Origin of the sequence: Flavobacterium cheongpyeongense (assembly GCF_003202435.1) — a bacterium.
Lineage (GTDB): Bacteria > Bacteroidota > Bacteroidia > Flavobacteriales > Flavobacteriaceae > Flavobacterium > Flavobacterium cheongpyeongense.
In genome coordinates, this window is record NZ_QJHK01000014.1 from 57,258 (window position 1) to 147,232 (window position 89,975).

The 89,975-nt window shown below is 34.0% G+C and carries 81 protein-coding genes, 1 tRNA gene and 1 riboswitch (1 of these 83 only partly in view); of the genes, 37 read left to right on the forward strand and 45 right to left on the reverse strand.

All coding sequences use genetic code 11. The annotated features are described in order from the left end of the window. The 5 genes from DMB65_RS15310 to DMB65_RS15330 form a co-directional block, all read right to left on the reverse strand. A protein-coding gene (locus tag DMB65_RS15310) for a multicopper oxidase family protein (protein ID WP_110307511.1) crosses the window boundary here: on the reverse strand, positions 1-1,175 show its 5' portion. 1,066 nt of this gene lie to the left of the window's left edge; only the first 1,175 of its 2,241 coding nucleotides appear in the window; its start codon is at positions 1,173-1,175; its stop codon lies beyond the left edge, outside the window. A gap of 6 nt (positions 1,176-1,181) precedes the next feature. Continuing rightward, entirely contained in the window at positions 1,182-3,704 is a 2,523-nt protein-coding gene (locus tag DMB65_RS15315) for a heavy metal translocating P-type ATPase (RefSeq protein ID WP_110307512.1), read from the reverse strand. 230 nt (positions 3,705-3,934) lie between these two features. Continuing rightward, entirely contained in the window at positions 3,935-4,495 is a 561-nt protein-coding gene (locus DMB65_RS15320; RefSeq protein WP_110307513.1) for a helix-turn-helix domain-containing protein, read from the reverse strand. A gap of 3 nt (positions 4,496-4,498) precedes the next feature. Beyond that, complete coding sequence (locus DMB65_RS15325; protein WP_110307514.1) at positions 4,499-5,029, reverse strand: DUF3347 domain-containing protein; 531 nt, start codon at positions 5,027-5,029, stop codon at positions 4,499-4,501. A 128-nt stretch (positions 5,030-5,157) separates the two neighbouring features. Next, positions 5,158-5,514 carry a hypothetical protein gene (locus DMB65_RS15330; protein ID WP_110307515.1) on the reverse strand — a complete coding sequence of 119 codons (357 nt, stop codon included), beginning with the start codon at positions 5,512-5,514 and terminating at the stop codon, positions 5,158-5,160. Positions 5,515-6,112: 598 nt separating this feature from the next. On the opposite strand from DMB65_RS15330, the gene DMB65_RS15335 reads away from it, so the two are divergent. From DMB65_RS15335 to DMB65_RS15370, 8 genes are all read left to right on the forward strand, one after another. Further along, entirely contained in the window at positions 6,113-9,352 is a 3,240-nt protein-coding gene (locus DMB65_RS15335; protein WP_110307516.1) for a SusC/RagA family TonB-linked outer membrane protein, read from the forward strand. A gap of 17 nt (positions 9,353-9,369) precedes the next feature. Then, the gene (locus DMB65_RS15340) at positions 9,370-11,169 is read left to right on the forward strand and encodes a RagB/SusD family nutrient uptake outer membrane protein (protein ID WP_110307517.1); all 1,800 of its coding nucleotides are present in this window, start codon (positions 9,370-9,372) and stop codon (positions 11,167-11,169) included. A 40-nt stretch (positions 11,170-11,209) separates the two neighbouring features. After that, entirely contained in the window at positions 11,210-12,760 is a 1,551-nt protein-coding gene (locus tag DMB65_RS15345) for a DUF5123 domain-containing protein (RefSeq protein ID WP_110307518.1), read from the forward strand. Positions 12,761-12,898: 138 nt separating this feature from the next. Continuing rightward, positions 12,899-13,135, forward strand: coding sequence for an Ig-like domain-containing protein (locus DMB65_RS15350; RefSeq protein ID WP_165834958.1), 237 nt, complete (start codon positions 12,899-12,901; stop codon positions 13,133-13,135). Between the two features lie 74 nt (positions 13,136-13,209). Then, positions 13,210-14,319 carry a right-handed parallel beta-helix repeat-containing protein gene (locus DMB65_RS15355; protein WP_110307520.1) on the forward strand — a complete coding sequence of 370 codons (1,110 nt, stop codon included), beginning with the start codon at positions 13,210-13,212 and terminating at the stop codon, positions 14,317-14,319. Between the two features lie 168 nt (positions 14,320-14,487). After that, positions 14,488-17,739: a pectinesterase family protein gene (locus DMB65_RS15360; protein ID WP_110307521.1), complete on the forward strand. Its 3,252-nt coding sequence runs from the start codon at positions 14,488-14,490 to the stop codon at positions 17,737-17,739. Between the two features lie 228 nt (positions 17,740-17,967). Continuing rightward, the gene (locus tag DMB65_RS15365; RefSeq protein ID WP_110307522.1) at positions 17,968-18,759 is read left to right on the forward strand and encodes a T9SS type A sorting domain-containing protein; all 792 of its coding nucleotides are present in this window, start codon (positions 17,968-17,970) and stop codon (positions 18,757-18,759) included. A gap of 386 nt (positions 18,760-19,145) precedes the next feature. Next, positions 19,146-20,144, forward strand: a complete 999-nt coding sequence (locus DMB65_RS15370; protein ID WP_110307523.1) for a substrate-binding domain-containing protein — start codon at positions 19,146-19,148, stop codon at positions 20,142-20,144. 58 nt (positions 20,145-20,202) lie between these two features. Here the strand turns inward: DMB65_RS15370 and DMB65_RS15375 are convergent, their stop codons facing one another. Further along, positions 20,203-20,460: a hypothetical protein gene (locus DMB65_RS15375; RefSeq protein WP_110307524.1), complete on the reverse strand. Its 258-nt coding sequence runs from the start codon at positions 20,458-20,460 to the stop codon at positions 20,203-20,205. A gap of 659 nt (positions 20,461-21,119) precedes the next feature. Here DMB65_RS15375 and DMB65_RS15380 point away from each other — a divergent pair. After that, positions 21,120-21,665, forward strand: coding sequence for a restriction endonuclease (locus DMB65_RS15380; RefSeq protein WP_110307525.1), 546 nt, complete (start codon positions 21,120-21,122; stop codon positions 21,663-21,665). 128 nt (positions 21,666-21,793) lie between these two features. On the opposite strand, the gene DMB65_RS15385 is transcribed toward DMB65_RS15380, so the two are convergent. Beyond that, positions 21,794-21,867, reverse strand: a tRNA-Met gene (locus tag DMB65_RS15385). A gap of 153 nt (positions 21,868-22,020) precedes the next feature. Between DMB65_RS15385 and DMB65_RS15390 the strand changes: the two genes are divergently transcribed. Both DMB65_RS15390 and DMB65_RS15395 read left to right on the forward strand, forming a co-directional pair. Next, a complete protein-coding gene (locus DMB65_RS15390) occupies positions 22,021-22,413 on the forward strand; it encodes an START-like domain-containing protein (RefSeq protein ID WP_110307581.1) in 393 nt (130 codons plus the stop codon). A 54-nt stretch (positions 22,414-22,467) separates the two neighbouring features. Further along, entirely contained in the window at positions 22,468-23,307 is an 840-nt protein-coding gene (locus DMB65_RS15395) for an aminotransferase class IV (protein ID WP_110307526.1), read from the forward strand. Here DMB65_RS15395 and DMB65_RS15400 read toward each other — a convergent pair. The 5 genes from DMB65_RS15400 to DMB65_RS15420 all read right to left on the reverse strand — a co-directional run bounded on the left by DMB65_RS15400 (position 23,304) and on the right by DMB65_RS15420 (position 27,885). Next, the gene (locus tag DMB65_RS15400; protein ID WP_110307527.1) at positions 23,304-23,864 is read right to left on the reverse strand and encodes a YqgE/AlgH family protein; all 561 of its coding nucleotides are present in this window, start codon (positions 23,862-23,864) and stop codon (positions 23,304-23,306) included. The two genes, DMB65_RS15395 and DMB65_RS15400, sit on opposite strands and share 4 nt — an antisense overlap. 127 nt (positions 23,865-23,991) lie before the next feature. After that, positions 23,992-24,264 carry an HU family DNA-binding protein gene (locus DMB65_RS15405; RefSeq protein WP_012022249.1) on the reverse strand — a complete coding sequence of 91 codons (273 nt, stop codon included), beginning with the start codon at positions 24,262-24,264 and terminating at the stop codon, positions 23,992-23,994. Between the two features lie 180 nt (positions 24,265-24,444). Beyond that, positions 24,445-25,392, reverse strand: coding sequence for a methionyl-tRNA formyltransferase (gene fmt / locus DMB65_RS15410; RefSeq protein ID WP_110307528.1), 948 nt, complete (start codon positions 25,390-25,392; stop codon positions 24,445-24,447). After that, positions 25,392-27,287, reverse strand: a complete 1,896-nt coding sequence (locus DMB65_RS15415) for a RecQ family ATP-dependent DNA helicase (RefSeq protein WP_110307529.1) — start codon at positions 27,285-27,287, stop codon at positions 25,392-25,394. The genes fmt and DMB65_RS15415 overlap by 1 nt, the downstream gene beginning before the upstream one ends. Before the next feature lie 64 nt (positions 27,288-27,351). Then, positions 27,352-27,885: an AAA family ATPase gene (locus DMB65_RS15420; protein WP_110307530.1), complete on the reverse strand. Its 534-nt coding sequence runs from the start codon at positions 27,883-27,885 to the stop codon at positions 27,352-27,354. Between the two features lie 319 nt (positions 27,886-28,204). Here DMB65_RS15420 and DMB65_RS15425 point away from each other — a divergent pair, with 319 nt between their 5' ends. The 4 genes from DMB65_RS15425 (at position 28,205) to DMB65_RS15440 (ending at position 31,648) form a co-directional block, all read left to right on the forward strand. Beyond that, positions 28,205-28,501, forward strand: coding sequence for a DUF493 family protein (locus DMB65_RS15425; protein ID WP_110307531.1), 297 nt, complete (start codon positions 28,205-28,207; stop codon positions 28,499-28,501). A 1-nt stretch (position 28,502) separates the two neighbouring features. Continuing rightward, positions 28,503-29,225, forward strand: a complete 723-nt coding sequence (locus tag DMB65_RS15430) for a DUF4290 domain-containing protein (protein WP_110307532.1) — start codon at positions 28,503-28,505, stop codon at positions 29,223-29,225. A 93-nt stretch (positions 29,226-29,318) separates the two neighbouring features. Next, positions 29,319-30,641, forward strand: coding sequence for a UDP-N-acetylglucosamine 1-carboxyvinyltransferase (gene murA, locus DMB65_RS15435; RefSeq protein ID WP_110307533.1), 1,323 nt, complete (start codon positions 29,319-29,321; stop codon positions 30,639-30,641). Positions 30,642-30,772: 131 nt separating this feature from the next. Beyond that, on the forward strand, positions 30,773-31,648 hold the full coding sequence (locus tag DMB65_RS15440; RefSeq protein ID WP_110307534.1) for a cation diffusion facilitator family transporter: 876 nt from the start codon (positions 30,773-30,775) through the stop codon (positions 31,646-31,648). 392 nt (positions 31,649-32,040) lie between these two features. On the opposite strand, the gene DMB65_RS22710 is transcribed toward DMB65_RS15440, so the two are convergent. The 5 genes from DMB65_RS22710 to DMB65_RS15465 all read right to left on the reverse strand — a co-directional run bounded on the left by DMB65_RS22710 (position 32,041) and on the right by DMB65_RS15465 (position 34,856). After that, on the reverse strand, positions 32,041-32,217 hold the full coding sequence (locus DMB65_RS22710) for a GIY-YIG nuclease family protein (protein WP_394336117.1): 177 nt from the start codon (positions 32,215-32,217) through the stop codon (positions 32,041-32,043). A 368-nt stretch (positions 32,218-32,585) separates the two neighbouring features. Then, the gene (locus DMB65_RS15450; protein WP_110307535.1) at positions 32,586-32,981 is read right to left on the reverse strand and encodes a hypothetical protein; all 396 of its coding nucleotides are present in this window, start codon (positions 32,979-32,981) and stop codon (positions 32,586-32,588) included. Continuing rightward, positions 32,978-33,895, reverse strand: a complete 918-nt coding sequence (locus tag DMB65_RS15455) for a hypothetical protein (RefSeq protein WP_110307536.1) — start codon at positions 33,893-33,895, stop codon at positions 32,978-32,980. The genes DMB65_RS15450 and DMB65_RS15455 overlap by 4 nt, the downstream gene beginning before the upstream one ends. Positions 33,896-33,906: 11 nt before the next feature. After that, on the reverse strand, positions 33,907-34,566 hold the full coding sequence (locus DMB65_RS15460; protein WP_110307537.1) for a hypothetical protein: 660 nt from the start codon (positions 34,564-34,566) through the stop codon (positions 33,907-33,909). A gap of 38 nt (positions 34,567-34,604) precedes the next feature. Then, positions 34,605-34,856: a hypothetical protein gene (locus DMB65_RS15465; RefSeq protein WP_110307538.1), complete on the reverse strand. Its 252-nt coding sequence runs from the start codon at positions 34,854-34,856 to the stop codon at positions 34,605-34,607. A 134-nt stretch (positions 34,857-34,990) separates the two neighbouring features. On the opposite strand from DMB65_RS15465, the gene DMB65_RS15470 reads away from it, so the two are divergent. Then, positions 34,991-35,656, forward strand: a complete 666-nt coding sequence (locus DMB65_RS15470; protein ID WP_230470690.1) for a transposase — start codon at positions 34,991-34,993, stop codon at positions 35,654-35,656. Between the two features lie 4 nt (positions 35,657-35,660). Beyond that, positions 35,661-35,846 (forward strand): hypothetical protein, encoded by a 186-nt coding sequence (locus tag DMB65_RS22475; protein WP_230470691.1) that lies wholly within the window; start codon positions 35,661-35,663, stop codon positions 35,844-35,846. A 160-nt stretch (positions 35,847-36,006) separates the two neighbouring features. Here the strand turns inward: DMB65_RS22475 and DMB65_RS15475 are convergent, their stop codons facing one another. From DMB65_RS15475 to DMB65_RS15485, 3 genes are all read right to left on the reverse strand, one after another. Further along, the gene (locus DMB65_RS15475; protein WP_110307539.1) at positions 36,007-38,496 is read right to left on the reverse strand and encodes a DUF5686 and carboxypeptidase regulatory-like domain-containing protein; all 2,490 of its coding nucleotides are present in this window, start codon (positions 38,494-38,496) and stop codon (positions 36,007-36,009) included. A gap of 70 nt (positions 38,497-38,566) precedes the next feature. After that, on the reverse strand, positions 38,567-38,980 hold the full coding sequence (gene aroQ / locus DMB65_RS15480) for a type II 3-dehydroquinate dehydratase (RefSeq protein ID WP_110307540.1): 414 nt from the start codon (positions 38,978-38,980) through the stop codon (positions 38,567-38,569). A gap of 132 nt (positions 38,981-39,112) precedes the next feature. Further along, positions 39,113-39,673: a porin family protein gene (locus DMB65_RS15485; RefSeq protein ID WP_110307541.1), complete on the reverse strand. Its 561-nt coding sequence runs from the start codon at positions 39,671-39,673 to the stop codon at positions 39,113-39,115. A gap of 350 nt (positions 39,674-40,023) precedes the next feature. Between DMB65_RS15485 and DMB65_RS15490 the strand changes: the two genes are divergently transcribed. The 3 genes from DMB65_RS15490 (at position 40,024) to DMB65_RS15500 (ending at position 43,169) form a co-directional block, all read left to right on the forward strand. Then, positions 40,024-40,530 carry an outer membrane beta-barrel protein gene (locus DMB65_RS15490; RefSeq protein ID WP_110307542.1) on the forward strand — a complete coding sequence of 169 codons (507 nt, stop codon included), beginning with the start codon at positions 40,024-40,026 and terminating at the stop codon, positions 40,528-40,530. Between the two features lie 81 nt (positions 40,531-40,611). Then, on the forward strand, positions 40,612-41,508 hold the full coding sequence (xerD, locus tag DMB65_RS15495; protein ID WP_110307543.1) for a site-specific tyrosine recombinase XerD: 897 nt from the start codon (positions 40,612-40,614) through the stop codon (positions 41,506-41,508). A 110-nt stretch (positions 41,509-41,618) separates the two neighbouring features. Next, positions 41,619-43,169, forward strand: a complete 1,551-nt coding sequence (locus DMB65_RS15500) for a sensor histidine kinase (RefSeq protein ID WP_230470692.1) — start codon at positions 41,619-41,621, stop codon at positions 43,167-43,169. A gap of 73 nt (positions 43,170-43,242) precedes the next feature. Here the strand turns inward: DMB65_RS15500 and rny are convergent, their stop codons facing one another. From rny to DMB65_RS15515, 3 genes are all read right to left on the reverse strand, one after another. Then, positions 43,243-44,805, reverse strand: a complete 1,563-nt coding sequence (rny, locus tag DMB65_RS15505; protein WP_110307545.1) for a ribonuclease Y — start codon at positions 44,803-44,805, stop codon at positions 43,243-43,245. Positions 44,806-45,011: 206 nt separating this feature from the next. Further along, entirely contained in the window at positions 45,012-45,305 is a 294-nt protein-coding gene (locus DMB65_RS15510) for a cell division protein ZapA (protein ID WP_110307546.1), read from the reverse strand. A gap of 5 nt (positions 45,306-45,310) precedes the next feature. Next, complete coding sequence (locus DMB65_RS15515; RefSeq protein WP_110307547.1) at positions 45,311-45,601, reverse strand: hypothetical protein; 291 nt, start codon at positions 45,599-45,601, stop codon at positions 45,311-45,313. A gap of 181 nt (positions 45,602-45,782) precedes the next feature. Between DMB65_RS15515 and DMB65_RS15520 the strand changes: the two genes are divergently transcribed. The 3 genes from DMB65_RS15520 to DMB65_RS15535 all read left to right on the forward strand — a co-directional run bounded on the left by DMB65_RS15520 (position 45,783) and on the right by DMB65_RS15535 (position 51,149). Next, on the forward strand, positions 45,783-47,477 hold the full coding sequence (locus DMB65_RS15520) for a M23 family metallopeptidase (protein WP_110307582.1): 1,695 nt from the start codon (positions 45,783-45,785) through the stop codon (positions 47,475-47,477). A gap of 11 nt (positions 47,478-47,488) precedes the next feature. Beyond that, a complete protein-coding gene (locus DMB65_RS15525; RefSeq protein ID WP_110307548.1) occupies positions 47,489-49,954 on the forward strand; it encodes a TonB-dependent receptor in 2,466 nt (821 codons plus the stop codon). A gap of 472 nt (positions 49,955-50,426) precedes the next feature. Further along, positions 50,427-51,149 (forward strand): CREC-EF hand family protein, encoded by a 723-nt coding sequence (locus DMB65_RS15535; RefSeq protein WP_110307583.1) that lies wholly within the window; start codon positions 50,427-50,429, stop codon positions 51,147-51,149. Positions 51,150-51,313: 164 nt separating this feature from the next. On the opposite strand, the gene DMB65_RS15540 is transcribed toward DMB65_RS15535, so the two are convergent. From DMB65_RS15540 to DMB65_RS15560, 5 genes are all read right to left on the reverse strand, one after another. After that, on the reverse strand, positions 51,314-52,015 hold the full coding sequence (locus DMB65_RS15540) for a hypothetical protein (RefSeq protein WP_110307550.1): 702 nt from the start codon (positions 52,013-52,015) through the stop codon (positions 51,314-51,316). 131 nt (positions 52,016-52,146) lie between these two features. Further along, a complete protein-coding gene (locus DMB65_RS15545; protein ID WP_110307551.1) occupies positions 52,147-53,976 on the reverse strand; it encodes an ABC transporter ATP-binding protein in 1,830 nt (609 codons plus the stop codon). Positions 53,977-54,051: 75 nt separating this feature from the next. Continuing rightward, positions 54,052-55,779, reverse strand: coding sequence for a phospho-sugar mutase (locus DMB65_RS15550; protein ID WP_110307552.1), 1,728 nt, complete (start codon positions 55,777-55,779; stop codon positions 54,052-54,054). 137 nt (positions 55,780-55,916) lie between these two features. Beyond that, on the reverse strand, positions 55,917-56,873 hold the full coding sequence (locus DMB65_RS15555) for a glycosyltransferase family 2 protein (protein ID WP_110307553.1): 957 nt from the start codon (positions 56,871-56,873) through the stop codon (positions 55,917-55,919). A gap of 8 nt (positions 56,874-56,881) precedes the next feature. After that, positions 56,882-57,412, reverse strand: a complete 531-nt coding sequence (locus tag DMB65_RS15560; RefSeq protein ID WP_110307584.1) for a DUF4199 domain-containing protein — start codon at positions 57,410-57,412, stop codon at positions 56,882-56,884. A 248-nt stretch (positions 57,413-57,660) separates the two neighbouring features. Between DMB65_RS15560 and DMB65_RS15565 the strand changes: the two genes are divergently transcribed. From DMB65_RS15565 to DMB65_RS15575, 3 genes are all read left to right on the forward strand, one after another. Then, entirely contained in the window at positions 57,661-57,915 is a 255-nt protein-coding gene (locus tag DMB65_RS15565) for a type B 50S ribosomal protein L31 (protein ID WP_011921626.1), read from the forward strand. Positions 57,916-58,174: 259 nt separating this feature from the next. Beyond that, positions 58,175-59,350 (forward strand): GlmU family protein, encoded by a 1,176-nt coding sequence (locus tag DMB65_RS15570; RefSeq protein WP_110307554.1) that lies wholly within the window; start codon positions 58,175-58,177, stop codon positions 59,348-59,350. Between the two features lie 233 nt (positions 59,351-59,583). Beyond that, the gene (locus tag DMB65_RS15575) at positions 59,584-61,218 is read left to right on the forward strand and encodes an ABC-F family ATP-binding cassette domain-containing protein (protein WP_110307555.1); all 1,635 of its coding nucleotides are present in this window, start codon (positions 59,584-59,586) and stop codon (positions 61,216-61,218) included. Between the two features lie 80 nt (positions 61,219-61,298). Here DMB65_RS15575 and DMB65_RS15580 read toward each other — a convergent pair whose 3' ends face one another. After that, entirely contained in the window at positions 61,299-62,777 is a 1,479-nt protein-coding gene (locus tag DMB65_RS15580; RefSeq protein WP_110307556.1) for a S41 family peptidase, read from the reverse strand. Between the two features lie 229 nt (positions 62,778-63,006). Between DMB65_RS15580 and DMB65_RS15585 the strand changes: the two genes are divergently transcribed. The 4 genes from DMB65_RS15585 to DMB65_RS15600 are packed head-to-tail and all read left to right on the forward strand — an operon-like array spanning position 63,007 to position 65,044. Then, on the forward strand, positions 63,007-63,516 hold the full coding sequence (locus tag DMB65_RS15585; RefSeq protein ID WP_110307557.1) for an RNA polymerase sigma factor: 510 nt from the start codon (positions 63,007-63,009) through the stop codon (positions 63,514-63,516). After that, on the forward strand, positions 63,503-63,961 hold the full coding sequence (locus tag DMB65_RS15590) for a hypothetical protein (RefSeq protein WP_110307558.1): 459 nt from the start codon (positions 63,503-63,505) through the stop codon (positions 63,959-63,961). The genes DMB65_RS15585 and DMB65_RS15590 overlap by 14 nt, the downstream gene beginning before the upstream one ends. 17 nt (positions 63,962-63,978) lie before the next feature. Then, positions 63,979-64,506: a DUF4252 domain-containing protein gene (locus DMB65_RS15595; protein ID WP_110307559.1), complete on the forward strand. Its 528-nt coding sequence runs from the start codon at positions 63,979-63,981 to the stop codon at positions 64,504-64,506. 1 nt (position 64,507) lies between these two features. Beyond that, complete coding sequence (locus DMB65_RS15600; protein ID WP_110307560.1) at positions 64,508-65,044, forward strand: DUF4252 domain-containing protein; 537 nt, start codon at positions 64,508-64,510, stop codon at positions 65,042-65,044. A gap of 201 nt (positions 65,045-65,245) precedes the next feature. Here DMB65_RS15600 and carB read toward each other — a convergent pair whose 3' ends face one another. Together carB and rpmH are read right to left on the reverse strand one after the other, a co-directional pair. After that, entirely contained in the window at positions 65,246-68,101 is a 2,856-nt protein-coding gene (gene carB, locus DMB65_RS15605) for a carbamoyl-phosphate synthase large subunit (protein WP_110307561.1), read from the reverse strand. 143 nt (positions 68,102-68,244) lie between these two features. Continuing rightward, positions 68,245-68,406, reverse strand: coding sequence for a 50S ribosomal protein L34 (rpmH, locus tag DMB65_RS15610; protein ID WP_008464848.1), 162 nt, complete (start codon positions 68,404-68,406; stop codon positions 68,245-68,247). A 167-nt stretch (positions 68,407-68,573) separates the two neighbouring features. On the opposite strand from rpmH, the gene DMB65_RS15615 reads away from it, so the two are divergent. Continuing rightward, positions 68,574-69,089: a DUF2892 domain-containing protein gene (locus DMB65_RS15615; protein ID WP_110307562.1), complete on the forward strand. Its 516-nt coding sequence runs from the start codon at positions 68,574-68,576 to the stop codon at positions 69,087-69,089. 287 nt (positions 69,090-69,376) lie between these two features. Here the strand turns inward: DMB65_RS15615 and DMB65_RS15620 are convergent, their stop codons facing one another. Continuing rightward, a complete protein-coding gene (locus tag DMB65_RS15620; protein WP_110307563.1) occupies positions 69,377-70,036 on the reverse strand; it encodes an alpha/beta hydrolase family protein in 660 nt (219 codons plus the stop codon). A 288-nt stretch (positions 70,037-70,324) separates the two neighbouring features. On the opposite strand from DMB65_RS15620, the gene DMB65_RS15625 reads away from it, so the two are divergent. Continuing rightward, entirely contained in the window at positions 70,325-70,621 is a 297-nt protein-coding gene (locus DMB65_RS15625; protein WP_230470693.1) for a GNAT family N-acetyltransferase, read from the forward strand. A gap of 100 nt (positions 70,622-70,721) precedes the next feature. On the opposite strand, the gene DMB65_RS15630 is transcribed toward DMB65_RS15625, so the two are convergent. From DMB65_RS15630 to DMB65_RS15665, 8 genes are all read right to left on the reverse strand, one after another. Then, positions 70,722-71,696 (reverse strand): T9SS type A sorting domain-containing protein, encoded by a 975-nt coding sequence (locus DMB65_RS15630; protein WP_110307564.1) that lies wholly within the window; start codon positions 71,694-71,696, stop codon positions 70,722-70,724. Positions 71,697-71,753: 57 nt separating this feature from the next. Further along, positions 71,754-72,803, reverse strand: coding sequence for a YncE family protein (locus DMB65_RS15635; protein ID WP_110307565.1), 1,050 nt, complete (start codon positions 72,801-72,803; stop codon positions 71,754-71,756). A gap of 4 nt (positions 72,804-72,807) precedes the next feature. Continuing rightward, complete coding sequence (locus tag DMB65_RS15640) at positions 72,808-74,661, reverse strand: TonB-dependent receptor plug domain-containing protein (protein ID WP_110307586.1); 1,854 nt, start codon at positions 74,659-74,661, stop codon at positions 72,808-72,810. Between the two features lie 27 nt (positions 74,662-74,688). After that, a riboswitch (cobalamin riboswitch) is annotated at positions 74,689-74,922 on the reverse strand. A gap of 67 nt (positions 74,923-74,989) precedes the next feature. Next, positions 74,990-75,526 (reverse strand): alpha-ribazole phosphatase, encoded by a 537-nt coding sequence (cobC, locus tag DMB65_RS15645; RefSeq protein WP_110307566.1) that lies wholly within the window; start codon positions 75,524-75,526, stop codon positions 74,990-74,992. Continuing rightward, positions 75,511-76,296 carry an adenosylcobinamide-GDP ribazoletransferase gene (locus DMB65_RS15650; protein WP_110307567.1) on the reverse strand — a complete coding sequence of 262 codons (786 nt, stop codon included), beginning with the start codon at positions 76,294-76,296 and terminating at the stop codon, positions 75,511-75,513. The genes cobC and DMB65_RS15650 overlap by 16 nt, the downstream gene beginning before the upstream one ends. A 51-nt stretch (positions 76,297-76,347) precedes the next feature. Next, positions 76,348-78,027 (reverse strand): nicotinate-nucleotide--dimethylbenzimidazole phosphoribosyltransferase, encoded by a 1,680-nt coding sequence (cobT, locus tag DMB65_RS15655; protein ID WP_110307568.1) that lies wholly within the window; start codon positions 78,025-78,027, stop codon positions 76,348-76,350. A 135-nt stretch (positions 78,028-78,162) separates the two neighbouring features. Beyond that, the gene (gene cobU, locus DMB65_RS15660) at positions 78,163-78,672 is read right to left on the reverse strand and encodes a bifunctional adenosylcobinamide kinase/adenosylcobinamide-phosphate guanylyltransferase (RefSeq protein ID WP_110307569.1); all 510 of its coding nucleotides are present in this window, start codon (positions 78,670-78,672) and stop codon (positions 78,163-78,165) included. A 145-nt stretch (positions 78,673-78,817) separates the two neighbouring features. Then, a complete protein-coding gene (locus DMB65_RS15665; RefSeq protein WP_110307570.1) occupies positions 78,818-79,180 on the reverse strand; it encodes a DUF5522 domain-containing protein in 363 nt (120 codons plus the stop codon). A 147-nt stretch (positions 79,181-79,327) separates the two neighbouring features. Here DMB65_RS15665 and DMB65_RS15670 point away from each other — a divergent pair, with 147 nt between their 5' ends. The 3 genes from DMB65_RS15670 to DMB65_RS15680 are packed head-to-tail and all read left to right on the forward strand — an operon-like array spanning position 79,328 to position 82,312. Next, the gene (locus DMB65_RS15670; protein WP_110307571.1) at positions 79,328-80,470 is read left to right on the forward strand and encodes an ABC transporter substrate-binding protein; all 1,143 of its coding nucleotides are present in this window, start codon (positions 79,328-79,330) and stop codon (positions 80,468-80,470) included. 1 nt (position 80,471) lies between these two features. Continuing rightward, on the forward strand, positions 80,472-81,500 hold the full coding sequence (locus tag DMB65_RS15675; protein ID WP_110307572.1) for a FecCD family ABC transporter permease: 1,029 nt from the start codon (positions 80,472-80,474) through the stop codon (positions 81,498-81,500). Positions 81,501-81,535: 35 nt separating this feature from the next. Beyond that, positions 81,536-82,312 carry an ABC transporter ATP-binding protein gene (locus tag DMB65_RS15680; protein ID WP_110307573.1) on the forward strand — a complete coding sequence of 259 codons (777 nt, stop codon included), beginning with the start codon at positions 81,536-81,538 and terminating at the stop codon, positions 82,310-82,312. Here DMB65_RS15680 and DMB65_RS15685 read toward each other — a convergent pair. From DMB65_RS15685 to DMB65_RS15695, 3 genes are read right to left on the reverse strand one after another with little or no spacing between them, the layout of a single operon-like run. After that, entirely contained in the window at positions 82,309-82,791 is a 483-nt protein-coding gene (locus DMB65_RS15685) for a hypothetical protein (protein ID WP_110307574.1), read from the reverse strand. The two genes, DMB65_RS15680 and DMB65_RS15685, sit on opposite strands and share 4 nt — an antisense overlap. Positions 82,792-82,793: 2 nt before the next feature. Next, on the reverse strand, positions 82,794-83,249 hold the full coding sequence (locus tag DMB65_RS15690) for a tRNA (cytidine(34)-2'-O)-methyltransferase (protein WP_110307575.1): 456 nt from the start codon (positions 83,247-83,249) through the stop codon (positions 82,794-82,796). Positions 83,250-83,293: 44 nt separating this feature from the next. Beyond that, complete coding sequence (locus DMB65_RS15695; RefSeq protein ID WP_110307576.1) at positions 83,294-83,875, reverse strand: pseudouridine synthase; 582 nt, start codon at positions 83,873-83,875, stop codon at positions 83,294-83,296. A 138-nt stretch (positions 83,876-84,013) separates the two neighbouring features. Between DMB65_RS15695 and DMB65_RS15700 the strand changes: the two genes are divergently transcribed. Together DMB65_RS15700 and DMB65_RS15705 are read left to right on the forward strand one after the other, a co-directional pair. Beyond that, positions 84,014-84,388 (forward strand): hypothetical protein, encoded by a 375-nt coding sequence (locus DMB65_RS15700; RefSeq protein ID WP_110307587.1) that lies wholly within the window; start codon positions 84,014-84,016, stop codon positions 84,386-84,388. Between the two features lie 258 nt (positions 84,389-84,646). Beyond that, on the forward strand, positions 84,647-88,063 hold the full coding sequence (locus DMB65_RS15705; protein WP_110307577.1) for a T9SS type A sorting domain-containing protein: 3,417 nt from the start codon (positions 84,647-84,649) through the stop codon (positions 88,061-88,063). Positions 88,064-88,128: 65 nt separating this feature from the next. Here DMB65_RS15705 and DMB65_RS15710 read toward each other — a convergent pair whose 3' ends face one another. Next, positions 88,129-88,680 (reverse strand): MepB family protein, encoded by a 552-nt coding sequence (locus DMB65_RS15710; protein ID WP_230470694.1) that lies wholly within the window; start codon positions 88,678-88,680, stop codon positions 88,129-88,131. After that, on the reverse strand, positions 88,667-89,975 hold a 1,309-nt coding region (locus DMB65_RS22175; protein WP_110307578.1), incomplete at its 5' end, for a hypothetical protein. The genes DMB65_RS15710 and DMB65_RS22175, both read right to left, overlap by 14 nt.

Genomic DNA, 89,975 nt, shown 5'->3' on the forward strand with positions numbered 1-89,975 from the left:
TTCGAATGATTTGGTGCTGGTTTTGTGTTTTCATCTTCGCCTGAAATTTCAGGATACATTACCGTATTCATATCCATTTTATTCAAAGACATATTCATGCCCATATCGTTCATTTTGCCATTCATTTTCATCATATTGTTCATCATTTTCATTCCTTCAAAATATTTTAATTTCGAAAGATGTGCAACTGGCTGCTTAACGCCATCACCTAAAAATAAAGAAGCTGAACCAGTTCTGTCTTCTGCAGTAGCCAGAAAAGCAAAAGATTTATTGTCTTCGGGAATCGTAATTACAGCATCATACGTTTCAGAAACTGCAATAATCAAACGGTCAACTTCTACAGGTTCTACATCGTTCCCGTCACTGGCTACAACAGTAATTTTTCCTCCGCCATAAGTCAGCCAGAAATAACTTGAAGCACCTCCATTGGCAATTCGTAATCGAACTTTCGAACCCGGTTTAAAATCAGAAAGTTGCTGCTCATTTTTACCATTAATTAGAAACTTTTCATAATAAACATCGCTGACATCCATCGCATTCATTCGTTTCCATTCATTGGTCACTTTAGTCGAAAAATGTTTTTGTTTTATGGCTTCGGCATAACTTTGAGTGGTTCCTTTTTTGATAGCAAACCAATCATTAGCATTATGAAGCATTCGCTGAATATTCTCTGGTTTTATATCAGTCCATTCGCTCAGAATAATCGGAATAGCAGGCAAATCGTCAATTCCTTTTCGAATAGTCGGATCACCACTTTTTTTATTGATGATAAAAAGTCCGTATAAACCAATTTGTTCCTGCAAACCCGAATGGCTGTGATACCAATAGGTTCCGTTCTGAATAATCGGAAATGAATATTTATGAGTTGTTCCGGGTTCAATTGGCATTTGCGTCAGATAAGGAACACCATCTTCTTTATTTGGAAGAAATAATCCGTGCCAATGCATCGAAGTTGTCTCTTTTTTTAATTCGTTGTGTACATAAATTTCTGCAACATCGCCTTCAGTAAAAGTTAAAGTTGGCATCGGAATTTGTCCGTTAACCGAAATCGCACGTTTTTCTTTCCCCGAAAAATAGACAATCGTATCCCGAACGTGCAAATCGTAACGCACTATTTTTTGCGCTTTTAGCTGAAAAGCAATAAAAGAGAAAAGAAGAAGATGTTTGACTTTCATGATAACTTATAATTTTAGATTTCGAAGTCTCAACGCATTTAAAATAACCGAAACAGAACTCAAACTCATCGCCACAGCTGCTAACATCGGCGAAAGCAGAATTCCGAAAAACGGATATAAAATTCCTGCTGCAATTGGAACTCCTAAAGTATTATAAATAAAGGCAAAGAATAAATTTTGTTTGATGTTAGACATTACAGCATGGCTAAGGCTTTTCGCTTTTACAATTCCGTTTAAATCGCCTTTTACTAAAGTAATTTTAGCACTTTCAATCGCAACATCAGTTCCGGTTCCCATCGCAATTCCGATATTGGATTGCGCTAAAGCAGGTGCATCGTTGATTCCGTCACCTGCCATGGCAACAATTTTACCTTCGGCTTGCAATCGCTGAATTTCTTTTAGTTTATCTTCGGGAAGACAATCTGCTTTAAACGAACTTAAATGCAAATGATCGGCAACGGCTTTGGCAGTATTGCTGTTATCGCCCGTCATCATAATTACCTCAACACCCTGATCGATTAAATCTTTGATTGCTTTTACGCTGTTTTCTTTTATGGCATCTGTAATAGTTACATACCCCAAAACAATTTTATCTACAGAAATATAAGAAACCGTTTTACCCAGATTTTGCTCGGCAATAATCTTGTTTTCAATATCCTCAGTGATCGAAGCGCCAACCTGATTCATTAGTTTTTTATTTCCTAAAGCCACTTTTGAGTTGTTGACAGTTCCTATAACTCCTTTTCCTGCAATAGCTTCAAAGTCCGCAACTTCGAGTGTCGTTTGATTTTTAGCTTTAGCAAAATTAACTACTGCTTGTGCCAAAGGATGTTCGCTGTGTTGGTTTAGTGAAGCAATATTTTGCAATAAAACATTTTCATCATTATTAACAGCATAGATTTTTTCTACAGATGGTTTTCCTTCGGTAAGTGTTCCTGTTTTATCAGTAATAAAAACATCAATTTTATTCATGTTCTCGAGTGCTTCGGCATTTTTTATCAGGATACCGAATTGTGCTCCTTTGCCCACACCAACCATTACTGACATTGGAGTTGCTAATCCTAAAGCACACGGACAGGCAATAATTAAAACGGCAATAGCATTAATTAATCCGTAAACATAGGCGGGTTCCGGACCAAATTTTGCCCAGGCAAAAAAGGTAATAATTGATATGATAACAACCGTTGGGACAAAATATTTTGCCACTCGATCTGCTAATTTCTGAATTGGAGCTCTGGAACGGCTTGCATCATTGACCATTTGTATAATTTGCGAAAGCAAGGTTTCTGAGCCTACTTTTTCAGCAATCATTACAAATGATTTTGTTCCGTTTATCGTTCCCGCAATAACATTATCTCCCGTTTTTTTATCAACCGGAATGGGTTCTCCGGTAATCATTGCTTCATCAATACTACTTTCTCCAGTAGTAATTTTTCCGTCAACAGGGATTTTTTCTCCTGGTTTTACACGTAATAAATCACCTTTTTTAATATTATGGATTGAAATTACTTTATCATTTCCGTTTTCGACCAAAGTGGCTTCGGTTGGAGCTAATTTTAATAATTCTTTTATGGCTCCATTAGTTTGCCCGTGTGCTTTAGCTTCCAATAGTTGTCCTAATAAAACTAAGGTTATAATGACTGTTGCAGCTTCAAAATACAGCTGAATGGTTCCGTGATGTGATTTAAATTCGGCTGGGAAAATACCTGGAAAGAACATTCCGGCAATACTAAAGAGAAAAGCAACGCTGGTTCCAAGTCCGATTAATGTAAACATATTCAAATTCCAGGTTGCAATCGATTTGAAAGCGCGTACAAAAAATATCCATCCGGCATAAAATAAAACTGGAATTGAAAACAGAAACTGAACCCAATTCCATTTTTGAACAGATATTATAGTGTAAAGAGGATTATTCGGAATCATTTCTGACATCGAAATAATAAAGATTGGAAGGGTAAATAATGTGGCAATCTTCATTTTCTTTAGTAAATCAATGTAGGTTTTGTTTTCTTCAGATTCAGAAGCTTTCATCGGAACCAAATCCATTCCACAAATTGGACAATCTCCGGGTTCGTTCGAAACGATTTCAGGATGCATTGGACAAGTAAATTGTGTATTGCTTATGGCAACCTGGGGGACTAAATCCATTCCGCAAACTGGGCAATCTCCAGGTTTATCATAAGTTTTATCGCCTTCGCAATGCATTGGGCAATAAAAAACACCTGTTGTATTATGTGGTAAAGCAGTTGTTTTTTTAGGACTGTGTTCCGAATGTTCTTTTTTGGATGAACAGCAAGAGTTGACTGCTCCTGAGTTTTCAGCAGTTTTCATCTCAATCGAATAGTTTCCCGCAGCAGATAAAATTTCCTGAAATTTCCCGGTTGCAATATGTTTCTCCATTGTGATTGTTGCAGTCGGTGGATCTAAAGTTACTTCTGCCCGAATGCCTTCGATTGTATTTAAAGTTTTTTCGACTTTGATTCGACATCCGTTGCAGGACATTCCTGAAATTATATATTGATGAGTCATTGTATTGGTTTTTAAGTAGTACAATGCAAATTTCCGAAGTAATCTTCACTTCTGGTTGTATAATTTTGAGAATGATTTGTAAGATTTACTAAGATTGGGTTTTTTAACCACAAATTACACAAAGTTTTTTTTGATATGCTAGATTGGTAAAAGCGTAAGGTTCGCAAAGTTTTTTTACAAAACTTTGCGAACCTATTGTAATTCTTAGTATGCTTTACAGTTAAAAAAAACTACAAATCCTCGATCTGAATGCGTTTTTTATCTTTAGATTGTTTGAAAGAAGTAGGAGTACATCCGGTAATTTTTTTAAACTGATTACTCAAATGTGCTACATTGCTGTAATTTAGAATATCGGCAATTTCACTTAATGAAAGCTCGTTATAAATCAATAACTCTTTTACTTTTTCAATTTTCTGACTGATGAAATATTTTTCAATCGTCGTGTTTTCAATTTCAGAAAATAAATTACTCAATAAATTATAATCCTGATTAAGATTTTCCGCCAGATAATCAGATAAATTGGTTTTTAGTTCATTGTTTCTATGATGAACCAATTCTATGATGAGGTTTTTGATTCTCTCGACAGTTTTTGTTTTTTTATCGTCAATTAAATCAAAACCTAAAACCTGCAAATTTTGCAAGAGCATCTCTTTTTGGTTATCGCTGATTTCTTCCTTTAATTCCACTTCACCTAATTCAACAGCAATAGTATGAAGTCCGAGTTTTTCCAACTCAGACTTCACCATCATTATACATCTGCTGCACACCATATTTTTGATGTAAAGCTTCATCTTTTATTTGATCGTTTCTACCACATTACCACAAGACAGCATCGAAGAACCGTAGTACGGATTTTGAACTGCTTTTTCTTTACTTAACCAGTCAGCATCTGCCATTGGACAATATTGTTTGTAAACAGGCTGTTCCGGTTTTGAAATTTTTATTAAATCGTAAGTACTTTTAGATAAAGATTTGAAAGTTTCGCGTTGCTTCTTAAGATCTGTAGTTCCTGAAATACTTTTGGCATCGGCAGTTAATTTTTTGACTACTTTCATCCAGGCTACATGTTCGGTACTATTTAGTTTATCCATTTTTACTGCTTCAATTGCAGTCAGTAAGTCTTTAGTTTTTGCCGAAGTCAATTTGCTGTCACTTTTAATAAGCGCGTCTTTTATAGCAAAATAATTATCAAAAACAGGTTGCAGCTGACTTGAGCTTATGATGTCTTCTGAAATGAGCAGAGATTTTATTTCGTTTGCCGAAATGGTGTTTAGAGATAATAGTATTGTGAATGCTGTCAAGACAGCTGTGATTGCATTTTTCATTTTCGTATGTTTTTTAATTCTTTAATTTTATTGTTTTAGTTTCGCAAAGAGGCGAAAGTGCAAAGTTGTTTTCTTTTGTGTGAGAATATTTTTTGCAAAAAGCACATTTATGGCTGTCACAAATACCATTATTTTATTTTTGGGCGAAGCCAGATAAAAGCAAAACCATCAGAGACGTTAGTTTCATTATAATAGGAAACATTGTTTTTTAAGGAGAAATTAAATGCATCATTCTTTAAATCAAAAGTATTTGAATTTAAAATACTGAATTGCAAAGTTGAGTTATGGCAGCCTGAATTACAGCATTTTCCGCTGGAGTTGTGTTTTCCTTTTTTTGAATCCTTTACGCAGCATTTTTTGGAGCAGCTACTTTTTTCATTAGAAAGAATATTCTTTGAATAGCTATTGCTGCAAGCATGATTAACACTTGGAATCAAAAAGAAACCAAGAATCAGAATCAATACTATGCAAGCTTTTTTTGTCAAGGATACTGTTTTTAGAAATACAAATCTAACTAAAAATATCGGGGTAAATTAGTTTTTAAGATTTCGATAACTACAGTTCTTTAAATGGGTTGGTTTTATGTTTATATGCTTTTTAAAGTAATTTGATGAATGAATTTCGTCAGCAAAGCAAATTTGTGTGTAATTTTAATTAGGTTACAGGTCATTTATGAAATCGTTTTTTCGTTTAGTGTCGTTGATGTAATCGATTGAATTTTTTGCAATAATTTTATTCTATTAAAAACATAAAAGAGTATTTCTTAGTTTTTGAAGAAATAAATTGAATATATGGTATTTTAAAAGAGATTATTTTTTTATATGTAATTTTTTTTAAGATTATTTTGTGAAATTTAATTTTTTATATAGATTTTTTTTTTATGTTTGTGTAATCGATTACACGTTGCTTTTTTAATTTTTAAAAATATCCATTTTCCTTTTGTTTTCAGGGGTTACGGAAATAAAATCAAAATTGGAGTTTAACTAAAAATTATATTTTTAGAATATTTTAAGTAGTAAAGTGTGATTTTAAAAACCATAAATAAACTTTATAAACAATTAATCACAAACTAAACAGTAAACTATGAATTTTAAAGAGTTATTTAATAAAAGGACAAATTGTTATCTGGCAATTGTTTTCTTATTGTGTTTGCTAACCAGTAATAAGGTTAGTGCACAGGATTTAACAATTGAAGGTGTTGTAAAAGATGCTTCAGGTCTGACCTTGCCAGGTGTAAACGTTTTAGAAAAAGGCACAAAAAATGGGGTTTCTACAGATTTTGATGGAAAATACAAATTGAAACTTTCAAGTTCAAAGGCAAGTGTTGAGTTTTCGTTTATAGGTTTTACGACTCAGACTGTTGCTGTAGCGGGAAAAAAAACGATTAATATTGTTTTGGCAGAAGAAGCAAATGCTTTAAATGAGGTTGTTGTTGTTGGATATGGAACTGTAAAGAAATCAGATTTAACCGGAGCCGTGTCAACAATTTCAGGTAATGATTTGAAAAAAGTTCCTGTAGCCAATGTTGCTGAAGCTTTAACAGGTAGAATTGCCGGTGTACAAGTAATGTCAGCAGAAGGATCTCCTGATGCCGATATACAAATTAGAGTTCGTGGAGGAGGTTCTCTTACTCAGAGTAATCAACCATTAATTATAGTAGATGGATTTCCTGTGAATAGTATGAATGATATTTCTTCATCTGATATTGAGTCGATGACGGTTTTAAAAGATGCCTCTTCTACTGCAATTTACGGATCTCGTGGGGCAAATGGGGTAATATTAATTACAACCAAAAGTGGTAGAGATGGAAAAATAGCAGTGAGTTTTAATGCATTTTATGGTATGAAAACTATGGCGAATGAAATCGATGTTTTATCTCCGGATGATTACACTAAATGGCAATATGAGTATGCTTTACTTTCACAAACAGGTACAAAAGTGGATTCTAATCCGGAATCATATACTAAGTATTTTGGAAACTGGCAAGATCAGGATATGTACAAAGGTCTGAAAGGAGACAATTGGCAAAAACAAATTTTTGGTCGTACAGGTGAGGTACAAAGTCGTGATTTAGGAATTAGAGGAGGAAATGACAAATTGAATTATAACTTTAATTATGCTCGTTTTGATGAAAAAGCGATTATGTTAGGTTCAAATTACAAAAGAAATAACTTGTCTTTGGCATTAAAAAGTAAAATAACAGATAAAGTTGATATAGGATTTACTGTACGTTATTCTGATACCGAGATTAACGGTGGTGGAGTAAATGAGCAAAATGAAAAATCTTCATCAGATTCACGTATGCGTACCATTGTTGGTTATGCACCACTTCCGGTGGCAGGTTTAACTTCGTCAGAAGATTCAACGGGTGACGGTACAGATGTATTGATTAATCCTTTAACATCTATTTATGATAATGATCGTGAGCAATTCCGTAAAAACTTTAACATGTTAGGGAGTTTTGGATGGGAGATTGTCGATAATTTAAAATTGAAAGTTGATTTAGGTTTGGATAATTTTAATAATCAAGATTATCGTTTTTACGGAAACTCTACATATTATGTAAACAATTCACCAACCGCAATCTTACAAGGAATGCCAGCTTTGATTATGAGTGATTCTAAAGAAACACGTTTTAGAAACGCCAATACTTTAAATTATGATTTCAAAAAAATAATGGGTGAAGACCATCATTTGTCTGCTCTTGTGGGGGAAGAAAGTATTACGAATACTAAAAACACAGTTACAACTACTATTCACGGATTTCCAATATTTTTTGATTTAGAACAGGCAAAAAATTTAACAACACAAGGAACACCACAGTCTGTAGATAATTATTACGATCCTGAAGATAAATTGTTCTCATTCTTTGGGCGTGTGAATTATGATTATAAAAATCGCTATTTATTAACAGGTACGTTTCGTGCTGATGGATCAAGTAAATTTTTGAAACAGAATCGTTGGGGGTATTTTCCTGCAACAGCAGCAGCATGGAAAATTTCAGAAGAAAATTTCTTGAAAGACATTTCCTGGTTAGATCTTCTTAAATTGAGAGCAAGTTATGGTGAAGCAGGTAATAATCAGATCCCTGTTGGTCAACAAATTCAGATTTTTCAATCTACATCAACAACATGGATTAATGGAGTGACTAGTATATGGGCTCCTTCAAAAACAATGCCTAATCCTGATTTGAAATGGGAAACAACAGTGACTAGAAACTTTGGTTTGGATTTTGGATTTTTCAAAAATCGATTAAATGGTACTTTAGACTATTATAATAATACAACAAGTGATTTGTTAATAAATTTCCCGCTTTTTGGAGCAGGGTATGATACTCAGTTCCGTAATATGGGGGAAACTCAAAATAGAGGGTTTGAAGCAACTTTAAATGTTATAGCTATCGAAAGAGCTAAATACGGATTGAGTTTTTCATTCAATATGGGGATAAACAAAAACCGTATTAACTCATTAGGTGTTATGGATGACTTTGGACAGGCTACAGGTTGGGCTTCTTCGCAAATCGGAAATGATTATTTAGTGGCGGTTGGCTCTTCGTTGGGAACTATGTATGGATATAAAAATGATGGACGTTATGAGGTTTCTGATTTTGATTGGGATGGAACAAAATATACTTTAAAAAGTACTGTAGCGAATGCGAGTACTATTGTAGGAACTGTTCAGCCAGGTTATATGAAATTGAAAGACATTACCGGAGATGGTAAAGTGGATGCAAGTGATCAGACGGTTATTGGAAATGTAAACCCTAAAAGTACAGGTGGTTTTGTTGTCAACGGGAATGCTTATGGATTTGATTTAATGGCTGCTTTCAACTGGAGTATTGGTAATGAAGTATATAACGCTGATAAAATTGAATTTACGACAGCTCCTACGGGTTCAGGTGGGCAATACAAAAATTTAAATGCTATAATGGCAGACGGAAAAAGATGGACCAATTTAGATCCGGTTTCAGGTCAATTAGTGACAGATCCAACTGCATTAACGGCTTTGAATGCTAACACTACAATGTGGTCTCCATATATGGCTCGTCAGGTATTCAGTGATTGGGCAGTTGAAGACGCATCGTTTTTAAGATTAAATACATTGACATTAGGGTACACAACTCCTGAATCGTTAGTCTCTAAAATAGGAATTTCTAAATTGAGATTCTATTTGACAGGAAGTAATGTTTTTGTATGGACTAAATATTCAGGTTCTGATCCTGAGGTTTCAACAAAAAGAAAAAACCCACTTACACCTGGAGTTGATTCAAGTCCTTATCCAAGAAGCAGGCAAGTCATTTTTGGGATGAATCTTAATTTCTAATTTTAAATTACTACAAAATGAAACATAAAATAATAGTAGCAGGATTAATTATCTCTGGTTTATTTAGTTCTTGCGAACAATTTGAAGAGGGTTATTTAGAGACGCCTGCCTCATCATCATTAGAAGCATCTGTAATTTTTTCTACAGCAGGACTTGCTAAAGGAGCTGTTGATGGTATAAAAGTACCATTTGCTGAAACTAACTCTTATAGAGGACGTTTTTTACCATATTATGGATTAAATACTGATGTTGAATGGTATAATACTTCACAAAGTGCTGGAGATAAGGCTGATTTGGTCGTGTATGATGCTAAGCCTAATAACACAGAGATGAATACGTCTAATAATGCATATTCAATGATGTTCCAGGGAATTGAACGTGCTAATATTTGTATAAGTGGAATACGTCAGTATGGAAATCCTTTAGCGGGTTCAGAAATGGGGCAGTTATTAGGAGAGGCTTTGACTTTAAGAGCTATTTATTATGCTGATTTAATTAAAGCATGGGGAGATGTTCCTTATCGTTTTGCACCAATGACTAATGCAACTATATATTTGGCTAAGACAAACCGTGATGATATTTATAAACAACTGATAGCAGATTTAGGAGAAGCATCTACGCTGGTTGCCTGGCCAAATCAAACGGCTTATACCAGTACTGTAGAACACGTAAATAAAGCTTTTGTAAAAGCTTTTAGAGCTCGTTTGGCAATGGCGGCAAGTGGATACCAATTATATCCTGGTTCATTTGGTGGTGTTAGAAGAAGCACAGATCCGGAACTTTCGGTTGATAAAATGTATGCATTGGCATTAAAAGAATGCCGTGAAGTTATTCAGAGTGGTTCAGCAAAATTAGAACCAACTTTTGAAGGGTTATGGAAAAAATACAATCAGGAAATTACTACAGCTGGTGGAGAATCTCTTTGGGAACTTCCTTTTGCTGATGGACGTGGTCGTATGCTATTTACGTTTGCAGTAAAACATACTACAAATGATCAATTCCATGCAAATGGGGCAAACCGTGGAGGAGTTGCTGGACCATTACCATTTGTTTTTTACGATTATGATCAGACAGATTTACGTAGAGATGTTACTTGTGTGCCTTATAAATGGGGAACAGCAGTTAATAACATCGCTAAACAAGAGTTAAGTACTTTGGATACTTGGAGTTTTGGTAAATATCGTTATGAGTGGATGAGCCGTTTTGTGACTTCTACCAATGATGATGGTGTAAATAAAATGTACATGCGTTATGCAGAAGTGCTTTTGATTGCTGCTGAAGCTGCTAATGAATTAGAAGGGCCTGCAGCTGCTGCTCCCTATTTAAAAGAAATTAGAAAAAGAGCATTTCCTGCTGCCGCACAAGCTATAAAAGTAGATGCTTATGTAAACGCTTTGACAGATAAACAAGCTATGTTTAATGCTATTGTTGAAGAAAATAAATATGAGTTTACAGGAGAAATGGAGCGTAAACAAGCATTGGTTCGATGGAATTTACTTAAAGTTAAATTGGACGAAGCAAAAGCTAAAATGACCGATTTAAAAGCACGTACAGGATCATATGCTGATGTGCCATCTACTTTGTATTATAAATATGCAGCAGATAATGTTTCATTAGTTGTATATGGTTTGAATCGTGGTGAAAATGTAAATCCAGGGGCCGATTATACTTCTGCAACATGGACTAAATTAGAAGATACTAAAATTGCCTCTCTTTATAAAGCAGGAGTTGATCCTGATATGAGACAGTTCTGGCCAATTTGGCAAGTGTTTATTGATGGTAGTAATAATATGTTGTGGAACGATTACGGATATTAATAGCTAATTAGAAAAAATATAAATCATAAGCATTATAATTATGAAAGTAAAATATATAATAAAAGGTCTGGTTGTTGCTTTTTTAGTAGTGGCTCTTGCGACAAGTTGTGATAGTTACAACGACGCATTATTAGACGGAATAGGAAACACAAGGGAATTTTCGCCTGTTGGTGTTACGGCAAAAGTCAGAAATCAAACATCAGTTGAATTGACTTGGACTGCAAATGCATCAGTTGATCATTATGTGGTTGAGTTTAGTGCAGATGACCCAAACTTTACTACTATTTTTAAAACTGTAGAAGTTACCGGAGCTCAATTACCTGTTACTGTAGCTTTAGAAGGTGAAACCCTTTATTCAATTAGAGTTAAGGCTGTTAGTGCAGATGGATTAGAAGAGTCTAAATGGACTGTTACTACTGCGAATACATTATCAGAGCAACTGTTCTTAGCAATACAGGATGGAGATGTAACTTCTAAAGAAGCTACTTTAAGATGGGTGGCCGGAAGTAATGTAACACAAATCACATTGAGTCCTGGTGCTATTACTCATACTGTCACTGCTGAAGAAAAAGCTGCTGGTATCGCGACCATTAGTGGTTTGAGTTCTGAGACTTCGTATCAGGCAGATTTGTTTAATGGAACTAAACGTAGAGGAGCGATTAACTTTACTACTGGAATTGACATAGGAGATGGTATTTTGGTAAAAACTACCGATGATTTAGCGACAGTTGTTGCAAATGCTCCTTCTGGTTCGATTTTGGTTTTCGAACCGGGTGATTACACTTTGCAGCCTTTGGCTTTAAATCTTGATAAATCTTTAACTTTTAGAGGGTTAAGGAGTTATGATAAACCAAAATTAAAAGTTGGTTTCATAGTGAAAACAGGTTTGGCAAATTTAAGTTTGATTGATTTAGATTTAACAGGTGATGCAGCGTATTCTGATGTTATTAAGTTTGATAATGCACTAACTTGTAATGATATCTTAATTAGTGGCTGTTCAATCAATAATTACACTCGTTCTTTGATTACTGTAAATAGTTTAGCAGTTAAAATGAACTCATTTACTGTAGAAAACTCTGTAATTTCTAAAGGAACAACTACTAGTGGGGATTTCATAGATATTAGATCTGGTTTTGTAGCTTCATTGGTTTTAAAAAACAGTACATTTAATGATTGTGTTAATGCACGTGATTTTATCAGAGAGGATAATGGTACTTCAAATACTTTTACAGGGACAGGTTTGACTTCAAATATTTCTGTTGAAAACTGCACACTTTATTTACCAAGAATGACCGCTTCTAATAGAATTTTATACGTTCGTCTTGCAAGTAATGCAACAGTTATGACTAAGAATTTGTTTATTGATACCCCTGCAATTTATTCAAATCAGACAACTACATCAATTCCAACTTTTGTTAATAATAATTATTACAATTCAGCAGCTTTATTTAGTTCAGGAACAAGATTGGATAATTCAGGAACACATACGACTTTAGACCCACAAGTTACAAGTGCTACCGGCGGTGATTTCACAGTTAAGAATCAAACATTGATTGATAATAAAATAGGAGATCCACGTTGGATTAAATAATTTTATTAAAAACTGTTAATACTAAAAGGCATGCTGAATTTAAAAGTTTACGCATGCCTTTTTTAGTAAAATTCAATCTTGTTAATTTAATTTTAAATGAAAATGAAAATAATATTCAGGCTTATATTGTTATTTGCTATGATTTCATGTCAGAAAGACGATGATACCAATACTGAAGTTTCTGATGTGCTTGTTCAAAAAATTGAGATTACCGGTAATGATATTACATATGGAATTAATGGGCAAATGACGGCTAAAGTTACACCTGACAATGCGACTGATAGATCGGTTTCATGGAAAGTATCAGATATTGCTATTGCTGAAATATCTTCAACGGGTTTGATTACAGCTAAAAAAACGGAACTATTACTGTAACTGCTACATCTTTAGATAAAAGTGCTGTAACATCTAGTAGAATAATTAATATTACGGGTTTTTCAACTGTTCCTGTGGCTGATTACGAAGTTTCGACAGTTATCGAATTAAATACGGCTCTTGGAAAAGTTAAAGCGGGTGAAACTATTGTTTTGAACGGGGGGACTTATACGATGACTTCAAAGATTACCATAGCAACATCAGGAACTTCAGATAAGATTATAACGCTTAAAGCTAAAGATGGATCTGCAAGACCAAAATTAGATTTTTCTGTTATGACTGAAAATTCGGCGAATCAGGGCATTGTTCTAAGTGCGGATTATTGGCATATTAAAGGGATTGATATTTATAAAGCCGGAGATAACGGAATGCAGGTTAAAGGAAGTAACAATACAATTGAGTTTATGACTTTTTCAGAATGTGCTGATTCAGGTTTGCAACTGGACAACGGTGCAGCCAATAATACAATTCTTAATTGTGACTCCTATTTCAATGCCGATTCATCTCTTGAAAATGCTGATGGTTTTGCCTGTAAATTAAATGTCGGAACAGGTAATAAATTTATTGGTTGCAGAGCCTGGCAAAATCTGGATGATGGATGGGATGGCTATTTAAGGGGAACTGATAATATTTCGACAACGTATCAAAATTGTTGGGCAGTGAAGAATGGTTATCTCAAAGATGGAAATAAAGGAGCCGGAGACGGTAACGGTTTTAAAACCGGAGGCAGTGATGACAAATTATTAAAACACAATGCAAAATATACCAACTGCATAGCAGCAGGAAATGTAGCTGATGGTTTTGATCATAACAGTAACAGAGGAGAAGTGACCATTTATAACTGTTCTGCTTATGATAACGGCAGAAATTATTCTTTTAGTGGCTCCAATCCTTTAGCGAAACTGATTATTAAAAACAGTAATGTGATAGGTGCTTACGGAACTACCCTTGCTGATATTGCTGATATTACCAATAACAGCTGGCAAAACGGAATAACAGTGACGGCAGATGATTTTACCAGTATTGATTATGCTCAGTTATTAGCAGCTAGAAAAGCAGATGGCAGTTTGCCGGATGTTACTTTCTTTCATCTAAAAGCAGATAGTGATATGATTAATAAAGGAGTAGATGTCGGCTTGCCTTTTAAAGGAACTTTGCCTGACTTAGGAGTTTTTGAATTTTAGAATCTGAAAGATCTTTTTAATAGAAGTTGAGACCACAAAAAAATAATCCGTTTGTTAAATTAGTTTACCATAATGCACCTGCGGATTCAATATTAACAATATAAACAAGTAACCGGTTAGACAAAGAACCATTCAAACAATTTTACTAAATAACCAATTTTTTAACTTATGAAAACAAAATTACAATTGCTTTTTTTAGCGATACTATTTTCTGTATCGTTTACTCATGCCCAGAAAACAGATGTTTGGGATTTTGGAGGCGCAGTATTAGACGCTAATTTGTACAACAATATGCTAACACCAACTATTATCAATAGCAATTTTTATGTCTATGGTGGTTTGGTTGTACAGGGAACCGCAAGTACTAACAATGTATTGACCAATGCTAATACAAACCCTATTAATCTTACCGGAGGTCTTACTTTTAAACCCAATACAAACGATAGGTTGTATACCAATGATTTAACAGTAACTCGCTATGCAACCGGAAATTTGGGTGTAAGTGGTTTGCCAGAATACACAGCTCGTATTTTTTGTAATGGAAATGCTAGTTCAACAGTTCGTTTTTTTACGATGGCTTTAAACGAGGATGACGAAGTAACTTTTGTAGCAAGAGTTGACAATGCAGCGGCTAATTTGAATGTTGTTAATACCACAACTAATGCCCAAACCGTAAATATTCCGCTTACTACCAGTACTACTGCAGTTACCGAAGCTAAGTTTATGGCAAATGCAGCTGGATCATTTAAAATCTCTAGTTTTGATAATTCAACAGCCAGGGCGAGTTATTACAGAGTTTTAAGAAAACCAGCGAGCTATTCAGCCGTAACAGGAACCATGGACGAAACAGCAGCAGCAGGTATTCCGGCTGGATATTCGGTTCGTTTTACTTATCCAAACGGTAAAACCAAAGATGCTCTTGTAACATCAGGTACTTATTCAATTTCGTTACCAATAGGTTATACCTATAAAATGAGTTTAGTAGGTGCTAATGGTTATATTATTTCAAGCGGGGAAAATATGACTGTTACTGCTGCAGCAACTACTCAAAACATTTCTATTGTTAAAGTAGATTTATACACTGTTTCAGGAAACATAACCGGATTAAGTGCCTCTGATTTAACAAAAGTAGTTTTGAACTATACTACAACAGGTAAAATTTACATTCCTGTTCCTGTAATAAATACTACGACTGGAGCATATAGTGTAGATTTAGAAGCTAACACAACATACACAATTAGTGCAACAGGTGTAAATGATTCCGAGATTTTGGCCAATACCATTACAGTTGCCGCAACAACAACATCAGATGTTGCTTTTACAGCCAAGCCTTTGTACAGCGTTACAATAAACACTACAGGACTAAATGCTACCCAAATTGGTTTGCTAGGTCTGAAATTTACAAACCTAAATGAGGCTGGATATGTGTATAATTTTGCTCCCAACGCTCCGGTTTCATTACGTTCAGGTACGTATAGTATTGATTATTCTGGTTTAGATAATCACCAAGTTGAATTGGGTTTAACTTCAAATTTAAAAATTGCTGGAGCAGCAACTTCAAAAACATTAGCGTTTAAACCTGCTACGGTTTGGTCTTTTGACGATAGAGTTGTAACCAATGCCTCTACAGGTTACAAAGGGATTTTATTTGGTGGAACAGCCAATTCTTTTGCCAGTCGTTCGCCTCAGGCAGATTTAACAGCTAAAACAGGAGGAACCATACAAATACCTGTAAAAGTGGGAGATAAAATAACCGTTTCTCATTATTTTGCAGCCAACTTTTCTATAGACGGAGGCACAGCAATTGTAAATACATCAGGAAGTACTGCTAGTGTTGTAAACACAGAATATACTTATCCGGGAGCTGCGGATGGTTATGTTACCATAACACTTTTAGGTACTGCATTGACTTCTTACTTTACAGAAATAAAAATAGGCGGAAGCATTCCTTATACATCACCTATTACAGTTGGTGCCGGAAAAAATTATGCAACAATTAATGACGCATTAACGGCTGCCGGTAAAATGGTTCGCCCTAGTAACGAACGAGTAGTTATTGCGGTAGATCCAGGAAATTATGAAGAGATGTTGGATATCACTATACCAAACATTACAATCAAAAATGCTTCGGTTACACCTAGTATAGCTTTAGCTAACAAAGGGGTAGATATCGATCCACAAGCGGTTCGTATTACTTCTTACTATGGTTTAGGATATGATTATTATAGTATGAAAAACAATCAAAAATGGGACGCTGACATTTTGAGAGTAAACAAAGAAAATGGTTCGCAACCTTATGCAAATGCAAGTGGAACCACTAATAACTCTTATTGGAATGCTACCCTTATTGTGAGCGCCAATGGTTTTGAAGCTGAAAATGTTATTATAGAAAACTCATTCAACCAATATATTTCGGCAAAAGAAGCCAATGATGTTTTGGTAGAAGTTGTAGGTTTAACCAAAGGTACAAGACCAACAAATTACGGTAACACAGCTGTTCAAAACCGATCTTTTGTAGAAAGAGCGGCTGCAATTGCCATCAAAAACGGAATTGATAAAACAGTTTTAAACAATTGTAGAGTAGTGGGGCGTCAGGATAGTTTCTTTGGTGGTACTACCGCCAGAGTTGCCGTTTACAAAGGTGTAATGATGGGGGCTGTAGATTATATGTTTGGTGGTATGAATGCCACTTTCTATAAAACTCAATTGGCTATGAATGTGAGTGATACGTCCGGAGATGCTTCTTATTTGACAGCACCACAACAAGCCACCGGAAGAGGGTATTTGTTTTATGAATGTACAGTTACCTCTGCTATTCCTAATGTAGAAACAGCCTCTGTTTACCGAGCTAAACCAGGTTTCTTTGGTCGTCCATGGGCGGCAACTACATCAGAAGCTGTTTTTTACAACACAACTATTGAAACTTCAGATTATCCAGGAAATGTTGGTGAATCTTTAATAACCCCTATTGCTTGGAATAGTTCTTTGTCTGGTACTTCGCCTAAAATGTATGAGTACGGAACAATAGAGAATTCAGGAGTAAATAATCAGACAGCACGTGCCTCATGGGCTACTACATTGACAGTGCCAACCTTAACAGACGGTACGGCTATTACTACCTTTAATTTCACTAAAGGTACTGATGGTTGGGATCCTTTTCCACAATTAATTTCTAATGAAAGTTTAGGTGTAAAAAACAATACACCAACTTCTGCTGTTAATGCATTTGGATATAAAAACAGAATTGCTATCTCAAATGTTAAATCAGAAACTACTGTGGTTATTTACAGTATTTCAGGAGCTAAAGTAAAAACATTTAAAACGAATCAGGATACTGATTTTGAATTCCAAAATGGTGTTTGGATTGTAGTCATTAAAGCAGCAGATGGTCAAAAATCTGTGAAAGTTATTACACATTAATTTTTAGATTTACATATTAATATAAAACATTTAGAAAAGCAGGTTCCTTAAATTTTTTAGAACCTGCTTTTTTGCTATAGTGTTTTTATATTTTATGTTCTAATGGTGCTTATAATCAGTTGTATATGTGAAAAATAAATGCTTGTAAATTTCATAAATAACAAAAAAAAACATAATTTTAAGCAATCGATTACAATTATGATTACTAAACTATTAAAACCATAAATTATGAAAAGAAAATTACTTTATTACACTTCAATTTTATTTTTTTCAGCATTTTCTGTTAATGCACAAACTAAATCTTGGACTTTTGACGACACCTCTGTTTGGCCTGTAACAGGTGTAGCCAGTGGAGGGCCAGCAGTAGTTAGAGATTTGTTAGGTTGTGTTCCAATTACAGGTACTTCTACAAATTATTTTGCAGCTCAAGCTTCTACTAGTATTGCGTACTCCGATGCTACATCATACACAAGTATTGTGAAAACAGGAGGTGGTGGTGCAGCCACTAATAATATGCCAACGGTAAGATATTTTTATTTTGATGTTGATGGTGCAGCTACTGTAAAAGTTTGGTTTCAACATGGAAGTAACGCCGCTTCTGCAAATCGTACATTGTTTTTAACAAATGGAACAGTAGAAATAACAAAAACCAATGTTGCAGGAGCTGCTAAAGGGATTCTTGAAGGTACTTCAACAGGAGCAGGTAGGTTGTATCTATATGCAGACAACGGTATGTATATTAGCAAAATTGAAGTTACAGGTGCAAATGTAACAACTCCATCTCTTAGTGTTAATGATTTCAAAGCTGACGCAGCATCAAACGTTTATACAAACGGTAAACTAGTTTTTGTATCCAATGTAAAATCAGATACTCAGATTGATGTTTACGGAATCAGCGGAGTTTTAGTTAAATCATTTAAAACAGGTTCAGATACAAGTTTTAACTTAAATACAGGTATTTATATCGTGAAATCTAAATCTGCAGAAGGAACTAAATCAGTAAAAGTATTGGTTAACTAATACCCATTTCAAAAAATACTAAAAGAGAATATTCAGAAATGGATATTCTTTTTTTTTTGTCAAACGTTAGAATTTTGATTCCTCTACCGCAATATCAACACTTAGGCTTTGAATTATTAAGTATAGGTCAGTTTGTTCGAAGGGATTTCCCTGTATGGTTCTTTATTTCTGACATACTATTCTAATTGGTTGATATGGATAAGGTCATTTCAAAATGGATTCCATGTATCTTTTAAAGGCCTCTGTTTATAAATAAGTTTAAGAACACGAACATCTGGTGTATAAAAACTTAAATAAAAAAGCGACCTATAAAATAAAAAAAAATAATTTTATTACTTTTATTTCTATTTAACTTAAAACTAAGGAATATCATAACAATAAAAAAAATTGCAGAATTAGCCAATGTTTCTCCAGGAACAGTTGACAGGATTATTCATAAGCGCGGTCAGGTATCGCAAGAGAATATAGATAAAGTAAATGCCATTATCAAAAAACATGGATTTAAACGAAATATTTTTGCTAGCAATTTAGCTTCAAATAAAAAATGTAAAATTGCTGTTTTTTTACCAAAGTATGAGAAACTGGAATACTGGGAGAGTCAGCTAAACGGAGTAAAAAAGGCTGCCGAAGATTTTGGGAAATTTGGTGTCGAATTGCATTATTTTCTTTATGCTTTCGATAGCATATCATTTCAGGAAATGACTGCTAAGGTGCTTGAATTTGAATGTGACGGGATGCTTTTTTCACCTATTTTTCATGAAGAATCTATTGTTTTTCTGGATGGATACAAAAAGAAAAACAAACCCGTTGTAATGATCGACTCTGATATTAAAGATAAAATAGATCATTATTATATTGGTCAGGATGCTTTTAAAAGTGGCTATTTGGCAGGACGTCTTATTAGTTTTGCAGTAAAAAATGACCGAAATGTACTTATTGTCAAAATTGCCAAAGAAATAGACAGTACTTCTGTTTATTTGCAGCGAATCAAAGGATTTTATACTTTTTTTGAAGAACATTCTGAACTGACTAATTTTAGTTTTTCCGAAATTACAATCAAAGATCCTGATGTTAATCTGCTTAATCTGGAGATGTTTAAAAATATCAGCAGTGTATTTGTCCCAAATTCCCGCGCTTATATTGTAGCTCAATTTTTAGAGAAACAAAACATAAAAGGCATAAGAATAATAGGTTACGATCTCCTGAAGGAAAATATAAAATACCTAAACTCTGGAATACTTGATTTTTTAATAAATCAAAAACCGGAAGAACAAGGGTATATGGGGGTAAACTACCTCTATAAAAAAATCATCTTGCAGGAAAGTTCGGAAGATACGGCTCATTTTATACCACTAGATATAATTTTAAAGGAAAATTATATGTGACTTAAAATAATAGTTAATTAGTTCTTGACTTCGGTTTGTTATTTCAACCAGATCAATGCTATTTCTTCAGATCAAAATCATCAGCAGCAGAAATCTGGTCTAATATATTTGTTTGATTTGGCGAGATATAGTTTTTTATTTCGGGGGCGTTTTCTTTCTTAAAAAGAAGATCTAATGCGTTATATAGTTTTAATAAAACATCTCTGTCTTTTTTTTCAATTTCTAAAGCAGTATTAAAATTAAAAACATAATTATTCGAATTGCGTACCTCTACTTTTATCGTTTTTGATGTGATTTTAAATTTAACTATATCCATATTTTTGTAATTTGCCTTGTGAAATTGCAAAGTTATTGTAATTTATAATAGATCTTCAAAAAAATAGAATTAACTAATTAAAAACTAAGATTGATTTAGAATCTAGTTTTATTAATTTATTTTCCTGATAATAGAATTAAAAAAATAAAGAATCAGTTTAGAGGAGTGAAAAATATAGGTTTTTTTATTCAGATTATCCAATCTTTTTGCTTAATCCCCCAAGATATTTTTAAATAAAAATAAAAAATTAAGTATTTGATTTTTAATGTTTTGATAATATCTAGGACGAAAGTTGAACCCGTGACCTCAGGATTATGAAAATTGAAATTTCATTATTTTTTATTTTTAAATTAGTAAACGTTATGCATCTTGATTCTATAAATCCAAAAAATTACATACGACAGCGAACATAATACTAAATGCATTTATTGTAAAACTGAACTTTCAATTCAAAAAAATGATCAGATTTTAGATGTTTGTTTAAATGATATTAGACGTCGCTTTAATAGACGTAGAATAAGCATGGAGAATATTCATGGAAGTTTTGAAAAAAAATATTTCAGAATTATTTCGGACTTGAACTATGAGGGCACAATTTTAGGAAGTTGTTTAGTTTGTGGATGGTGGAAAATTTTAGAAAGCTATTGGATAGGCGCTAAGTGGCAAATGTGGGATGTTTTTTTGGTTTAAATGGATGTTTAAAAGACTTAGATTACAATAAATCAGATTTGCCCTTGTCTGAAGTGAGAAATTATTTAGTGAGAAATTATGAAAATAGGTTTAATGTAAATCCAAGATTTTTTGAAGAATTAGTTGCAGATGTTTATAGGGACTTTGGTTATCAGGCAATTTGTACTGGATATTCAAATGATGGCGGAATAGATGTTATTTTGGTAAAAGATGATTTAACTGTAGGTATACAAGTTAAAAGATCAAAGAATAAAATTAAGTTAGAACAGATAGGATCTTTGTTGGATTCGTTAATGATAAACGAATATAAAGCCGGAATGTTTGTATGTGCTTCTGATTTTCAGATAGGCGTATATACTATAGCGGAACGATTTTCTATAGAATTTATAAATGGGAATAGATTTTATGATCAGTTAAGGGAAGCTCAAATAATAAGAAATCAATTATCTAATATTGATGTGAGCAACATTAAAAATCGGTACTATGACGATTGTTATCTAATGAATAGTTTGTAGATTATATATTAAAATGGTGTTCTTTAACCTGAGGTCTGATTTTGTAATAATCACATTATTAGTAATATGGTGTTGTGTCTTTGAAATAAAAAACCCTTAAACAATTGATGCTTAAGGGTTTGTTCTTGTAGCGAGGACGGGAGTTGAACCCGTGACCTCAGGGTTATGAATCCTGCGCTCTAACCAACTGAGCTACCTCGCCTGGACTGCAATAAAAAAGAGTTCCTCATTGCGGGTGCAAATATAAAAATTATATTAGAGCTGACAAGCATAAAATGAAGAAAAAAAAATATTTTTAAAAAACCTTTTTTTTTGAACAGATATTCTTATATTTCCAAAAAATTAAATGTTGCACATGGATTCAAAAATACGTTACGAAATCGAGTTTCCGATCAATTCTTCGCCGCAATTATTGTATCAATATATATCAACGCCTTCAGGTTTGTCTGAATGGTTTGCTGACAATGTAAATTCAAGAGGTGAATTTTTTACTTTTATCTGGAATGATTCGCAGGAAAAAGCACGTCTGGCATCTAAAAAGACAGGCGAAAAAGTAAAATTTAAGTGGGTTGATGATGCAAGCAAGGACACGGATTATTTCTTTGAGCTACATATATTGGTTGATGAATTAACTAAAGATGTATCACTAATGGTTATTGACTTTGCCGAAAAAGAAGAAATAGGAGAGGCTAAACAATTGTGGGAGAATCAAATCTCAGATCTGAAACATCTTATAGGGTCTGTTTAGTAAAAGTCTATTTTATGCCTTATATTTGCCCTGAACAAAATTCAGGGTTTTTTTATGATTAATTTTAACGGGGATATAATAGGGCAAGACGAAAATATATTAACTCAAAACCGTGCTTTTTTGTATGGAGATGGTGTTTTTGAAACACTAAAAGTAATAAACGGTAAAATTTTGTTTTTAGAAGATCATTATTTCAGGTTAATGGCTTCGATGCGTGTTGTAAGGATGGAAATTCCAATGAACTTTACAATGGAATATTTTGAAGAACAAATTTTAGATTTAATAAAGAAAAAAGGAATCTCAGCTTCTGCCAGAGCAAGAATAACTGTTTTTAGGAACGATGGAGGATTATATTTGCCAAAAACAAATCTGGTTTCCTATTTAATTCATGCAACCTCTCTTGAAAATACTTCTTATGTTGTAAATATTGCCCCATACGAAGTAGATTTATACAAAGACTTCTATGTAACAAAACAATTATTGTCGTCGATTAAAACGACTAATAAATTGATTAATGTTACAGGAAGTATTTTTGCAAACGAAAATAGTTTGGACAATTGTATTTTAATTAATGATAGTAAGAATGTAGTAGAGATGTTGCAAGGGAATTTATTTCTGGTCACAGGAAAAAAGCTAATAACCCCACCAATTTCTGAAGGCTGCCTGAATGGAGTTATGCGTAAGCAAATTTTAGCTTTAGCAAAGAAAACAGAAGGTATAGAAGTGCTGGAAGAAATAATATCGCCATTTGATCTTCAAAAAGCAGATGAATTATTTCTGACAAATGTGATCACAGGGATACAATCTGTAACAAAGTACAGAAAAAAAGAATTTACAAATGCTATGGCTCATTTATTAGTGCAAAAGCTAAATGAATCCATATCTGAAAATTAATTCAGATATGGATTCTCAGGTGCATTTGACCAAATAAGGTAATCCCCTCCAAGTTCTATAATTTGCTCTTTCCAGAAATGAGTGGTAGATTTTCCGATAATTTTATTTTTATAGCTATTATCTGTGATAATCCATGAATTTCCCTGCATTTCATTCTCAAGTTGATTTTCATCCCAACCTGTGTAACCTAAGAAAAAGCGAATATTGTTCTTATGAATAGATCCGTCATTTATTAAGTCTTTAGTAGATTCGAAATCACCACCCCAATAAATACCATTAGAAATCTCAACACTGTTTGGGATTAAATCAGGAATATTGTGAATGAAATAAAGATTGTCCTGTTCTACAGGGCCTCCATTGTATATTTTGAAATTTGCATCAATTTCAGGAATTAAGTCATTAATAGTGTATTTTAACGGCTTATTAATGATAAAACCTATTGATCCTTCTTTGTTGTGGTCTGCTAATAAAATTACCGATCTATTAAATGATAAATCTCCAATTATAGAAGGCTCGGCAATAAGCAGGTGTCCTTTTTTTAATTTTTCTGAAATCATACGGTTACAATTTTTATTAAATTTAATAATAAAATATTTAAAAACCCAATAAAATCGTTAAACTGTACAAAAAAACCCTCAAATTTGAGGGTTTTAATTATATAATAAGTTTAGAGAACTTTCTTACTTAGTTCACTGCACCCTCTAATTCAGCTCCAGCTTTGAATTTTACAACATTCTTAGCAGCGATTTTTATAGTTTTTCCAGTTTGTGGATTTCTACCGTCTCTTGCAGCTCTTGCAGATACTGACCAAGATCCAAATCCTACTAATGAAATTCTACCTCCTTTTTTTAAAGTAGTACCTACATTACCTAAAAAAGACTCTAAGGCTAATTTCGCCGCAGCTTTTGTAATTCCTGCATCAGCAGCGATAGCATCGATTAATTCTGATTTGTTCATAATAATTAGTTATTAATTGTTGGTTAAAAAAATTGTTAATACACAAATTTAGCAGGAAATCCTTTCCTTGCAAGTGTTTTCTCTAAATTTAGTAAAAATTGTTAATAACTTCGTTTTTTTGTTCATAAAACAAGTTGTTTTACGACCAATCATAGTTATAACCCCCTGTTTTTATTGGTGTTAATAGACTTTTGCATCATCAGAAAAAGTGAAGCCATTTAATAATTCAGCCATCTGCATTCTCTTTTTTCCGGGTAATTGTAAACTCAATAATTGTAAAAAACCATCCTGTATTGCAACTTTTAGTTCTTTTTTACTCGAAATCAGCTTGCCAATTTCGTAAGAGTGTTCTTCTGAAATCAGTTTTGCTTCATATATTTTGATGCTTAATGCTTCATTCTTATCTTTTAAAAAACACCAGGAAGAAGGGTATGGACTTAAACCGCGAATCAGATTATTGATTTCTCTTCCGGATTTCGTCCAGTCAATTTTGCAGTTTTCTTTGTTTAGTTTGTATGCGGTTTTGATCTCTTCATTATCTTCCTGAATGGTAGTGCTTACATTACCGCTTTCAATTACTTTTAAAGTTTCAATCACTGTACCGCTTCCAGACAGCATTAACCGGTCATGTAATTGTCCCGCATTTTCTTCCGGATCAATAGCAATTTCCGAATTTAAAATCATAGCTCCGGTGTCAATTTTATCATCAATAAAAAAGGTAGTAACCCCAGTTTTAGTTTCTCCATTGATAATCGCCCAGTTTATCGGTGCAGCACCACGATAATTTGGCAGTAATGAAGCGTGAAGATTAAAGGTTCCTAAATCGGGCATCTCCCAAACTACTTTTGGCAGCATTCTAAAGGCAACTACAATTTGCAAATTAGCATTCAGTGCTTTTAATTCGGCTAAAAAAGCTTCATCTTTTAAGTTTGTCGGTTGCAATAAAGTAAGTTTTCTTGCGAGAGCATATTCTTTAACTGCCGAATATTTTATTTTTTGTCCGCGTCCCGCAGGTTTGTCTGCTGTCGTGATCACGCCCACAACATCGTAATTATTTTTAATAATGGTATCCAGGATGCCAACAGCAAATTCCGGAGTTCCCATGAATATAATTCTCAATTTTTCCATTATGATTTTAAAGTATATTTGTTATTCGCTAATATGGTAATATGATTGTTCTCTAACAGTTCCTGAAGCACCAAAATTATATCATGGGCATCGAGTTGTATCTGAATCTGTATTTCTCTCGAAGTCAAAGCGGCCGATTTTAATAAATGCAGAATTTTATCAGCAATCGAATCGGCTTCAGTAATTTTTCCTTTTTGTGAAATACAGTAGGAGCAGATGCCACAATTTTGCATGGTTTCTTCTCCAAAATAATCTAAAACCAATCTGTTTTTACAGGTTTTATTTTCCTTTATATAATATAGGACAGACATCAGCTGTTCTTTTTTTAGAAGGTTCTGTTTTTCAAGATATTTCGAAACTCTGTTTATGGTGAGTTCATCTTCGCGCACTTCGTTGAATAAGATAGTGGCATCATTATTTTTTGACTTGTATTCTATAATTTCTTTTTCTTTCAGTTTTTCCAAAACCGCCAAAACCTGTTCTTCTGTATGATGTGATTTTTTTGCTATAAGCGAAAGATTAAAAGGTGTTTTCATTTCATAAACCCCCGGATAGGTTCTTAGAATTGCCAGAATGATTTCTTCGTCGTTTGGATTCAGACTCATATAACGAATGATCTCTTTCGACTCGATTAAAAACTGCATGGTAATCTTCTCTGAAAATTCCTGAGACAGGGTAATAATTCCCTGCTGATTTAAAAACTGCAGAGAATTATAGGTTTTTAAAGTAGGGAAGTCGTATTTGTTGCAAAAGTGATTGAGTTTAAAGGAAAAAGAATCATCTAAACCTTCGCCATAAGCAATCTGAAAATAATTGCAAAGTTTCACGTACATTGTTTTTAGAAACTTTTTGTCTGGCAGGACGCTCAAAAACTGCTGCTCTGTCTGATTGGCATCTGAATTATTGAATAGCAAAACAGAAAAAGCTTTTTCACCATTTCGTCCGGCCCTTCCGGATTCCTGATAGTAATTTTCCAGATTTTCAGGTAACTGTGTATGAATGACTGTTTTTACGTTGTCTTTGTCAATCCCCATTCCAAAAGCATTTGTAGCAACAATAACCTGCGCTTGTTCAGACATCCACAATTGCATATTTTTGTCTTTTTCTTTAGCCGAAAGTCCGCCATGGTAATAAGTTGCCCGAAATCCTAAAGATTGTAACTGCGTCGCTATATTTAAACACGATTTTCTATTTCGTACATATATAATAGAAGGCTGTGGATTTTTCTTTAAAATTTGCTCGACACGATACAGTTTGTCTTCGACTTCAAAAACCATATAGGCAATATTTTTTCTTTCAAATGATTGTTGAAAAAGTATTGGTTCTTTCAAACCTAATTCGGTTTTAATATCTTCAATAACTCTGGGAGTTGCCGTAGCGGTCAAAGCTAAAAAAGGAATTTTAGGGAAGTATTTTTTAAGTTCTGAAATCTTTAGATAAGCCGGACGAAAATCATGTCCCCACTGCGAAACACAATGAGCCTCATCAATTGCAATTAAATTGATGGGAAGATTTTTAATGCGCTCCAAAATCCAGTCAGACTGTAAACGTTCAGGTGAGAGGTATAGAAATTTATAATTTCCGTATTGGCAATTGTCGAGGAGGTCGATGATTTCTTCTGTGTGAATTCCACCTGTCAGCGCAATCGCTTTAATATCGCGCTTTTGCAAATTTACCACCTGGTCTTTCATCAGGGCGATCAAAGGCGAAACGACAAGGCAAATTCCTTCCTGCATCATGGCCGGAACCTGAAAGCAAATTGATTTCCCTCCCCCGGTAGGCAGCAATGCAAAAGTGTCCTGACCTTTTAAAACCGAATCAATAATTTCTTTTTGCAGCGGTCGGAAACCGGTATGTTTCCAGTATTTTAAAAGAATATCATGTGCTTCCTGCATGGCCAAAGTATTAAAGTTAAAAATTTAGAAATCAGTTTCTAGTTTTGCAACTTTAAACCCGCCGCTAAATTTTGTCTAATATATAAAGAATTCTGTTTTCAACCGTGTCTTTCGGGACTTCAATTAAATCGTAACCGTATTTTTGATACGTTTCAACCAGGTGCTTTTGGATCGTTAATGCCTGTTCGAAATTTTCGTAGCGCTCAGTGTCACTTTCGTAAATTTCTTCCCAAGGCGGTAAAATAAAAGTTTTGGAATATTTGTAGTCCTCGCAAGCCTTAGTGAAAAAATCCGGATATTCGTCTCCAATATAATCCATGTAAGCCACTACATCAGGAATTCCCCGGTCAATAAAAACGACAGAATCAGACTCCTGTGACGCTTTTTTAAATTGCTGTATACGTCCTTCAAGCAACATTTCGCTAAACAATAAAGGCTGTTCCAAAAACAATTGTTCGACACCTCTTTTTTGGGCTTCGAGCGTAACCTCTCTTGAGATTTCAGGGTAACAGCAATAGCCACGAGCTACTAATTCGTTTATGAGTGTAGATTTTCCTGTGCCAGGACCGCCAAGGAGAACTATGATTTCTTTTTGCACTTTCGTAAAAATAAAGCGCAAATTTACCTAAAGTTATTCGTAATTAAAAAGAATATTTATCAGAAACGGATGATTCCGCATTTTTGGAAGCATCGTTCCTGCTTTCGGCTATATCTTTTATAGCGAACCCCGCTATAAAAGGATATCGCCTCCATCAGGGTTATAGCGGGAAGATGGTTTTGTTTTTGGAATTATTTCAATTATTCACTATTAAGTTAAATTGTAATTAGATCCCAAAAAAATACACCGATTAATATCTTTTTTCAATATAAAAAATCTAAAATCAAAAACGTATATTTGCGTTTATTTTTAATTACGAATGGAGAACGACAAAGAAAAAAACATCGCCGAATTTTACGAAAGATTAAAAGTCGAGCTTGATAACTCAAATACCTGGCCGGCAGAATATTTGTATAAATTCATTGTGCCTTCTATAGCAGATAATGTGGAGCAGGTCGAAAAAGCTTTTGACAGGATGGGGGCGGTTATCAAAACAACAAAATCTAAAACAGGTAAATTTACCAGTGTTTCTATAGATGTAACGATGAATAGCGCTGATGAAGTAATTAGCAAATACAAAGAAGTTTCTACAATAGAAGGTATAGTTTCATTATAACATGGTCGAAAAATATAAAAAAGAAGTCGCGAATGACGTTGTTTTTAACTTAGAATATAATTCTGAAAGACAGCGTTTACTTATTCCGGAATATGGTCGTCATTTGCAAAAACTGATTGATCAGGCCACTATCATCGAAGATGTCGAAACACGCAATAAAGCAGCAAAATACATCATTCAGGTAATGGGAAGTCTTAATCCGCACTTGCGTGATGTCCCGGATTTTCAGCATAAATTATGGGATCAGCTTTTTATTATGTCTGATTTTAAATTAGATGTAGAGTCGCCATATCCGATTCCGTCACGAGATGTTTTGCAGTTAAAACCGGATATTTTACAGTATCCGCAAAATTTCCCGAAATACAGGTTTTACGGTAATAATATCAAATATATGATAGATGTTGCCAATAAATGGGAGGATGGCGAAATGAAAAATGCATTGGTTCTCGTGATTGCAAATCACATGAAAAAGTCATATCTGAGCTGGAACAAAGACACTGTAAAAGATGATGTCATCTTTGAACATTTATTTGAATTGTCAGATGGAAAAATCAACTTACTGCAAAGTACAGAAGAGCTTTTAAATACAACTGACTTATTGCGTACCAATAAACGTATTTCCAATAAAATTACGCCCCCGGGTCAGCCAAAAATCCAAAGCAATAAAAACAATAAAGGACCAGGAAAATCAAAACCTTTTCAAAAAAATAATAATCAGAAATAAAAGTTGCAGAGACTAAGCTGCTAAGCTTTTCTTTGAGGGAGAAAAAAACTTAGGGTCTTAGAATCTTAGTAACTCAGAACCTAAAAGTGAAATATGGGAGTATTTAAAATCGAAGGAGGAATTCCTTTAAAAGGAGAAATCACTCCGCAAGGAGCAAAAAATGAGGCATTACAAATTTTATGTGCCGTGCTTCTAACGGGAGATAAAGTAACAATTAATAATATTCCCGATATTATAGATATCAACAAATTAATCACTTTGTTGGGTAATTTAGGAGTAAAAATTCAACGTAATGGAGCGGGATCGATTACATTTCAGGCTGATGAGGTGAATGTTGGATATTTAGAAACAGAAGCTTTCAAAAAAGAGGGTGGAGCGCTTCGTGGTTCTATTATGATTGTTGGGCCGCTTTTGGCACGTTTCGGAAAAGGATATATTCCAAAACCGGGTGGTGATAAAATCGGACGTCGCAGATTAGATACGCATTTTGAAGGGTTCATCAACCTTGGAGCAAAATTCAGATACAACAGAGAGGATCACTTTTACGGAGTAGAAACCCCTGAAGAAGGATTACAAGGAACAGATATGCTTTTAGACGAGGCATCTGTAACCGGAACCGCCAATATTGTAATGGCTGCTGTTTTAGCAAAAGGAAAAACTACTGTTTACAATGCAGCCTGTGAGCCTTACTTACAACAATTGTGTAAAATGTTAAACACTATGGGGGCTAAGATCACAGGAGTTGGATCTAATTTATTGACTATTGAAGGTGTTGAAAGCCTTTCAGGCTGTGAGCACAGAATTCTTCCTGACATGATTGAAATTGGTTCCTGGATTGGTCTTGCAGCGATGACAAAAAGCGAAATCACCATCAAAAATGTAAGCTGGGAAAACTTAGGTTTAATTCCGAATACTTTTAGAAAACTGGGAATCACAATCGAAAAACGCAACGATGATATTTATATTCCTGCACATAAAGACGGATATGAAGTAAAAACAGATATCGATGGTTCTATTTTAACCATTGCCGATGCACCATGGCCAGGATTTACGCCTGACTTGTTGAGTATCGTTTTAGTTGTCGCAACACAGGCAAAAGGAGATGTTTTAATTCACCAGAAAATGTTTGAAAGCCGTTTGTTTTTCGTGGATAAATTAATCGATATGGGAGCAAAAATTATGTTATGTGATCCGCATAGAGCGGTGGTTATGGGGCATAATTTTGAATCTCAGCTAAAAGCAACTACAATGTCATCGCCAGATATTCGTGCGGGTATTTCATTATTAATAGCAGCCCTTTCGGCAAAAGGTATAAGTACGATTCAAAATATAGAGCAAATTGACCGTGGATACGAACGTATCGATGAGCGTTTAAGAGCAATTGGAGCAAAAATCGTGAGAGAGAAAATGTTTTAAGCACCCGGGAAATAACGAATTGATCAGGCAATTTTACTAGTTAGACGAAGGTTTAGATGCTGTTTTATTGAACTAATTCTAAAAAAAGTTTAAATCGTGAAATTTTGGAGAAGAAAAATAAATGTCTTTAAATGACAAATGAACAAAAAGCTGTAAAAGCTACTTATTTTAGTATAGCCGGAAATACCTGCCTCGCCCTTGTAAAAGGATTGGCAGGTTTTTTTGGCAATTCTTATGCCCTGATTGCAGACGCAATAGAATCAACCACAGATATATTTTCGTCTTGTCTGGTGCTGTTTGGAATAAAATATTCAAACAAACCTGCAGACGAAAACCATCCATACGGTCATGGCCGCGCAGAGCCTCTCATTACCTTTTTGGTTGTGGGATTCCTTATTACTTCTGCCACGATTATTGGTTACGAAAGTATTGCAAATATAGGTACTTCACATGATTTGCCTAAATCCTGGACTTTATATATTTTAGGAGCAATCATTATCTGGAAAGAATATTCATTTCGGTTGGTAATGAAACGCAGTAAACAAACCAACAGTTCAGCTTTAGCAGCAGATGCATGGCATCATCGTAGTGATGCTATCACATCAGTGGCAGCCTTCATCGGGATTTCGATTGCACTGCTTATGGGAAAAGGGTGCGAATCAGCAGATGATTGGGCGGCACTTTTTGCTGCTTTTTTTATCTTATACAACAGCTATAAAATTTTCAGGCCGGCTCTGGGTGAGATCATGGATGAACATCTTAACGATGATTTAGTCGAAATAATTCGTGTTAAGGCTTTGACAGTTAAAGGTATTTTAGGAACCGAAAAATGCTTTATTCGTAAAGCCGGGATGAAATATCACGTTGATCTGCATGCTATAGTTTCGGCAAAAATTTCAGTAAAGGAGGGACATGATTTGGCACATCAATTAAAAGATACACTAAGAGAGCAAATTCCTGAACTTGGACATGTTTTGATACATGTTGAGCCAGATGAATATTACTGATTTAAATGCGTTTCTCTGGTATAAAAAATCCGTTTATTCGTAAGAGTAAGCGGTTTTTTTTATGGGCGTTGCCTACGGCCGGGCTATCCGCTAAATTCCCGATTAACAAAAACTACGGCCGAAAAGCCTTGTTTTTCTAAATCGGGAGATACCGCTTCTATCCCTAACGTAAACTCAGGTAAAAAGAAGTATTGAGTATTTTGTCACTTCGACGGTGGAGAAGTCACTGAGGGAGAGCTATTCGATATTCATTGATTCAAAATGATGATTTAAAAAGTCGAATTCAGGATTAAAGACCTGAATTAAAGATAGTTTTTTATCTCTTCGCCATTTTTTTATTTCTTTCTCTCTGGAAATAGCTTCTTGGACCCAGACAAACTTTTTGTAATAAATTAGAAATTAAATACCGTATTTGAAGCAAAAGTTTTAGTTCCGGTTTCTAAATTTTCTTTGTGTTGTTGAAGCCTAATTTTTAAATTATTAGTTACTCTAATATAAAAAGTAGAACGGTTCTTATTGGTTAAGATGTAGACATAGCAAGTATGAAAACCTTCTTGCGGATTAAGAATGAATTGAGTTTTTAATTAATTTTGTTCAGTTTGAAGAACATCAAGTCACATTACGATCTCAAATTAGCAGTGTTTCTCTCCTTTAGTCATTTCTCCTTCGTCGAAATGACAATATTGTAGATCTTCAGGGTCAGGCTATTCCAAAACATTCAAAACTTTTAGTCCAAACACAACACCATTTTGCTGTATTCCACCCTCATAAGAATGTACATAATCAACTCTGAATAATTTAAATTTACCAAAAATGGCTGTCCTTACTTTTCGGACAGCCTCTTTTAATTTTCATTTAATTTACTATAAATTATTGATTATGTGCAAATGTTAAATAAATTATTGAACCACACAACACATCTGATACTTTTACATTATCAATTATTAGGTAATAAAGCTGGCTGTTGTAATGAAATAATTTCTATATCCTCACAACTAAATCCTATACTGCCATTTTCATAATCTTCAATGTAAAAGTTTATATTCTCTAAACCGTGATCAGAAGCATTAATAATATCAAACCCTGATACAAAATGTAATCCATTGCCAATAAAATTTAATTTCATATTATTTACATTTTTAAACTCAAAAGTTGCTTCAACAAAATCTTTCGTCAGATCTGGCCACTTAGTCATCTCATTTCTAATTTGAAAATATAAAACTATTTTCAAATTATTTTTAGACCAATTCATTTCTTTTATAAAAGCAATATCTGATGGTTCCCAATCACTGTAAAAATCTCTAATACTTTCTATTTTGTTAATTTGTTTCATAATTTTAAAAAAAAGTTAAATACTGATTCTTTTCCATGAGCAAACCCCATACCAAATTCATATTGGTGTAAATGTGGCATGGAATGATTACCTGGTCTCATATGAGTTGAATAATCAACTCTAAAAATTTGACGCCCATAATTATCAAATATAACCCGTGAAGCCTCCGTTCTTCCTGTACGACCGCTCACTCTAAACCAATCGATTCTTGTTGCTCCAGGGCTAATCTGTTTTGGTGCATAATTTGACCAGTATTTAGAATAACGAGCCGCTTCATCAGCTTCCATCATTGCGCCATAGCCTCCAGTTTTCACAGCCTTTGTAGCCTTAAGTTCGGATAACGCAACCTTTGCCTCACCAATTGAGGATAAAGATGAAACAGCTCCAATTAACCCCCAAACAGCTTCGTCGGTATTAGTTGCTGATCCATTAAGATTTCTCATACTGAAATCCCCCACGCTTCTTCCCATAAAATACTGACCAGTAGTATTGAACCCATTAAAGAATTCATAGATAAACCTTTCACCAACTTTCCCTTGAGATAGATAGGTCCAGTTAAACCCAAAACTACTATGTTGAGTTGGCATTTGTATATTAGCATATGTACTCAAATTAGGAGGTGGTCCGTCTCCGCCTCCAAAGCCAAAAAACTTTCCTATATCTCTCCCAAGAGATTCTATATTTTTACCTACATAGTTAGCTGCTTCTTGTAAATTGCGACCCGTAAATCTACCGATTTCTCCCGCATTTCTTCTAAACCATTCTACATTTTGCTTATCTTTAAAAAAGTTAGCTAAAGATCTATAAACACCTCCTTCTATTTGTTGTGTTGTGATTGGTGTCTGAACATCTTCTTCTTCTTCTTCTTTAGTAGGTGTAATGTAATATTGTTTTGAGCATACTTCGGAGAGCAAGGGCGGTATTATTATCCAAAGAGATAATCATACAATATGTTTTTATCTAAACTAATGTCTTTTTTAAGTGGTGTCATGATAAAGATGTATCCTTCATTTTCAACCGTGTAGAACAACACATTTGCATTCAAACTTTTTAATCCATAATATTCTATTTTGCTATATATTACTTTTGTGTCTTCGCTATTGATTTTTATAACGTATTTATTAAAATTCAGATCAAAGCTTTTGATGGTATCATTATTTACTTGGTAGTTTACCTCTTTATCCGAAAAAAAATCAATTCGATTAATTTTATGGGCATCTTTAAATACTTCTGTACTCAAATTAACTTCGTATAATCCTTCGTCAATAGTAGAAAAATAGCCGGATGTAGGATAGTTATTTGATTGATGATGATTAAAAGTATAATTCTTAGAAATATTTTTAAGTTTTATTACTATTAACGAATACTTAGACTGAATTTCAAATTGTGAAACAATAGAATCGTTCTTTATTGTATAGCTGCCAATACAAACATTGTCTTTCTTGAAGGGTAGCAAGTTTTTTATTTTTATACTTTTGTTTGGAACAAAATTCATTTCATTCATTAAATTCATTTCATTTTTAATTATTTGTTTTTTGCAACCTAAAAAAAGGACAACCAATAATATGACACAGATAATTCTCATAGATTTTTTTTTAAAGTGAAGTTATTTAATTTTTATAATTAAAATGCAAGGTTATAAATAATTACTGCCGCTTCTTCTATTTCTGTTTCTTCTGCCAAAAGAGGTATCGTCTCTGGTTGAAAAATACTCAACACAAATTTACCTATTAGCAAGGCAGTCTCACCGCCAGGTCTAAAAGCAGCATCAAAGCCTCCACTTCTTCCATTTTTGCCCCTAATATTGTAGTGATAACCTACTCCATCTTTACCGAAACTAAATCCTGTTGAAACATGATCATCAGAAGGTACCATAAAATCTTAATCTATAATCCTTTGGTCTGTAATTTAGATTGTACCGTCCTAAATTAAACCTAAATTCCGCATTAGAAAATAATTATTAAATTGAACTTTAAAATCCTAATGCTTGGCATTAGAAAATCAGTACCATGGAATTTGATATATCCTACACCAGTAAAGAGATTACGCCATGGGGCGGAATGGTCTTCTTAAAACAAATGTTGCAGAAAATTGGATTTAGAGAACATATTTCTAAATGCGAAGATTTACCACAGCCTAAATCCAACAGAGGTCATAAAGTCACTACGATAATTGAGGCATTTATCACCAGTGTTTGGTGCGGAGCAAATCGTTTTATGCACACCGAAGTTACTCGTCATGATATTGCTTTGGGGAAGATGTTCGATTGGAAAGAAATCCCTGAGCAGGATACTTACAAAAGATTTTTCAGCAAATTCAACCAAGCCACCAATCATAATGTGAGTAATCATTTTTACTCGTGGATTTTTGATAATTTCAAATTCGATAATTTTACCTTAGATATTAATTCTTCTGTAATGACACGCTATGGCAAACAGGAAGGAGCAAAAAAAGGATACAATCCGGCCAAAAGAGGAGGAGTTTCGCATCATCCCTTGATTGCTTTTATTGACGATGTAAAACGGGTTGCCAATATGTGGCTTCGAAGCGGCGATACTTCTTCTTCAAATAATTTTTTATCTTTTCTAGAAGATACTTTGTCTAAATTGAAAAACAAAACAGTAGGTTTTATAAGGCTTGACAGCGGCTTTGACTTTTGCAATGATTGCCTATAACCTTATGGCACTTTTTAGAACTTTTATCCTCCAGGAGAAAACACAAAAAACATTAGCAACATTGAGATACAGAACTTTTGCCATTGGAGCCTATTTTGAAAAACAAAACGACAAATTGGTATTAAAAATTGCTCTCAACAAAAAACGAAGGGCATGGTTTAGCGGTCTTTGGAATTATTCGAAAATTTAAATTATCCTTTTGAAATCCCTACTGCGTAATTTGAATTTAAAAAATATAAACCATAAAAACATCAGTTACACAATCCGGTTGCATAACATTAAAACATTTTGGGATGTGATTTATCAAAAGATCGAAAATGACAAAATGAGGTTTTTTGAAAAAGGGATGTTTAATCCAAAACATTCAAAACTTTTAGTCCAAACACAACACCATTTTGCTGTATTCCACCCTGATAAGAATGTACATAATCAACCCTGAATAATTTAAATTTACCAAAGCCTAAATTGTCTAAACCAACAGTAAATTCAGAATAGGGATTTCTGTCCGGAATTGCCAAAGAATGAAATCCAATATTCATCGTTGATTTTAATAAATTCAATAACGGAATCTTATTCATGATAAATCCGGTATCATTGTGTTCTAAATGCATTTCAAAATAACGGTCATTTGTACTGTTTGTGTAGTAAGGCATTAAGTTAAAAACATTCAGATAACGGTCAGCGGTTCCTATGTGCGTTTGGTTTCCGTTAAAATGTTTGAAATCCATGAAAGCAATATTTTCTGCATTAAAGAACTTTCCAGCTTTAAAAGTCATGCCGAGGAGACCTTTGTTTCCTAATGATAAATCGTATAGTACAGAGGTACCGATTTTCTCAAATTCGTATTTTTTTTCGCTGGCGGCAAAGGCTTTTTCAAATGCTAAAAATACAGTTGGATATTTTTCATTTTTAATATTATATCTTCCATCAGGTCTTGAAATATATTTATTCCCGAAATTGATTCTGGCATTCAATGCGCTTTTAAACAAATGATGCGAGGCAAAAGCGGGATTGCTAAAATCATCCGGAGCTAAAGGATTGTTTGAAGAATAAATGTCATCTTTTTTAAAGAAAGAATAATCAGTTGTGTTAAAGAGCGGTTTTCGCTGTTCGTAAGCAATTTTAGCATTCAGGTTTATTCCGTTTGCAACATCCTGACCGTAGTTAATCTGAGCGAATTCCAGGTTGTACAGCTTTATATAATTGTTTCTAAAAAACAACGAACTTATTGAATTAACAAATTTGGTAATAGGTGCGGCTCCGTTAAACTGAGCGGTTTTTGTTCCGCCTGAAACCCAGATTGAAGCATAATTGATAGTGTTAAAACGATGGTTCAATTCTGCCGTTACACGTAAACGTTCGTCTGAAAAACCGTAATTTAAGGTTGTACTTACAGAAGTGCTTTTCCCATTCTCGTCATTCCATTTTTTAAAAGAAAAACCGGAATCTAAATTGAACCCCTGAACAGTATTAAAACTTAAAGAACTTACGTTTAACAGACCTTTATAGTCAAATGAATATTTTTTGAATGTGTTTTTGTAATCGTAGCCCATCAAAATATCCCAAATCTTAAACGTATTGTTTTTGGTATCAATCGAATCGGTATATTTTCTGGATTTTCGAATAGTCAGTAGGCTGTCTTTTTTAGTGTAATCATTGCTTTCTTCAATTGTCAGCGGAATTGGGCGGATTTCGTTCCAAAAAGCATTGTCTTTTTGATTCGCATTGGCTTCAAAAGCTACAATTTCATTACTAAAGGTTTTTTTCTCAAACGAATTCGGGAATTCATAATTCGAATAAATATAATTGAAATTTCCGGAGAATTTAATCCCGAAAATACCGGCATTGAACGAAAGTGTCTGTGCATTTTTAGACCAGATTTTATTTTTTGCATTATAGCTGAAACTTTGTTTTAAGGTCATGGTTTCAGTAAATTCATTTTTCATTCGGTATCCCTTAATGTCTAAATCTATGGCATAAAGTGCAAAACTATCATCGACAATATAAATGTAACCTTCAAAAACAGGTTCCTTATCACGTTTTGGTGTTACTTTAATTTTATTGACTTGTTGCTTGTTGTCATCATAAAAAGTACCCTCAAGTTTGTATTTGTAGTAATTGAAAGCATTGTCTGCAATAGGAGAAATGAGTTTTACATCAAAATCTAAAGTGTTGTCATAAAAATCATAAGTTGATAAGGCAGCGGTATTATAGCTGTATCCTCTGTTGTTTCCGGAGATTTTAGAAGCAATGATTTTCTCTTTTAATTTATCCGGTTTTTCAAAAGTGATTTTCGAAATAGTCTCCGATAAATATAAAATTCCGGTTCCGGTTGAATCAAGATTAGAAGACATATCTTCGCCCAAATCTACTTTTTGTCCCAAAATTTTCTTCGGAAGATCTTTGACTTTAAACATTCCTTTCGAATAAAAATCAGCGGTATAACGTGCCGTTTTTGCTGAGTTTTCCTTTTTGTTTGCAATGGCACTTTTTATGATGGCATTTGCAGGATTGTTTTTTGGGTCAATAATAACTTCATTTAATGCAAGACTTTCTTCCTGCATTTTAACATCAAGGGTTACTGTTTCGGATCCAGAAGAAACAGCTATTTTTTGTGTTTTAAAACCCAGATACTGAAATACAATCTTGTTTTTTCCAACTTCTTTTACACTGAGTTGGTATTTACCCTGTTCGTTTGAAGTTGTACCTGAATACGTGTTTTCTTCAAAAATTGAAACAAAAGGCAGTGGATTTCCCTTTTCATCGGTTATCGTTCCCTTAATTTGGGCAAAGCTTGAAATTGAAAAAAATAAAAAGGCGAATAAGATATAGTTTTTCATGAGCGTTTTTTCTCTCACAAAAATAAAATAACTTATAAGTGTGGCTATTAATAATTTGTTAAATAGTGAATTAAAAAAAGGACTGAATCGCCAGTTCGTAGCTTTTTAATCCAAAACCTAAAATAACGCCTTTTGCATTTCCGGATAAATACGATTGATGTCTGAAGCTTTCGCGCGCGTAGGTATTCGAAATATGAACTTCAATTACCGGAGTTGTTACTGCTTTCATGGCATCGCCAAGACCAATTGAAGTGTGGGTATAAGCACCTGCATTCAAAATAATCCCGTCATAAGTAAAACCAACTTCCTGAATTTTCCCAATCAGTTCACCTTCAATATTACTTTGGTAATAGGAAAGTTCCACATTTGGAAATTTGCGTTCCAATATTTCAAAATAATCTTCAAAAGTTTGGCTTCCGTAGACTTCAGGTTCTCTTTTTCCTAAAAGATTCAAATTGGGTCCGTTGATAATAGCGATTTTCATAAATAATTCGATTTAATTAAGGTGGCTTGAATCCATTTTACATTTTACAGAAACCCTCTCACGCAGTTTGTAAAAATAAAAAAAACCGTCCTGATTATTAGAACGGTTTTTATAAAAATATGTGATATTCTTTTAGAACATAAATCCTGCAGACAATTGTATTGTTGAATTTTTAACATCCGCATTTTTTGACGCTTCTGTTAACCCTAAGCCGTAACGCCCCTGAACAAAAAGATTTTTTGTAATTTTAAAACCCAATCCGGCATTAACACCAAATTCGAAGGTTTCTGCATCTCCCAGTTCTACATTGTCTTTTTCACTTAATAAAAAGGAAGCTTGCGGACCAACTTCGAGGCTAAAAGAATCGGTTAAATAAAATTTAGCCATTACTGGTATAGATAAGTAACCTAATTCATTTTTAAACTCAGTTATTGCATTTTTATAGCTTGCTCCCTGTGTTGAATACAAAAGCTCAGGCTGAACAGCAAATCTGTCTAATAGTTTGATTTCTGCAACAAGCCCTGCATGATAACTCGTAATCCCATCTTTGTTGAAGTTTTCTCCATCAAATGTTGCATCCCCGGTTTGATTTGCAAAGTTAACCCCCGCTTTCACCCCGATTTTTAATAATTGTGCCTGAATCGTTGCTGAGGTGGCGATAAACAAAACCACCGCTAAAAAAACTTTTTTCATAATGTTAAAATTTAAGATTTGATTGTACAAAGTAATGCAAATAAAAACTCAAAAGGATTATAATTATTGTTTGTTTGCGTTTCAAAATTTCCATTTTTCATTCACTCAATTAATGAAAAATACATTCATTCATCTTAAAAAGAAAGAATTTTACTAATAATATTAATATTTTTTATCTAACTGTTTTTAGTGATATTTAAAAATGTAATCGTTTGACTTTAAGTTTTTTGTTTATTTTAACAGGATTTTTTAAACTAAATTAATGAATTATTTAATATTAATATTTGGTTTGTTGATCTTTATTAACATAGCTTTGCGCCACTAAATAATCATTAATTTATCAAAAAAAAATGAAAAAAATTATTTTATCAGCCATCGCAGTTATGGCTTTTGGATTTGCTAATGCACAAGAACAAACAGCAAAAGGAAAATGGTTAATTGAAGCTAACACAGGTTTCGGAAATGGTGTTGGAAGTACTCAATTTGGTTTAGTTTCATCTGATGGTACTACAGAATGGAATATTGGAGCAGAAGGTGGTTACTTTGTAGCTGATAATTTAGCTGTGAAGTTAGGTTTAGGTTACGGAGACGATGGAGAAGATTTTAGCACTTTTGCTTACAAAGTAGGTGCTAAATATTATATCGCAAACAAATTCCCAGTTGAACTTTCTTATAACGGAGTAGATAATAAAGATTGGGATGAAAATCCTTCTTACGTTGGAATTCAAGGTGGATATGCTATCTTTTTAGGATCAAATGTTTCTATTGAGCCAGGTGTTCGTTATAATCATTCATTAAATGATGATTATTTTGAAAGTGCTTTCCAATTCAATGTTGGATTTGCTTTACACTTCTAATAAAAGAAAATATTTATATTTTAAAACCTTCCCTAATCCGGAAGGTTTTTTTATGCTCAAAAATTACGTTCCTTTGTAGATATGAAATGGAATACCTATATAAAAGATTATCAGTCGTATTTGCGAATTGAAAGAGGTCTCTCTAAAAATACAATCGAAAATTACAGTTTTGATATTGAACGGTTGTGTCTTTTTTTAGAAGCTAATCGAATAGAGGTTTCACCAATAAAAATTTCGGACGAAACGGTTCAGGAATTTATTTATTCCGTTTCAAAAGAAGTGAATCCACGATCGCAGGCAAGAATTATTTCCGGATTAAAAAGTTTTTTTAATTATCTGGTTTTCGAAGATTACAGGAATGATAATCCAATGGAATTAATAGAAGCACCTAAAACAGGTAGAAAATTGCCCGATACATTGTCTGTGGAAGAAATTGATAATCTGATTGCGGCCATTGATTTAAGTTCAAACGAAGGAGAAAGAAACAAGGCAATGCTGGAAACTTTATACGGTTGCGGACTTCGTGTTTCGGAACTGGTGTCGTTAAAGATTTCAGACTTGTTTTTTGAGGAAGGCTTTATAAAAATTACCGGAAAAGGGAATAAAGAGCGTTTTGTTCCTATTGGTCATTCAACTCAAAAATACATTGAAATTTATCAAAAAGGGGTTCGGGTTCATTTAAAAATAAAAAAGGGTCATGAAGATACCTTGTTTTTAAACCGTCGTGGAAATCAGCTTACACGTGCCATGATTTTTACTATTATTAAGGATTTGGCTGTAAAAATAGGGCTGAACAAAAATATCAGCCCCCATACTTTGAGGCATTCCTTTGCAACACATTTATTAGAAAACGGAGCCGATCTGCGTTCGATTCAATTAATGCTCGGACATGAGTCAATAACAACCACCGAAATTTATGTTCATTTAGACCGGAGTTTCTTAAAAGAGGTAATGCATACTTTTCATCCCAGAAGATAATTTTTTTTATAAAATTTCGTTATTAATAGTAGCTTTCTTTAAAAAAAAAAGAATACCTTTTAACTAGGATTAGTTCTTGTAAAAGAAATCTTTTTGCGCTCAAATTTTTAGTGAATATACAACCTACAAAAAGAATTATGGTTTTTGATTTATATGAAAATGAAGATTGTAATAAGGTAAACGTTTTTTATAAAAAGTTGTTTGCCGAAATTCCCGATTTGATTTTTCAGATTACCATCGATGTTGATAATAATTATTCGTTTCCGTTGTTTAGCAAATCAATTGAAGAGATATTCGAATTAAATTCGGATGATTTCTCAAATGATATCAAATCAGCTATTGCCGAAAGAGTACATCCCTCAGACCGTGATTTATTTTTTCAGTCGTTTCTAAAGGCAAAAAAACAAATTTCAAGATGGGAAGCTGAATTTAGAGGAATATTGCCTGAAAAAGGGCTGAGATGGTTTAGAATTTCCGCTAAATCTGAATTGTCTGATGATGGTAACATTAACTTTTTTGGGCATCTCTCCGATATTACAGATTTAAAAGATAAAGAGTTGAGGTTGCGAATTTCTGAAGAACGATTTCAATTTGCCTTAGAAGCTTCTACAACCGGGATTTGGGATTGGAATATGTCTACCAATAAAGTCTTTTATTCTTCGTTGTCTTTAAAAATTTTAGAACTTGAATCGGCAGATGTATTTGATGATCCCGAACTTTGGGATCAGATTGTTCATCCAGATGACTTGCCAAAGTATTATTCGGATATTCAGGATCATTTTGATAATAAAATTCCCTATTATGAAAATTATCATCGGGTATTGACCTCCGGAGGAAATTACAAATGGATTTTGGACAGGGGAAAAGTAATTGAACGGGATGAAGACGGAAAACCTTTGCGGGTTATAGGAACCCATACCGATGTTTCGACTCAAAAAGAAAGAGAATTGGAACTCATAAAAACAATGAAATTATATAGTGAGCAAAATAGTCGTTTACTGAATTTTTCTCACATAGTTTCGCATAATTTAAGTACTCAGGCAGGCAATATAAAGGCAATCCTTGATTTTATGGATGTTGATGAGAAAAAAGAAACAATTAAAGAGATGTTGGTACACCTTAAGACGGTTTCGAATGATTTGAATAATACAATTTTGAATTTAAATCAAATTGTTCAGATTCAGAGCAATATGGATGTCCTTATTAAGCCATTAAATTTGGTGGAATACATTAATAAAACGATTTCAGCTATTAAGGATTTTAATTCCGAAACAAAGACCAGCATCATAAATAATGTGCCTGAATATGTAATGATAAATTTCAATCCGGCTTATCTCGAAAGTGTTCTGCTTAATTTTGTAACTAATGCGATAAGGTATTCGCATCCGGACAGGACTCCTTTGATTGTATTTGATTATGTCTTAGAAGGAGAGGGACATAAAGCATTAAAAATTACAGACAATGGTCTCGGAATTGATTTGGCTATATATGGTGATTTGTTATTCGGAATGTATAAAACGTTTCATAAACATAAAGACGCCAGGGGTATTGGGCTGTATATTACCAAAAATCAGATAGAAGCCATGAACGGAAAAGTTTTTGTTGAAAGTGAAGTTGGAGTAGGGACTACGTTTAAAATAGTCTTTGATGATGAACTGTAATTAAAGTAAAAATCAGAAATAAAAAAAACTTCTCAGCGATGAGAAGTTTTTTTGTGAATATAATTTTGTTGATTTATTTTGCAATATTTACTGCTCTCGTTTCACGAATAACAGTCACTTTTACCTGACCAGGATAAGTCATTTCAGTCTGTATTTTTTGTGAAATTTCGAAAGACAGATTAGCTGCATTATCATCAGAAACTTTTTCGCTTTCTACAATTACACGAAGTTCTCTACCAGCCTGAATTGCATAGGCATTTTTAACACCGCTGAACCCGTAAGCTACCTCTTCAAGATCTTTCAGACGCTGAATGTATGAATCCAGTACCTGACGTCTTGCTCCGGGTCTTGCACCTGAAATAGCATCACAAACCTGAATAATCGGAGATAGTAATGATTTCATTTCAATCTCATCGTGGTGGGCTCCAATAGCGTTGCAAACTTCTTCTTTTTCGCCATATTTTTCAGCCCATTGCATTCCTAATAAAGCGTGAGGTAAATCACTTTCAGTATCCGGAACTTTACCAATATCATGAAGTAAACCTGCTCTTTTTGCTAACTTTACATTCAGGCCTAATTCTGCCGCCATGATGCCGCAAAGTTTAGAAACTTCTCTGGAGTGCTGTAATAGGTTTTGTCCGTAAGAAGAACGGTATTTCATTCTTCCGACAACTTTGATTAATTCAGGGTGTAAACCGTGAATTCCTAAATCGATAACCGTACGTTTACCAACCTCGATAATTTCGTCATCAATTTGTTTGGCAGTTTTAGCAACAACTTCTTCAATTCTTGCCGGGTGAATACGTCCGTCAGTTACTAGTTTGTGTAATGATAGACGTGCAATTTCCCTGCGAACAGGATCGAAACAGGAAAGAATAATAGCTTCAGGCGTATCATCAACAATGATTTCTACTCCTGTTGCAGCTTCTAATGCACGGATGTTGCGTCCTTCACGACCAATAATTCGACCTTTTACATCATCAGATTCAATATTGAAAACGGAAACGCAATTCTCAACGGCTTCTTCTGTTCCAACTCTTTGTATAGTATTGATGATTATTTTCTTAGCCTCTTGTTGTGCAGTAAGTTTGGCTTCCTCAATAGTTTCCTGAATATGGGACATAGCTTTACTCTTGGCTTCAGCTTTTAATCCCTCTACTAATTGTTCTTTTGCTTCTTCTGCAGAAAGTCCAGAAATTACTTCTAATTGTTGTAGTTGGCTTTTGTGTAATCGGTCTACTTCAGCTTGTTTTTTGTCTAAGACGTCGATTTTGTTATTGTATTCGGCAGTTTTAGCTTCAAAATCATCATTTACTTTTTTGGCTTTAGATAATTCATTTGAAACCTGAGATTCTTTATCGCGAACTCTTTTTTCTACTTCGGCTACTTTTTTATCTCTCGATAAAATTACCTGCTCATGCTCTGCTTTTAATTCAATGAATTTTTCTTTTGCCTGAAGAATTTTGTCTTTTTTAATATTTTCCGCCTCTAAATTGGCATCCTTTAAAATGGAAGCAGCTTCTTTTTTTGCGTTTTTGATTAAATTAGAAATATTACTTTTTTCGATAATTTTAGCTATAGCAAAACCTGCCGCAATACCTACAATACCTGAAATAATGATTGTTATGATGTCCATGTTTGTTAAAATTTATATATAAAAAGCCTACATTAATTGCTTGAATAAACTCGTAAAGACAAGTTTTGAGCTAACTCACTGTTCAAGTTTCCAAGCCGGGGCATGGCATACTATAGTAGCGACGATTTGCTCATTCTAAATTGTTAGTGTTGAGTTTACCAATTGTGAACTAATGTAGGCAGTATCTTAGTTGATGTAAAGAACGTTTAATTTTCGAGATATTGATCTAAAAGCGAATTTAATCTTTTAATCCCTTTGATGGTTTCTTCTCCATCAATGGCGTTGTCAATTTGTTTTTGTTCTACCTGTGACGCAAATTGCAGGGCACACATAGCCAGTACATCTTGTTTGTCGCGAACGGCGTAATTTTCTTCGAATTGCTTAATCATAGCATCAATTTTTTTGGAAGCACTTCTAAGTCCTTCTTCCTGAGCAGGTTCTACCGTTAATGGGTAAACCCTGTCTGCAATTGATATTTTAATTTTAAGCTTTCCGTTCATGTTTACTAATCTGATAGTTGTGCAATACAGTAATCAATTTCGCGAATTAGTGAATTTATTTTAAGCTTTGTCTCTCTCTTGTTATTGTCGCTGCCGAGCAACGAATTGGCTATCTTAAGTGTTTCGTATTGTTTCTTCAAAGCTTCAATTTCTTCAGATTGTTTCTGGATAATTTGTGCAGCTTTGTTTAGTTCAAATCGTAAATCCTGATTGTTTTTTTCTAAAGCTTTTGATTTCACAAAAAGCTTTTCGATCTTATATTCAAGAGTATCAATTATTTCAGCAATTACACTCATTATAAATCCAATTCATTACTTAATCCTACAAAGTTAGTATTCCTTTTTATTAATGCAATTTTTTATCGATTTTTTTACATTAAAAATAAGCAAATTAATGAAATTCAGGGAATTGTATTTTTGCCCGTTTTATCTTCTGTTTTCCTTCCTTAAATTTTTTATCTTAGCCAAAATGTTACCTATGAGATTTTTTTCGTTTTTTTTATTCTTTTGCAATTTTATTTTTGCCCAAACCCAATATCCTAAAGATTATTTTCGCCCGCCTCTTGATATTCCGATGCAGCTTTCGGGAAATTTTGGAGAATTGAGGTCTAATCATTTCCATGCCGGGTTCGACTTGAAAACCAATCAAAGAGAAGGTCTTACTGTTTATGCTGTAGCGGATGGCTATGTGTCCCGAATAAAAATTTCGACTTTCGGCAACGGAAAATGTATTTATATCACACATCCAAATGGGTATACAACTGTTTACGGGCATTTACAAACTGCTGTCGGTCCAATTCAGGAATACATTCAGAAAACACATTACAGTAAAAAGTCTTTTGAGATCGAAATGTTCCCAAAACCGGATGAACTTCCTGTTACAAAAGGTCAAATTATAGCACTTTCAGGAAATACGGGTTCTTCTGAAGGACCGCACCTGCATTTTGAATTTCGTGATACAAAAACTGAATTTGTTATAAATCCCATGTTTTTTGGATTTGATCAATATGTGAAAGATAATAAGAAACCCTCCATTTCTGGTTTATTTGTTTATCCGATGGATAGTACAACAGTAAATCAATCAAAGCAGCCTGTGTTGCTTAATCTTTCACTTCAAGAAGATGGAACTTATCTGGCAGGCAAAGTAAAAGCGAACGGGAAAATAGGTTTCGGAATTAATGCTTTTGATTTTGATGATGTTTCGGAGAATAGAAACGGAGTCTTTAATGTTACCGGTTTTTTAAACGGTGATCCGAAATACAGTTATCAGTTCAATACCTATTCTTTTGATGAAATGCGTTTTATCAATGCTTTTATCGATTATCCAAGGTACAAAAAAACAGGGCAGCGTATACAAAAGTTATTCATGAAAACGCCTTTTGCACTTAGCATCATAAAAACGGATTCGCTTAACGGAATAATTCCGGTTGAACCTAATTTAGCTTCTGCTTACAGAATTGAAGTCTCGGACTATTTTGGAAATTTGAATTCGGTTACGGTTCCAATTGAATATGATTCGGAAGCACCGCTTATTAATGCTGAGCCCATAATTTCAAACTATTTTGTCGAACATAATAAAGATTCGAATTTTGAAAAAGATAACATGTCCGTATTTTTTCCTTCCGGGACTTTTTATGAAGATTTTAATTTAAATTTTGATGTAAAAAACAATCGAATTTTCATCCATGAAGATATTGTACCGGTGCATTCTAATTTCACAATTACTATAAAAGACAGTACATATTCAGAAAGCCTAAGAGATAAGGTTTTTATTGCAAGGCTTGGCGGAAACAGCAAAAGTTACAATCCTACAACCCGAAAAGAGGATGTTTTTACTGCAAAATCAAAGATCTTGGGTCAATATGGTTTAGTTTTAGATACTGTGGCTCCGGTTATAAAAATCAACAAGCCTATTCAGGATAAATGGATTACCGGAGTCAAAAATATTCAGTTCACGATTGGTGATGCTTTGTCGGGAATTAAATCGTATAACGGTTATTTGAACGGAAACTGGATTTTATTTGAATATGATAACAAGACAAGAAAGATAACACACATTTTTGATGATCAATTGCTAGCTGAAGGTGCCAACGATTTAAAAATTGAAGTAGTTGATAATGTGGGGAATTCTGCTATCTTTGAAACTCATTTTTTTAGAAGTCAACAAAAATAAAATCTAAGCTTTTGAATCACTTTAAATTAATAATTGTTTTCCTTTTTTTATGGATTGGTTATGCTTCATCTGCCCAAAGTGCCCGCGTAAAAGGAGTTATTTTAGATAGTGGAAATCATCCGGTTGCCGACGTAAATGTTACTGCAGGGGATAAAACTGCAAAATCGGATACTAAAGGGCGTTTTGATATTTTCGTACCATCAAATAAAAAGGTTGTTTTGATTTTTACGCACATTTCTTTAAAAATGATGACGTTGTCTGTAAATCTTAAACCTTACGAAACTTTTGTTTTTAACCCGGTGATGAACAATTCTGAAGAACAGATGGGGGAAGTTTTTGTTTCATCAAAAAATAAAAAACGTGTTCAGGGTATTACAGTTATTGATCCTGCTACCATAAAAAAAATACCCGGGACAAATGCCGGAATAGAAAATGTTCTTAAGACATTGCCGGGAGTAAATTCAAACAACGAGCTGAGTACACAATATGCAGTTCGTGGAGGAAATTATGATGAAAATCTGGTCTATGTAAACGAAATCGAAGTTTACCGACCATTTTTAATTCGTTCCGGTCAGCAGGAAGGATTGAGTTTTACCAATACAGATTTAGTACAAAATGTAGATTTCTCGGCAGGAGGATTTCAGGCAAAATTTGGAGATAAACTTTCTTCGGTATTAGATATTACGTATCGAAAACCTACCGAGTTTGGAGCATCACTGGAAGCCAGTTTTCTTGGTGGAAGTTTTTCTGTTGATGCCGTTTCTAAAAACAAAAAATGGTCTGCCGTAACGGGTGTTCGCTATCGCAATAATAGTTTACTGGTCAATAGTCAGGATACACAGACCAATTATACGCCAACATTTGCAGACCTTCAGACAAATATAAATTACGATATTTCTCAAAAATGGCAATTGAGTTTTTTAGGCAATATTTCGCAAAATAAATATTTATATCGTCCCTTAACACGAGAAACAAAATTTGGAACCATTGATCAGCCTATGGCTCTTGCTGTTTTTTATGAAGGTCAGGAAAAAGATCAGTACGATACCTATTTTGGAGCGATAAAAACAACTTATAAGTCCTCGTCAAGCCTTACTTTCAAATTGATTGGATCTTTATTTCATACTATTGAACAGGAACATTTTGATATTTTGGCACAATACCGATTAGGAAATGTTGATGAAGATGGGAATAGAAACCCTGATGATGTCGATTTTACAAGAGGAATTGGAACCCAGCTCAACCATGCCCGAAATGATTTGGATGCTTTAATTGCGAACATCGAACTGAAAGGTTTCAAAGAATGGAAGCATAATAACCAGGTAGAGTTTGGTTTGAAATATACAAGAGAATCGATACGTGACAGAATTGTAGAGTGGGAGGTGATTGATTCGGCAGGATTTTCATTAAATCCGCCTATTTTAGATTTGCCGAAAAACAATCAGCCATACGAACCTTATACCGGACCACTTTTGCCTTATCAAAATATTCGGGCTACAAATTTTAATGACATAAGCCGATATTCCGTTTACGCGCAATGGAATAATAAGTCAGATCTTGGATCGAGTCAGGTTTGGTACACTATTGGTGCCCGTTTTCAAAGCTGGCAGGTTTCCGGTGCAGATGTTGAAGGTAAAAATCAGGCTGTTTTTAGTCCGCGAGCGCAATTTGCCTTAAAGCCGGATTGGGAGATGGATATGATTTTCAGGGTTTCGGGAGGATTGTATCATCAGCCACCATTTTATCGGGAGCTCCGGGATTCGAATGGAGAAGTTGATCCAAATGTAAAAGCACAGCAATCGATCCATTTTGTTATAAGCAATGATTATAATTTTAAAATGTGGAACCGCCCTTTTAAATGGGTTACAGAGGTTTATTATAAATCACTTTCAGACGTAAATACCTATTCAATAGATAATGTGAGGATTCGTTATGTTGCAGATAATAATGCCAAAGCATTTGCACAGGGATTGGATTTCAGGTTAAATGGTGAATTTGTACCGGGAACAGAATCCTGGATTAGTTTCGGCTATCTGAAAACAGAAGAAAACTACGGAAGCAAAGGCTATATCGCCCGACCAACCGACCAAAGACTGAAATTTGCCATGTTGTTTCAGGATTATATGCCAAACATTCCAAGTATAAAATTGTATCTGAATTTAGTTTACAATACTGGTTTGCCTGGAGGTTCACCATCTTATTCAGATCCTTATCTGTACCAAAACAGGTTAAATGATTACAGAAGAGCCGATGTTGGTTTTGCGAAGGTATTTATAGACCAGAACAATATTGCAAAAGCGGGTTGGCTTAAAGCTTTTAAGGAATTATCGTTAGGAGTGGAAATATTCAATATTTTTAATAACCAAAATGCTATAACGAATACATGGGTGCGTGATGCTTATTCAAAAAATCAATATGCCATTCCAAATTATATGACTTCTAGGGTTTTTAATATAAAACTGAATGCGAGACTGTAATGAACGAACAGACAAGAAGGAAAAAGATTTTTTATGTTCCGGGAATGATTTCTCTGGTTTTGATTCCATTAATATGTATAATTTACTTTTTTAAAACAGACTCTTTTAAAGTTTATGGTGTAATTCAATTGGGTATACCAAACAAAGGGGATTTTGAAAAATATAAAGTTCCAACTCTCAGAAATTATAAGGTTTTTAATTTTAGTAAAAGTGAGTTTTGTGAAAGAAAGAATCTTAACGAGATGAAATTATATCTTAGAAAATTGATAGCAAATAAGGATACTATTAACGGAATTAAAGTGCACTATGATTCCAAAACAGATTATGATGTTTTTATCAGGACTATTGATTTCAATTTCTTTAGGCTATTTCGGAATTGTATTTATCAACATTTTTGCCTTAGTAAAATTCAATAAAAACCAATATTACAATCAAAAATAGTATATTTGATAATCGAATATAATTGATGCAGATGAAAAAATATTTAAAATATATAGCCTTAGTAATTATTGGATCTTTAGCGAGCTGTAAAGAAGAAGTTCAAAAACCAAAAGTGACTTATGATACATCTAATAAAACAAGTACTTTAACTAAAACAGATTCAACGCAAATTGAAATAGCTGATTTGCCTATCCAAATGGAAGGTACAGATTATTTGATTCATCCTGTCGGAGATTTAAGAGTTTTTGAAAAAGGAACAAAGGTACGGTATGGATCATCGAGTGTAAATGATGTCAGTTTTACTATTTCTAATTTAGGCGAATTTGAGATTACAGGTTATCTGCAAAATTTGAAATTTCAAAAGACCGATTCAGATTCTATTAGACCGTTATCTGATAAACCGATTTTAATTTTAACAGCGACTTATTTAAAAACAATTGCTGATAAAACACAAAACAAAATCATGGTTTATACCCTTACAGACTCTGATACCAATAAAGACGGTAAGATTGATACCAGTGATATTAAGACACTTTATTTAAGCAGTATCAGCGGAGAGAATTTTACAAAAATATCGGCTGATCTTCAGGAATTAGTAGATTGGAATTTAATTGAGTCTAAAAATCGTTTGTATTTTAGAACTATAGAAGACACCAACCAAAATGGCCAATTCGATAAAAATGATGTTTTGCATTACAATTATATAGATTTAGGTTTAAAAAATTGGGAAGTGAAAAATTATAAACCTATTTAAGGTTCTAAGATTTTGTCAACAGATAAAATGATTTTCCTGCTGTGGACGGAAAGGAAAACCGTGTAGAAATTTTTAAAATTCTATACGGTTTTCTTTATTCTAAAAAAGAGGAATCTTTTCTAATCCTCTAATATATTGTTGGAAAAAACGTGAGGATTAAAAAATCAGATCAAAATATCACTTTCTAAATCTGATTTTTCTATTTCTAATCCAAAACCTAAACGCTCTACCAGTTCAATTACGAGTTTTTTATACCAGTTCTCCGACTTGGGATGAATGTATATCTTTTCAATTAATTCATTAACGTCAATGTTTATTTTTAATCCTTCATTTAGTTTCAAATTGCTTTGGGAAGTATCTGTAATAATGCGGACTTCACGTTCATATTGAAAACTTTTTCGTTTGAACAAAAACGGAAAAAATAAATCATCAAACGGAATGTATTCTTTTTTATAGTCGATATAATTTACTTCACCAATATACTGATCAAAATTGTTCTCAGGATTTACTGCCCTTTGAAGCCTTCCAATCGTTGACTGGATTGCTAATCCTTCACTGTTTTGTGTAAAAATCTGCCACATGGCATACGATTCATATTCGTTAATGTGCCAGCTGCTGACGGCTACTTTTTCACGATGTGTTTTGTAGTAATTTAAAAATTCAGGATTGTCAATAGCCAGCTTTTTGATTTCTTCAAACGTTGGTTCGCTAAAAGTGCCTTCATACTGATCTTCAAACTTATCAGAGCGTGACATGAATAATTTTTTCGAAAGCAATAAATCAAGAAATTTAGATAAGTCAAGGTATTTCCAAACGATGGTGTCAGGATTATCGGGGAGTTTAATATTTGGGTTGTTAAGATACATTTTGAGAGAATTAAATGATTTATTCTGTAACGAACCTAAAGTTATAAAAATAAAAACAGATTAAGGAAACTGGACTTGGTTTTAATATTTCCTTAATCTGTATGAATGTCTGCTGTTAGAACAATTGAATCTTAAGATTCAAACGACTGCATAGTTACAAGCTTATTATAAGTTCCGTTTTGTGCAATTAATTCATCGTGAGTTCCCTGTTCTACAATTTTTCCTTTTTGCATTACTACAATTATATCCGCTTTTTGTATTGTAGAAAGACGGTGTGCAATCACAATCGAAGTTCTGTTCTGCATCATGTTCTCAAGGGCAACCTGAACAAATTTTTCGCTTTCGGTATCTAATGCTGATGTTGCTTCGTCCAGAATCATAATTGGAGGATTTTTAAGTACTGCTCGTGCAATCGATAAGCGTTGTTTTTGGCCTCCTGATAATTTATTTCCGCTGTCGCCAATGTTAGTATAGATTCCCAAAGGCAATTCTTTTACAAATTCAAAAGCGTTTGCGATTTTTAAAGCTTCAATAATTTCATCATCTGTTGCGTCTAATTTTCCTAAGGCAATATTAGCTTTAATGGTGTCATTAAATAAAATACTGTCCTGAGTAACCAATCCCATTAATCCTCGAAGAGATTGCAGATTCATGTCTTTTATATTTACTCCGTCAATAGAAATTGTACCGTTGGTCACATCATAAAAACGGGTTAGTAAATTTGCAATTGTGCTTTTTCCGCTTCCGGATTGTCCCACCAGTGCAACAGTCTGACCTTTTTTAATCTGAAGTGAAAAGTCTTTTAAAACCGTTTCATTTTCATATTTAAAATTAATATTCTGAACACTTATGTTGTTGTCAAAAGATGTTTTTTCAATAGCATTTTCTTTAGAAGTGATAGTGTTTTCCTGTTCAAGAATTTCCAGTACACGGTCAGCTGCTGCATTACCTCTTTTTACGGCGTAAGAGGCTTTTGAAATTGATTTAGCGGGTGTAAGAATGTTATAAGCCAGTCCCATATAGGCAATAAATGATGCTCCGTTTAATGTTTTCTCTATTAAAACCATTTGACCTCCATACCATAATAAGATTGCAATAACCATAATTCCCATAAACTCACTCGCAGGTGAAGCCAGGTTTTGACGATTTCCAATGCTATTTGATAATTTAAAATAACGTTCTGTTGAATTTTGAAATACAGTATTAAAGTAGTTCTCAGAATTGTAACCTTTTACCACTTTCAACCCGCCAATGGTTTCTTCAATAGTTGATAAAAAAGTTCCTTGTTCCTGTTGTGCTTTTCCTGATTTTTTTTTCAGTTGTTTACCAATTAAAGAAATAATGTATCCGGAAATAGGAATAAAAACAAAAACAAAAAGTGTTAGTTTCGTACTAATGGCAAACATCATTCCAATCGTAAAAACAATGGTTAAAGGTTCTTTTACGATAAGTTCTAAAATGGCCAAAAAAGAAGTTTGAACTTCATTAACATCTGCTGATATTCTTGAAATCACATCACCTTTTCGCTTTTCTGAAAAAAAGGCTAAAGGTAATTCCAGTGTTTTTTTATACATAGTATTACGCATGTCTCTTAATATTCCATTACGTAAAAAAGTAATGAAAAACATGGCTAAATAATCGAACAGGTTTTTCAATAAAAAGATAGAGATTATCACAGTAACCATGATTGAAAGCGTATAACCAACACCAAAAGTATCTGTAGTATTGGTAATAAAATAGCTTAAATAATTTTCACCATATTTTTTAAGTTCCCAAATACCTGTGTAAATAGGTTTAGTAGTATTTCTTTTGGTTTGGTCAAATAAAACCTGAATCATCGGAATTAAAGACACAAAAGAAAGGGTACTAAAAAGTGCATACAAAACATTAAAAAAGATGTTTAAGTAAGCATATTTTTTATACGGATATAAAAAAGGAAGTATTTTTTTGAAATTACTCATTTAGGTGTTTTTTTACCATTAAAACCCGATAGCTTGTTTAAACATATCGGGTTTTGAAAAAATGGATATAATTTATTAATTCAATTGCATATCTGCAATGATATTTTGTATTTTTTGGTCTAAGAAACTTTCGGCAGCATCAAAATCTTCAACCGATTCTAATTCAGCATTTACACTAATGTAGAATTTAATTTTTGGTTCAGTACCGCTTGGTCTTGCGCAAATTTTAGAACCGTCTTCTGTATAATAAATCAAGACGTTTGATTTTGGCATGTCCATTGTGGATTCTTCACCTGTCAATAAATTCAAAGCAATAGACGACTGATAATCTTCGACCATTATGACACGTTGGTCATTGATTTCTTTCAATGGATTTTCTCTTAAATTAATCATCATCTGATTGATTTCTTCCAAACCTTCGATTCCTTTTTTAGTCAGTGAAACCAAAAATTCTTTATAAAAACCATTTTCAACATACAATTGCAAAAGTTCTTTGTAAACAGAGCTTCCGGCAGCTTTTGCCTGAGCCGCAACTTCACAAATTAATAAGGTTGCAGCTACGGCATCCTTATCTCTTACAGCATCACCTACCATAAAGCCAAAACTTTCTTCACCACCGCCAATAAATTGAAGTTCAGGAAAATCTTTAATCATTTTAGCAATCCATTTAAAGCCGGTCAGACCAACTTTGCATTCAACGCCATAACGTGTTGCCAGTTCCATAATCATTGGTGTTGAAACAATAGTAGACCCAACGAATTGTTTTCCATTGATTTTGCCAGCTTTTTTCCATTGTTTTAAAAGGAAAGAAGTCATCAAAACCATTGTCTGGTTTCCGTTAAGCAAAATCATTTTGCCTTCGTTATTACGAACAGCTACACCTAAACGGTCACAGTCAGGATCAGTTCCTACTACAATATCAGAATTGGTTTTGTCTGCCAATGCCAACGCCATAGTCAATGCTTCCGGCTCTTCAGGATTAGGGGATTTTACAGTAGGGAAATTTCCATCTGGCACAGCCTGTTCAGGAACAATATGTACATTTTTATAACCAGCCTCTGATAAAGTATCGGGAACTGATTTTATTGAAGTGCCGTGTAATGAAGTAAAAACAATATGCAGATTATCCTTTGCTTCAGCCGGAGTATTAAAACTTGCGTTTTCAATAGACGATTTTACAAAAGCCTTATCTATTTCTGTATCAATATAGGTAATCAGACTTTCGTCAGCATTAAATTTAATTTTGTCGTAGGTTAAACTTTCAATTACCTCAATAATTGCAGCATCTTCCGGAGGGACAATTTGTCCTCCGTCTTCCCAATATACTTTATATCCGTTGTATTCTGGCGGATTATGAGAAGCTGTCAAAACAATTCCGCATTGGCATCCTAAGTATTTAAGAGCAAATGACAATTCTGGTGTCGGTCGTAAATCTGAAAACAAATAAACCTGAATTCCGTTGGCAGAGAAAACATCGGCAACAACCTTAGCCAAAGTATTACTATTATGACGACAATCATAAGCAATAACTACTTTTACTGGTTGATTTGGAAAAGCTTCATGCAAATAATCTGAAAGTCCCTGCGTGTTTTTTCCAAGCGTATATTTGTTGATTCGGTTGTTACCAATTCCCATAACGCCACGCATTCCTCCAGTTCCAAATTCCAGATTTTTATAAAAACTTTCTTCAAGTTCTTTAGGCGATGTAGTCATTAATTCCTTAACCGCAGCTTGTGTTTCGTTATCAAATGTGGGTGTTAGCCATTCGTTTACGGCGCTTAAAATAGTAGGTGCTATATTCATGTAAATGTTTTTTTAATGTTTAAAATAAAGATAGGAATTTTTCAGGAGCTAATCCTGCTGTACACTATATCTTTTGTAGTCTCGTTACAAACGAGACCACAAAAGGATGCCGTTCCCATCAGGGCTAGTGCTTTACGTTAAAAATTAACCTCCCGCGATACTTTATAACGGACTTCATTGTTTTTGGTTCGCAAAATAATTTCGCCTAAGAAACCTGCTAAAAACAGCTGAGTTCCCAAAATCATAGTTGTCAAAGCAATATAAAACCACGGATTATTTGTAACCAGAGTATATTTCATTCCGGTGTACAGATGGTATAGTTTTGAAACACCAATGTATCCCGCAGCTAAAAATCCAATGATAAACATAAAAGAACCAATGGCACCAAATAAGTGCATCGGTCTTTTTCCGAATCTCGATAGAAACCAAATCGTAATCAAATCAAGGAATCCGTTTATAAAACGTTCCATTCCAAACTTGGTTTCACCGTATTTTCTGGCCTGATGAATTACCACTTTTTCACCAATTTTGCCGAATCCGGCATTTTTAGCCAAAACCGGAATATAGCGGTGCATTTCGCCTGAAACTTCAACGTTTTTTACGACTACATTTCTATAAGCTTTTAAGCCGCAGTTAAAATCATTTAATTCAACTCCCGAGGTTTTTCTGGCAGCCCAGTTAAATAATTTTGAAGGCAGGTTTTTTGCTACAACAGAGTCGTATCTTTTTTTCTTCCAGCCAGAAACCAAATCATATTTTTCTTTGGTTATCATATCATACAATCCCGGAATTTCATCCGGACTGTCCTGTAAATCGGCATCCATCGTAATAATAACATCACCTTGAGCCTTTGCAAACCCTGCATGCAAAGCCTGTGATTTACCAAAGTTTTTCATAAAACGAATTCCTTTTACATTCTGGTTTTCGTTAGAAAAACTTTCGATAATATTCCACGAATCATCTGTACTTCCATCATCTACAAAAATGATTTCATAAGAGTAATTGTTAGATTGCATCACTTTAATAATCCACGAATAGAGTTCTTTTAGTGATTCCTCTTCGTTGAGAAGCGGTATAAGTATAGATAAATTCATTTATATTTTTATTCTTGTGTAGTTTTGCTTTTAAAAAATGCTGCGAAAATTAATCCGAAAATGCAGCTGATAACAATCGCAAAAACAGATCCTTTAAGTAATTCAATAGTTGAGTACGGATTGCTTAATTTCATTTTATCAATAGTTCCATTAATGACGGAAGCTGGTGATCCAAATTTCTGCATCATATTTACCGTATATTTAATCATTAATTCGCTTAAAGTATCTTTTGCAGAGGGGTCGATAACATTAAATAAAAGAACATTGAAAGAAGTAGAAATCAAAATCCCGATTACTGCTGCTATAAAATAAGTAGTAAAAGCATCTTTAAAAGAGAAAACGCCATTTAATTCTTTTTTTGTTTTCGAAAGCAGAATGATAGATATTGTTATGCTTATTGCGATACCGATTAGTCCCATCCACCATGCAGTAAATAAGTTTAAATCAATCGAATATATTGTTGCAGTAATTAAAGTCGATGCAATTCCAATCATTACACCATAAGTAATCCCGTTTTTCTTTATAACTTCATTAATCATATTTTCTATATGTTTTAAAATTAATCCACAAATATAGCAATTCCCAATATATTCAGTAGAAAAAAGCTTTTTGAATTTAACTAAAAAAAAGTCTGTTAAAGATTTGATTATTAAAAAAGAATTGTAAATTTGCACACTCAAAAATAATTAAATTTTTAAACAAAAAGAGTATTGGTTCTTTACACCTTTTTCTAACCATGAAAAAGCTTCAAAATGAAAATGCTCCAAAACAATAAATAAAAAGAAAGATGAAAAAAGGAATCCACCCTGAAAATTACAGATTAGTTGCATTTAAAGATATGTCAAATGATGATGTTTTTATCACTAAATCTACTGCAGATACAAAAGAAACAATTGAAGTTGACGGAGTTGAGTATCCAGTTGTAAAAATGGAGATTTCAAGAACATCCCACCCTTTTTATACTGGTAAATCTAAACTTATTGATACGGCAGGACGTATTGACAAGTTCAAAACCAAATATGCAAAACACGCTAAAAAATAATAGCTGTTTTTCTTCATACAAAGCCTTCCAATCCGGGAGGCTTTTTTTATATTAACTGCAAAGAACACTAAGAACTAGTGCAGGTTCGTAAAGTTGTATAGGAACCTTGCTACTTAACACTTCTGTTAAATGCTGCGTTAAAGGCTTTGCTGTTAAGAATATACTATAACAATGATAGTATAAAGACACAAATAAAATATTTGTAACTTTGATCCTGATAACCAAATCAGGATTTTAACAAGTACCAAATTTATTATTTATGAATTACATTCTTTTTGACGGTCCCGTTAGAAATGCTTTACTGCCTTTTACTTTTACCAGACCCGTGGCTGATATTTTAATAGGAATCATGACGATTCGTCAAAAATGGGAATCACGTTTGGGTTCAACCATTACTACAATTACCGAAGAATATTTGTCTTCAAAATTTCCGATGGTGGAAATGGAGGAAAATGTGATGATAAATGCAGCATATTTACCCAATGAGACGCTTGCTGAAATGATTTCTGATTTAAAGGAAAATCAGGCCATTTTTAAAGGCGATGATGTAATCGCTTTTTTTACTACCGAAAATCAGGAAGAAGTGGATTTTGATTCGTATGAAATTATTCAGTACAATGATGATTGTTTAACAGTGGAGCATACCTGGGATATTTTCTCTAAAAATGATGCCGCAATCCGTGCCGATTTTGAGTATTTGACTGAAGATCGGAAATCACAGCCAATTCCCCAAAGTGTAAACGTTATTGCACCGGAAAACATATTTATTGAAGAAGGAGCAAAATTAGAGTTTGTCACTCTTAATGCTTCTACTGGTCCTATATATATAGGTAAGAATAGCGAAATTATGGAAGGAACCGTAATTCGTGGCCCTTTTGCTCTATGCGAGAATGCACAAGTTAAACTGAATGCGAAAATTTATGGGGCTACAACGGTTGGACCCGGATCGAGAATAGGAGGGGAAGTTAAAAACGCTGTCCTCTTTGCAAATTCAAACAAAGGACATGATGGTTTTTTAGGTGATTCTGTTTTAGGTGAATGGTGTAATATTGGTGCCGATTCGAATAATTCAAACCTGAAAAACAACTATGAGGAAGTGAAGTTGTGGAGTTACGAAACAGAAGGTTTTGCTAAAACCGGACTTCAGTTTTGTGGCTTGATGATGGGAGATCACAGTAAATGCGGTATCAATACGATGTTTAATACCGGAACAGTGGTAGGGGTGAGCGCCAATATTTTTGGAAGTGGTTTTCCCCGTAATTTTGTTCCAAGTTTTTCCTGGGGCGGAGCTGCTGGTTTTACGACTTATATTACTAAAAAAGCTTTTGAAACTGCCAAACTGGTGATGGGAAGAAGAAATATTGCGTTCGATGAAACAGAAGCAGCAATCTTAGAACATGTTTTTGAAGAAACTAAAAAATGGAGAAAAGATTGATTAATCACATAATAAAAAGATTGGTAATTAGATGATTTTACGAAACCTGATAGTTAACCTGTCGGGTTTTGTTTTGTTTGGAGTTAAGAAATGATCTAATTGCACATTTTCTAATTCTTGAAATTATCTAATTATCTAATTGCCACATTCTCTAATTAAATCTATCTTTGCACCACGAAAAAAATGGGTAGTCAGATAAAGGATTAACCGATTAAACAAATTCACAAAAAGTAATGATTACAGTTAACGATATTTCGGTTCAGTTTGGTGGAACTACACTTTTTAGCGATGTTTCTTTTGCTATTAATGAAAATGATAAAATTGCCCTTATGGGTAAAAATGGTGCCGGAAAATCGACACTTTTAAAGATAATTGCAGGTCAAAGCAAACCTTCTACAGGAAATATTTCAGCTCCAAAAGAGGCGGTTATTGCTTATCTTCCTCAACATTTGCTTACAGAAGACGGTGCCACAGTTATGGAGGAAGCGTCAAAAGCTTTTGGTGAAATTTTCAGCATGAAAGCCGAAATCGATGAAATCAACGAGCAATTAACAATTCGTACGGATTATGAAAGTGATGCTTACATGAAATTGATCGAAAGAGTTTCTGACTTAAGTGAGAAATTCTATGCAATTGAAGAAGTAAACTACGAAGCTGAGGTAGAGAAAATATTAGTTGGTTTAGGTTTTGAAAGGGAAGATTTTGCACGTCAGACTTCAGAATTTTCAGGAGGATGGAGAATGCGAATTGAACTTGCTAAAATTTTATTAAGAAAACCGGATTTGATTCTTTTAGATGAGCCTACCAACCACATGGATATCGAAAGTATTCAATGGCTTGAGGAATTCCTTATTAATCAGGCAAAAGCAGTTGTGGTGATTTCACATGACAGGGCATTTGTGGATAATATTACAAACCGAACTATTGAAGTTACAATGGGAAGGATTTACGATTACAAAGCCAAATATTCTCATTATTTAGAATTAAGAAAAGACCGTCGTGTTCATCAGCAAAAAGCATATGATGAACAACAAAAAATGATTGCTGATAATCGTGCTTTTATTGATCGTTTTAAAGGAACGTTTTCTAAAACAGATGCCGTTCAGTCCCGTGTAAAAATGTTGGAAAAGTTAGAAATTGTTCAGGTTGATGAGGTAGACACTTCGGCTTTGCGTTTAAAATTCCCACCGGCAGCACGTTCTGGACAATATCCTGTTATTGTTAAAGAAATGTCTAAATCTTATGGAGATCATGTGGTTTTTAAAGACGCAAACATTGTAATCGAGCGTGGTCAGAAAGTTGCTTTTGTAGGAAAAAATGGAGAAGGAAAATCAACCATGATTAAAGCGATAATGAAAGAAATCGGTGTTGATTCCGGAAGTGTCGAAATTGGACATAATTCTCAAATTGGATATTTTGCTCAAAATCAGGCAGCACTTTTAGATGAAAATGCTACTATTTTTGAAACTATTGATAGTATTGCAGTTGGAGATATCAGAACGCAGATCAAAAATATTTTGGGAGCCTTTATGTTTCAGGGTGACGATATTACCAAAAAAGTAAAAGTACTTTCGGGGGGAGAAAAAACACGTTTGGCGATGATTAAATTATTACTGGAACCTGTAAACCTGTTGATTCTGGATGAGCCTTCGAATCACTTGGATATGAAAACTAAAGACATCATTAAAGATGCTTTACGTGATTTTGACGGAACATTAATCTTGGTTTCTCACGACCGAGATTTCCTTGACGGATTAGCAACTAAAGTTTTTGAATTCGGTAATAAACGCGTGAAAGAACATTTTGAAGATGTTGCAGGTTTCTTAGCTCATAAAAAAATGGATTCTATGCGAGAAATCGAAAAGTAATATTCGTATTCGTTTTTCTTTTGTATAAAAATGCCCCAGACAGTCTGACTTTTTGGGGCATTTTTTATGTTTTTCGCTTTTTAAAATTCTTTAGGACTTTCTATAAACATTTCTCTTCCAAAGCGACGCATTGCTTTTGAATCTGTGAAATAAGGAAGTCTTTGACCTTTCTCAGTTTGTATTCTTTTTCCGGTTGAACCTGTAATTTTCGAGATTGCAATATTTAGTAAAGGCTCAGATGCATTACCCAAAATCCCATAGCTGCTTACATATTCTTCTTGCGCAAAAGTAGGTGTTAATCCACTTGTATAATCTCCAAAATTTTGAGCATTCGTAATTTTAAATACTAAAGGCTGCATCGCATATTTATGAGTAGGATTTACTTTTATTTTTGTTAGGGTCTCTGAATCATAAACTGTAAAAGAACCAACATTTTTGCCTACAGTTGTTTCTCCAATTTGCACTACATTGATATACGGCTTCAAACCATTTATAACCAATTCACTGGCTGAAGCTGTGCTTTCAGTCGTTATAATATAAACCGTATTTAAATTTAAACTATTTAGTGTGGCTTCGCTATTTGTTTTGTCGGTAAATCTTTCATTTAATGATTCTAATTCATCGCTGGTTAAGCCAGTCATTTGTTTGGTGTTATATTGTCTTTTAGAAAACACCTGTCCGTTAAATTGCCCTGTAATCATACTTGCCAATAACGTTGCAGAACGAACAGAACCTCCGCCATTATACCTTAAATCCAGAACCAGGTCTGTAACACCGCCTGTTTTAAGTTGTGCAAAAGCCTGATTTAGCTCATCATCATATTCTGCATAAAAACCATTATACATTAAATAGCCTATTTTGTGGCTTCCAGAAGTAATTACTTTATTGACTAAAATTGGATTTTCTTCTAAAATAGTTTTTGTCAATGCGACTGATTTCCCATTTGAGACTATAGCGCCATTGCTGTTAAACTCAGCTAAATTTAAAGTATAGCTATCTGAATCCAATAACAACTTTTCGTAATTTGAAACTGTAAGCTGTGTTCCGTTAACTTTTGTGAACAAATCGCCACGTTTAATATCTTTTTTTGAAGCGTCTGAGTTAGGAATGATATATCGAATATATCCTACCAAATTGTCTGACCCTTTTTCTATGTAGCTCAGCCTGAAATCAATACCTGGGTTTTTTGTAATTCCGTTTAATTCCTGTTCTAAAACAGTATAGTCATCTACAATCCAGCTAAAACGATCGATTGCGTCCCCATTCGGATATTTGCTCTCCGGTTTGTTTAATAAATCCTCAAATAAATCTTCCGGTTTTGAATATCCTTTCAAAAAAGAATCAAAATCCTCCTGACTAGCAAAACGGTTATCTGCTAAATCAGGAACATCGTCCTGCCATAAATAAACTTCATTCAATCCTGTCCAGATAAAATTATTTATTTCTAATTTTTGTAAGGCACTGTACGTTTGCTTGTCAACATCATCCTTATCATCACAAGATTGCAAACTAAATGCAACTAAAAAAAAGTAAACGAGGCTTCTTAATATATTTTTCATAAAATAGGGGTTTCAATATAGTATAAACGTAAAAATAGTACCTTTAGTTTTAACTATAAAAAAAATATAGTTTTTTTACTTGCCTTGTAACAAAAATAATACTGTCTCGTCTTGACTATATAAGCTAACCAACCATTTTTGATTCATAAAATGACTGACAGTAAAATTTTCAAAGCATTGATTAATAATATATGAATTACATATAGCAAATCAAAACAAAAAACCAGATATGAACCAGGTCGTATTTATAGAATTAATAAATCCTTTTAAAGACAAAGTTTTTCGTCTGGCAAAAAGATTATTGACAAGTACAGAAGAAGCCGAAGATGCAACTCAGGAAGTAATGGTGAAATTATGGAACAAAAAAGACAATTTAGACACATATAATAATATTGAAGCTGTGGCGATGACCATGACAAAAAATTATTGTCTGGATCAGTTGAAATCTAAAAGAGCTGATAATCTTAAAATTGTACATAATAATTTTACAGACAGACAGCCTCAGTTAGATAAAAAATTAGAGGATGCTGACAGTCTGGAATGGGTGGGGAAAATAATCGGTCAATTACCGGAACAATTACAGATATTAATCCAGTTGCGCGATGTTGAGCAATATGAATTTGAAGAAATTGCAAAAATTGTCAACATGAACGAAACGGCTATTAGGGTAGCACTTTCAAGAGCACGAAAAAAAATACGGGAATCAATGATTAATACACACAGTTATGGAATTAAATAAAATAGAAAATAGACTAGAAAAATACTTTCAGGGAGAAACTTCTGTTGCTGAAGAAAACGAATTAAAAGCATATTTTTCTTCGCCAAATGTTGCGCAGCATTTAAAGCAATATCAGTCGATTTTTGGATATTTTTCTCAGGAAAAAGAACAAAAAATGACGCAGGAGATTCCACTACAAACTAAAAAACGAAATGTGACGTGGTTATCAATTGTGGCTTCAATTGTATTTTTACTGGGAATCGGGAGCTTTTATTATTTGAGTAACAATAGTACAAATGCTGTCGTGGCAAAATCAGAATTAGGGACATACAATAATCCTGAGGAAGCTTTTGTTGCAACGCAAAAAGCTTTGGCTTTATTGTCAAACAATGTGAATGCAGGTATAGAAAGCGTACATTATATTAAAGAGTACGAGCAATCTAAAAATAAAATTTTTAAACAATAAACTTAATTTAACACAATATGAAAAATTTCATTATAACAGTAGTTTTAGCTTTTTTTACGCATGTTTTTTATGCGCAAAATGCATTTGATAAATTTGATGGTCAGGATGATGTAACGTCGGTAATTGTCAATAAAAAAATGTTTGACATCATGAGTAAGGTCAAAGTGGATGCTTCTGATAAAGAAACCCAGCAATACATGAACCTCATTAAAAAGCTGGATAATTTAAAAGTGTTCACTACGAAAAATCCAAAAATTGAAGCAGAGATGAAGCTTTCTGCTGATAAATACATTAAAACTGCCAGTTTAGAAGAATTGATGCGTATTAGTGAAAGTGGTAAAAATGTAAAAATATACGTTAAATCCGGCGCCAGTGATACCAAAATAAAAGAATTGTTTATGTTTATTGATGGAGCTAAAAATGAAGATACTGTTTTGCTGTCTTTAACCGGAAACTTTGATTTAAATGAAATATCGGTACTAACTGATAAAATGCAGCTTCCGGGCGGGGCAGATTTGAAAAAAGCTTCAAAAACCAAAAAATAAAATGAAAACGAATATCTTTATATCTGCCTTTTTGGTATTATTGACTTTGGTAAGTTGTGATTCTGAGCCCTCATTGCAAAAGTATTTTGTGGAAAATACCGAAAAAAAAGATTTTATCTCACTAGATGTTTCGCCTACTATTTTAAATGTAGATAAAGCAAAATTATCCCTGAAACAATCCGAAGCTTTAAACTCTTTCGAGAAAATGAATATTTTGGCTTTTAAGGCAAATGATAAAAATCAGGCGCAATTTGAAACAGAGAGAGCTAAGGTAAAAGCAATTTTAGAAAATCCTAAATATCAGGAATTGATGAAGGTTGGTTCTGGTAAAGATGGTGCTTCTGTAAGTTTTGTAGGGAATGATGATAACATAGAAGAATTTGTGATTTTTGCAAACAGGAAAGAAAATGGTTTTGCGGTTGTTCGTGTTTTAGGAAAAAATATGAATCCGAATAATATTATGACTTTAATGTCTGTTCTGAAGCAATCAAAAATCGATATGGAACAATTAAAACCGTTACAGCAGTTAGTTAAATAATGTATCTTAGTGAAAACAAAAGAGGCTGTCCGAAAAGTAAAATGAATTGTTGTATTTCTTTGTTTCAATGGTAGTTTAGTGAAAAAAATGTCTTCTAAAAGAGTTTTTACTGATATATAGTTAATAAAAAACCCTGAAAATTATTAATAATTTTCAGGGTTTTACTTTTCGGACACCCTCTTTTTATACCTGTATTTGAAATTACTTGCTCAAATACATTTTTCTTCTGGAGTACAATTCGTAGAACTGATCATCTTTTAAGTCGTCAATAAACAGGATACTTTCTCCTGTAGATTTCATTTCAGGCCCTAATGCTTTGTTTACATTTTTAAATTTGCTGAAAGAGAAAACCGGCTGTTTGATGGCATATCCATTTAATTTTGGATTGAAATCAAAATCAGTTACTTTCTTTTCTCCCAACATTACCTTGGTGGCGTAGTTCACATAAGGCTCTCCATAAGCTTTAGCAATAAACGGAACCGTTCTGGAAGCCCTTGGGTTTGCCTCAATAATATAAACTGTGTCGTCTTTTATTGCAAACTGAATATTGATTAAGCCTACTGTTTTTAAAGCTCGGGCTATTTTTTCGGTATGGTCTTTAATTTGCTGCATTACAAATTCTCCTAAGTTAAAAGGAGGTAAGGTTGCATTACTGTCTCCAGAGTGTACTCCACAAGGTTCAATATGCTCCATTATTCCAATGATGTAAACATTTCCGTCAGCGTCACAAATGGCATCAGCTTCAGCTTCAATTGCTCCGGCTAAATAATGATCTAACAATAGTTTATTTCCGGGAATTGATTTCAATAAATTGATAACATGCTCTTCTAGTTCTTTTTTATTGATTACAATCTTCATTCCCTGACCTCCTAATACATAAGACGGACGTATCAATAATGGGAAGTCTAAAGTATCCGCAAGGGCAGAAGCCTCATCAGCGGTTTCTGCAATTCCAAATTTAGGGAAAGGAATATGTAATTCTGTTAACAGGTCTGAGAATCTTCCTCTGTCTTCGGCTAAATCAAGCGCATCAAAACTGGTTCCGATGATTTTCACACCGTATTTAGATAATTTTTCAGCAAGTTTTAGAGCCGTCTGACCACCCAACTGAACAATTACACCTTCTGGTTTTTCATGTTGAATGATGTCGTAGATATGTTCCCAGAAAACCGGTTCAAAATATAATTTATCTGCAGTGTCAAAATCTGTAGAAACTGTTTCAGGGTTACAGTTGATCATGATAGTTTCGTAACCACATTCTTTTGCAGCAAGTACACCGTGTACACAAGAGTAATCAAATTCAATTCCCTGTCCGATTCTGTTTGGTCCGGAACCTAAAACAATGATTTTCTTTTTATCGGTTACAATGCTTTCGTTATCTACATAACGTTCTCCGTTTGCTTTTTCTATTTCAGCCTCAAATGTCGAGTAGTAATATGGTGTTTGTGCTTTAAATTCTGCGGCACAAGTATCAACCAGTTTAAAAACACGATTGATTTTCTGATCCATACGCAAAGTATGTACTTCGCTTTCCAGACAGTTCATCATGTGCGCAATTTGTCTGTCGGCAAAACCTTTTTGTTTTGCTTCAAGCAGTAAATCTTTTGGAAGATTGGAAACTTTATAATTTGAAATTTCTTTCTCCAGTGTATAAAGCTCTTCGTATTGTTTTAAGAACCACATATCAATTTTTGTGATTTCATGAATGCGGCTCAAGGGAATTCCCATTGCAATTGCATCATAAATTACAAAAACACGATCCCAGCTGGCAAAAGTCAGTTTCTCGATAATTTGTTCGTAATTGGTGTATCCTTTTCCGTCGGCACCTAAACCATTTCGTTTAATTTCTAGTGATTGTGTTGCTTTGTGTAAAGCTTCCTGGAACGAACGTCCAATTCCCATTACTTCTCCAACAGATTTCATCTGAAGGCCTAAAGTTCTGTCGGCACCTTCGAATTTATCAAAGTTCCAACGTGGTATTTTTACAATTACATAATCTAAAGTCGGTTCAAATAAAGCCGAAGTTGATTTTGTAATCTGGTTTTGTAACTCATCTAAGTTGTATCCTAAGGCGAGTTTAGAAGCAATTTTTGCAATCGGATACCCAGTTGCTTTCGATGCTAAAGCAGAGGAACGAGACACACGAGGATTGATTTCGATGGCTACAATATCTTCTTTTTCGTCAGGTGAAACCGCAAACTGTACGTTACATCCTCCGGCAAAGTTCCCAATACTGCGCATCATTAAGATTGCGTAATCACGTAATTTTTGGAAAGTGGTATCAGATAATGTCATTGCAGGAGCAACTGTAATCGAATCTCCGGTATGAATTCCCATTGGATCCATATTTTCGATTGAACAGATAATCACAACATTATCGTTTTTATCCCTCAAAAGTTCCAATTCATATTCTTTCCATCCTAGTAAAGCTTTGTCAATCAGTACTTCGTGAATTGGAGACATTTCTAATCCGTAGGTTAGTTTTTCATCAAATTCTTCTTTAGTGTGTACAAAAGCAGCTCCGGTTCCTCCAAGTGTAAATGAAGGACGGATTACTAACGGGAACCCAAACTCCTGAGCAATTTCTTTACCTTCAAGGAAAGATGTTGCCGTTTTGGCTGGTGCAGTGGGTACATTTATTTTTTGAAGTAATTGTTTGAATTGTTCCCTGTCTTCGGTAATGTTAATAGCATTGACATCAACACCAATCATTCGTACTCCGAAATCCTGCCAGATTCCTTTTTCATCAGCTTCCAGGCATAAATTCAAAGCTGTTTGTCCTCCCATTGTTGGTAAAACAGCATCAATTTGCGGATGTTCCTTTAGAATTTCAATAATCGATTTTGTAGTTAGTGGTTTCAAATAAATATGATCGGCCATACTTGGGTCGGTCATAATTGTTGCTGGATTCGAGTTTATCAAGATAACTTCAATTCCTTCTTCACGAATAGAACGGGCAGATTGAGATCCTGCATAGTCGAATTCGCAAGCTTGACCAATAACGATAGGTCCTGAACCTATTATTAAAACGGATTTTATTGATGTGTCTTTAGGCATTTTGTATGTATTGTGTAGTTGTTTTTGGTATTCAAAAACATTCGTAGTACTTTAAAAACTAGAATGTTAAATTTTTTTAATGACAAGGTATAAAAAAAGGCGATACTAAAAAAGTAATCGCCTTATGTATGTTTATACAAACATTATTTTTTGTGTCTAGGCTCGCTAGAAACAGTCAATTTATGTCTTCCTTTAGCTCTTCTACGTGCTAGAACTTTTCTTCCATTCGCAGAAGCCATTCTGTCCATAAATCCGTGCTTATTTCTTCTTTTTCTTTTCGATGGTTGAAATGTTCTTTTGCTCATTGCTTTGTATCTTTAAAAATGGTGTCTAATATCTCTTTTCTGATTTTGAATATCGTTATTCGAAAACCGAGTGCAAATATACAAAGACTTTTTTTTCTGGCAAGTACTTTAATAAAAATATTTTTAATTCATTTTACTATATTTGCAATCACAAATATACATCTATTATGTTTCATAAAAATATTAAACTTATCTTGGCCGGACTTCTTGTAGTCGCTGGCATTTGGCAATTTACAGACAGCAATATCGGGAATGGAATTTTTCTTATTTTGCTGACTGCAATTCCTGTTTTTTTTTACTTTAAAAATGAATTTATCCTTTTGGCTTTCCTTAAATTAAGAAAACAAGACTTCGAGGGCGCTAAAAAATGGCTGGCATACATTAAAAACCCAGAAACTGCTTTAGTAAGAAAGCAACAAGGATACTTTAATTATCTTCACGGAATTATGTTATCTCAGACAAATATCAACCAGGCCGAGAAACATTTCAAAAAAGCAATTGAACTTGGTTTGTCTATGGATATGGATCTGGCTGTAGCTAAATTAAACCTTGCCGGAGTTGCCATGTCACGCAGAAGAAAATTAGAAGCTACTAATTTATTAAACGAAGCTAAGAAATTAGACAAACAAGGCATGCTGAAAGAGCAAATTGCAATGATGAAAGAGCAAATGAAGAAAATCTAAAAATTTTCTGAAATTTCAATATTTTAAATCCCAAATTCCAATTAGGCATTTGGGATTTTTTTGTTTTATAATTTCAAATGGAATTTAATTTGAAGCTATTTCCTGCTCTCCTTCCAATCTTTTATGACGAACCCAGGCACAAAAGGATTTTCCCTCCCATCTGGGCTAGAAATTTAGGCACCATAAACCTTTTATCATCCTATTTGTCAGGCTGAGCGAAGTCGAAGCCTTTTTGAATCTCAAAGCCTTCGACTTCGCTCAGGGTGACAATAGTACTAAACATTATTTTACTGCTCCAATATTAGCGAAGGTAAATTCTCATTCAGCCATTTGTATTTATTGAGAATCATAATATGAGTCCCTCCCTTTACAACAATACAGCTATTGATATATTTTATAGGAAAAACATCATCCTGATCACCATGGATATGGATTACTTTCTCATCGATTTTGCTTCTGTTCCAACAAATCACAGATTCTACTGCCCATTGCAAATAATTCAGGTCACGAACTGCTAAAAATTTCTCATATAACTTAATACGTTTGTTTACTTTTTCTCCAAAAGAATATTTTGCTAGATTCTCAATATTCAAAATAAGTTTCATCGGAATCAGTTTGTAAGCTTTAGTAGTTTTTCCGATTTTCATTCTCCTTGGGAATTCAGTGTTGCTTCTAACACTCGAAATAATAATCACTTTTCGGGTTTCAATATGCCTTGCCATTTCCTGAACCAAAATCCCTCCAAAGGAAACTCCTATTAAGACAGGATTTTCATGTTTGATTTTTTTTGTGATTCGGAGGGCATAATCCGACAATGACTCTTTAGGATTTGGAATTTCCCATTCCAGCAGGCACGTTTCAAAAACATTTTCATCAAGATTGATTCTTTCAAAAATGGCCGGACTTGCCGCAAGACCAGGCATAAAATATACAGGTATTTTGCTCATTTGTTCAAAAAGGAATTATAATTACATTGCAATTTCAATCTAAAATTACTTTTTTTTACCAATATGCACATCAAATCTTACACCTTAAATTTTGTATTTAAACAAATAAATATAAAAAGAGGAACAACTAATTTGAAAATGTGTTTTTAAAAATAATTTTATATTGAAAATCAAATGATTACCTTTGTGTTCCAAATCAACCGCGTTTAAAAATAACTTTAAATATTTTAAACAGAGCAATAGCCCCAGTTCTATATTTTATTTAATCTATTACAAATACTACAAATTATGGAAGCTACTATTGAAGTCAAAGACAACACTTTTGCAAGACAATTTGAGACTACAGTCACTGAAGGATTACTTTCTGTTGAATATTCATTTCAGGAAAAGAAAATTTTTCTAACCAAAATCAATACGCCGGAAGGATACGATAATCAGGCTGTAATTGATGTTTTGCTTAAGAATATTATGGAACTGAGTATAGAAAAAAAAATCAGGGTTGTTCCAATCCATCCAAAAATTGCTGCTTTTTTCAAGAAAAACCCAAAATACAAAGAATTGCTTCCGCCAGGAATAAGGATTTAGAATGCTTTTTCTTAGTTATAGTCATCCACCAGTAGTCATAAAAAAGGCTCTCAGAATGAAAGCCTTTTTTTCCAAAAACAATTCTAAGAAACAAAATTAACTAATTGATAATTATTTTTTTAACCACTTTTTTGTCCTTAACACATACCTCGAACAAATATACCCCGGGAGTTATATCTGAAACGATAATAGTGTAGTGATTTGCTTTAGGAAGGATTTTTATAATTTTTCCGGTTATATCAAAAATGATAATGCTGCTTTCCTCGTTGCTATTTAAATAAATAATATCTGAAGCTGGATTTGGATACAACGCAACAGAATCAATATTAAACTCTTTACTTCCTAACGTTGCTGATTTTTGATTAATTACGCCCACTCCATTCAAATCAAATCCTCCAGAGGGAAAAGGAGTTGAGTAAGGTTCGTTAATTATATTTCCTCTACTATCATAAGATGCATACAAGGCATTAATAGTGCCAATCACATCAATTATTCTGACATGTGTAATATTGTCTTTGTCTAACAAAGCGTTATCCGGAATGTCTGATAAATCAAAAGGAGTTCCAAAATTAGCACGGTATTTTCCGGCCAGGTTATTAATGTATCTGCAATCAAGTGTTCCAAAGCCTCCTACCTGTGTTGCTGTTTGCGTTTCGCTGTGTGAAGGAAACCTGAAAAAATTAGCTCCGTCTGAGCTCACTTCGACAAAAGCCAGTTCTAAAAAAGTATCCGAAAAACCGTTTTCAAAAACAGCAAAATCATATCCAGATCCATTTGTAATAGGTGTGTCAAAAGTTAAGGTAGCACTGCCGCCATCGCCCAGGCTAACAATGCTGGATCCGGAGGTTCCCCCTTTCATTCCGTCTGATGGGGTACCGGCAGTAGCTAAAGGACTATTTGAAATTGCAATATCCTGAGGCCCTCTTACTACTGTAATTCCGGTTGCCCAATTTATAAATACAGGGCTATTTTTAGCTATTGCTGTAGTTCCTGTCTGACCTGCAGCAGGAGCATAACTTTGTGCTGAAATTAATGATGATGTAAGTAATATGGTAAAAAGTAATTTTTTTATCATAATCGTTTTTTAATTTAAATGCCCTTACAATTTTGTTGATAAGGGCATTTTTTTGTTTTAGTCGTTAAAGTAAAAACCGTTTGATCCTATGCCTGTGGTTAATTCTTTTAAAAATGTTCCGTTTAAATTATAAATATAAGCTTGACCATCTTTTGTAAAAACTCCATCAGCAATGTAAATGCGGTTATCATTTACTGCAAATCCATATACATAACCAGCCGGAGAAGTAACAATTGGCGTGGTTGAAGCCGCTGTTGCATTATCATTGATTGCATAAACTGAGCTTCCGACAGTATAATAAATTTTGTCATCTTCAATATCCATAAAACCAGCTCCATCTAGGGTTTCAGGGAAAGTAATTTTAGAAACCGATTTATCAGATAATTTCACTTTTACAATCTCGCTTCTGCTTCCGTATGGACCTCTTAAAATATACAAAATGCCGTCTTCTTCCTCTATAGAATCAGCATTTGATCCAATAGTTACTGGAGTTTCTAATGATTTAGTAGCAATATTTACAATCAGTAATTTGTCACTATTGTTCGGGTCTGTAATATATAATTTACCGTTCTCTTCTATAATTCTGTTCCCTGTTCCATTTAATGGTATTGGAGTTTCTGCTTTATTTGTTTTCAAATTAATTACCGCCACAAAATCATCTGTATTACCTTCAGTATCCCAAGCGCCTCCCCAAGCATATTCATTTGCATTGGTTACATATGCTTTTCCATTTTTTACAACACCATATCTTGGGTTAACGAGACCGCTATCAATTTTGTCAACTAGTTTAAAGGTATATCTGTTTACCACATTAATTACATTAGAACCTCCTGAGATAATGTAAGCATTGTCACCATTAAAAAAGATGTTTTGCAGATAGCCACCAGGTATGTCGTTGTTATTAGCCGGACCATATACATCTTTTTCAAAAGTGATTAAATCATTACTTAAAAAAGATACCGTACCTTCGGCCTGAGATCCTTCGTTTAGTATGAAAAAACCATTGTCATAAACACCTTCCGGCTTATTAGATTCTTCTTCATCATTAGAACACGAGATGAACAGTGACGCACTAAGTGCTATTAAAAATAATTTACTAAACTTCATTATATTAAAATTTTAAGATTAAATACATATTAAAATTGCGACCTGGCATAGGTCTGTTTTCCAGACTTTCGTAAGCTTCATTAAATAAATTCAATACCTGAAAACCTAATTTGAAAGATTCTAAAAATCTAAAATCATAATCGATTCCGATGTTTGATACCGTATAATCGTTTATAATTTCCTCCGGATTATTATCAGCTCTGGTATAAACAAATCCATTATATAAAAATTGATAATAGGCTGAAATTTTATTCCTGGAATACGAAATTCCTGCAGTAGCTTTGTCAAAGGGAACAAAAAAGAGTTGTTTTTTTGTGTCACTATTCTCAGAAATTGTATGGGCATACGTAGCATTAACAGTAAAAATGTTTTTCCCAACCTGTTTTTTCCAGCTAAATAAAGTTTCTGCTCCGTAACTGTTTACTTTATCGGTGTTTTGTGGGGACCAGATACCATTTTTACCCGGAATCCATTGTAATAAGTCTTTTATTTTGATGTAATAAAAATTCTGGGTTAATGTAATATTGCTGAATGTAAACACGTTTCCAACTTCTGCCTGATAGGAACTTTCAGGTTTTAAATCGCGATTTCCACCTTCTTCCCAATATAAATCATTGAAGGTTGGAATTCTAAAATTGCGGGATAAATTCAACTTTAAAAGGTATAACTTTCCAAATTGATAAGAGGAACCCAACGAGAATAAGACGGGTGATTTGTAATTATCCGTAAATTCTTTTCGAAGGCCAAATTCGTTTTTCCAGCTGGCAGAAATATCCTGTTTTACCAATAGAGATGCAGCATTAATTTCTCTGGTATTAGTTCCAAAACCGCTTCCTGTTCCTGTGGTTTTACTATAATCTAAAACTCCGTTTATCTGGGTAGCTTTAAAAAAGGTATAACCAATATCAGCTTTAGCAATTAAGCTTTCGGTTTTTCCATATGTATAATTATTGGTTGTGTTATCAGCGTAGTATTGGTAATTTTCAAAAATATAGGCTGTTTTGAAGTTTGTATTTAGTTTTCCAAAATTACCTTCATATTCTAATAAATTGCGATTGAAACCATTGACGTATTTACTAGGAGTTTCAGTTTCTGTGACTAAAGAAGTGTTTCTGTCTGTATTTGATGTTTGACTGTATAGTTTAAGAGTGTTTTTTGAATTTAGTTTGTAGCCCAAATTTGCATTCATCGTAAAAATAGTATACTCACCGTTCCGGTTCCAGCGCTGTTCGCCTTTCCAGTTGTATTTATTCACATATTTATAATCGTTTGTTGAACTGTTATTAGAAAAACCAATTTGTGCGCTCCATTTTTTATTGGAAATAGTAGTTTTATAGTTAATACCAATCGTGTTAAAACTTCCGTAGTCCAGTTTTAAATTATTCTCAAAACAATTATAAAATTCCAAATCGTTATTCAAATGTACTGTTCCGCCAATTGCTCCGCTGCCGTAAATTACGCTTCCACCACCTGCTTTTACACTCACCGAATTATAATCGGAGCCAGAAATGGTATTAAAATCAGTACTGCCGTTCATTTGCGAATTGATGTTGATTCCGTTCCAGATTACAGCCGTCTGTGATGAGGTTGTCCCTCTGAGCGAAACAGTAGAAAGCATGCCGCGTCCGTACTCTTTAAAATAAAGCGTTGAATTGAAGTTTAATAAATCGGTTAATAAAGCTTCATTTTTATTGATAATCGAATCACTCAGTCTTTGAACGGATTGGGTATTCGAAAAGTTTTTAAGATTTTTGTCTGAAACAATAACCTCTTTCAGTTTGGTAATAGTGTCCTGTTGCGCCAAAATAATCTGGCACAAAAGCAAAAAGCAAAAAGCAAAACGTTTTTTTAAAGTCATAATTTCTACACTCTTTTTCCCGAGAGTTCGATATTTGTTAATAAGGCAGGTCTCCTGGCTTGCGTCTTGTTGTTTACCTTCCCATCACGCAGCCGTGACAGTGGTTTTGTAGATAACAACAAGCATTCTTTTAAAAAGAACTAAGCTTACAGTTGCGGGTACAGCTCAAGAATTTGATTTTAAAGTATTTAAAATCAGTCACTTGATTCCCTTTTAATGTGTTTTTTAATCAAAAACACAACCTTAATCGGGTGCAAAGATAAAGTTAAAAAAGTGTAAAATTCAAATTTGTTTTACTTTTTAAAACACTTGATAAAGAAAAGAGGCCTTAAAAATTGATTTTGATGACCTCTCCAAAGTCTGCTTTATTCTGAAAAGCATCTTTTAAAGGTAGTGATGAATGATAGCACAAAAGGCTTCTGATGATGCCAGCATGCGTTACGATGATAATCGGTAAATGGGACTTTTTTGATTTAATTTCGGATAAGAAATCGCCAACCCTTTCGTGTAATTCCACAAAAGATTCTCCGTTTGAAGCACGGATATTAACAAAATTTTCCATCCACGGATTGAGTTGCTCCGGCGGAATTTCATTCCACGTTTTCAATTCCCAATCGCCAAAATGCATTTCTTTCAAGCGATTATCTTCCTGGTAAGAAATCGTATTTATATTTTTTTGAATGTATTTCGCCAAAATCACACATCGTTTTAAAGGACTTGAAAAGATTAAAGCTTCTGAAGGCAATTGCGACACAATATTTTCAAAAATGAAATCAAAAGGTTCTGCAATTTCTACATCAGATTGTCCGTAGCAAATTCCTTTCTCGCAGATCGTTTCAGTATGACGGACTAAATAAATTTCCATAAAAAGAGAGTGCTTAAATAAAAAACAACTTCACAAACTTGCTGAGTGGCACCCAGACAATCACCGGTATAACCATTAATCCATTTTTGAAAATAACGAACTAAAAAATAACGTGTTAAGAAAACCGGAATCAAAGCAAAAAGTATTTTATAATCAAAATAGGAGAGCACAAATAGAGGGAGTAACCCGAAGAAAAAGGAACCAAAAACTTCCTTCCAGGTATGATTTTTTGCAATGGGCTTACTTTTACTGGTGGCGTCTTCCCGAGAATATTCATGTGTGAAAATGATGCTGATGGCAGCCAGGCGACTCAAAGAATGTGCAGAAATAAACAACAGAATAATCAAAAGATTGTGATTTGAAAAAAGCAAAATGGATTCAGAAAGCAATTTGAATTTTAATAAAAAAAGCATCACCAATCCAATCGCCCCATAAGCACCAATAGCACTGTCTTTCATGATTATCAGAATTTTTTCTTTGGTCCAGCCTCCGCCAAAACCATCGCAGACATCAGCAAAACCATCTTCATGAAAAGCCCCAGTTGTTAGGATTGAAGTTATAATGGCAAAAATTACCGCTATTTCAATGGATAGGAAAAGAGAAAAAATATAATAAGAAATAAAAGAAATGCTTCCTACAATCCACCCAATTAAAGGAAAATATCGTGTAGCCTTGTTTAAATAATCAGGATGATGATCAATGTTTTTTGGGCAGGGAATCCGGGTGTAGAACATTAGACATGTAAAGAAAATATGTAGTTCCTTTTTCATTAAAAGATTTGATTTTTATATTTTGATTGAAATTGAATTTTGCAATTGCTTTTATTTCCTGCTCACTCCGGCACTTTCAAAACTCGCCATTTCATTCAAAAAAGCTTCGGCAGATTTCAAAAGAGGAAAAGCAATGGCACAGCCTGTTCCTTCGCCTAGGCGCAAATCTAAATTTAAAATTGGTTTTACCTGCAAATAATCCAATAATTTTTGATGCGCCTTTTCGGCAGAGCAATGGCAAAAAACCGCATTTTTATGAATTTCAGGATGTATTCTTGAAGCAATTAAAAAGGCAACGCTGCAAATAAAACCGTCAACCAGAATAATCATATTGTTTTCGAAAGCCGTTAACATTCCACTTGCTATTTGAACGATTTCAAATCCTCCAAAATAACTGAGTTGCGTCATTAATTCGGCTGATCCGGAATAATTTTTAATAGCATTTTTAAGCAGATTTTGTTTCTGAAGTAATTTTTCGTCAGCAACTCCGGTTCCTTTTCCCACACATTCTTCAATAGTAAAACCGGTTAAAATACTCATAAGTACTGATGCTGTTGAAGTGTTTCCGATTCCCATTTCGCCAAAACCAATACAGTTAGAGCCTGTTTTGGCAATAGTTTCGACAATTGATTTTCCTTTTTCAAAACACAAATGCAATTCGGTATCGCTCATTGCGGGTGCGTGCAAAAAAGATTGGGTTCCCTTAGCAATTTTAGCATTGATTAATCGGGCGTTCGTAGGAAAATCATAATTGACACCCGAATCTACAATTGATAATTTAATAGCATGCTGTTTACAAAAAACATTAATCGCTGCACCTCCTTCCAGAAAATTAGTAACCATTTGCCTGGTGACATCCTGAGGATAAGCACTGACACCATGATTTGCAATGCCATGATCAGCTGCGAAAACGACTATATTTGGATTTTTTATTTTTGGATTTAAAGTTTCAAAAACGGTTCCTATTTGAAAAGCCAGCGTTTCTAAAGTCCCCAAAGCGCCAACAGGTTTGGTTTTAGCATCTATTTTTTCCTGTAAAAGTCTGCAGAAAACTGCTTTGTCATCGGGTTCCGGTTGATGTTTTACTACAAGATGTGCAACCTGATTTTGGGTTATGTGCTTAATTTCTGTGCAATCAGGGGCTTCCGGTTTTTGTTTCCAGTTCAATTGCTGTAACATCGGTTGATTATCATAATTAGTAGCCGGTTTTCCAATGCAGAAATAGCCCAGAGGCTCAATGTTTTCAGGTAAATCCAGTATTTTTTTAAACTGGTAATAATTCAAAATCGAAACCCAGCCCATTCCGTAACCTTGTTCTGTCAGCGAAAGCCAAATGTTTTGCGCCGCACAAACCGAACTGAATTTTACCGCTTCATTGCTGCCAACAGTCCCAATCGTAAACTGATTCAGCACCGACCGGTCGTACCCAATGATAAGTCCGATTGGGGCTTCTTCAATTGCTTCCAGTTTCAGGGATTTGTAATGTTCTTTTTGTTCCGGGTTATCTGTTAATTCTTCGGCCTTTTTATTATAATCCAAAAACAACTCTTTAACAGCCTTTTTTACTTCTGCCGATTTGATGAGATAATACCGTGTCGCATCCGTTAATCCAACCGATGGCGCCCAATGTCCGGCCTGCAAAGCTTTTTCAATAACCTCATCTGGAACATTATCGGCTGTAAAATGTCGGGTATCGCGTCGGGATTTTAAAATATTATCTAAATAACTCATCTTTAAAAATCAATTACAATTACAAAAATCAATATCAATTTTAATCTTTAAACGTAGTAAAGATACTGTACCTATATTCAAATTTGAAATTTCAAGGTTTAGATTTTTTTAATTGATATTAATATTGAATTTTTATTAGCCTTTTATTTTAACCGGGATTCCTGAAACCATCAAAACTACTTCATCAGCTTTAGAGGCCAGAAACTGGTTCATCCAGCCTTGTAATTCCGTAAATTTTCTACCAATGTGAGTGTCGGCATGAACCCCCATCCCAATTTCGTTGGTCACAATAATTAAAGTAGCATTTTCCTGATTTGCTATTGAAAGAAATTCCTTTTTGGCTTCCTCCAGACTTAATGTTACATCATTTTTAGTGTCTACAAAAAAATTGGTCAGCCAGAGTGTTACGCAGTCAATTAAAGCAACTCTTCCGCTAAAATCAATTTGACTTAAATGCTTTTCTTTTTCTATATTGGTCCATCGCTCGTCACGTTCCTGTTGGTGCCGGTCAATCCGGTTTTGAAAATCATTGTCCCATTTTCGGGCGGTTGCCACATAAACAGGTGAAGCTGAGAGTTGTAAAGCGAGGTTTTGGGCGTAGCTGCTTTTTCCGGACCTTTCGCCTCCGGTAATTAAATAGATCATTCTTTTTAAATGTGAATTATGAGTTCTAAGGTATAAATAATTTGGGCGTTACCTTCGGTCGGGCTATCCATTTTATCTTTTATTTTTTAAAGAAAAAAATAAAAGGATACCATTCCTATCCCTAACGCTTATTTAGAAGTAACAATTAATAAGGGCAATGACGACAGTCATTTCCACAACATGTACCTCTTTTTAGATGGAACCAGGTTTTAAAAACATAATTGCCGTTTTCGATGTAGTAGTCAATATCTTCAATAAGCGTTTCTGTTTTGGGCAAAGATATTGCTTTATTTTTAAGTGCTTTTTTGGGTGTAAGCGTTTCAATGTAAGCATCAATTTTATCACTACATGCTTCTTTAAAACATTCAGGACAAAGACAGTCTCCTGCTTCTGAAAGATTAAAAATGGGAGGGAAATCATTGCACCAGCAGGTGTTTTCTGCAGAAATATCTCCACAGTTAAAAGAAGATTCACAACCTGAACAAACTTTTATTTTTATATTATTCATAAAATAGGTAAAAAAATGGCTTGTTTAAATTTGTAAGAATAAAGATAAACAAAAAAATATAAATTAGGTTACCTTTGTCGCATTGATTAAGGTCAGGAAGAAACAAACAATTATAATGCCACACCCTTTAAAATATATAACCTGCATATGAAACATTTATTTTCTAAACTTATTTTTATCATGTCTTTCTTTCTTCTTGCCGGATGCAAAAAAAAAGAAAACGTAGAATTTATTGCTGCAAAAGTTCCTCAAAACAGCATTGAATATGCCTCGGGGCTCTCTATCGTAAAACATGAAGGTTATTCAGTAGTAAGAGTTTCAAATCCCTGGCCGGAAGCTAATAAAAATTTCACCTATATTTTAAAAGAAAAAGATGCAGAAGTACCGGATAGTTTACAGGATTATACCACTATTAAAGTACCGTTGGAATCTCTTGTAGTGACATCAACAACCAATATTCCGTTTCTTGAAATGCTGGATGTTGAAGGCAAACTCACAGGTTTTCCTCATACAGATTATATTTCTTCCAAAAAAACCAGGGCATTAATTGATAAAGGAGAAGTTAAAAATGTGGGTCAGAATGAAAAATTGAATATCGAACAATTAATCGATTTAGCACCGGATCTGATTGTGACTTTTGGAGTAGACAATAACAACCCTATGCTGGAAAATCTGAAAAAGAGTGGTTTAAATGTTTTAATTCAGGCCGATTGGATGGAGCAGTCACCACTTGGAAAAGCAGAATGGATAAAACTTTACGGTGCCTTGTTTGGTAAAGAAGATAAAGCAAAAGAATTGTTTGATAAAATTGTTACAAGTTATAATCAGGCACTGAAATTGGTGGCTCAAAAACCAGTAATCTCAACCGTTTTATACGGTTCAATGTACGAAGATGTCTGGTATGTAGCCAAAGGAAACAGCTGGGTTGCCCAATTTATGAAAGATGCACGCGCTAATTATCTATGGTCAGATTTAAAAGGAACAGGCAGCAAAGGGCTGTCGTATGAAAAGGTACTGGATATAGCTCAAAAGGCAAATGTGTGGATTGTATCAGGATCATTTACAACCTTAGACGAATTACAGAAAGCCAATCCCCATTACAATGAATTTGATGCGTTTAAAAATAAAACGGTCTATTGTTTAGAAACCAAGTTAGGCGCTACCGGAGGAACTGTTTATTATGAATTATCCCCAAGCCGACCGGATTTGGTGTTAAAAGATTATATCAAAATTTTTCATCCGGATTTGTTGCCAGGTTACGAATTTACTTTTGCATTAAAACTGAATTAAATTGACGAACAAAAAACGAAATACTATTTTATTTTTCATTTTGGCTTTGGGCCTCATATTAATGTTTTTTGTAAGCATTAGTCTGGGTTCAGTAAACATTCCGTTTCAAGATGTTTATACAAGTTTGACAGGAGGTGAGGCCAGTAAATCGACCTGGGAGTATATCATTATCAATTACCGGTTGCCAAAAGCCATTACAGCAGTTCTTGTCGGAACCGGTCTTTCCATAAGTGGTTTATTAATGCAGACTTTATTCCGAAATCCACTTGCAGGACCTTATGTTCTGGGTTTAAGTTCAGGGGCAAGTTTAGGAGTGGCGTTTGTAATTTTGGGGGCGGGTTTCCTGCCTTCTTTTTTAAAATTTATCATCTTGTCATCTTACGGAATTGTTTTGGCCTCAACTTTAGGGAGTACGTTGGTTTTATTATTGGTTTTATTGGTTTCTCAAAAATTGCGGGATACCATGGCAATCCTGATTGTTGGATTAATGTTTGGGAGTTTTACTACTGCAATTGTTAGTGTTTTAACGTATTTCAGTACTGCTGAACAACTCCAGAAATTTACCTTTTGGTCATTAGGAAATCTTGGTAACCTTTCCTGGGAATCCATTTGTGTATTAGCTTTTTCGGTATGTTTTGGTTTGGTTTTAAGTGCGGGTAGTATTAAGCCTTTAAATGCTTTATTATTAGGCGAAAACTATGCAAAAAGCATGGGTCTGAATTTAAATAAAGCACGATTAATCATCATTTTTGCAACCAGCATTTTATCAGGAAGCATAACGGCATTTGCTGGCCCAATTGCTTTTATTGGATTAGCGGTGCCACACATTGCAAAATTGATTTTTCAAACCAGTAATCACACGGTTTTATATTGGAGTACATTGCTTTTTGGATCTATTATCGTATTGTTTTGTGATGTAGTTTCACAAATGCCGGGTTTTGATGTTACTTTGCCAATCAATGCAATTACATCTATAATTGGGGCGCCGGTTGTGATTTGGTTGCTGGTTCGGAAAAGAAATTTTCAGTAATTATTTCAGGCAGGGAAAACTCAGAAGCTTAAAAAATGAAAAACATTCTATCAACTTCAAATTTAAATATTGGATATAAATCTAAAAAAGGTGTTACAACTATTGCTGAAAATTTAAATTTAAATCTAACCTCAGGTAAACTCATTTCATTAATAGGGGCAAACGGAATCGGTAAATCGACTTTATTGCGAACTATTACCGGAATCCAAAAGCCATTGTCAGGAAATGTTTTTCTGAATGATAAAAGTATTTCCGTGTACAAACCATTAGATTTAGCACAAAACCTCAGTTTGGTCTTAACCGAAAAACTACCCCCAAGCAATCTTTCTGTATTTGAACTGGTTGCTTTGGGGCGACAGCCTTATACGAATTGGGTTGGGACTTTAACCAGAAAAGATATGGAGAAAGTACATGAGGCAATGCGCCTTACTCAAATCGCACATCTGGCTTCAAAAAAACATTTTCAAATTAGTGACGGACAATTACAAAAGGTTTTAATTGCGAGGGCTTTGGCGCAGGATACACCGCTGATTATTCTGGATGAACCTACAACTCATCTTGATTTGCTGCATAAAGTTTCGTTATTTAAGTTGCTCAAAAAGCTAACCGAAGAAACTCAAAAATGCATTTTGTTTTCGACGCATGATATCGATTTGGCGATTCAGTTAAGCGACGAAATGATTATTATGACACCGGAAATGGTCGTGCAGGACGATCCCTGTAATTTGATTGCGAAAGGTAGTTTTGATACCTTATTCAAAGACGAAAATATTGTTTTTGATGCTGAAAAAGGAAAGTTTATTGTGACTTAGAGAATATTATTTTCTTTCTTAAATCTATTTCTTTGAATAGTAAGAACTATGTTTAATTCACTTATGTCTGTACTTAATCCAGCAAGATCAAATTTCATTATCTGACTTGGTTCAATAATTTGATAGGTGAAGTATGAGGTGTCATTATCTCTATTATCATGATAGTCATAAACAGCTTTTTCGTTTTCAATATTACTCCACGGAATTAATGAATTATTTCTATATTGGATACCTTTAGAGTTAATTCTAAACTGTATTTCGTCAATTCTTTTTATTGATTTGATAAGTAAAGGGATTTGAAAAACAAAAAGACAAAACATTAATGAAACTCCAAGAAGTTGGTTTTGCATATAGAAATAAATAAACCCAACAAAACTTCCAACAAGAAGCAATAGACTCATAAAAATAGTGCCTCTTGTATGATAAATTAGGAATTCTTTAGAATAACTAAGGTTATTTTCGTCAATAAGTGGTCTCATAACTATTTATTTATTCCAATCTGCCTCTTAGCTTCCCCAACCACAAAAGCCACAGAATTCGCAATATTAAAACTTCGGATTAATTTGGACATCGGAATCGTTAAATGATTTTCAAAACGGGCTAAAACTTCCTTGCTTAAACCAACACTTTCTTTACCAAAAACCAGCCAGTCTCCATCCTGAAATTGGGTTTCCAAATAGGATTTTTCGGCATGAGAACTCATCAAAAAAACACGTGATTTGTCTGGGATTTGCTGCATCCATTCTTCTATATTTTGATATTCGGTAACATCAAGATGTACCCAGTAATCCAATCCTGAACGCTTTAAGTTTTTATCGTTAATTACAAAACCAAAAGGATGAATTAAATGCAGTCTGCTTCCTGTGCCTACACACAAGCGGCCTATGTTTCCGGTATTATTGGGTATTTCCGGTTCTACAAGAACAACGTTTAACATTATCGTTTATTTGTTTAATCATTTATTAGAGAATTATCTAACTCTCAAATTGATTCATTATCTAATTTAAAATCGGGAACTTCTAAAACTTCACCAGCTTTTAAGTTTTGCAAATATACATTTCCTATCCGTACACGTACCAAACGCAAAGTAGGAAAGCCAACCGCAGCTGTCATTTTTCTGACCTGACGAAACTTTCCCTCATTAATTGTTATCGAAGCCCACGAAGTTGGTCCATGGCGTTCATCCCTGATTTTTTTGGCCCGTGGTCCGAAATCCGGAATTTGAGAAACGATAAAAGCTTTACAAGGTTTCGTTTTATATTTTCCTCCGTCAAAACCTATTTCGACTCCTTTTTGCAATTGTTCAATCGCTTCAGGGGTAATAATGCCATCAACCTGAACAAAATATTCCTTGTCTACTTTTTTGCTCCTGATTTGTTCGCTTACTTTTCCGTCTGTAGTCAGTAAAAGTAACCCTTCAGAATCTTCATCTAGCCTGCCGATAGCCATAGTACCTTCCGGAAAATCATGCAGTTCACCCAAAAGCTTTTTCTTCCTTTTTAATTCATAAATAAACTGACTCAGATAGCCGTACGGTTTAAAAAGAAGAAAGTGTCGATGCATATTTTATTTTTTGCAAAGATAGTTTTGTTTATCATCATTAAAAAACAAATATTCTATAAACCCAAAGCTATGTTAAATGACTTATTTTTTGGTTTCAGAATCCGTAATATTATAATAGAAACTTTAAAGTGTAAAATCATGAAAACGAATTATTTAGGTGCTAAAAAGATAAATGGAGCGCAAAAAAATATAGAGGAATCAAAAGGCAAAAATGTTTCGCATGATTCGGAATTGAAAGAATCAAAATTAAACAAAGAAATAGTAACAGATGCCGAGGGGAATAAAAAACTTTTGGACAGAGCAAGAAATGTAAATCAAGAAATAGAAAAAGTTCCGAATAAAGTTGTAACCGAAAATCCCAATTCAAACCGTGGGGTTTTAACAGAAGAGGAAGCAAATAAGACAGTAGAAAATAAAGACAGGAATTCGGATATAACACCCAATCGTTACCCGAATTCTAATCCCGAAAGTCATGAAGACAGAGGAAATATGAAATTGGATGAGGAAAACTAAAAATACCTTGAGTGCTGTTTTTTTACAGGTTTAAACTTACTTTTAGGAGTCTTGGTATTAAAAAACAGATTTTGTTTAGATAATAATATTATCATAGCAATTGGATTATGATTGAGAATAATTTAAAGAGTTTGTTGCTTTTTGCTTTATTGATGTGAAATGTTTATAAGTTTAAAGTATTTAAGTTTATAGTTTTATAATATTCGCTTAACTTTAAAGGTGATAAATTTGAATTCTAAAAACACTATTTTAAAACGTATGAAAAACAATTACGCTACACGCCATTTTATGGCTTTTTTAAGTTTTTTTTGTTGCTTTTCTTTAAGTTTAGAAGCACAGACAATGCCAACGCCAGTGGTATCATTACCATATACACAAAACTTTGATGCCTTACCAGCGAATTCTACAGATTATATATTAGGTTTTCAGGGCTGGACAGCAGCAACATCTCCAGGATCTGTTTTTAATACAAATGGGACATTGGTTGGAGACCGATCATTAACAGCTAGTAGTTCAGCAAGCACAACGAGTGGAAACATACATAATTATAATGGTAAAATTGGTTTTCTCAATACGGGTTCTTTAGATTTGACAATAGGTTTTGCTTTTAATGCAACAGGACAGTCCGCAATAATGGTACAGTACGATGCCATGACGATCCGTAATCCTTATGACGGAAGTAATATTCGTATTAACGAAATGGTGCTGCAATACCGGGTAGGTACTACAGCGGTTTTTACATCATTATTAGAAACTGCTTATAGAAATAATACTACTACACAAACGGGATCAGGAATAACAACGCCACAAAATTCACAAACCATAAAGGTTACTTTGCCGGCAGAATGTAATAATCAGCCTGTTGTTCAGATGAGATGGATTTCAAGACAAGTCTCCGGCAGTGGATCCCGACCTTCTTTTGCAGTTGATAATATAGATATAAGAAGTGATGTTTATGCTCCGGATAATGTAGCTGGTTATCCAAAAGAAAATAATATCCTGAGTGAAAGTTTTGATTTTGTGAATAAAATAAACGAAGTTGGAAAAACGTATTATGTGCTATTGCCGGGAGTAAGCGCAACACCATCAGTTGCTCAAATAAAAGCAGGTCAGGATGCAACCGGAACTACAGCTCTGCAATCAGGTTATTTAGATATTACAGATGCTTCTCAGGAATATATAAAAAGTTTTCAAGGATTAAACCTGAATACTGCTTATGCTGTTTTTTCTGTTTCTGAAGACTTGTATGGAAATGTCCAGAATGTGATAAACAAGCTTGACGTTACAACTTCAAGCGTGTCTGTTCCAGCTTTATCAACCTCAGTTTCTTCTCTGGACTTAGGGTTTTCTGAAACAAATTATAGTTCTGAAAGTTTAAGTTATCAAATTCAGGGAGCAAATCTTACGGATAATGTTGCTGTAACTGCTTCAGCTAATTTTACAGTTTCTAAAGACAATAGCACTTTTGGTTCTTCTTTGTTCTTTAATGTATCTGATTTTGCAGCAAATGCAACACCAACAGTTTATGTAAAGTTTACTCCAAATGCAACGACTACTTTTTCGGGTCAAATAACACATGAGTCAACTGGTGCAGCAAGTAAAATAGTTGCCCTTACCGGAACAGGAATTAATCCATATGTGCAAGATTTTAATGACGTCAATGTTTTGACTAATAGCGGATGGATACAGTATAATACAGCGGGTAGCGTCAATAAATGGACGCATACAACGACTGCAAGAAATGTGAATACCGGAACAGGTGCAGTCCTTATGAATGGCTATTCGGATAGCGGAGCAAGTAAAGACTGGTTGATTTCACCAAAATTACGTTTGGATAATTTTAGTCAATTCCCATTGCTGTCTTTTTATTCCCGTAAATTTTATGCAGGTTCAGAGTTAAAATTAATGGTTTCTACAGATTATGACGGCAAAAGTAATCCGGAAACAGCAACCTGGGTAGCATTAAATGGTAAATTTCCAACCGTAACAGGAGCTTACACAGTATCGCAATATATAGATTTAAGCGGATTTAAAACCAGTAATACTTACTTAGCTTGGGTATATGAAACTACGGCAGGAGGAAGCAATAATGCTGCAGAATGGTCTTTAGATGACGTAGCAATTACAGATGAGGCGGGATATGTAGATTCGAAACCTGTATTAGATTTTGGTGATGTAAGTCAGAATGCTGTTTCTGAGAGTCAGTCTTTTGGTTTTAAGGCAGAAGGTTATGGTAATATTGCACTTACAGCTCCAGCAGATTATCAATTGTCATTGGATAATAGTTCGTTTCAATCAAGTATTGTAGTTAATGCTACGGATGCCGCAAACAACAAAACAATTTATGTACGTTTTACGCCTACTGTAAAAGCATTGACTATTTCCGGTGCATTGACTGTTACAGGTACTTCATTAAATAAACAAATTGGATTACTGTCAGGTTCTTCAATTCCAAAAGCGGATACTTTCGATGTTGTAACGTACAATCTGGAGTTTTTTGGATCTGATGTAAAAGGAACTGATAATGTAGAATTTGGTCCAACAGATGATGCCCTGCAAATTGAGAATGTAGCGAAAGTAATGAATAAACTAAATGCGGATGTTTATGTAGTTCAGGAAGTATCCGATGATCCGTCAATTGATGAATTGATTAAACAAATAAATATCAACGGAAAAACATTCGATAAAACGATTTCAACCTCATGGTCGTATTCATTTAATGCAGCTGATCCGAATTTCCCTCCTCAAAAACTGGTGGTACTTTATAATACACAAACGACAACTGTAAAAAAGACTCGTGTAATGTTCAAAAAACTGTATGATGAAGTACGTGCTAATACAGTAACTTTATCGGGTTATCCGGGCGGAAATGATGACAGTTTTTTCTCTTCAGGGCGTTTACCATATCTGGTACAAATAGAAACTAATATTGGCGGTGTTACAAAAGAAATCAATCTGATTGATCTTCATGCACGCGCCAACAGCGGATCTGATATATCCAAATACAATATGCGTAAATACGATGCCCAATTATTAAAAGACAGTCTGGATGTTCATTATCCAAATTCTAATCTGATTATTTTAGGAGATTATAATGATGATGTGAAAGCCTCTGTTGTTACTCCAAATCCTTCCTCTTACGAAGCATTTGTTACCGATACCAGTAATTACAATGCACTTACTTTGGGTATTAGTCAGGCGGGTGCTTATAGTTTTTTAAGTTCTGGCGGGTTTTTAGATCACATTATCATTTCTAATGAATTGACAGATGAATATATTCCCAATTCTATTGCTGTATATGATCCGCGTACAGACATTGCCAATTATACAACTACAACTTCTGATCACGGACCTGTTATTGCCCGTTTTGTACTGAAAGAAGATAATCTGGGTACCATAGATTTCGGAACAAAAAATGCATTTTCAGTAAAGGCATTCCCAAATCCTGCAACAGATATTTTGAATATTTCTGTGAAAAGCAATATAGATAAGAATCTGAAATTCAGAATCTATGATCTTAACGGACGTTTGGTAAACAATCCGTCGAATGTTACAGCTGGTCAGGATACAACAACAACAACATCAATTCCGGTAAGCCATTTACAAAAAGGAATTTATATTTATACTTTGACAGAAAATAATAAAGTAGTGTATAAAGGAAAGATTATAAAATAATAAAACGATAAATAATAAAACTAAAACAGGCAGTTCGATTGAGCTGCCTGTTTTTTTAATCTGTCTTATTGAAACAATTCTTTAAATTTCAGTTTAATAGTTACCTTATTGGTCAGTTCTAAAAAATAATCCAATTGCCACTCTTGTGTTTTTTGAGCCTGTTTGCTCGTAGTAACATCCCACGGCGGATAAACTCTCGTAGCTCTTTTGCCTTCTTTAGTTGCCGTAGAGAAAATTCCTTTCTGTAACAAAACAGCTTTCGGAAAAATAAATTGTCCAAAACTATTTTCTTTTCGAACGCTAATAATGACAAAATCTATTGTGTCCGAAAAGTCAAAGGGCTCAATGATCCCTGATATATTACGTTTCCATAAAGTGACAAACTGACCAGTTTTGGTTGGTGTAATTTTAGCCTCTCTATAACAGATGTACTTTTTATTAATAGTAAAACGATAAGCACTATACTCGGCACTTTCTTTTTCTGGAATTGGCTGTGTACAATCTAAATTGCAACCATCACAGACTAATTTTTTAGCCAGGATTAAATCATGAGGTAATTGTGGATCAGTCCAATCCTGAAGTGTCATAATTGAATGGTAATGATTAAAATGAGACATTCAAACCAAAATTAAAAGCCCATTGAAATTGATTAAAAGTCTGATTGTTCAATGGATTGATGTAATAGTTCATGCCCGGCTCAACAAAAACATGTGTTTTTTTGTATAAACGATATTGTAGGGTACTGCTTAGCAAAGTCCCATAAACAAAGTCACTGGCATTTAAATTATCGCCTATTGAATCTCCGTTTAAGGTTATGTTGTTTGAAATTAATTTTCCTACAAAACCACCCGTATTTAAACTTATACTGGTTTTATTTTTGCTAAAAACGGCATAAGAAACTTCAAGGGGCATCTCAATATATTTTAAACTCTGTTCGATATTTCCGTTTTCCATATTGTCGCTTTTTAAAGCATTTTGGGTACTTTTTGTAACAAAAACATAACTCGAATTGGTTGTTATTTTTGGTGCAACTACAGTTGAACTTTGCATTAAATAGTCGCTTATTGTGGGATATGAAGCAACTTCAGAGTTATTGAAATAAGAAACATTAGCAATACTCTGACCTAATTCGTTAATTTTCAAACCAGAACTTACGGCCCATTTTTTATTGAGTTTGTAATTTGTCTTTATTCCGTATGAATTCGTTTGTTTGGATTCATTAACATTTCCTAAAGTTTTTTGTTTGCTATAATTTTCAGAATTTGCAACTCCTGCAAAAACTTCCAATGACCATTTTTCAGCAGTAGGGACTGCTTTATTTTCTTTGTCTTTTTCGGTTTTAACTTCTACAAGACCTTTTTCTAAATTTTGCAATTCTACTAATTGAAGAGAATCTTGTTTGCTCAATGTACTGATTGATATTGAATTGTTTTTTGGGTCATTCGCTGCAACAATTGTTGTGGTGATTTCTGTTTTATCCGAAACCTCTTTTTTGATATTTTGTTTATTATCTGAAATTAAATTTGAAGAGTTTATGGCAATAGTGACATTGTTTTTTGAGGTTAATTTATCTTCAAAAATAGAGTTTGGTACCTTATTATCAGAAGAATTGAAAGAATGCTGATTTCCAGTAATAAATGTTTTTTCAGCCACAGTCTGGTTTTGATTTCTTTTTTCAGATTGCAGTACCTTATTATCAGAAGAATTGAAAGAATGCTGACTTCCAGTAATAAATGTTTTTTCAGCCACAGTCTGGTTTTGATTTCTTTTTTCAGATTGCAGTACCTTATTATCAGAAGAATTGAAAGAATGCTGATTTCCAGTAATAAATGTTTTTTCAGCTACAGTCTGGTTTTGATTTCTTTTTTCAGATTGCAGTACCTTATTATCAGAAGAATTGAAAGAATGCTGA

Excerpts from the sequence above, each read along its gene's own strand:
- DMB65_RS15315 (WP_110307512.1), bottom strand. The coding sequence starts at position 3,704 with ATGACTCATCAATATATAATTTCAGGAATGTCCTGCAACGGATGTCGA.
- DMB65_RS15320 (WP_110307513.1), bottom strand. The coding sequence starts at position 4,495 with ATGAAGCTTTACATCAAAAATATGGTGTGCAGCAGATGTATAATGATG.
- DMB65_RS15325 (WP_110307514.1), bottom strand. The coding sequence starts at position 5,029 with ATGAAAAATGCAATCACAGCTGTCTTGACAGCATTCACAATACTATTA.
- DMB65_RS15335 (WP_110307516.1), top strand. The coding sequence starts at position 6,113 with ATGAATTTTAAAGAGTTATTTAATAAAAGGACAAATTGTTATCTGGCA.
- DMB65_RS15340 (WP_110307517.1), top strand. The coding sequence starts at position 9,370 with ATGAAACATAAAATAATAGTAGCAGGATTAATTATCTCTGGTTTATTT.
- DMB65_RS15345 (WP_110307518.1), top strand. The coding sequence starts at position 11,210 with ATGAAAGTAAAATATATAATAAAAGGTCTGGTTGTTGCTTTTTTAGTA.
- DMB65_RS15350 (WP_165834958.1), top strand. The coding sequence starts at position 12,899 with ATGATTTCATGTCAGAAAGACGATGATACCAATACTGAAGTTTCTGAT.
- DMB65_RS15360 (WP_110307521.1), top strand. The coding sequence starts at position 14,488 with ATGAAAACAAAATTACAATTGCTTTTTTTAGCGATACTATTTTCTGTA.
- DMB65_RS15365 (WP_110307522.1), top strand. The coding sequence starts at position 17,968 with ATGAAAAGAAAATTACTTTATTACACTTCAATTTTATTTTTTTCAGCA.
- DMB65_RS15375 (WP_110307524.1), bottom strand. The coding sequence starts at position 20,460 with ATGGATATAGTTAAATTTAAAATCACATCAAAAACGATAAAAGTAGAG.
- DMB65_RS15390 (WP_110307581.1), top strand. The coding sequence starts at position 22,021 with ATGGATTCAAAAATACGTTACGAAATCGAGTTTCCGATCAATTCTTCG.
- DMB65_RS15395 (WP_110307526.1), top strand. The coding sequence starts at position 22,468 with ATGATTAATTTTAACGGGGATATAATAGGGCAAGACGAAAATATATTA.
- DMB65_RS15400 (WP_110307527.1), bottom strand. The coding sequence starts at position 23,864 with ATGATTTCAGAAAAATTAAAAAAAGGACACCTGCTTATTGCCGAGCCT.
- DMB65_RS15405 (WP_012022249.1), bottom strand. The coding sequence starts at position 24,264 with ATGAACAAATCAGAATTAATCGATGCTATCGCTGCTGATGCAGGAATT.
- fmt (WP_110307528.1), bottom strand. The coding sequence starts at position 25,392 with ATGGAAAAATTGAGAATTATATTCATGGGAACTCCGGAATTTGCTGTT.
- DMB65_RS15415 (WP_110307529.1), bottom strand. The coding sequence starts at position 27,287 with ATGCAGGAAGCACATGATATTCTTTTAAAATACTGGAAACATACCGGT.
- DMB65_RS15425 (WP_110307531.1), top strand. The coding sequence starts at position 28,205 with ATGGAGAACGACAAAGAAAAAAACATCGCCGAATTTTACGAAAGATTA.
- DMB65_RS15430 (WP_110307532.1), top strand. The coding sequence starts at position 28,503 with ATGGTCGAAAAATATAAAAAAGAAGTCGCGAATGACGTTGTTTTTAAC.
- murA (WP_110307533.1), top strand. The coding sequence starts at position 29,319 with ATGGGAGTATTTAAAATCGAAGGAGGAATTCCTTTAAAAGGAGAAATC.
- DMB65_RS15440 (WP_110307534.1), top strand. The coding sequence starts at position 30,773 with ATGACAAATGAACAAAAAGCTGTAAAAGCTACTTATTTTAGTATAGCC.
- DMB65_RS15450 (WP_110307535.1), bottom strand. The coding sequence starts at position 32,981 with ATGAAACAAATTAACAAAATAGAAAGTATTAGAGATTTTTACAGTGAT.
- DMB65_RS15460 (WP_110307537.1), bottom strand. The coding sequence starts at position 34,566 with ATGAGAATTATCTGTGTCATATTATTGGTTGTCCTTTTTTTAGGTTGC.
- DMB65_RS15465 (WP_110307538.1), bottom strand. The coding sequence starts at position 34,856 with ATGGTACCTTCTGATGATCATGTTTCAACAGGATTTAGTTTCGGTAAA.
- DMB65_RS15470 (WP_230470690.1), top strand. The coding sequence starts at position 34,991 with ATGGAATTTGATATATCCTACACCAGTAAAGAGATTACGCCATGGGGC.
- DMB65_RS22475 (WP_230470691.1), top strand. The coding sequence starts at position 35,661 with ATGGCACTTTTTAGAACTTTTATCCTCCAGGAGAAAACACAAAAAACA.
- DMB65_RS15475 (WP_110307539.1), bottom strand. The coding sequence starts at position 38,496 with ATGAAAAACTATATCTTATTCGCCTTTTTATTTTTTTCAATTTCAAGC.
- aroQ (WP_110307540.1), bottom strand. The coding sequence starts at position 38,980 with ATGAAAATCGCTATTATCAACGGACCCAATTTGAATCTTTTAGGAAAA.
- DMB65_RS15485 (WP_110307541.1), bottom strand. The coding sequence starts at position 39,673 with ATGAAAAAAGTTTTTTTAGCGGTGGTTTTGTTTATCGCCACCTCAGCA.
- DMB65_RS15490 (WP_110307542.1), top strand. The coding sequence starts at position 40,024 with ATGAAAAAAATTATTTTATCAGCCATCGCAGTTATGGCTTTTGGATTT.
- xerD (WP_110307543.1), top strand. The coding sequence starts at position 40,612 with ATGAAATGGAATACCTATATAAAAGATTATCAGTCGTATTTGCGAATT.
- rny (WP_110307545.1), bottom strand. The coding sequence starts at position 44,805 with ATGGACATCATAACAATCATTATTTCAGGTATTGTAGGTATTGCGGCA.
- DMB65_RS15510 (WP_110307546.1), bottom strand. The coding sequence starts at position 45,305 with ATGAACGGAAAGCTTAAAATTAAAATATCAATTGCAGACAGGGTTTAC.
- DMB65_RS15515 (WP_110307547.1), bottom strand. The coding sequence starts at position 45,601 with ATGAGTGTAATTGCTGAAATAATTGATACTCTTGAATATAAGATCGAA.
- DMB65_RS15520 (WP_110307582.1), top strand. The coding sequence starts at position 45,783 with ATGAGATTTTTTTCGTTTTTTTTATTCTTTTGCAATTTTATTTTTGCC.
- DMB65_RS15535 (WP_110307583.1), top strand. The coding sequence starts at position 50,427 with ATGAAAAAATATTTAAAATATATAGCCTTAGTAATTATTGGATCTTTA.
- DMB65_RS15540 (WP_110307550.1), bottom strand. The coding sequence starts at position 52,015 with ATGTATCTTAACAACCCAAATATTAAACTCCCCGATAATCCTGACACC.
- DMB65_RS15545 (WP_110307551.1), bottom strand. The coding sequence starts at position 53,976 with ATGAGTAATTTCAAAAAAATACTTCCTTTTTTATATCCGTATAAAAAA.
- DMB65_RS15550 (WP_110307552.1), bottom strand. The coding sequence starts at position 55,779 with ATGAATATAGCACCTACTATTTTAAGCGCCGTAAACGAATGGCTAACA.
- DMB65_RS15555 (WP_110307553.1), bottom strand. The coding sequence starts at position 56,873 with ATGAATTTATCTATACTTATACCGCTTCTCAACGAAGAGGAATCACTA.
- DMB65_RS15560 (WP_110307584.1), bottom strand. The coding sequence starts at position 57,412 with ATGATTAATGAAGTTATAAAGAAAAACGGGATTACTTATGGTGTAATG.
- DMB65_RS15565 (WP_011921626.1), top strand. The coding sequence starts at position 57,661 with ATGAAAAAAGGAATCCACCCTGAAAATTACAGATTAGTTGCATTTAAA.
- DMB65_RS15570 (WP_110307554.1), top strand. The coding sequence starts at position 58,175 with ATGAATTACATTCTTTTTGACGGTCCCGTTAGAAATGCTTTACTGCCT.
- DMB65_RS15575 (WP_110307555.1), top strand. The coding sequence starts at position 59,584 with ATGATTACAGTTAACGATATTTCGGTTCAGTTTGGTGGAACTACACTT.
- DMB65_RS15580 (WP_110307556.1), bottom strand. The coding sequence starts at position 62,777 with ATGAAAAATATATTAAGAAGCCTCGTTTACTTTTTTTTAGTTGCATTT.
- DMB65_RS15585 (WP_110307557.1), top strand. The coding sequence starts at position 63,007 with ATGAACCAGGTCGTATTTATAGAATTAATAAATCCTTTTAAAGACAAA.
- DMB65_RS15590 (WP_110307558.1), top strand. The coding sequence starts at position 63,503 with ATGGAATTAAATAAAATAGAAAATAGACTAGAAAAATACTTTCAGGGA.
- DMB65_RS15595 (WP_110307559.1), top strand. The coding sequence starts at position 63,979 with ATGAAAAATTTCATTATAACAGTAGTTTTAGCTTTTTTTACGCATGTT.
- DMB65_RS15600 (WP_110307560.1), top strand. The coding sequence starts at position 64,508 with ATGAAAACGAATATCTTTATATCTGCCTTTTTGGTATTATTGACTTTG.
- carB (WP_110307561.1), bottom strand. The coding sequence starts at position 68,101 with ATGCCTAAAGACACATCAATAAAATCCGTTTTAATAATAGGTTCAGGA.
- rpmH (WP_008464848.1), bottom strand. The coding sequence starts at position 68,406 with ATGAGCAAAAGAACATTTCAACCATCGAAAAGAAAAAGAAGAAATAAG.
- DMB65_RS15615 (WP_110307562.1), top strand. The coding sequence starts at position 68,574 with ATGTTTCATAAAAATATTAAACTTATCTTGGCCGGACTTCTTGTAGTC.
- DMB65_RS15620 (WP_110307563.1), bottom strand. The coding sequence starts at position 70,036 with ATGAGCAAAATACCTGTATATTTTATGCCTGGTCTTGCGGCAAGTCCG.
- DMB65_RS15625 (WP_230470693.1), top strand. The coding sequence starts at position 70,325 with ATGGAAGCTACTATTGAAGTCAAAGACAACACTTTTGCAAGACAATTT.
- DMB65_RS15630 (WP_110307564.1), bottom strand. The coding sequence starts at position 71,696 with ATGATAAAAAAATTACTTTTTACCATATTACTTACATCATCATTAATT.
- DMB65_RS15635 (WP_110307565.1), bottom strand. The coding sequence starts at position 72,803 with ATGAAGTTTAGTAAATTATTTTTAATAGCACTTAGTGCGTCACTGTTC.
- DMB65_RS15640 (WP_110307586.1), bottom strand. The coding sequence starts at position 74,661 with ATGACTTTAAAAAAACGTTTTGCTTTTTGCTTTTTGCTTTTGTGCCAG.
- cobC (WP_110307566.1), bottom strand. The coding sequence starts at position 75,526 with ATGGAAATTTATTTAGTCCGTCATACTGAAACGATCTGCGAGAAAGGA.
- DMB65_RS15650 (WP_110307567.1), bottom strand. The coding sequence starts at position 76,296 with ATGAAAAAGGAACTACATATTTTCTTTACATGTCTAATGTTCTACACC.
- cobT (WP_110307568.1), bottom strand. The coding sequence starts at position 78,027 with ATGAGTTATTTAGATAATATTTTAAAATCCCGACGCGATACCCGACAT.
- cobU (WP_110307569.1), bottom strand. The coding sequence starts at position 78,672 with ATGATCTATTTAATTACCGGAGGCGAAAGGTCCGGAAAAAGCAGCTAC.
- DMB65_RS15665 (WP_110307570.1), bottom strand. The coding sequence starts at position 79,180 with ATGAATAATATAAAAATAAAAGTTTGTTCAGGTTGTGAATCTTCTTTT.
- DMB65_RS15670 (WP_110307571.1), top strand. The coding sequence starts at position 79,328 with ATGAAACATTTATTTTCTAAACTTATTTTTATCATGTCTTTCTTTCTT.
- DMB65_RS15680 (WP_110307573.1), top strand. The coding sequence starts at position 81,536 with ATGAAAAACATTCTATCAACTTCAAATTTAAATATTGGATATAAATCT.
- DMB65_RS15685 (WP_110307574.1), bottom strand. The coding sequence starts at position 82,791 with ATGAGACCACTTATTGACGAAAATAACCTTAGTTATTCTAAAGAATTC.
- DMB65_RS15690 (WP_110307575.1), bottom strand. The coding sequence starts at position 83,249 with ATGTTAAACGTTGTTCTTGTAGAACCGGAAATACCCAATAATACCGGA.
- DMB65_RS15695 (WP_110307576.1), bottom strand. The coding sequence starts at position 83,875 with ATGCATCGACACTTTCTTCTTTTTAAACCGTACGGCTATCTGAGTCAG.
- DMB65_RS15700 (WP_110307587.1), top strand. The coding sequence starts at position 84,014 with ATGAAAACGAATTATTTAGGTGCTAAAAAGATAAATGGAGCGCAAAAA.
- DMB65_RS15705 (WP_110307577.1), top strand. The coding sequence starts at position 84,647 with ATGAAAAACAATTACGCTACACGCCATTTTATGGCTTTTTTAAGTTTT.
- DMB65_RS15710 (WP_230470694.1), bottom strand. The coding sequence starts at position 88,680 with ATGTCTCATTTTAATCATTACCATTCAATTATGACACTTCAGGATTGG.